72 protein-coding genes (1 of these 72 running past the window's edge) are annotated in these 83968 nt (G+C 69.8%); 34 read left to right on the top strand and 38 right to left on the bottom strand.

Annotated elements, in window-relative coordinates:
- A partial coding sequence (locus AC16DP_RS40355; RefSeq protein ID WP_483956962.1) for a protein kinase domain-containing protein occupies positions 1-338 on the bottom strand: 338 nt, incomplete at its 3' end.
- A 621-nt stretch (positions 339-959) separates the two neighbouring features.
- Here AC16DP_RS40355 and AC16DP_RS40350 point away from each other — a divergent pair.
- Genes AC16DP_RS40350 through AC16DP_RS40330 form a run of 5 tightly spaced genes read left to right on the top strand, consistent with a single transcriptional unit; the run spans position 960 to position 6068 of the window.
- Positions 960-2144, top strand: coding sequence for a hypothetical protein (locus AC16DP_RS40350; RefSeq protein WP_329732089.1), 1185 nt, complete (start codon positions 960-962; stop codon positions 2142-2144).
- Between the two features lie 15 nt (positions 2145-2159).
- The gene (locus AC16DP_RS40345) at positions 2160-2873 is read left to right on the top strand and encodes a VTC domain-containing protein (RefSeq protein WP_329732088.1); all 714 of its coding nucleotides are present in this window, start codon (positions 2160-2162) and stop codon (positions 2871-2873) included.
- A gap of 6 nt (positions 2874-2879) precedes the next feature.
- The gene (gene tmk / locus AC16DP_RS40340) at positions 2880-4586 is read left to right on the top strand and encodes a dTMP kinase (protein WP_329732087.1); all 1707 of its coding nucleotides are present in this window, start codon (positions 2880-2882) and stop codon (positions 4584-4586) included.
- Between the two features lie 16 nt (positions 4587-4602).
- The gene (locus AC16DP_RS40335; protein WP_329732086.1) at positions 4603-5310 is read left to right on the top strand and encodes a DUF4956 domain-containing protein; all 708 of its coding nucleotides are present in this window, start codon (positions 4603-4605) and stop codon (positions 5308-5310) included.
- Positions 5307-6068, top strand: a complete 762-nt coding sequence (locus AC16DP_RS40330) for a hypothetical protein (protein WP_329732085.1) — start codon at positions 5307-5309, stop codon at positions 6066-6068. The genes AC16DP_RS40335 and AC16DP_RS40330 overlap by 4 nt, the downstream gene beginning before the upstream one ends.
- A gap of 79 nt (positions 6069-6147) precedes the next feature.
- Here the strand turns inward: AC16DP_RS40330 and AC16DP_RS40325 are convergent, their stop codons facing one another.
- Both AC16DP_RS40325 and sitA5 read right to left on the bottom strand, forming a co-directional pair.
- Positions 6148-6516 (bottom strand): DUF2019 domain-containing protein, encoded by a 369-nt coding sequence (locus AC16DP_RS40325; protein WP_329732084.1) that lies wholly within the window; start codon positions 6514-6516, stop codon positions 6148-6150.
- Positions 6513-7895, bottom strand: a complete 1383-nt coding sequence (gene sitA5 / locus AC16DP_RS40320) for a SitA5 family polymorphic toxin (protein ID WP_483956963.1) — start codon at positions 7893-7895, stop codon at positions 6513-6515. The genes AC16DP_RS40325 and sitA5 overlap by 4 nt, the downstream gene beginning before the upstream one ends.
- Positions 7896-8080: 185 nt before the next feature.
- On the opposite strand from sitA5, the gene AC16DP_RS40315 reads away from it, so the two are divergent.
- The 9 genes from AC16DP_RS40315 (at position 8081) to AC16DP_RS40275 (ending at position 19341) form a co-directional block, all read left to right on the top strand.
- A complete protein-coding gene (locus tag AC16DP_RS40315) occupies positions 8081-9502 on the top strand; it encodes a purple acid phosphatase family protein (protein ID WP_329732082.1) in 1422 nt (473 codons plus the stop codon).
- Between the two features lie 138 nt (positions 9503-9640).
- A complete protein-coding gene (locus AC16DP_RS40310; RefSeq protein WP_329732081.1) occupies positions 9641-11047 on the top strand; it encodes an RsmB/NOP family class I SAM-dependent RNA methyltransferase in 1407 nt (468 codons plus the stop codon).
- A 73-nt stretch (positions 11048-11120) separates the two neighbouring features.
- Positions 11121-12887 (top strand): M61 family metallopeptidase, encoded by a 1767-nt coding sequence (locus AC16DP_RS40305; protein WP_329732080.1) that lies wholly within the window; start codon positions 11121-11123, stop codon positions 12885-12887.
- Between the two features lie 58 nt (positions 12888-12945).
- Entirely contained in the window at positions 12946-14400 is a 1455-nt protein-coding gene (locus AC16DP_RS40300; RefSeq protein WP_329732079.1) for a B-box zinc finger protein, read from the top strand.
- A gap of 44 nt (positions 14401-14444) precedes the next feature.
- Positions 14445-14828 carry a carboxypeptidase regulatory-like domain-containing protein gene (locus AC16DP_RS40295; RefSeq protein ID WP_329732078.1) on the top strand — a complete coding sequence of 128 codons (384 nt, stop codon included), beginning with the start codon at positions 14445-14447 and terminating at the stop codon, positions 14826-14828.
- A gap of 71 nt (positions 14829-14899) precedes the next feature.
- Positions 14900-15763, top strand: coding sequence for a ribonuclease HII (locus AC16DP_RS40290; protein ID WP_329732077.1), 864 nt, complete (start codon positions 14900-14902; stop codon positions 15761-15763).
- A complete protein-coding gene (locus AC16DP_RS40285; protein ID WP_329732076.1) occupies positions 15760-16389 on the top strand; it encodes a hypothetical protein in 630 nt (209 codons plus the stop codon). Before AC16DP_RS40290 ends, AC16DP_RS40285 begins: the two co-directional genes overlap by 4 nt.
- A 77-nt stretch (positions 16390-16466) precedes the next feature.
- Complete coding sequence (locus AC16DP_RS40280; protein WP_329732075.1) at positions 16467-18113, top strand: DUF262 domain-containing protein; 1647 nt, start codon at positions 16467-16469, stop codon at positions 18111-18113.
- 1 nt (position 18114) lies between these two features.
- Positions 18115-19341, top strand: a complete 1227-nt coding sequence (locus tag AC16DP_RS40275) for a type II toxin-antitoxin system HipA family toxin (RefSeq protein WP_329732074.1) — start codon at positions 18115-18117, stop codon at positions 19339-19341.
- 7 nt (positions 19342-19348) lie between these two features.
- On the opposite strand, the gene AC16DP_RS40270 is transcribed toward AC16DP_RS40275, so the two are convergent.
- Positions 19349-19873, bottom strand: a complete 525-nt coding sequence (locus AC16DP_RS40270; RefSeq protein ID WP_329732073.1) for a hypothetical protein — start codon at positions 19871-19873, stop codon at positions 19349-19351.
- Positions 19874-19947: 74 nt separating this feature from the next.
- On the opposite strand from AC16DP_RS40270, the gene AC16DP_RS40265 reads away from it, so the two are divergent.
- The 3 genes from AC16DP_RS40265 (at position 19948) to AC16DP_RS40255 (ending at position 22313) form a co-directional block, all read left to right on the top strand.
- On the top strand, positions 19948-20370 hold the full coding sequence (locus AC16DP_RS40265) for an NUDIX hydrolase (RefSeq protein ID WP_329732072.1): 423 nt from the start codon (positions 19948-19950) through the stop codon (positions 20368-20370).
- A 16-nt stretch (positions 20371-20386) separates the two neighbouring features.
- Positions 20387-21535, top strand: a complete 1149-nt coding sequence (locus AC16DP_RS40260) for a M50 family metallopeptidase (protein WP_329732071.1) — start codon at positions 20387-20389, stop codon at positions 21533-21535.
- 112 nt (positions 21536-21647) lie between these two features.
- Complete coding sequence (locus AC16DP_RS40255) at positions 21648-22313, top strand: hypothetical protein (RefSeq protein WP_329732070.1); 666 nt, start codon at positions 21648-21650, stop codon at positions 22311-22313.
- A 78-nt stretch (positions 22314-22391) separates the two neighbouring features.
- Here AC16DP_RS40255 and AC16DP_RS40250 read toward each other — a convergent pair whose 3' ends face one another.
- The 5 genes from AC16DP_RS40250 to AC16DP_RS40230 form a co-directional block, all read right to left on the bottom strand.
- Positions 22392-23060, bottom strand: a complete 669-nt coding sequence (locus AC16DP_RS40250; protein WP_329732069.1) for a molybdenum cofactor biosynthesis protein — start codon at positions 23058-23060, stop codon at positions 22392-22394.
- A gap of 6 nt (positions 23061-23066) precedes the next feature.
- Entirely contained in the window at positions 23067-24908 is a 1842-nt protein-coding gene (locus AC16DP_RS40245; protein WP_329732068.1) for a PKD domain-containing protein, read from the bottom strand.
- A 19-nt stretch (positions 24909-24927) separates the two neighbouring features.
- Complete coding sequence (locus AC16DP_RS40240) at positions 24928-25650, bottom strand: MXAN_2562 family outer membrane beta-barrel protein (protein ID WP_329732067.1); 723 nt, start codon at positions 25648-25650, stop codon at positions 24928-24930.
- A complete protein-coding gene (locus AC16DP_RS40235) occupies positions 25647-26558 on the bottom strand; it encodes an MXAN_2561 family MXYO-CTERM-anchored protein (RefSeq protein WP_329732066.1) in 912 nt (303 codons plus the stop codon). Before AC16DP_RS40235 ends, AC16DP_RS40240 begins: the two co-directional genes overlap by 4 nt.
- 127 nt (positions 26559-26685) lie before the next feature.
- Positions 26686-27714: an aspartate-semialdehyde dehydrogenase gene (locus tag AC16DP_RS40230; protein WP_329732065.1), complete on the bottom strand. Its 1029-nt coding sequence runs from the start codon at positions 27712-27714 to the stop codon at positions 26686-26688.
- A 209-nt stretch (positions 27715-27923) separates the two neighbouring features.
- On the opposite strand from AC16DP_RS40230, the gene AC16DP_RS40225 reads away from it, so the two are divergent.
- From AC16DP_RS40225 to AC16DP_RS40200, 6 genes are all read left to right on the top strand, one after another.
- Positions 27924-28469 (top strand): PDC sensor domain-containing protein, encoded by a 546-nt coding sequence (locus AC16DP_RS40225; RefSeq protein ID WP_329732064.1) that lies wholly within the window; start codon positions 27924-27926, stop codon positions 28467-28469.
- A gap of 4 nt (positions 28470-28473) precedes the next feature.
- Positions 28474-30372 (top strand): methyl-accepting chemotaxis protein, encoded by a 1899-nt coding sequence (locus AC16DP_RS40220; RefSeq protein ID WP_329732063.1) that lies wholly within the window; start codon positions 28474-28476, stop codon positions 30370-30372.
- A gap of 65 nt (positions 30373-30437) precedes the next feature.
- Entirely contained in the window at positions 30438-31265 is an 828-nt protein-coding gene (locus tag AC16DP_RS40215; RefSeq protein WP_329732062.1) for a hypothetical protein, read from the top strand.
- Positions 31266-31280: 15 nt separating this feature from the next.
- A complete protein-coding gene (locus tag AC16DP_RS40210) occupies positions 31281-32297 on the top strand; it encodes a type VI immunity family protein (RefSeq protein ID WP_329732061.1) in 1017 nt (338 codons plus the stop codon).
- A 224-nt stretch (positions 32298-32521) separates the two neighbouring features.
- A complete protein-coding gene (locus AC16DP_RS40205) occupies positions 32522-33667 on the top strand; it encodes a hypothetical protein (RefSeq protein WP_329732060.1) in 1146 nt (381 codons plus the stop codon).
- Positions 33668-33706: 39 nt separating this feature from the next.
- Positions 33707-34768, top strand: a complete 1062-nt coding sequence (locus AC16DP_RS40200; RefSeq protein WP_329732059.1) for a trigger factor — start codon at positions 33707-33709, stop codon at positions 34766-34768.
- A 12-nt stretch (positions 34769-34780) separates the two neighbouring features.
- Here AC16DP_RS40200 and AC16DP_RS40195 read toward each other — a convergent pair whose 3' ends face one another.
- From AC16DP_RS40195 to AC16DP_RS40165, 7 genes are all read right to left on the bottom strand, one after another.
- Positions 34781-36961: a serine/threonine protein kinase gene (locus AC16DP_RS40195; protein ID WP_329732058.1), complete on the bottom strand. Its 2181-nt coding sequence runs from the start codon at positions 36959-36961 to the stop codon at positions 34781-34783.
- Positions 36962-36964: 3 nt separating this feature from the next.
- Positions 36965-39229 carry a protein kinase domain-containing protein gene (locus AC16DP_RS40190; protein WP_329732057.1) on the bottom strand — a complete coding sequence of 755 codons (2265 nt, stop codon included), beginning with the start codon at positions 39227-39229 and terminating at the stop codon, positions 36965-36967.
- Between the two features lie 140 nt (positions 39230-39369).
- Complete coding sequence (tsaB, locus tag AC16DP_RS40185) at positions 39370-40104, bottom strand: tRNA (adenosine(37)-N6)-threonylcarbamoyltransferase complex dimerization subunit type 1 TsaB (protein WP_329732056.1); 735 nt, start codon at positions 40102-40104, stop codon at positions 39370-39372.
- Positions 40105-40114: 10 nt separating this feature from the next.
- The gene (locus tag AC16DP_RS40180; protein ID WP_329732055.1) at positions 40115-40552 is read right to left on the bottom strand and encodes a septal ring lytic transglycosylase RlpA family protein; all 438 of its coding nucleotides are present in this window, start codon (positions 40550-40552) and stop codon (positions 40115-40117) included.
- Between the two features lie 114 nt (positions 40553-40666).
- Positions 40667-42298 (bottom strand): RIP metalloprotease RseP, encoded by a 1632-nt coding sequence (gene rseP / locus AC16DP_RS40175; protein WP_329732054.1) that lies wholly within the window; start codon positions 42296-42298, stop codon positions 40667-40669.
- A gap of 82 nt (positions 42299-42380) precedes the next feature.
- The gene (locus tag AC16DP_RS40170) at positions 42381-43208 is read right to left on the bottom strand and encodes a phosphatidate cytidylyltransferase (protein ID WP_329732053.1); all 828 of its coding nucleotides are present in this window, start codon (positions 43206-43208) and stop codon (positions 42381-42383) included.
- Entirely contained in the window at positions 43205-44002 is a 798-nt protein-coding gene (locus tag AC16DP_RS40165) for an undecaprenyl pyrophosphate synthase (RefSeq protein ID WP_329732052.1), read from the bottom strand. The genes AC16DP_RS40170 and AC16DP_RS40165 overlap by 4 nt, the downstream gene beginning before the upstream one ends.
- 274 nt (positions 44003-44276) lie before the next feature.
- Here AC16DP_RS40165 and AC16DP_RS40160 point away from each other — a divergent pair, with 274 nt between their 5' ends.
- Both AC16DP_RS40160 and AC16DP_RS40155 read left to right on the top strand, forming a co-directional pair.
- On the top strand, positions 44277-45473 hold the full coding sequence (locus tag AC16DP_RS40160) for a serine/threonine-protein kinase (RefSeq protein WP_329732051.1): 1197 nt from the start codon (positions 44277-44279) through the stop codon (positions 45471-45473).
- Positions 45470-46423 carry an RluA family pseudouridine synthase gene (locus AC16DP_RS40155; RefSeq protein WP_329732050.1) on the top strand — a complete coding sequence of 318 codons (954 nt, stop codon included), beginning with the start codon at positions 45470-45472 and terminating at the stop codon, positions 46421-46423. The genes AC16DP_RS40160 and AC16DP_RS40155 overlap by 4 nt, the downstream gene beginning before the upstream one ends.
- Here the strand turns inward: AC16DP_RS40155 and AC16DP_RS40150 are convergent.
- Entirely contained in the window at positions 46308-46556 is a 249-nt protein-coding gene (locus AC16DP_RS40150; RefSeq protein WP_329732094.1) for a YjbQ family protein, read from the bottom strand. The genes AC16DP_RS40155 and AC16DP_RS40150 overlap by 116 nt on opposite strands.
- Here AC16DP_RS40150 and AC16DP_RS40145 point away from each other — a divergent pair.
- Positions 46488-46676 carry a hypothetical protein gene (locus AC16DP_RS40145; protein WP_329732095.1) on the top strand — a complete coding sequence of 63 codons (189 nt, stop codon included), beginning with the start codon at positions 46488-46490 and terminating at the stop codon, positions 46674-46676. The two genes, AC16DP_RS40150 and AC16DP_RS40145, sit on opposite strands and share 69 nt — an antisense overlap.
- A 30-nt stretch (positions 46677-46706) precedes the next feature.
- A complete protein-coding gene (locus tag AC16DP_RS40140) occupies positions 46707-47921 on the top strand; it encodes a DNA polymerase IV (RefSeq protein WP_329732049.1) in 1215 nt (404 codons plus the stop codon).
- Here the strand turns inward: AC16DP_RS40140 and AC16DP_RS40135 are convergent.
- Both AC16DP_RS40135 and pcnB read right to left on the bottom strand, forming a co-directional pair.
- Complete coding sequence (locus AC16DP_RS40135) at positions 47918-48922, bottom strand: hypothetical protein (protein ID WP_329732048.1); 1005 nt, start codon at positions 48920-48922, stop codon at positions 47918-47920. The genes AC16DP_RS40140 and AC16DP_RS40135 overlap by 4 nt on opposite strands.
- A 134-nt stretch (positions 48923-49056) precedes the next feature.
- Positions 49057-50742: a polynucleotide adenylyltransferase PcnB gene (gene pcnB / locus AC16DP_RS40130; RefSeq protein ID WP_329732093.1), complete on the bottom strand. Its 1686-nt coding sequence runs from the start codon at positions 50740-50742 to the stop codon at positions 49057-49059.
- A gap of 75 nt (positions 50743-50817) precedes the next feature.
- Between pcnB and AC16DP_RS40125 the strand changes: the two genes are divergently transcribed.
- Entirely contained in the window at positions 50818-51837 is a 1020-nt protein-coding gene (locus tag AC16DP_RS40125) for an NAD-dependent epimerase/dehydratase family protein (protein ID WP_329732047.1), read from the top strand.
- A gap of 25 nt (positions 51838-51862) precedes the next feature.
- Positions 51863-52414, top strand: coding sequence for an inosine/xanthosine triphosphatase (gene yjjX / locus AC16DP_RS40120; RefSeq protein WP_329732046.1), 552 nt, complete (start codon positions 51863-51865; stop codon positions 52412-52414).
- A gap of 82 nt (positions 52415-52496) precedes the next feature.
- Here yjjX and AC16DP_RS40115 read toward each other — a convergent pair whose 3' ends face one another.
- From AC16DP_RS40115 to AC16DP_RS40050, 14 genes are all read right to left on the bottom strand, one after another.
- Complete coding sequence (locus AC16DP_RS40115) at positions 52497-53057, bottom strand: adenine phosphoribosyltransferase (protein WP_329732092.1); 561 nt, start codon at positions 53055-53057, stop codon at positions 52497-52499.
- Positions 53058-53103: 46 nt separating this feature from the next.
- Positions 53104-53967 carry a D-hexose-6-phosphate mutarotase gene (locus tag AC16DP_RS40110; protein WP_329732045.1) on the bottom strand — a complete coding sequence of 288 codons (864 nt, stop codon included), beginning with the start codon at positions 53965-53967 and terminating at the stop codon, positions 53104-53106.
- Between the two features lie 88 nt (positions 53968-54055).
- Positions 54056-55312, bottom strand: coding sequence for an MFS transporter (locus tag AC16DP_RS40105; RefSeq protein WP_329732044.1), 1257 nt, complete (start codon positions 55310-55312; stop codon positions 54056-54058).
- A 9-nt stretch (positions 55313-55321) separates the two neighbouring features.
- Positions 55322-56266: an ABC transporter substrate-binding protein gene (locus AC16DP_RS40100; protein WP_329732043.1), complete on the bottom strand. Its 945-nt coding sequence runs from the start codon at positions 56264-56266 to the stop codon at positions 55322-55324.
- A gap of 57 nt (positions 56267-56323) precedes the next feature.
- Positions 56324-56944 (bottom strand): GDP-mannose pyrophosphatase NudK, encoded by a 621-nt coding sequence (nudK, locus tag AC16DP_RS40095; protein WP_329732042.1) that lies wholly within the window; start codon positions 56942-56944, stop codon positions 56324-56326.
- Position 56945: 1 nt separating this feature from the next.
- Complete coding sequence (gene mtnP, locus AC16DP_RS40090) at positions 56946-57854, bottom strand: S-methyl-5'-thioadenosine phosphorylase (protein WP_329732041.1); 909 nt, start codon at positions 57852-57854, stop codon at positions 56946-56948.
- Complete coding sequence (locus AC16DP_RS40085; RefSeq protein ID WP_329732040.1) at positions 57851-58978, bottom strand: fatty acid desaturase family protein; 1128 nt, start codon at positions 58976-58978, stop codon at positions 57851-57853. The genes mtnP and AC16DP_RS40085 overlap by 4 nt, the downstream gene beginning before the upstream one ends.
- A 12-nt stretch (positions 58979-58990) precedes the next feature.
- Entirely contained in the window at positions 58991-59668 is a 678-nt protein-coding gene (locus AC16DP_RS40080; RefSeq protein ID WP_329732039.1) for an HAD family hydrolase, read from the bottom strand.
- On the bottom strand, positions 59661-61001 hold the full coding sequence (locus AC16DP_RS40075) for an NAD(P)/FAD-dependent oxidoreductase (protein ID WP_329732038.1): 1341 nt from the start codon (positions 60999-61001) through the stop codon (positions 59661-59663). Before AC16DP_RS40075 ends, AC16DP_RS40080 begins: the two co-directional genes overlap by 8 nt.
- Before the next feature lie 34 nt (positions 61002-61035).
- A complete protein-coding gene (locus AC16DP_RS40070) occupies positions 61036-62163 on the bottom strand; it encodes a DegT/DnrJ/EryC1/StrS family aminotransferase (protein ID WP_329732037.1) in 1128 nt (375 codons plus the stop codon).
- On the bottom strand, positions 62160-62666 hold the full coding sequence (locus AC16DP_RS40065) for an NUDIX hydrolase (protein WP_329732036.1): 507 nt from the start codon (positions 62664-62666) through the stop codon (positions 62160-62162). Before AC16DP_RS40065 ends, AC16DP_RS40070 begins: the two co-directional genes overlap by 4 nt.
- Before the next feature lie 15 nt (positions 62667-62681).
- On the bottom strand, positions 62682-63788 hold the full coding sequence (locus tag AC16DP_RS40060; protein WP_329732035.1) for a DegT/DnrJ/EryC1/StrS family aminotransferase: 1107 nt from the start codon (positions 63786-63788) through the stop codon (positions 62682-62684).
- Positions 63781-64836 (bottom strand): Gfo/Idh/MocA family protein, encoded by a 1056-nt coding sequence (locus AC16DP_RS40055; protein WP_329732034.1) that lies wholly within the window; start codon positions 64834-64836, stop codon positions 63781-63783. The genes AC16DP_RS40060 and AC16DP_RS40055 overlap by 8 nt, the downstream gene beginning before the upstream one ends.
- A gap of 241 nt (positions 64837-65077) precedes the next feature.
- The gene (locus AC16DP_RS40050) at positions 65078-66310 is read right to left on the bottom strand and encodes an IS3 family transposase (RefSeq protein WP_329732033.1); all 1233 of its coding nucleotides are present in this window, start codon (positions 66308-66310) and stop codon (positions 65078-65080) included.
- A 340-nt stretch (positions 66311-66650) separates the two neighbouring features.
- Between AC16DP_RS40050 and AC16DP_RS40045 the strand changes: the two genes are divergently transcribed.
- Positions 66651-67751 carry a citrate synthase gene (locus AC16DP_RS40045; protein ID WP_329732032.1) on the top strand — a complete coding sequence of 367 codons (1101 nt, stop codon included), beginning with the start codon at positions 66651-66653 and terminating at the stop codon, positions 67749-67751.
- 24 nt (positions 67752-67775) lie between these two features.
- Here the strand turns inward: AC16DP_RS40045 and AC16DP_RS40040 are convergent, their stop codons facing one another.
- The 3 genes from AC16DP_RS40040 to AC16DP_RS40030 form a co-directional block, all read right to left on the bottom strand.
- Positions 67776-69173, bottom strand: a complete 1398-nt coding sequence (locus AC16DP_RS40040; RefSeq protein WP_329732031.1) for a cytochrome P450 — start codon at positions 69171-69173, stop codon at positions 67776-67778.
- A gap of 80 nt (positions 69174-69253) precedes the next feature.
- Positions 69254-74866 carry an Ig-like domain-containing protein gene (locus AC16DP_RS40035; RefSeq protein WP_329732030.1) on the bottom strand — a complete coding sequence of 1871 codons (5613 nt, stop codon included), beginning with the start codon at positions 74864-74866 and terminating at the stop codon, positions 69254-69256.
- Positions 74867-74969: 103 nt separating this feature from the next.
- Positions 74970-76919 carry an MSCRAMM family protein gene (locus tag AC16DP_RS40030; RefSeq protein WP_329732029.1) on the bottom strand — a complete coding sequence of 650 codons (1950 nt, stop codon included), beginning with the start codon at positions 76917-76919 and terminating at the stop codon, positions 74970-74972.
- Positions 76920-77095: 176 nt separating this feature from the next.
- On the opposite strand from AC16DP_RS40030, the gene AC16DP_RS40025 reads away from it, so the two are divergent.
- From AC16DP_RS40025 to AC16DP_RS40010, 4 genes are all read left to right on the top strand, one after another.
- Entirely contained in the window at positions 77096-77770 is a 675-nt protein-coding gene (locus AC16DP_RS40025; RefSeq protein WP_329732028.1) for a family 43 glycosylhydrolase, read from the top strand.
- A gap of 40 nt (positions 77771-77810) precedes the next feature.
- Positions 77811-79037, top strand: a complete 1227-nt coding sequence (locus AC16DP_RS40020) for a cytochrome-c peroxidase (protein WP_329732027.1) — start codon at positions 77811-77813, stop codon at positions 79035-79037.
- 206 nt (positions 79038-79243) lie between these two features.
- Positions 79244-81061: an ATP-binding protein gene (locus AC16DP_RS40015; protein ID WP_329732026.1), complete on the top strand. Its 1818-nt coding sequence runs from the start codon at positions 79244-79246 to the stop codon at positions 81059-81061.
- 29 nt (positions 81062-81090) lie between these two features.
- The gene (locus AC16DP_RS40010) at positions 81091-83391 is read left to right on the top strand and encodes a tetratricopeptide repeat protein (RefSeq protein WP_329732025.1); all 2301 of its coding nucleotides are present in this window, start codon (positions 81091-81093) and stop codon (positions 83389-83391) included.
- A 110-nt stretch (positions 83392-83501) separates the two neighbouring features.
- Here AC16DP_RS40010 and AC16DP_RS40005 read toward each other — a convergent pair whose 3' ends face one another.
- Together AC16DP_RS40005 and AC16DP_RS40000 are read right to left on the bottom strand one after the other, a co-directional pair.
- Complete coding sequence (locus AC16DP_RS40005; RefSeq protein ID WP_329732024.1) at positions 83502-83834, bottom strand: hypothetical protein; 333 nt, start codon at positions 83832-83834, stop codon at positions 83502-83504.
- Positions 83831-83968, bottom strand: partial view of a 4Fe-4S binding protein gene (locus AC16DP_RS40000; RefSeq protein ID WP_329732023.1) — the final stretch only. The gene runs 357 nt beyond the window's last position; only the last 138 of its 495 coding nucleotides appear in the window; its start codon lies beyond the right edge, outside the window; its stop codon occupies positions 83831-83833. The genes AC16DP_RS40005 and AC16DP_RS40000 overlap by 4 nt, the downstream gene beginning before the upstream one ends.

Here is an 83968-nt window from a genome sequence, read left to right as displayed (position 1 = left end):
CGCGCCGAGGGGTTGTCCTCCTGCGCCCAGCGGTGCAGCGGGCGGCCCTCCACGTACTCCATGACGAGTACCAGGAATTCGGGCCTGTCCTCCGGCCACTTCAGGTGGCCCACCAGCTTCACCACGTGGGCGAACGAGTGGCTCAGCAGGATGAAGAGCTCGCGCCAGCCCCAGTCCCCCACGTGCTCCAGGTGGATGAACTTGAGCGCGTACGCTCGCCCCTCTCGCCACGCCAGGTACACCCGGCCCTGGCCCCCGGCGCCCAGCTTGCGCTCGATGCGGTAGCCACCTACCACCCCGTCTGGAGGCAGCACTTCCTCCACCGGTTTGACTTTCATGGCACCCCTTCTCCGAGGACATGCACAGCGGACCGCGGAAGTCCGCTCATGTGCTTTACCTCCAGGGTGGGCAGGGTAGCAGACCCGGCAAGCGTCTCCGCGTGACCGGGGCGTCGGGTGACCCATGGTGTGCCGGGCCGTGGCATGTCGGGCTCACCCGAGGGGGAAAGGCCGTCTCCGAGGACTTCACTGGTAGACGTCTACCAGTCAAGACATACATGCACACCCTCTACCCCACACCCACCCACCTCACTGGTAGACGTCTACCACTGGGAGTTGGAGCCGTGGGGCCGGGAGGGCAACGGCCTTGGTCTACCCGACTCCACCTGAAGTCCGCTCGGAACCTTCTGGGTGAGAGACGCGAATCCACCCAGAAGCACGTCCTGCCTGATCGCACCTCCACCGCCGTGGCGACTGAAAACAAGCAGCTCCCGGAGCGGTAACTTCGACAGGCGCTCCACCCCCCCTCGAGTGGAAAATTCCTTCCCTGTCACGGACCTGTAACGCCCTGGTGACGGTGGGTTTCCGACGCGGGGACGAGGCGGTTGTCGGCTCGCGGACAGCCTCCCTCCGGGCACCCGGGTTGCACACCTCTCGCACGGACCGGGCGGGGAGGAGTGCATGGGCGAGCGGCGGAGGTTCGAGAAGGAAAGGCGGGGGCTCCTCGCCACGGTCCTCCTTTTGGGCATGCCGGCGTGGGCCGCGGAGCCCGCCCCGGAAGCGGAGGCGTGGCAGCCCGAGGCGGACGCGGCGGCCCAGCCCGAGGAGGTGGCCGCGCTGACTCCGGAGCTGGACACGCCCACGCCGGCCCAGGTGGAGGTCCCCCAGCCGGAGAAGAAGAAGGAGCCGAAGCCGAAGTGGGAGGAGCCGCTCTCGGAGGGCGGTGAGGGCACCGCGGCCAACGACGAGGAGCAGCGGGGACTGCGGGTCGTTCCCTTCGGGCGCGTCTTCGCCCGGGTGAGCGCGGACGAGCGCGAGCAGTACGCGCGCTCGCTCTCCATCGCCTCGGCGCGCGTGGGCCTGGCCGCGTCGCTGTCCCACGTGGAGGCGGAGGTGACGGCGGACCTGTCGTCCAAGTCGCTGCTCAAGGACGCCTTCGTGCGGGTGGCCGATGGGCAGAAGCGGCTGCGCCTCTACGGCGGCCAGTTCAAGGCGCCCTTCCTGGCGCGCGAGCTCGAGTCCGCGTGGCGGCTGCCGGTCATCCGCCGCGGGCTGGTGGCGGACTACCTGGAGGACACGCACCACCTGGGCGGCCGGCGGCTGGGCCTCATGGGCGAGGTGAGCCTCGAGGAGGCGTGGAAGCTGAAGGTGTCCGGCGGCGTCTTCCAGGGCACCAAGGACGACGACACGGGCATCCGCGCCAGCGAGGACGCCGCGCTGCGGGCCACCGTGCGTCCCTTCAAGGTCCTCACGCTCGGGGCGAGCTCCTACTTCGCGCAGTCCTTCGAGGGCGCGCGCACGTACGCGCTGGCGGGGGACGCGGTGCTGAAGCTGGGAGGTCTGGAGGTGACGGGCGAGTACGTCAACGGGCACCTGCCCACGGGGCCCTTCTCCGCGCAGATGGGGCTGGCCAGCTACACGCTGCCATTGGGGCTGGTGGAGGGCCTCGCGCTGCAGCCGGTGGCGGGCGCCGAGATGATGCAGCTGCTCGGCCCGCTGAAGGCCCGCGGCTACGCCTTCGTGGGCGGCTTCAACGTCCTCTACTCCGAGCACTTCAAGGCCCAGCTGCAGGCCGAGCACGCGCTGCGTCCCGGGGACACGGCCGCGGGCTTCGAGTACTCGCTGCAGCTGGCCACCCGCTTCTAGGAACGGAGAGAGACCATGCTCCAGTTCGCGGAAGGAGAAGTCACCAGGCTGCGCCGGGAGTTCAAGCTGGTGCTGGGCAGGACCGAGGCGCTCGCGCTGTGCTCGCGGCTGTCCTCGTCGCTGGGCGGCTACCTGTCGCCGCCCACGAGCATCACCTCCGTCTACTTCGACAAGCCGGGCTATCCGCTGGCACGGCGCTCGCTGGACACGCCGAACGACTGCCTCAAGGTGCGCACCAAGGAGTACTCGCCGGACGTGGGCGCCGGAGGCGTGCAGCGCGTGGTGCTGGAGGTGAAGCGCGAGCGCAACGGCCTCACCCAGAAGCGCCGGGTGTGGGTGCCGCGCGCGCAGCTGGGCCATGTGCTGCGGGGCGGCGTGCGGCTGCTGCCGCTCATCGCCGGAGGGAGCCTCATGCCGGTGCTGGCGGTGACGTACCGGCGGCACGTGTACCAGTGCTCGCAGGCGTGGCGGGTGACGGTGGACCGGGACATCGGCTTCCACGGCATTACGCCGGAGCTGGCGCTCTCCGAGACGACGCTGAGCGCGGAGCGGCTGGGTGAACCGCTGGCGCAAGACGAGCGGGTGGTCGTGGAAGTGAAGCACCTGGGGGAGGAGCTGCCCGAGTGGCTGGCGGCGCTCAACCCCGGGAGGAAGCCGGCGTACAGCAAGTTCGCCGAGGGGATGGCGAGGGTCCACGACTTCGTCGCGGACGGGATTCTGGGGGGCTGAGCAACCGTGTTCATCGACTTCGAAGGCATCGACGGCAGCGGCAAGACGACCCTGTCCAACCTCCTGGCCGAGCGCCTGAGGCGGCTGGGCTACCGGGTGGCGCACGCGCGCGAGGGAGGAGAGCTGCGCTCGCCCATCGCCCGGCGCATCCGCGAGCTCACCCGCGACTCGAAGCTGCTGGAGATGTCGCCGCGCACCGAGTTCTTCCTCAACCTCGCCCGCGACGCGCAGCAGCTCGAGGAGGTCATCGCCCCCGCGCTCGCCCGGGGCGAGGTGTGCATCAGCGACCGGTACCTGTACTCGCAGCTGGCGCTGAGCGGCGGCGGGCGCGGGTTGCCCGGCTCGGCGCTCGAGCCGGCGTGTGAGCTGGCCTCGCAGGGGCTGTGGCCGGATCTGGTCATCCTGGTGGACGTGGATCCGGAGCTGGCCCGGCTGCGCAAGCGCCTGGGGAAGAGCAAGGGCGAGCGGGTGCCGGACTCGGACAGCCGCAAGGGGCTGGCGGGCGCGGGCCTGGCGGTGCGGATGCGGGAGGCCTTCCTGGCGCAGGCGCGGAAGGATCCGGCGCGCTGGTTGATCATCGAGAACAATGATCAACCGCTGCACGTGCTGGAGCAGCGGCTGGTGGAGGCGGTGGTGGCGCGGCTGGAGGGCCGGGAGCTGCCGGCGCAGCGGATGACGCCGCCGAGCCCCACGCCGGTGCAGGTGCCGTCGACGGTGGACGAGGTGGAGGAGCACTTCTTCCGCGTGCTGGACGGGCTGGAGGTGCGCGAGCCGCAGCTGGCGGTGTGGCTGCTGGGCGGCATCCCCGGCTTCCCGGCGCACCAGCGGCGGCTGGGCTACGTGGAGCGCTTCCCGGGGCTGACGGTGCGCAGCCTCACGGGCCTGGACGACGAGCCGGCCCGGGCCCTGCGCGAGCTGCTGGCGGAGGTGGTGCCACAGGAGGTGGCCATGAGCCTGGGCTCCAACCCGTCCCCGCAGGCCATGGCCCTGCGCGAGCGCCTCTACGCCCACGCACCCGCGGACGTGCTCGGCGGCCTCAAGCACAACGACTCGCCCGAGGCGTGGGCCCTGCGCGAGCACGCGCTGCGCGAGGGGCGCCTGAGCGAGGTGCTCTGCGGACTGGCCGGGGTGGACGACGAGCCGGCCTGGGCGGCGCGGGAGCAGGGCGTGCGGCGGGGGCTGTACGCGGACGTGGCGCGCAGCCTCACCGGCCTGGACTCGGCCCGGGCGGACGCCCTGCGCGAGAGCCTGGTCGGCCATGACCGGCTGGCGGTGCTGCGCAGCGTGCAGGGCCTGGACACGCCCTTCGCCCGGCAGCTGCGCGTGGCGCTGGAGGACAAGGCCCTGAAGCTGGTGCTGCGCTCGCTGTCCGGGCTGTGCGGCGATGAGGCCTTCGCCCTGCGCGAGCGCGGCGCTCCGTTGACGAAGGAGGCCCTCGACTCACTGGACGGGTTGGATGATCCGCGCGCCTGGAGGCTGCGCGAGGCCTTCGTGTCCCGCTGGCCGGCCACGGTGGTGTCCTCGCTGGAGGGACTGCCACTGACGGAGCGGGCCGAAGCACTCGTGCTGCGCGCGCTGGAGCTGACCTCCAGCCGCCTGCCGGTGCTGCGCAACGCCTACCGCCTCGTGGCCGCCTCGCACCTGGCCGCGCACCCCTCGGAGCGCAGCTCGCAATGGAGGGCCGGGGATGACGCCCCTCGGCCGGCGCTCTGAATCGAAAGGACGGGCAATGGACGGGCTGTTCTCGGGATTCATCCAGCACGAAGCCACCTCCGGGGTGTCCCATCCCGGCGCGGGCGTGATGTTGCCCCGCCTGATGGCGGCGGTGCTCATCGGCACGGTGCTCGCGCTGAGGCCGTGGCGCCTGCTGACGCGCAAGGCGCTGCCCAAGGCGGAGATGATGCAGGCCCAGGTGCTGCTGTGCACCGCCGCCGCCGTCATCACCGCCGTCATCGGCGACAGCACGGCCAAGGCCTTTGGACTGGTGGGCCTGGGCAGCTTCGTGCGCTTCCGCTCGGGACTGAAGGACCCGCGTGACGCGGCCATCCTCTTCCTGATGATCGGCCTGGGCATGGCGTGCGGACACGGCAGCCTGGAGCTGGCCGGGGTGGGCACGGCCTTCGTCGCCGCGCTGCTGCTGGTGCTGGACTTCTTCGAGAAGGCGCCCGTGCTTCAGAAGCAGCGGGTGCTGGTGTCGGCCCAGGCGGATGACCTGGCGGGCGCGGAGGCGTGGCTGAGACAGCGGCTCGGCGAGCGCAACGTGCTGGTGCGCAGCTGCGCGCTGGACTTCGACGGGCGGCGGCTGGAGCTCGAGGTGGAGGAGAAGGAGCCGGGGATGATCGCGTCGGCGCTGAGCCGCCCGGCGGGCAGCCCGATCCGGGGACTGAGGTGGTCGGAGATGCCCTCGAACAAGGGGCTCTGGGAGGAGCGGGGATGAGGCGTTGGGGGTGGGCCGCACTGGTGGCGGCGATGTGTTGGGCGGGGTGCGGGGAAGGTGGAAGCCTGCCCACGGGAGACCAGGGGCCGCCGTCCACGACGAACCAGGATGGAACGGTGGACCTGCCGGACATTCCTCCCGGCACGGGCGGAGGGACGACGGACCCGGAGCAACCGGCCCCGTTCACGAGCCTCTGGCCGCTGACGGCGGGCTCCACGTGGACGTACCGCATCACGGATCCGGTGAAAGGCACCTTCGAGAAGCGGGTGGAGGTGCTGGGAGAGCAGGCGGTGCCGGAGACGAACATGCGGGCCATCGCGGTGCGCAGCACGCAGCCACACCTGGAGGAGCTGTCCTGGCAGCTCGAGGTGAACGGGGTGGTGGTACGCCTGCGCGAGGAGGACCGCAAGGGGGAGACCCTGGCGCGGGTGACGACCTGGAATCCCGCGACGGTGAAGGCCATCGCGACGGAGCGGCCGGTGGGTTGGCGCTACGACTCGGACATCCGGGAGCTGACGCGCCTGGGCGACGGCACGACGGAGGACAAGGACAAGACATACATCTGGCGCGTGGAGGCGGTGAACGAGACGGTGGTGACACCGGCGGGCACCTTCACGAATGTCATCCGCATCAAGCGCGAGCGTGGGGACAAGGACAACCAGGAGCGCACGTACTGGCTGGCGCCCGGCATCGGCAAGGTGAAGGAGGACGGCGAGCGGCTGGAGGAACTCGTGTCCTACGATGTGAAGAAGCCCTGAACAGACTTCATTGCATCAACGGGCAGGGGCGAAGGGGCGGATTGAGGCCAGCCCCTCCCCCTGCCTCGCTTCTCGCTGATCAAGATGATGATCTCGAACGCCAGCCCATCAACACGGTCTCGGCGTTCAAGTTCAAAGGCAAGGGCCCTTCCGCGGCAATCCGCTCGAGCACGGGTTCCGCACGCTCAGGAGCGAAATCGAGCGACTGGGACGCGGCCCAGGAGCGGACCGACATGTCGGGATGCTCGAGAAGCTCGAGCAATCTGCTTCGAGTATTGGGCCCCAGCACCAGCAAGTCGCGATGCACTTGCATGATGCGAGAATGCAGGCGATTCGCTTTCTTGTGATCGAACTCGCTCAACGCCACCCCATGAAGCTTCGCGAGTTCGATGTACTTGTCTATCAAGCTCCCCACGTCATCATGAGCCTCTCCCGAAACACGCTTCACGGAACGACTCCGAACCTGCGCAGCACGGAAATCCCATACTCCCGCTGCGCCTCATAAGACTGCTGCCTTATCCACTCGCGAACGGTCATGCTCCAGCCTTGCGGTTTCGAGGAGTACCAGGCGGATATCCTCGTGTGGATTGCCTCGTCCAGGGGAATGACGTTCTCCGTATTGTGCAGAGCTTCGGCCCCGAACCTCTCCGTGTTGTGTGGGTGTTTCTCGACGATGTGATGCCACTGCTTGCCCTTGCCCGCGGAGCCCATGACGTCCTTGAAGTCGTCGAAGGACTTGAATGCGCGATGCCCATTGGAGAGCAGCCTGCCCTGTCTGATGAGCCTGGAGCGCCCGCCTTTTCCATCCTGGGGCGCCATGGCAACGGCATTGGCTGGCAGCACGACGCGGATCGTGCCCTCGGGCACGGAGACGATGATCCGCTCAGCCCCGGTCGAAGCCTCCATCATCCGCATGCCAGTCGTGGTCTCGACCCTGCGCGCAGCCTGCCCAAAGCCCGGCAACTTCGGTCCTCTCGAGAGCAGAGCTGCCGTCTCGCCCAACGCCGCCGTGCCCAACAAGACAAGAATCCGCACGCTGTTGGGGCCGATGACCTTCCCGAACCGCGCGCCCGCCTCGCGGAGCTCCTCGAAGGTGGTGGCTTGGGCCGAGTCCTCCGCGAGTTGCACATAAGCCCGGAGCAAATCGAAGAACTCCCAACCGAGATAACCCCACATCATCATGGCGAACGCGGCGGCCACCCCCTTGGACACCGGCTCGGGCATCACCAGCAACGCCAACCAACCCGAGATGGCAACACTCACCGCCGTCCACAACTGCGTGGAGGAGAGCATGGCCCGCAGCTCCGCATCGCGTGCCTCCAGGGCTGGACCCACGGCCAATGCCAGGGCGATGCTGCGCTTGTCATCGGCTTGAAGGGAGGGCCCATCATCGAACAGCGTCAGGCAGTCGCCCGGACTGCCTCGCCGGTCGCAAAAGCGCCCGTACGCTCGCGCCAGTTCCGAATGCCACGCATCCCCGACCAGGGGTTCGGAAACCAGCGCCAGCCTCCGGCCCACGTACAACCGAGGGCAGTCCGTGACCACCCTCAGCGGCATGTCGAGCACCAGTTCCGTCAGGGCGCCACGGAACTGCGCATCAGACACCCGCACTGGCTCGAAATCCGTGGGCAGGTGGATGAAGACCGCTTCGCCCTCGATCGACTCCCCGTTCGCCAACTGTGCACGAACGCTCAAGGACTCCCGTGCTCGTCCAGGCGGTGTTCCCGTGGCACACGCGCTCAACAGCATCAGCACCGATAGAGCCAGCGCTCCCCCACGTACGTGGAACTGCTTGAACCTCCGTGGGACGGTCGAAGAAGGAGCCATGTCGTAGCCCATCAGTAAAACGGCCTTCTATCCCATTTCCACGAGCGTGAGAGATCCATCCCCGCCAAGCTCGACGACCCCTCGCCCACCCGCCGAGGGGCAGGCGGGCGGCCGTCGAGAATTGGATGGATGTCCAACGGTGGAGGGTTGCACTCCCCGTCCGAATGGCTCGGACAGGAGGCACCATGCACCGACTGTATTCCCTGGCGTTCGGCGCAGTGGCCGCGGCGCTCACCTTCTCCGCGAGCAGCGCCAGCGCAGCGAGCCTGACCCGCCAGCCCTACCTCCAGCGCGTGGGCCCGGACACCGCCACCATCGCCTTCCGGCTCGATGGCAACTGTGTCCCCGCCGTGCGCTATGGCACCCACGGCTCCACCGGCCAGTCCGCCCAGTCCGCGGACGCTGGCCGCAACCACGCCATCGTCCTCTCGGGCCTCCAGCCCGGCACCGAGTACACCTACCTCGTCGACGCCTGTGGCGCGCGCACCAACCCCGTGCGCTTCTCCACCGCTCCTGTCCCCGGCACCCGCGGCGTCCACTTCACCGCCGTGGGCGACTTCGGCATGAACAACGCCGATCAGCGCGCCGTGGCCAACGCCATGCTCGCCCGCGAGCCGGAGCTCTTCCTCATGCTCGGCGACAACGCCTACGAGTCGGGCACCGAGGCCGAGTTCCAGAACAACCTCTTCGTCCCCATGGCCCCCCTGCTCGCGCAGGTGCCCTCCGTCGCCGTCCCGGGCAACCACGAGTACGTCACCAACCGGGCCCAGCCCTACTTCGACAACCTCTACCTGCCCACCAGCTCCACCGGCGGCGAGCACTTCTACTCCTTCGACTGGGGCCACGTGCACTTCGTCGGCCTGGATGCCAACTGCGCCCTGGGCATGGCCTCGCAGGACCGCTGCTCGCTGGCCTCGCAGCGCAAGTGGCTGGAGCAGGACCTCGCCGCCAGTGACGCGCCCTGGAAGATCGTCTTCCTCCACTACCCGCCCTGGAGCAGCGGCGAGCACGGCTCGCAGCCCCTCATCCGCCGCGAGTTCTCCCCCCTCTTCGAGAAGTACGGGGTGGACCTCGTCCTCACCGGGCACGATCACCACTACGAGCGCAGCCAGCCCATGAAGGGCAACGCGGTGGGCCCCTCGGGCGAGCGCAACCCCACCTACCTCGTGGTGGGCGGCGGTGGCGCGTCCCTGCGCCCCTTCGCCACCAGCAAGCCCTCGTGGACCGTGGTGCGCAACGACCGGAACCACGGCTACCTCGACGTGAAGGTGGAGGAGGGCACCCTCTCCGCCCAGGTGCTGACGCCCTCGGGCCAGCTGATCGACAGCTTCTCCCTCACCAAGGACCTCCCGCCCGCCGCGGAGGCGCCTCCCGTGGTGACCGACCCCGCGTCGCCCCCCTCCACCGAGCAGCCGGGCACCATCACCCAGCCCACGACCCCCACCCCGGGCCCCGTCACCGGGAACCCCGGATTGCCCGGCGGCTCGGAGGACGTGGAGGGGTTGGACCCCAACGCCCCGGGCTGCTCGACCGGCCCGGCGATGGCGCTGCTCCCCGCGGGCATGCTGGTGCTCGCCGGGGCCCTGCGCCGCCGTCGCCGCCGCTAGCCGGCAGGCCGGGGGAGGGGGCGGAGGCGCCCTGGAAACGCGACGAAACGCCTCCACCCTTGTCATTGAGCGCCCGGGATGCGATTCGCTCGCCTGCCGACAGAGCAGGCCCGCATCCCGGGCCCCCCGGAGCTTTTCATGAAGAAGAACCCTCGCCCGCCCCCCCGGGCGCCCCAGTCCCGACGTCAGCCGCCCTCCTCCGAGTCCGAGGCGGCGCGCGCGGCCCGCCCCCTGCGCGAGGACCTCGTCCTCCAGGCCAGCCTCGAGGCCTACGGCTTCATCCGCCACGAGGGCCGCCTGGCCGACCGGGCCCTGGACTTCACCCTGCGCCACAAGCGCAACCTCTACTCCAACGAGCGCCGCGCCGTGGCCGAGCGGGTGTACGCCCTGCTGCGCCGCCAGCTCACGGTGGACTTCCTCCTCGAGCGCGCCCACCGCGGCTTCCCGCGCCTCGACAAGACGCGCCAGGACGTGCTGCGCCTGGCCACCTCGCGCATCCTCCACGGCGAGCCCATCGACGCGGTGGCCCGCACCTCCTCGCTGAATGGCTCGGACGCCGACGTGCTCGCCGCCCTCCCCGAGGCCGCCCGGGCGCTGGAGGCCCTGCCCCGCGACAAGCGCTTCCCCATCGCCGCCTCGCTGCCGGACTTCCTCGCCGCGCACTTCCGCGCCGTCTTCGGTAACGACGCCGAGCGCGCCGCCGAGGCCATGAACGAGCGCGCCCCCCTCACCGCCCGCGTCAACGGCTTCAAGGGCCCTCGCGAGCAGCTGCGCACGCTCCTGGAGCAGCAGGACGTGCAGTCCTCCCCCACCCCGCTGTCGCCGCTCGGCCTCATCCTCGACACGCGCACCAACGCCTTCTCGCTGGACGCCTTCCGCGACGGCTGGTTCGAGCTGCAGGACGAGGGCAGCCAGCTGCTCGGCATGCTGGTGGACGCGCCGCCCACGAAGGTGGTGGACGCGTGCGCGGGCGCCGGCGGCAAGACGCTGCAGCTCGCCGTGCAGATGAAGAACCGGGGCGATCTGCACGCGCTGGACGTGGAGGAGTGGCGGATTGACGAGCTGCGCAAGCGCGCGCGCCGGGCCGGGGTGCACAACGTGCGCACCCAGGTCATCCCCCCCGAGGGCCCCGAGGCCGACGCGGCCATCGCCCCCCTCCAGGGCAAGGCGGACCGGGTGCTGGTGGACGCGCCGTGCAGCGGCACGGGCACCTTCCGCCGCAAGCCGGATGCGCGCTACCGCCTCACGCCCGAGATGCTCGCGGACCACGTGGCGCGGCAGAAGCGGCTGCTGGAGCGCTTCTCCCAGATGGTGAAGCCGGGAGGCCGGCTCATCTACGGCACGTGCAGCGTGCTGCGCGAGGAGAACGAGCAGGTGGTGGAGGACTTCCTGGCCAGGCACCCGGACTACTCGGTGCGTCCGGTGGCCGAGCAGCTCGGGCCGGAGCTGGGCGCGAAGGTGGGCCCGGGGCCCTACCTGCGGCTCGCCCCGCACCTGCACGGCACGGATGGATTCTTCGGAGCCATCCTCGTGCGCGCGAAGTAGCCTGTAAGCCGGGGGGCGGCTGGGCCCGTCCCCTGGCGATGCTGTCCCCCTCTCGCCCCCTGGAGGGCCCGGAATGCCGGAAGCGGTCCACTATCGCGTCTCGATGCTCCGTCCGCACTCGCACCTCTTCGAGGTGGAGGCGACCTTCCCCGCGGGCCCGGAGGTGCTCGAGGCCCTGCTGCCGGTGTGGACTCCGGGCAGCTACCTGGTGCGCGAGTTCGCCCGGCACGTGCAGGACCTGAGTGCCATGGGCCCGGGAGGCGCGCCCCTCGCGGTGCGGCGCGTGGACAAGCGCACCTGGCGCGTCCAGGCCCGGGGGCACGCGGTGACGCTGCGCTACCGCGTCTACGCCAACGAGCTCACCGTGCGCACCAGCCACCTGGACGGCACCCACGGCTACTTCAACGGCGCCACCCTCTTCCTCTACACCGAGGCCACGCGCGGCCAGGAGCACCTCGTCACCGTGGATGCCCCCGCGGGCTGGAGGGCCTTCGCCGCGCTGGAGCGCCGGGGCGAGGCCTTCGTCGCGAGGGACTACGACGAGCTGGTGGACAGCCCCTTCGAGGTGGGGCCCCACACGCCGCACACCTTCACCGCCGCGGGCGTGCTGCACGAGGTGGTGGTGTGGGGAGACTCGGTGCCGGACGCGAGCCGGCTGTGCTCGGACCTGCAGCGCATCGTCGAGGCGCAGGCGAGGATGTATGGCGGCCTGCCCATGCGGCGCTACCTCTTCCTCGTCTACCTCACGGACAAGGGCCGCGGAGGGCTGGAGCACAAGGCGTCCACGTCGCTGCTCTTCCCGCGCGCGGGGCTGCAGAACGCGCGGGGCTGGGAGGACTTCCTCACGCTGGCGGCCCACGAGTACTTCCACCTGTGGAACATCAAGCGGGTGAAGCCGCGGGCGCTGGTGCCCTTCGACTACTCGCAGGAGAACTACACCTCGCTGCTGTGGGCCTTCGAGGGGGGCACGTCCTACTACGACAATGTCTTCGTGCTGCGCGCGGGGTTGATGAGCGACGGCCGCTACCTCACGCGCCTGGGCGAGACGCTCTCCGCGCTGCACGCCACGCCGGGCCGCAAGACGCAGACGCTGGCCGAGGCCTCGCTGGTGAGCTGGGTGAAGCACTACCGCCCGGACGAGCACTCGCCCAACAGCGCCATCTCCTACTACCTCAAGGGCGAGGTGGTGGCCGCGTTGCTGGACCTGGAGCTGCGCCGCGCCACGAACGACGCGCGGAGCCTGGATGATCTGATGCGGCTGCTGTGGCAGCGCTACGGCGACGAGTCCGGGGTGCCCGAGGACGGCGTGGAGGCGGCGGCCTCGGAGGTGGCGGGCAAGGACCTCGGCGCCTTCTTCGACCGGGCGGTGCGCGGCACGGAGGAGCTGGACTACTCCGTCTTCTGGCACGTGGGCCTGGAGGTGCGCTTCCGTCCGCGCGAGTCCTCGAGCGACAAGGGCGGCTCGCCTCCGCCGCGGGTGAAGGGCGAGCCCAAGCCGAAGGGCTGGCTGGGCGTCACCACCAAGGGCAGCGCCACCATCGCCACGGTGCTGGACGGCTCACCCGCGCAGGAGGCGGGGCTGTACGTGGACGACGAGCTGGTGGCGCTCGACGGCTGGCGGGTGGATGCGGCGGGGCTGCTGTCGCGTACCGAGGACAAGTCCCCGGGGGACACGGTGCGCCTCACGGTGTTCCGCCGGGACCGGCTGGTGGAGGTGCCGGTGACGCTCGGCCAGAAGCCCGCGGATGCCGTATGGCTGGCCCGGGTGGACAAGCCCACCGACGCGCAGAAGGCCGCCTATCAGGCCTGGCTGGGCGCCCCCTGGGAGGAGCCTGGCTAGCCCCCCACCGTACACCCCCGCCAGCCGACCGGATAGGCTCCCGCTCCAGAGGAGCGCCATGCCGCCCAGACGCCTCGCCCGCTGCAAACGCCACCCCACCGCCACCGCCGGCTGGCGCTGTACCGACTGTGCGGCCCCGCTCTGCCCCGAGTGCGTGGAAGCCCGGCGCATGCAGACGGTGGATCTCCTCTTCTGCCGCGCGTGCGGCGGCCGGGCCGACACGATCCTCCTGCACCGCTCGGAGCTGGCCTCCTTCCCGGAGCGGCTGCGCCAGGTGTGGCGCTATCCCTTCACCCGGCAAGGGCTGATGGTGGCGGCGGGGCTCGGAGCCGTCATGGCCGTCGTCGACTTCATGACGCAGATCACACTCATCGTGGCGCGGCTGGCCCCCGCGGCGATCGGCGCCGGCCTCTTCTGGGGTGCCTTCTTCTCCATCATGCGCGCCAGCGTGCGCGGCGAGAACGAGGTGCCCCTCCCGGACTACGGCGACGTCTTCAACGACTGGCTCCTCCCGGCGCTGCGCGGCCTGCTCGCCACCAGCGTGGTGTGGCTCACCTTCCTGCTCTACCTCGCGTTCGCCGGAGGCTGGGACGTCTCCCAGTACGTGGATCGCCTGCTGAGCGATTCGATGTTCTACATGACCGGCAGGTTCCACTCGCTCCCCACCGAGCGGCTCCTCGGAGATCCCCTCGCGTGGCTGCTGGGGCTCACCAGCCTCGCCTGGCTGCCCATGGCGCTGATGATGGCGGTGACGAGCAACAGCCTCCTGGACACGCTCAACCCGCTGCCGGCCGTGAGGGGCATGCTCCGCCTCGGACGGGACTACGCGGTGGCCGTGGTCACCCTGTTCGCCCTGGGCCTCGTCTACCTCGCCGTCCGCTCCGTCAGCTCCAGCCTGCGGGAGCTCCCCTTCGAGCTCGTCATCTCGCGCTGGCTCGCCCAGGTGCTCGAGTGCCTGGTCGTCTTCACGATGGCGCGGGTGCTCGGGCTGCTCATCCACACGCGCGGAGATGCCCTCGGGTACGGTGCGCCGAGCGACTACCTCACCCCGGTGCTGCCAGCGGAGGCCACGCCGAGGACCACGTTGCGCGTGGACCCCACCGCGCTCCAGGCCCCCAGCCCGGCGGAAGCCGCGGCCCCCTCCCCCGAGGCCCGGTTGCAGGAGCTCTCCACGGCGGTCCAGGCCCGCGACATCCCCCAGGCGCTCGCGCTCTACACCGCGCTGGGCTTCCTGCCGAAGGCCCGCATTCCTCCGGCGGTGCACCTCTTCGTCGGGCAGGCCTCGGCGGCGCAGGGGGACAACGCCCTGGCGGTGCGGGCGCTGGAGTCCGTGGCGGACTCGGCGCCGGAGGATCCGCTGGCCCCGCGCGCCCTCGTCCTGTTGGCCCGCGTGCTGGGCGAGCGCATGCAGGAGCAGACGCGCGCCGAGGACGTGTACCGGTACATCGTTGACCGGTACCCGGATACGGAGGCTTCCCGCTTCGCGCGGGGCCGTCTTCCGCCCACCAGCTGACATCCGGCGTTGCCGCTTGCAGGGGCCGTGCGCAATCCCTCCGCATGCTTCGGGCACGCCAACTGCTGCTTCTGCTGGGACTCGCGTCCCTCGTCTCGTGTGACGGGGGCCTGCGGGTGAACCGGCAGGGGGACCCCTGCACCGAGAAACTCATCACGCTGCGGGTGGAGGTGGTGAACGCACAGGGTACTCCGGTACCGGACGCCCTCGTCACGGCCACCCACGTGGTCACGGGTCGCACCATCACCGGGACGACGGGAGACCGGGGAGTCACCACGGCGGTGAACGAGGACATCGGCGAGGGCACGGTGCGGCTGACGGCCACCGCCGGCTCCAAGGTGAGCGCCCCGGCCGAGGTGGCCTGGACGTGCGACGAGTGCCACTGCCACCCCGAGCCCACCTCGGTACAGCTCCAGCTCAACCCGTAAGCCCCTCCGGGCGGCTGCTTCCTCACTCGGCGTTTGTCCCGCGCGTCCCGACTCGCTAGGTTGAGGACGCCATGTCGAGTGTGGAAGACCTCCTCCGGTGCTCCCTGACGGAGCTGACCGAGCGCTTCGTGACCCAGTCCCGCTCCGTGCCCACGGGCCTGCTGGAGGCGCTGGAAGCGGATCCGCGCCAGGGGGCGAAGGCACTCGCCCGCCGCATTCGAGGCCTGAAGGGGAAGAACCGTGCCGAGGGCCAGCGCCTGCGCCACCTGCTGCGCTTCGAGAGCGAGCTGTGGGAGCAGGGCCACACGCACATCGCCGGGGTGGACGAGGCAGGCAGGGGACCGCTCGCCGGCCCGGTCGTCGCCGCGGCGGCCATCCTGCCCCGGGGCTGGAAGCTGGAGGGGCTGGACGACTCGAAGAAGATCGCCGACGAGGCGCGCCGCGACGAGCTGGCCGAGGCCATCAAGCGGGGCGCGGTGGCGTGGGCGGTGGGTCAGGCGGACTCGGAGGAGATCGACCGGCTCAACATCCGGCGAGCGAGTCTGCTGGCCATGCACCGGGCGGTGCAGGGGCTGGGGACTCAGCCGGACTACGTGCTGCTGGACGCCTTCACGATTCCCGAGTGCACCCTGCCCCAGCGCGGCATCATCAAGGGAGACTCGCTCTCGCTGAGCATCGCCGCGGCATCGGTGCTGGCGAAGACGACGCGGGACCGGCTGATGCGGGAGTTGGACGTGCAGTACCCGGGATATGGGCTCGCGGATCACAAGGGCTACCCGACGGCCGAGCACGTGCAGTGCATCCGGGAGAAGGGCGTGCTGCCCATCCACCGCCGCAGCTTCGGGCCGGTGCGGGAGGCGCTGGGACTCAGTGCACCCCCGCAGGTGGGCGGGCCCATCCAGGGCGATCTCTTCTCGGAGAACGGGCAGCAGTGAGCGCGGACAAGGACATCGACGGGTGGCTGGGCGAACGGGGCATCACCTCCGGGGAGTCACGCGCCCGGGCCCGGGCCGCGCTGGAGGAGACGGGGCTCACGAGCGCGCGCAAGGTGCGCATCAGCGAGCCCAAGCTGCCGAAGGCCGAGCAGGTGTTGGCGGAGCGCTTCTACCGGGTGTGCGCGGCGGCGCCGTGCCAGCAGGTGGCGAAGTCGAGCGGCCGGGAGCCGCTGCTGGTGGAGCCGCGCAGCCATTGTGAGCACTGCGGAGGCTCGAACAACCAGCGCGCGGAGACGGCCTTCCTGGAGGCGTGTGGGCGCCATGGGGTGCGCCGGGTGGTGGTGGTGGGCGGCTCGCCGGCGGTGCGCGAGGAGCTGGAGGACAAGCTCGGCGGGAGCATCGAGCTGCGCATGGTGGACGGCACCGAGCGGCGCACGGCGGTGAAGGCGCAGAGTGACTTGGAGTGGGGAGACCTGGTGCTCGTCTGGGGCGCCACGGAGCTGCACCACAAGGTGAGCAGCCACTACACACAGCCGGGCACGCCCCACCGGCACAAGGTGGTGCACGTGGCCCGGCGAGGCGTGGCCGCGCTGCTCGAGGCCGGCATCACCCACCTGGAGCGGTGAGGGAGCCGAGGAGTTTTACTCCTCGTTCGGCCCACCTGTCAGGTAACATCCCTCGGGCTCGTCGGTAAGCACCCGCCATGCGACCTCTCTCGCCCCTCACGCGACGTCCCAGAGCAACCTCCTTCAGCGTCAAGGAGCTGCTGGACCGCGTTCGACAGGGGAGCATCCGAATCCCCGAAATCCAGCGGCATTTCAAATGGAAGGCCCAGGAGATTCAAGAGCTGCTGGATAGCGTCTACCGTGGTTATCCCATCGGACTGCTGCTCTTCTGGCAGCACGAGGCGCCTGCGGCACACATCGAAATCGGTCCGGTGAAGTTGGACGCGCCCCAGACTGCTCAAGCCCTGTGGGTCGTGGATGGCCAACATCGTGTGACCGCTCTGGCCGGGGTACTGCTTCACCCCACTCTCGAGGGTGAAGGGGGCTCCGATGACTTCGAGCTCTACTTCGACCTGGAGCAGAAGGAGCTCGTCCGGCCTGCCCGCCGGGGGCCGACGCCCCCGCACTGGCTGCCCATGAATGTGGTGGCGGACAGTGAGCGATTGCTCGGCTGGCTGGGCCGTCATCCTGGCCCGGCAGAGCACACCAGGACCGCCGTCGGACTCGGCAAGCTGCTCGGGGAGTACCAGCTACCGGCGTACATCGTCGAAGCCGATGCCCAGGAAACCCTCCCCGTCATCGTCGAGCGGCTGAACTTCAGGAGCAAGACCCTTTCCGAAGCGGAGGTGCTCCAATCGATTCTTGGGGGCCGGCATCTAGAGCATCCCTCGGATCTCCATTCCTTGTCCCGCGGCTTGGAGGAGATGAGATTTGGCACCATCGAAGAGAAATGGTTGCGCAGATCCGTCCTCGCCACCCAAGGTCTCGACATCACCCGAGGCAGGTGGCATCAACTCGAGGGCGTCCATGACCTGCCAGGTGCGCTCCGTCAAACGGAACGCGCCCTGCGCGAGACCATCGTCTTCCTCAAGCGGGATGCGGGAATTCCTCACGTCGAGCTCCTGCCACACAAGCACCCCCTCGTCATCCTGGCGCGCTTCTTCCATCTCCACCCCGAGCCTTCCGCACGCTCACGCGAGTTGCTTGCACGCTGGTTCTGGCGTGGTGCCATCACCGGCGCGCATCGGGGAGAGCTCGTTCCCGCGGTGCGCAAGAGCCTGACGGTCATCGGGCAGAACGAGGATGAGTCGATCCAAGCCTTGCTCGCCGAGCTCCCCCACTTCCTCACCCGGGCACCCGACCTGCGTGAATTCAAGTACCGTACCGCGGAAACCAGGTTGCAGATCAACGCGTTGCTCGGGCTGCATCCACGAGAGCTCCACTCCGGCGAAGTCCTGGATGTCCCCGCCATCATTGGCACGCAGGGCTCCAACGCCCTCGGGCAGATCCTCACCGAGGCCCCTCGCCTGCGCCCTGATGACGAGTCAGCTCAGCTCAAGAGCTTGATGCAAGGACTCGCCAACCGGATGTTCCATCCGGAAACCCCCGGGCAGTCATTGCTTGCCGCGCTCGAGCACGCCTCCCCAGACGTCCTCGGGAGCCATGGCATCTCACCGCCTGCGTTCAAGGCCCTCCAGCAAGGAGACAGGCTGCGATTCCTGACCCTCCGTCTGAAGCTCCTGGAGCAACACCTCGCGACGTTCCTGGACTCGAAAGCACGCTGGCTGGAATCGGATCGCAAACCGCTCCAATCCCTGCTCATCCCCAACGAGGACGAGGCCTGACATGCAACTCCTGCGCAAGGAGATTGGCATCCTCGATGTCAGACTGGGCGACGTCCACGTCGGGACGCTGAACCTCCTGGAGGATGAGTATACGGAGTTCGTCATCTCCGAGGAGTACCGCCAGAGGTATCCGCGGCCCATTCTCGGACAGGCCTTCGAGGATGACCTCACCCGGCGGCGTTCGAGCCGGATGCGTTTGTTGCCCTTCTTCTCGAATCTCCTCCCGGAGGGCCCCCTGCGGGAGCTCATCGCGAAGAAACTGGGCGTGCACCCCCAAAGGGAGTTCTTCCTCATCGCGCGGCTGGGTGAGGACCTTCCCGGCGCGCTCATCATCACTCCGGCGGGTGCACTGGGTGGAGACGCCTCCGAGCCCCTGCTGGGAGCCGAGGAAGAAGCCGCGCCCCTGCAGGAGCAGCTCCGATTCTCCCTGGCGGGCGTGCAGCTCAAGTTCTCCATGTTGCGCCAGGACCGGGGTATGACCCTGCCCACGAGTGGCCGGGGTGGCGATTGGATCGTCAAGCTGCCGGACAATCGCTACGACCTCGTCCCCGAGAACGAATTCTCGATGATGAGCTGGGCACGCGCCGCTGGCATCACCGTGCCCGAATTCCATCTGGAAGCGGTCACCGACCTCAAGGGCCTTCCCGAGGGCGTCGCACTCCGTGAGGGAATGGCCTTCGCCATCCGCCGCTTCGACCGCCCGGCACCCGGCCAGCGTGTCCATATGGAGGACATGGCGCAGGTGCTGGGGCTCTACTCGGACGAGAAGTACAAGAAATACAATTACGAGACGACCGCGAACGTGTTGCTCAACGTGGCTGGACCCGATGCGTTCCAGGAGTTCCTTCGCCGGCTCATCTTCATCATCGCCATTGGCAACGGAGATGCCCACCACAAGAACTGGTCCCTCCTGTACCCGGATGGCATCCACGCCACGCTCTCGCCCGCCTATGACCTCGTATCAACCATCCAGTACATGCCCAATGAAACGTTGGCCTTGAATCTCTCCCGCTCCAAGCGCTTCGAGGATGTCTCCCTCGAAAGCTTTGAACGACTCGCACGCAAGCTGAAGCTCGGCAACGAGGAAGTCCTCCCGACCGTGAGACAAGCGGTGCAGGCCACGCTGGATTCGTGGAGTACGCTCCGCGCCGGGCTCCCCATTCCCGAGAGCTACAAGCAACGGATTGAGCAGCACTGGAAGAAGGTGCCACTCCTCGGAAGGCCGTAGTCCCTGCTCAAGGCGCGGGGGCGGGGAGGATGCAGGGCCGGGCGTTCTGGACGGCCTGATAGCGCATCCACACCTGGCAGGCGCACTCGGGCTGCTCGACTCGCGGCTCGTAGCGCACGCGCAGCACCCCGTCGAACTGCGTGGCACACCGGGTCGTGGCCTCCAGGTGCACCGCCACCTGATCCACCGTGCACTGCGTCCCCTTCGCGCTCAGCGGCGCGTTGGCCACGCTGCCATCGAGCATGAAGCCATCATCCTCCGTCAAGCCGCCCTCGAGGAACGCACCGATGAGCTGCATGTCCATCAGCTCGTAGTTCATGCGGACGACGTCGCCGGTGATGATGAGCTCACCCGAGTCCCAGCTGTCCTGCACCGAGGACGCGGCGAGCAGTCCGCAGTCGTCGCGGATCACCTCCGTGGCTGTGAACACATAGGGGCCCTCGTTCTGGAGGTAGGCGTTGGTGCAGCCCAGGCCAGAGGCGAGTGCCAGGGCGGACAGCAGGAGCGGACGGAACAGTCGGTGGGCGGCCACGGCGTGCAGGCTAGCTCAGCCCGCGCACACGTGCAGGGTGCAATGGCGGGACCAGCGGCTAGACTGCCCGCTCCATGGCCACGTACAAGAACCCCCTCCCCACGGTGGATTGCATCATCGAGCTGCCAGGGGAGCGCCTCGTGCTCATCCGCCGCAAGAACCCGCCCCTCGGTTGGGCCCTGCCCGGCGGCTTCGTGGACGAGGGCGAGCGGTTCGATCGCGCCGCCGCCCGCGAGGCCAGGGAGGAGACCGGCCTGGACGTGGAGGTGGTGGAGCAGTTCTTCACCTACTCGGACCCGTCCCGAGACCCACGCAAGCACACCGCGTCCACCGTCTACCTCTGCCGCGCCTCGGGAGAGCCCACGGGCTCGGACGACGCCGCCGAGGCCCGCGCCTTCCCGGTGGATGGCCTGCCCGCGGAGCTGTGTTTCGACCACGGCACCATCCTCGCCGACTACCTGGCCTACAAGCGGACGGGCCAGCGGCGGAAGCTCTGAGGCTCGGCACTCCCGGATGCACTACCTCCCCCTCCTCCTCACCCTCGGCCTGCTCGTCGCGCTGCACGAGCTGGGACACCTCGTGGCCGCCCGGCTGCTCGGCGTCCGGGTGGACCGGTACACGTTCGGGTTCGGCCCCGCCGTCTTCTCCTGGAAGTTCCGCGGCACCGAGTACGTGCTCGGCGCCGTCCCGCTCGGTGGCTCCACCCGCATCCACGGGATGAACCCCCACGAGCCGGGGGTGGACGCGGCGGATCCCACGAACTTCTCGGCGCAACGCCCGGCGAAGCGGCTGCTGGTGCTGCTGGCGGGGCCGCTGGCCAACTGGCTGTTCTCCCTGGGCGTCCTCTTCGCGCTCTACACCTCGGGCACGCATGTGGTGGTGCCCCTCACGGTGGGCACCATCAACCCCGGCTCCGAGGCGGCGCGCGCCCAGTTGCTGCCGGGGGACCGGATCGTCAGCGTGGACGGCCAGCCGCTGGACAGCTGGAGCGGCTTCGTGGAGCTCATCGCCCAGAACCCCGGCCGCGAGTTGAAGCTGGGCGTCGAGCGCCAGGGTGAGCCGCGCGCGGTGACAGTGCGCCCGCGTCCGGACGAGCGGGGCGAGGGCCGCATCGGGGTGAGTCAGCAGTACGTGTACCGCGTCCATGGTCCAGGCCAGGCGCTGCTGCAGGCCGTGGCGCACACGGGCAACCTGGTGACCGAGGGCTCGCGAATGCTCGGCGGCCTCCTCCAGGGACGGCGGAGCATGGCGGACGCGAACCCCGTGGGCCTGGTGAAGCAGTCCTCGGGCGCGGCGGGCAGTGGGTGGGGCTCCTTCCTGCGCGTGGTGGTGAGTCTCTCCATGGCGCTCGCCCTCTTCCACCTGTTGCCCCTGCCCTCGCTGGACGGGGGACGGATGCTCTTCGTCCTCATCGAGACGGTGAGCCGCCGCAAGGTGCCGCCCCGCGTGGAGACGGTGGTGCACGCGGTGGGCTTCCTCGTGCTGCTGGGCGTGGTGCTGACGGTGGCGCTCGCGGACCTGCGCCAGCACATCCGGCTCACCCGCACCGCCGCCGTGGCCCCGCCCGACGCGGGCCCCTCGAGCCCCGCGGCGGCCACCCTCCCCGCTCCCGCGGCCTCGGAGGGTGGACTGCCCCCGCGGGCGGACGGGCTCGGCGAGTGAGCGTCCGTGCCCGGCCCGCCGCTGTCCACCCGGCCGGAAGTGCCCCCCGGACGACGCTCGCCCGCCCGAAGACGGCGCCAAGGCTCCGGGAAGGGCCTATGCTGCGTCCCTCATGAGCACCCAGGCGAAGAGCACCGAGGCGAAGCACGACGGCCTGTTCTGCGAGCTCTTCTGGGGCACCACCCGCAACGAGGTGTGGAGCTTCGCCCCCGAGCAGACGCGCGTGCTGGCCGCGCAGGATGAGAAGACGGCCCTGCCCCTCTACGGCTTCACCCTGCCGGAGGAGCCCTTCCTGCTCGCCGAGCGCACCGAGAAGGGTTACCGCGTCTTCGTGCCTCCCGCCTCGCGTGTCGAGCGCAGCCGGCGCGGCGATGCCTTCCGTCCCATCCCGGAAGCGGAGCTGCAGCGGACCGGGGACCGGATTTCGGTGGAGCTCCTGCAGGGAGATCTGCTGCGCCTGTGCGAGGGCGAGCTCGCCCTGCACATCACCTATTCGGTCGCGGGCAAGCGCGAGGCGGCCGTGCGGCTGCGAGATCTCGGCTGGGTGGCGATGGGGGCGGCCCTCTTCCTCAGCCTGCCGGTGGGATTCCTGTTCGCGGGGCCCTCTCCCGAGAAGATGGCCGAGTCCAACGCCCGCGCCCTCAAGGCGGCACGCGACCGCGAGGAGGCCGAGCGCAAGAGGCTCGGGGTGGACCAGCCGGCCCGGCCCATTTCACCGGACGCGCAGAAGCCCGACGCGGGTGTGAAGACGCTGCCCGCCAATCTCGGTGTCCACTGAAGGCGTGCCCCGGGCACATGCGCCGACCCGCGGCCGTGTCCCTCGTCAATTTCCCCTCTCCCGAGGGGAGAGGGAAGATTATGGACCCAGACCCACCCAGACCTCACCGTCCTCGAAGAACTCCTTCTTCCAGATGGGGACGTCCTGCTTGAGCCGCTCGATGGCGTGCTCGCACCCGAGGAACGCCTCCTTCCGGTGCGGCGCCGCCGCGGCGATGACCACGGCCAGCTCGCCCGGCTTCAACGTCCCCACCCGGTGCACGATCGCCAGCCGCGTCCCGTTGAACTTCCCGGCCACCTCGCCGCCGATCTCCGCCAGCTTCTTCTCCGCCATGGGCGGATAGGCCTCGTACTCCAGCCGCAGCACCCGCCGGCCCCGCGTCTGGTTCCGCACCGAGCCGGAGAACGTCACGAGCCCGCCATACGCCTCGCCGGACACCGCCTCCACCACCTCGTCCAGCCGCAGTGGCCGGTCCACCACGCGGAACAGGCCGCCACTGCCTCCGGCCACCGGCGGAATGAGGGCCAGCTCCGCGCCCGCGGGAACCTCGGCCTCCGCGTCGGAGAACTCCTGGTTCACCGCCACCCGCAGGTGCGGCAACAGGGGCGCCAGCGCCGGGTGACGCGTGGCGAGCAGGCGCAGCACGTCCGACACGCGCGCTCCCGGGGGCAACTCCAGCGGCTCTCTCGGCAGCCCCACGCGCTCGCGCGCCGCGGCGAAATACAGGACGGTGATGGTGTTGGACACGGCTCCCTACCTGCTCCGCTCCCGGAGCTCGGCGCGCGCCCGGAAGCGACCGCCGCCCTCCTCGGGTGCGAAGTCGATGAAGACATTCTCCACGGGCGGCAGCTGATCCATCAGCGTGCCCACCAGCGAGCGGGCCACGGGCAGCTGCTGCGGTGACACGCCGGGCACCTCCTTCGGGGCCTCCAGCTCGGCGCGCAGCCGGCCCACGTCCACCATGGCCGACAGGTGGCCCGGCTCGAAGGACTGGGCGCCATAACGCTCGCGCAGGGCCACGCCCACGTCGCCCGAGGGCCGCGCCCCCAGCGACTCGCCGCCATTCACCGTCAGCCGGTCCGCCGAGACGGCGAACTCCACGGGCTGATCCATCACCCGCGTGCGCAGGCGCGTGGCGTCCGCGCCCTTCAAGACCTCATAGGGCTGCCCGCGCTCCTTGAGCCGCCCGGTGAGCCACTCCAGCACGGGCTCGGAGCGCACCAGTCCCGCCTGGAAGAGCAGCGTGCCGCGCGGCTCCGGCTGCCGGTTGCCCAGGAAGAAGTTGCGGTAGAAGGCCACCGCGTCGAAGTACGCCAGCAGCGTCATGTCTCCGCGCAGCGCGCCCAGCAGCTCATCCGCGCCCGCCGCGTCGAAGCCCTGCTCCTTCAGCCGCAGCAACGTCCGCTCGCGGCGCTCCGAGCCGGGCGCGCCGAAGACGAGCTTCGTCATCTCCTCCGGCGGCATGGACACCATCAGCGCGGCGATCGGATCCGCGGGCGCCTTGCCCAGCAGCTCCGAGCCCGGCCCGCTCTTGCCCGCGAAGAGCGACTTGTCCGAGGCCACCCAGCCCTCCAGCTCCGCCCTCGCCTCCTCCACCCGCAGCGCCGCCCACAGGCCTCGAATCCCCTCGGAGTCGTCCCCGTCCTCCGCCCGCGCGAAGAGGTGCACGTTGCCCGCGCCCACCTTCGGCCTCAGCTCCGTGAGCAGCGGCTGCTCGGACAGCCCCGGGCCGCTCATGCCCGTGATCCGCGCCCGGATCGCCGCCTCGTCCGCCACCGCCGTCCCGCCCTCCTGCGCCAGCACCTTCTCGATGCGCCCGCTCGCCTGTTGCTCGTCGTCCTCGTCCCCGCCCGCCTCCTCCGGCGAGTCCGGCACCACCAGGTACAGGTAGCCCCGGTCCGCGAAGAGCAGCATCGGCGTCCCACTCTCGCGCTCCAAGCGCACGCTGCCCCCGGGCTCGCGCCCCACGACACGCGCGCCACCGGAGCGCAGCTCCTCCACCACCGCCTCCAGCGCGGCCTCGGCGTCCGTCACGCCCAGCAGCGCCACGGTGCCCTCGAAGCCGGGCAGAGAGAAGAAGCCCACGCCCTCTTCCGGATCCACCAGCCGGGGCTCGCCCCGCAGCTCACGCAGCACCAGCGACAACAGCGGCGCCTCCTCCAGCGCCTGCCGCGTCTGGGCCTGGCCCAACATCCGCGCGAAGAAGCCCACCAGCGGCTCCACGTTGCCGCGCAACCGGGGGAAGAAAACCGCCACCTCCGCGTCGGCGGGCATGGCGCGCAGCACCGGCCGCGGCACCACCGTCACCGAGGCGCTGGCCAGCACCGCGTCCTTCTCCAGCGCGCGCACCTGGAAGCTGCCCGCGCGCGGGAAGGCATGGGACACCCGCGCGCCCTGCCGCGGCGGCGAGCCGTCTCCGAAGTCCCACGTCACCTCCGGCGCGTCCCGGGCCTCGGAGCCGAAGCCCACCGGCACGCCGGCCTCCACCGTGCGAGCTCCCCCCGCCTCCGGTTTCACTGCCCTCCGGCAGCCGGGACCCGCCAGGGCCACGGCCACCACCACGAGGACTGTCAGGGCTCGAGGAAAGGTTCGCACATGCGCTTTCATGTACGGTCTAGTAATCCAGCGCCAGTCCGAACATCCAGTACCCGTCGGAGAGATCGAATCCCTTACTGCCGAAGTTGTTCACTTTCGCGTACGTGTACTCGGCGAAGAGATAGCTGTGATTCACCCCGAGGTCCGAGTCGAAGTCGCGCGCCAGCCGCGGCTCCAGCACGTCCAGCAGGAAGGCGACACCACCCGCCACCTCCCAGCCGAACCTCAAACCCTTGCCCGTGCCGCCGACCTCCGGCGACTCGATCTCCCCGCCCTTGGTGGACCACCACGGCGTGAAGACGAGGCCGGGCTTGATGTAGGGCACCAGCGGAATGCCCCAGCGGAACGCCGGGTAGTCGAACCGGTAGACGCCGCGCACGCGGATGGGCAGCACGTGGAGGCCGGTGCGCTCCGCGGACGGCACGTCCGCATCCGTCAGGGCGGCGGCGTACTTCTCCGCGTACCCCAGCGACACGCTCACGCCCGCCGTGCCGATGCCCTGGTAGAAGAAGCGCTGCATCTCCAGCTCGACGAGCAGCATGCTGGAGGCGCCGAACGTATCCGCGTACGGCCGCTTCCCCGCGAGTGCCTCCTCCGCATCGAGCGCCGGCTTGTAGCCTCCGAGCCGGATCTCCACGGCACCGCTGCGAGGCGTCTGGGTGGGCACATCGGACATCTCCTGCGCCTCGCCTGGGAGCGCGGTGAGCACCACCGCGATGCCGAGGGCCACTGCTCGAGTCATGAACGATTTCTCCTTGAGAACAGCCAGAAACCCAGGGCGGCCAGCATGCCTCCGCCCGCGAAACCTCCGCCCGTGGCACCGCACCCCGTCTCCTCGCCGCCCGCCTCGCGGTACCGCTCATAGAAGCCAAACGTCCGGGTGGGCGTGCCCTCGCTCGCGACCGACGCCGGGCTCTGGTTGCCCGCCTCGTCGATGGCATAGGCCTCGAGCTGATACGTCACGTCGTTCTGCAGGTTCGCCACCCGCACCGCCCCCGCCGCCACGCCCTGCTGCTCATTGGAGACCTCGACGCCCGCCAGCAACGCCACCACCTTCACCTGGAGGGCGTCCTCCGGCGCATCCACCGTCACCTTCAGCGCCTTGTCCAGCGCGGCCACGCCAGAGATGGACGGCGCATCGGGACTCTTCGTGTCGTAGGTGATCTCCAACGGCTTCGCCGCCTTCACCACGTTGGAGCTGCACGAGCCCAGCGCATCGGCCGTCTTCGTCGCGGCGCACAGCCGCATCGTGGACTCGATCCCCGGGTCACCGCACGAGCCCGTCCCCGCATCCGAGCCGGAGGTGGAGAAGATGGGCAGGTTGGACACCTGGAAGGTCGCCGTCGCGGTGCCACCCGAGGAGGTGATGGTGGTGAGCGGAATGGAGGACAGCGAGCGGGTGGATCCCGACGTCTGCGCGGAAGCCGAGTCCCGGCAGTCCGTGTCCGTGGTGATCCAGAGGGAGAGCTCGGTACAGGGCGTGCCGGCCACCCGCCAGTTGAAGGTGCTCGTCGATCCACATTGGCTCGGACCGACGCTCAGGCTGGCCGTATTGGTCGCGGACTGGACCGTGACCTGGACCTGGGACCCGAACTGTCCGAACGCCGCGGACGACAGGAGGACCGCTGCGGTGAAGAGGAGGTTACGCATGGGCGGGAAGGAGGGTAGCAAGCCCGAGGCCAGGAGAAACCCGGCCCGCCTCCGGGGGGTGACGGGGGGGACAGGCCCCCGCCCCCGGTCAAATGGGCAGGAGCGGCCCGGCGGCGTTGCCAAATTGTCAGGCGGAGGACTCGGCGAGCCGCAGGCCGGCCTCCACCAGGTTGAGGGCGGCGCCCCGGCCGGCGTTGTCCACGGTGGCGAAGAGGGTGAGCCACTCGGGGGCCTGGGGAAAGGAGCGCAGGCGGCCCACATGGATGGTGGGATCCGCCGTGACGAGGCTGGGCAGGGGGTAGACCTTCTCGGTGGGAGCATCCAGCACCTTGAGCGCGGGCGAGCCCTTGAGGGCGGCGCGGGCCTGGTCCACCGGGGCGGGCTTCTTCAGCCGCACGTGGAGGCTGAGCCCGTGGCCGAAGAAGGTGGGCACCTGCACGGCGGTGCCGGCCACCACGGGCACCTCGCCCTTGCTGGCGAAGAGCCGGGCGCACTCCAGCGTCCAGCCGGCCTCCTCCTCCGTCCAGGGCGAGTTGGCCAGGAAGGGGCCCACCTGGGGCACCAGGTTGAAGGCCACGCGGTGGGGGAAGACGTGGGCCTCGGGCTCGCGGCCGGACAGCAGCGCGGACGTCTGCTGCTCCAGCTCCTTGAGGCCCCGCTGGCCCGAGGAGGACACGCCCATGAGGGCCGTCACCTGCACCTGGGCCACGCCGAAGGCCTGGCGCAGCGGCTCCACCAGGGTGGCCACCGCCGTCGTCACCGCCGAGGGCAGCGCCACGATGCGGCCCTTGAAGGAGGCGCCCAGCACCTCGGAGTTGAAGCCGGGGAGCACCAGCGGGACGTTGCCCTCGGCGCGGAAGGCGTTGCTGGCGTCCACCACCCAGGCGCCCGCGGCCTGGGCCAGGGGGGCCAGGGTGCGCGAGGCGTCCGCCGGGGTGGCCAGCAGCACCAGGCCCGTGCCCCGGAGCGTCTCGGCGGACACCGGCTCCACCTCCAGCGTCTCCTCGCCGTACTCCACCTCCTCGCCCTCGGAGCGCTCCGAGGCCAGCACGCTGAGCTGCTCGGCGGGGAAGTCCCGCTGCAGCAGGGTGGAGAGCACCTCGGTGCCCACCACGCCCGTGGCGCCCACCACGGCGATTCGCAGGTTCTCGTTCATGGCGGTCCCTTTACCCCAGCCCCCCGCCCGGCGCGCGGCCTTCGGTGGTAGACGTCTACCACTCAGGTAGGACAAAATACGACATCACTGGTAGACGTCTACCACCGTGGCGCCCGCCGGGGGCTGTCCCACCGTGTCCGCATGGAGGGGGAGCAGGGGCGCGGGCCCGACACGGGTGCGCGCGTCCCCTTCCGGTAGACTGGTGGGACATGTCGATGTGGACCCTCGTCTCGTTGTTGCTGCTCGCGAACGTGCCGCCGGACGGCGCGGCGCAGATGAAGAAGGTGGACGGGCTGATGCCCGAGCTGCGGCGCATGGCCACGGATCCGTCGGTGGTGCGCGAGGTGAAGAAGCAGAACGCGCGGCGCGTGTCCCTGGAGAGCATCCGGCAGTGGGACGAGGAGTGGCGCGCGACGCCGGCCCTCACCCCGCTCAAGCGCCAGCTGCTGGGCAACCCGTGCGCGCGCACGCTCGGCGGCTACCGGGAGCGGCTGGGCCGGGTGGTGGCCGAGGCCTTCGTCATGGACAACCAGGGCGCGCTGGTGGGCGCCACGCGGCGCACGTCCGATTACTGGCAGGGCGATGAGCCCAAGTGGCGCCAGTCCTTCAATGGAGGCCGGGGTGGGGAGCTGCGTGAAAAACCCTTCTTCGACGACTCCTCCCAGTCCTATGTCGTCCAGGTGTCCCTGCCGGTGAAGGATGGCGCCCGCGTCATCGGCGCCCTCACCGTGTCCCTCTCCCTGCTCGAGCTCTGAAACCATGAACCTCCCCCTCTCGCGAGGCCTCAAGCTGCGCGGCCGCATCACGCTGTCGGTGGCGATGCTCTCGGCGCTCGCCATCCTGTCCGTCACCGGCGTGGGCCTGTCCTTCACCCGGCGCACGTTGTCCAAGCAGATCCACGCCACGTTGAGGGCCGAGGCCGAGGGCTTGAAGGATCTGGTGGAGCGCATCCTCGCCGAGCGCGAGGCCAACGTGCGCGGCTGGTCCGAGGACGCCATCCTGCGCGGGGCGCTGCTCTTCGACACCTACGACAAGAGCGACGCGGTGCTGGCGGGGCTGGTGAAGCACCACCCCTCCCTCAGCGGCTTCGTGCTCTTCAACGAGCAGGGCCGCGCGGTGTCGGCCAGCTCGGAGGCGCTGCTCAAGAGCTTCCAGGGCCGGGAGCGGGAGGTGCGCGAGACGGCGTGGTACCGGGCGGCGCTCGAGGGGCGCTTCACGGCCGACGCGCTCGCGCGGGAGAAGGACGCGGCCTTTGGCAAGCGGGTGCTGCCGCTGGCCGCGCCGGTGAAGAGCCCGGCCAGTGGCGCCCGGATCGGCGTGCTGCTGGCCGCGTATGACTGGAGCCAGGTGCGGGACGTGGTGAAGGCCGCGATGCAGCGGGCCCGCGAGCGCGCCCAGGACAGCTTCGCCCTGGAGGTGCGGAGCGAGGAGGGCACGGTGCTCTTCAACTCACGTCCCGCGGATGCGGCGCCGCTGGTGCGGCCCGTGTCGCAGGAGGCCATCAACGGCACGGACGTAAAGGACGTGGGAGACGGCTGGCACTTCGTGGCCACCCTGGACGCGCGGGAGGCGTATGCCCCGCTGGCGCAGGCGGCCACGGTGGCGCTCGGGATGCTGGGGTTCTTCCTGGTGCTGGCCGTCGCGGGCTCGTGGTGGCTGGCGCGTGGCATCGCCCGGCCCATCTCCGCGCTGAGCGAGGCGGTGACGCACGTGCTCGAGGAGGGAGACCTCTCGCACCGCGTGGAGGTGAACAGCGGGGACGAGGTGGGGGAGCTGGCCCACGCCTTCTCGCGGATGATGGAGCAGCTGCGCCAGACGACGGTGGGCCTGCAGCAGGGCACGCGGGTGCTCACCGGCGCGGTGGCGGAGCTGAGCCAGGCGGCGGAGCACCAGGAGCGCAACCTCTCGCGCCAGGCGGCGGCCATCCAGGAGACACAGGTCACCGCGCAGGAGATTCAACAGACGTCGAAGATGGCGGAGGAGCGCTCGCGGGCGGTGCTGCAGGTGACGGAGCGGGCGGAAGAGGTGGGCCGCCTGGGCGAGCAGACGCTGGGAGCGAGCATCGCGGGGCTGCAGGAGCTGCATGAGAAGGTGGGGCGGCTGGCCAGCACCATCCTGATGCTGGGCAACCGGACGCAGCAGATTGGAGAGATCGCCCAGACGGTGAAGGATCTGGCGGACCAGTCGAACATGCTGGCGCTCAACGCGGCCATCGAGGCGGTGCGCTCGGGCGAGCACGGCAAGGGATTCGGCGTGGTGGCGCGCGAGATTCGCGCCCTGGCGGACCAGTCCATCGAGTCGACGGACCGGGTGCGGGAGCTGCTGGACGATATCGGCAAGTCCATCCAGGACACGGTGTCGATGACGGAGAAGGGGCAGCAGCAGATGCAGGGCGGGCTGGCGCAGATCAAGGCCAGCGGCGAGAGCCTCCGGGAGCTGACGTCGATCGTGAAGGACAACGCGGGAGCGGCGAGGCAGATCGCCGTGGCGGTGAGCCAGCAGAACGCGGGCATCTCGCAGATCTTCACCGCGGTGTCGGACCTGTCGTCGCTGATGGAAGAGACGATGCAGGGAGTGCAGGCCACCACGCGCGCCACGAGCTCCCTGCGCGAAGCGGCCGAGCGCATGGAGTCGGTGGCACGCACCTACCGGGCCTAGTGCACCTGCCCCGCTCTGTCCCGAGACAGGGCGGGGTTCCATCCCGACACGCCAGGGAACACGTGATGTCCTCCCTTCACACAGGCTCGCGCTGGGGCCGGCCAGTCCAGGGCATGCGGTTCCTCGCCACCGTGTCGGTGGCCGCGCTCCTCTGCCTCTCCTGCTCCATGGTCCATCCCCGTGTCCATGGGGGTGGGCAACTCACCGGTACCCGAGCTCAGTTCAACCAGTCGTGTGGTGCGGCCTGCGCGGCCCCGGTCAATGCAAGCACCGGGGAGATCCTCGCGCCCGCTGCGTCCCGGGCCGGCCAGGTGTTCGAAACAGTCGTCCAGGCCACCGAAGCCCTCCAGGGATTCATCCACGTCACCAGGTTCCTCGATGAGGCCCAGAGGGGCGTCGTCGAGGACGTCCTGAAGCAGTGCGTGCATACAGCCAACAGGAAGGTGGACGAAGAGCTCTTCGGCAAGGATCGCACCCTGCCCGACTCGGAATGCGAGAAGGAGCCCACCGTCAAGGACAAGCTCGCCCCCTCCTGGGCGCGGCACCTCGGGAAGCTGAAGCACGCGGTCGCCTTCGAGTGCATCCAGAGGAAGCTCGCGGAGAAGTTCCCCGACAACTTCGCCGTGGAGCCGCGCTACCGGAAGGACGAGATCACGAAAGAAGTGCTGCTCACCGACAGGCGCACCGGCTCGCTCCGGCCCGATATCGTCATCCACTTCACCCGCAATGCCACCCGGATTCAGTGCATCTACGACCTCAAGTTCCCTTGTGGCTATGAGGTGGGCAACCCCTGGAACGCGGAAGCCGTGAGGCAGATGAAGTCGTACGAAGGACTCGGTGGTCAGTGCAAACCCGCCCTCGTCACTCCCCAGTTTGGTGTTGATCGCCGGTAGTGCTTGCCGATGGTCATGAACCCCTCCCCTCGTATCCGCATCTCGGGCCCGGTCAGGACCAGGAGTTGGACGCGTGAGACGGGCGCCACCGAGCGCATCGAGGACCGGCTCCTCATCCGTGACCTGGTCCGCATCGTCTTCTTCGTCCCCTGCGACCACTTCCAGATCTCAGCGGGCGTGTCGCATGCGCTCGACAGCTATCTCCGCGCCGTGGAAGGACACCCCGAGGCGCTCTCTCGCTACACCTGCTGTTACTGGGAACCGCGAGACCTGAGCGAGCGGGGTTGGGAGCTCATCCGGGAGAGCCTGCGGCCCAAGGAGCGCAGGTACTTCGACGACTACACGCCCGACGAGGCCTTCCATCCCGAGAAGGAGGGTGCGGATCCGTATTTCAGCATCTACGCCGATGACGATCGCGGCTACGCCTTCAGCTATCACGCCCGGCTTGCCTGGCGTGAGCCGCCACCACACAGCGTGAGTGTGCTCCAGGTCACCCTGCCAACGGAGTACCTCGAGGAGCGTGGTGCGGACGCTGTGCGCGCTCTGGCGCTCGACATGGGCTCCCGGTTGCCCTTTGCCTCGGGACATGCCGGCCTCGCCCTCTCCTGCTGGTACCCCGTGGACGAGCAGCTGGACCGGCTTCGCCCGGTGATATTCCGTCACCCCGGCTTCGACATCCGCAACGCCAGCATCCACGACAACATGGGCACCCGGGTGGATGGCATCCACTGGCTGAACTTTCTCGGGCAGCCCGTGCTGAATGCGTTGGGTGGAGCATCAGTCCTCCAGGCCCGGCTCCAGTGCCCCACGACCACCGTGCAGGAGATGGAGGAGCAGCGCGTCGTCGTATCGACAGGCTCCTGCCCCGAAGCGGGAGACTTGGATCGAGGCCAGGACCTTCCGGCATACCGCGAGCTCGCGAGGGTGCTGGAGCCCTGGATGGAGCCATTCCCCTGGCGTCTCACTCATTTCACGGACCCCTCCGTCGAGGAGGAGTTGCGACGCTGGTGGAGGCGCTTCCTCGACTGGTGACAGCAGTCACCAGGAGAAACTGGAGTCACCAGGGGCCGGTCATCAGCCGGGCCCCGGAATCCCTCGCGAGTCCCCCGGCTCGCGAGCATTTCCCGAGGGAAGACGGGCCTTTCACTCGTTCCCGCCGGGTCGCGTAGGCATTGGCACACCTCCTGCTCTGGATGGCGCACATCAACGGCGAACAGCCGCCGCGCCACCCACCCCCATCTTCGCAGGAGCCTTCCATGACCACGCCCGTCTCCAACAGCCATCCCTCGCTGCACCGCTCCAACTCGGCCCCCGTGCTCGGCGCCAGCGAGAAGCCGGCCCTGACCCGGACGAACTCGGCGCCCCACCTCACCACGCCGCCCAGGAGCGCCCCCGCGGCCTCCAAGCCCCAGTCCCTCCACACGCAGGACACCCTGGAGCCCGCCGCCAAGACGTCCGCCGCCGCCGCGAAGCAGAACCTGCTCGGCAAGTACGTGCAGAGCGCCACCGACGCCGCTCACGCCAATGGCGCCGCGGGTGCGTTCGGCAAGCTGAAGGCGGGCGGTGGCGTCGCCGCCGGTGTCGCCGGCATCGGCACCAACGCCGCGGGTCTCGCCAGCGCCATCAAGAACGGTGACGGCAGCCAGGCCACCGACAGCGCCCTCCTGCTGGGCAAGAGCGTGCTGAACACCGTCAAGGGCGGGCTCGACGTGGCCGCCATGATCCAGTCCGGCAAGGAGTTCAAGAACCTCAAGGGCGCGGCCCAGGCGGCCCTCGGCGCCCACGGCGAGGTGGGCAAGAACATCGCCGGCAAGGTCGCCGAGTCCGTGCTCTCCGGCAAGCCGCTGCGTGACATCGACGTGCTGGGCGAGCTCGCGAAGTCCAAGGGCTTCGGGGCCACCATCGGCACCACCCTGAAGCAGGGCGCCGCCGATGCACTCCGCGCCGTGGGTGGCGGGAAGCTGGCCGGGAAGCTCGAGGGCGGCATCGCCAAGGCGGGCCAGCAGGTCGCCTCGGGCCTCAAGGCGGGCGATGCCATCGTCGACGCCGCCAAGGGCGCCGAGGCCGCGGCCAAGCTGGGTGCCAAGGGCGCGAGCACGGCGGCCAAGGCGGCCGGCCGGTTCGCCCCGGGCGTCAACATCGGCATCGCCGCGCTCGACACGGCCCTGGCCGCCAAGACGATCGCCGATCCCAACGCGAGCATCGCCTCCAAGGTGACGTCCGGCATCACCGCCGCCGGCTCCATCGTGGCCGCCACCAACATCCCCATCGTCTCGCAGGTGGGCGCGGCCGTCTCCACCGCCTCCTCCGTGGCCGGCGCGGTCGTCGAGAACTTCGGCGCCATCAAGGAGGGCGCCAAGAAGGTCGGCGAGGGCATCAAGAACTTCTTCAGCGGCTGGTAGTCGTCCCCCCCTGGTCCCCACCTCGCAGAGGCACGCACCATGAACTCCCACACCTCCAGTCCCCAGTCGTTCGGATTGCCCCGGATCTCGCCCACCTGGCGCGACGAGCGGAGTCACCCCGTGGTGCTGCCCCAGGTGGAGGCTCCCTCCCTGGAGGGGCTGTCCGTCACCCTCCCCTCCCCCCAGGGCTTCACCTCCGAGCAGGTCCAGGAGCGGTTCCTGGAGCTGGCGCGGCCCCACGCCACCGAGCACCACCGCTACCCCACCGAGCACATCGCCTGGGGGGACGAGGTCCTCCTCAACATCGCGGGCTACTCCCAGGGCCACCTCATCCCCTTCAGCCTGCGCACCGGCGAGTGGCTCCCCGTCCAGCCGGATCCGCTGCTGCCCGGCCTGTATGAGACGCTCGTGGGCCGCTCGCCCGGCGAGGGACTGGTGGTGGAGGTCACCCTGCCCGCGGAGTACCCCGTCGAGTCGCTGCGCGGCACGCCGGCCCGCTTCGTCCTCCAGGTGCAGGCCGCCCGCGAGGTGAGGTACCCCGACTTCGAGAGCGAGGCGTTCCTCATGGCCTTCGGCCGGGGCCACACGCTGCAGGAGGCCATGCGCGACGTCGTGCGGCAGATGGAGGACGAGGCGGCGCAGCTGCTCCTGGTCCAGGCCCAGCAGCAGGTGCTCAACCAGGTGGCCGCGCGCACCCGGGTGGAGATTCCCCGCGAGCTGGTGGACGAGGAGATCCGCCGCCGCTGGAGCACCAGCGAGGGCCGCTCCGCCAGCGAGCTCCAGTTCAACGGCCCGGAGCGGGAGGAGTCGCTCGGCGCGTGGCTGAAGGACGTGGACACCCGCGCCGAGGTGGAGCACCGGCTGCGCATCAGCCTCGCCCTGGGCGCCATCTGCAAGCGCGATGGCCTGACGCTCACGCCGCAGGTGGTGGAGAAGGTCCTCCGGGACCAGGCCCACGCCGCCGGGCTGACGATGGACGAGCTGGCGGACGCCCTGCGCGCCGAGCCGCGCAACCTGGCCCGGATCGATCAGGTGGCCTGGCACCTCATGGCGGTGGACCACGTCATGCGCCGGGCACGGATCCAGTTCGAGGGCGCCTGAGTCCCGGGCCGCTCAATCCTTCCGCTCCAGCGGGGAGACGCGCCGCACGCCGAGCGTCTCCCAGTCGATCCGGAACTTCGCGAGCGGCGCGGAGCGAGAGCCGATTCCCAGCACGCCGTACCGCTCGCCCTCGGAGAAGGTGAACTCGCCGCGGGCGTGCTCCACGCCCCCGCGCTCCAGCTGGAAGAGGAGATGCGCGTTTCTCGACTGTCCTCCCTCCTCGTCCTCCAGGAAGAGCGGGAGGCTCAGGCCGCACCGTGTGCGGGTGCTGAAGGAGAAGGACGCGAGGAGATGCACCTTCTCGCCCGTGACGACCTCCACCCCCTCCAGCGCGAGCCGCGCACCCCGAAGGCAGTCCGACGAGCTCCCCAACCATTGCTTGTGCTGGGAGAGATCGATGTCTCCAGGCGTCTCCAGCCGCAGCTCCACGGAAGGAGTGTCGTGCGACCGGCTCGGCCGGACCGGCTCCGGGGAGGAGGTGCGCGAAGGAGAGAAGACACGGCCGTCCCGTCCGAGGTCCCCGGCCTCACGAGACCAGGTCTCGGAAGGCACCGGGCCGGTCCGCAGACGTACTTCATCCAGGGCCATCGCCGGAGCCAGCTCGCCGGGCACCAGGGCATCCCAGCCGATGCGCAGTCCCTCACCGAGCCCGCCCTCCGGCACGGGCTCCACGTCCTCCGCCACGCGCCCCCCCTCCACCCAGAGGCGCATGCCGGTGGCGCCCCACTCCAGCGCGACGTACATGAAGCGGCCCAGCTCCAGCGGCTGGGGAGACACCAGCTCGCGCGGGCCCACTGCGAACGTCAGCCGTCCCGACTCGTCCAGCCGGAGTTGGAGCGTGCGCTGGATGCCCGCGTACGCCGTCAGCACGGGACCGGCGCCCGGCCGCTCGCGGCTGAGCCACAGGGACAGGGCCCCCTCGGACGGAATCGCGAACCCCGGGTGCCCTTCTTCCCGCACCACCCCGAGCGAGCCCGTGCCCCCCAGGAGCACGCCCCGTCCCCGCGCTCCTGGCACCAGGTCCACCTCCAACGGCTTCAACGCGGGCCCTCGCTCCGCGCTCTGGAACAGGAGCGCCCTGCCGGAGTCCTCGAAGGACCAGTGGGCCAGCACCTTGCCGGCCGGCGTCTCCCCGGAGGGTGACTCCTGTGCGGGCGGCTCCGGAGACTCCGTGGGCCTGGAAGACTCCACGGGCTTCGGCGGCGCTCGCGGGGCGGCCACCACGGCCGGAGCGGGCGCGGGCTCGCGTTTCGCCGACACGAAGGCCACGACGCCCACGGCCAGCGCGGCTCCGGCGGCGGCCAGGGGCCAGCGTGGAGCGGTCTTCGGCAGGGGCGCATCGAGCGCCAGCAGGGCATCCGCGGCACTGGGGAAACGGTCCTCGGGCCTGCGCGCCACGAGCTTCCGGAGGAAGGCCCGGAACTGCTCGGACACGTGGATCTCCCGCGTGAAGACCAGCTCCCAGTCTCCGCTGAGCAGCGTCTCCGGCGGGCGCCGGCTGAGCAGGTGCAGCAGCGAGGCCCCGAGCGCATACAAATCACTCACCGGCGAGACGCTGCCCCCGAGCTGCTCCGGGGCCATGTAGCCGAAGGTGCCGTTGAGCGTGGCCTCGTGCGTGCGGCCCTCGCGCAGCGCCCGGGCCGAGCCGAAGTCCACCAGGACGATGTGACCGTCCTCGCGCCGGATGAGGTTGGCCGGCTTGACGTCGCGGTGGAGCACGGGCGGCTGGCGCGAGTGCAGGAAGCCGAGGATGCGCAGCACCTCGCGGGCGATCTTCCGCGCCTCGGCCTCGTCGAAGCGGTGGTGCTCCAGGCGCGCCGCCAGCGACTCGCCGGAGACGTAGTCCTGCACCAGGTAGAAGCGGGCCTGGGCGCCCTCGCCCTCGGCGAAGGAGGCGTGGAGCCGGGGGATGTTCGGATGGGAGAGCGCCTGGAGCAGGCGGGACTCGCGCTCGAAGGCCTCCACCTTGTCCGCGTCCGGCGCGTGCGCGAAGACGAGCTCCTTGATGGCCACGGAGCGGCCCTCGGCATCGAGCGCCAGGTACAGCCGGCCATGCACGCTCTGCGAGAGGACCCGCTGCACCCGCAGCCCGCCCGGAGCCCGCGCGGCACCACAGAAGGAGCAGCGAGGCTCCGCACAGGGACGGGCACACGCCACGCACGAGCCGGGGGCACTGCCAACGGGAGCGCTCACGCCCTACTCCTCCACCAGGGTGACATTGTCGATGGCGCCCTCGACGCTCGCGCCATACCCGAGGATCGCGATGCTCTTCACGGCCCGGATGGGCCCTGCCTTGAACGGGACGAGCAGCTCGTTGAGCTCCACCTTCACGTGCTGCCACTTGCCCGGGCGGACCGGCACGAAGTGCACGGCGGTGTCTCCACGGAGGGCGGACTGCGCCGGAAGAGAGCCCAGCTCCACGAAGAGCGCCTTCGTCCCGGGGCTGGACTCCATATGGAAGCTCATCCAGAGGGACAGGCCCGCGCCCGGTGCGTTCCGCGTCAGCTGCACGTCCAGCTCGAGCCACAAGCGGCTCGCCCGGTAGACGCCGTGCTCCCGGGGCTGCGTCACCAGGAAGACGCCCCGCTCCGTCCCGGGGCCCGCATGGAAGAGCGACAGGTGCGGGTTCCCCGCCTCCTCGACGAGCGTGAACTCCTGCTCCACGCCCTCGGGGAGCGGCTGCGGCTCCCACCGGCGGAGTCCGCGGAAGAAGTCCTCGGAGAAGAGCGGCGGCTCCGGGGTGTACTCGCCCGCCGCGCCGGGGCTCCCCTGCTCCAGGGCCGCGAGCGCCGCCACCGCCTCCTCGGGCAGCACGCCGCGATAGAGGGTCAGGTCATCGAGGGACACCCGGGGCGGCGCGCTCGCGTCCGGCTCCAGCGGGTTCCTGCCGAGCCAGAGCGTCTGGCCCTGACGGGAAGCGAGCACGGGCGTGGGGTCCTCGGCCACGAGCCGGCCACCGATGTACAGGCGCGTCCCATTCTTCCCCCAGGTGGCCACGACATGGTGGAAGACGTCCGGCGCGAGCCGCACGCGCGGCTTGAGCCACCGGGAGCCCTCGGCGCTGAACTCCAGGTGCCCGCCGTTGACGACGAGCTCGAGGTGCGGGCCCGCGGGGCTACCGCCACCGGAGGTGCCCTTCGAGGCGACCACCGTTCCCAGCGTGTCCAGGAAGGCGTTGCGCCGCAGCCAGACGGAGAGCGAGCCCTCCTCGAGCCCCTCCATGACGAAGGGCTGCTCGGAGCCCGCGCTCGCGGAGTCCCGCACCACCTCCACGGTGAGCGACTGCCCGAGCCGGAGCGCGCTGCCCCGCAGGCCGGTGTCGCGCATGCCCACGGGCGTGGCGAGGTCGAAGCGCCGCTGATCGTCGCGCGCGAGGCGCGTCAGGGTGGGGTCCTCGCCCTGCGTCTTGCGCAGCACGGGGTCGTCCTCGTCGAACCGCCAGCGCGCGTGCGGAGGGAAGTCCGGCAGCAGCGGCAGGTGCGGCTCCCACGGAGCGGGACGGGGTGGCTCCACCTTCACGGGCTCGGTCACTGGAGGGCTCGCCTCGGGTGGAGCATCGGGAGCCCTGGCGGACGGACGCGCGGCCCACACGGTGATGGCCACCACGGCACCCAACGCGAGCACCGGAAGGGTGGCACGGCGCCAGAGGGGCACCGGCTGGTTGTCCCCCGAGGACGACTCCAGCGCGAGCTGCGCATCGAGCGCGGAGCGGAAGCGTTCGGCCGGGTCGCGCGCGATGAGCTTGAGGAGGAAGCGCTCCATGCGCGGAGAGACGAAGGCATGGGCCGCGACGTCCAGCGAGAGGTCCGACGCGAGCATCTCCTCGGGAGACCTGCCGCTGAGCAGGTGCAGCAGCGAGGCGCCCAGCGCGTAGAGGTCGCACGTCTCGTCGAGCGTCCCGCCGAGCTGCTCCGGGGGCATGTACCCGAAGGTGCCCACCATGGTGGCGCCGGCCGTGCCCGAGCCGAAGAGATCTCTCGCGGCGCCGAAGTCGACGAGGAACACGGCCCCATCGTCGCGGCGCACGAGGTTGGCGGGCTTCACGTCGCGGTGGACGATGCGCGGCGACAGCTCGTGCAGGTAGCGCAGGACGTCGAGCACCTGCCGGGCCACCTCGAAGGCCTCCTCGTCACGGAGGCGGCGCTTGCGGAGCAGGTCGCGCAGGGAGGTCCCCTGGATGAGCTCCTGGGCGAGGTAGAGGCGCGTGTGGACGCCACTGCCCTCCTGGAAGGAGTCCACGAAGCGGGGGATGCGCGGATGGGAGACCTGGCGCAGCAGGCGGGCCTCGCGCTCGAAGTCCTCGAGCTGCCGAGCCTCGGGCACCAGCGAGAAGACGAGCTCCTTGAGGGCCACCTGTCCGCCGCCGGGCGCCTGCGCGACGTAGAGCCGGCCATGGGGGCTCTGCGAGAGGAGGCGCAGCACCCGGTAGCCTCCGGGCATGGCCGCGGCGCTGCAGAGCACGCACCGTCCTTCCGCCAGCTCGCCTTCACAGAGCGGGCAGTGCGAGGGAAGAGACGCGTCGGAGGCGGAACGGGGGGCGGGGGCGCTCACGGCCGGGACAGTCTACCCCGGCGGCGCGAGGACCCCTCGCGGTTACACCCTCAGTCCTCCTTGAGGCGCGCGGTGGGCGGAGGCCCGGGCAGCGGGGGGAACTTGGGGTTGCGCTCGGGCTCGGAGGCGCGGACGTAGTGCGGCTCCAAGGCGAAGAGGGCCTCCAGGGGCTGCGTCTCGGGGAAGCGCACCAGCGAGGCCAGCGCCACCGCCGAGGGGAAGGAGGGCGCGCTCAGCAGCCGCGAGGGCGCCACGCCCTGGGCTTCCAGGGCCGCGCGGTACTCGGGCAGTGCGGGTCCCAGCGCGAGCGCCTCGGGCTCGGCGGCCATGCGCGCGGCCACCTCCTCCGGGCTCATCGCCTCCTCGGGCCCCAGGGCCTCCACCCGCTGGCCCACGCGCCGGTAGGGCCCCAGGTAGAGGTCATCCTTGCGCGCTACGGCGAGGGCGAAGAGGGGGGGATCCTCGGGGCCCTCCAGGGCAATGGCCGCGAGCGAGGAGGCCCCGGCCACCTTGAGGCCCGCCGCATACGCCAGCCCCTTCACGCAGGACAGGCCGATGCGCAGGCCGGTGAAGGAGCCCGGGCCGAGGCCGATGGCCATGCCCTCCAGGGACTTCAGCGCCACGCCGTGCCGGGCGAGCAGCTCGCCGACGATGCCGGGCAGCGCCTCGCTCTGCTTCTTCGGAGGGCCCACCACCACGTGCTCGAGGACACGCACACCCTCCCCTTCCCGCTCCACGAGGGCCAGCGACAACGTGAGGGTGGAGGTATCGAGCGCGAGGAACATGGGGAGGCTTCTACCCGGTCTTGTCCGCGCAGCGGTAGAGGCGAACCCGGGCCAGCCCCTTGTCCAGCATGCCCAGCTGCTTCGCCGCGGCGAGCGACACGTCCACCACCCGTCCCCGGACGAAGGGCCCCCGGTCGTTGACACGCACCTCCACCGAGCGCCCGTTCTCCATGTTCACCACGCGCAGGCACGCGCCGAAGGGCAGCTTCTTGTGGGCGGCGGTGAACTTCTGGGGGTTGAACTTCTCGCCGCTGGCGGTGGGCCGGCCGGCCAGTCCGGGGCCGTAGTACGAGGCGAGCCCCTCCTCCAGCCAGGCGCGCGCGGGGGGTGGCTTCTCCGGCCGAACCACCTCGCGGTCCTCGTCATCCCTCGTGGGCCGGGCGGCACGCGGTGCACAGCCCACCAACAACCCCAGCCCCACCATCAACCCCACGAGCAACCGTCGCATCGCACCTCACGAATCCTTCTCAGGAATGTGACCGATATCCCCTCTCCCCTCGGGAGAGGGGAAATGGCCGCGGTGTCAGCACTTTTCTCCGGGGCACACCTTCGCGGACGGGGCTCAGCGGGTGATGTCGTTGATCAACGCCATGCCCATCAGCGCCATCAGCAGCACGAGGCCGACGACGTTGGCCACCTCGCGCACGCGCACCGGAATGGGGCGGCGGCGGATGCCTTCCCAGAAGGCGGACAGCAGGTGGAAACCATCGAGGATGGGGATGGGCAGCAGGTTCATCACGCCCAGGTTGATGGAGATGATGGCCATCAGGTTGAGGAAGTAGTCCAACCCCTGGTCCACGCTCTTGGAGGCCAGCTGGTACATCATCACCGGTCCGCCGAGCGTCTTGTGCGACACCTGGCCCGTCACGAGCCCACCAATCACCTTCACCATCTGCCCGACGATCTTCGGAACCACCGTAGCGGCCTCGCGCAGCGCCTCGCCCACCCCGAGCGTCACCGTCACCTTGTCCGTGGGCAGCAGCTCCGCCGAGGAGGGCAACCAGGGCCGCAGACCCAGCTCGAGCCGGGAGGACTCCTGGCCCATCTCGTCCTTGCTGGTGTGGTTGGCCTGGGCAATCGTCTGCGTGCGCTCCTGACCGTCCGCGGAGCGCCAGCCGAGCTGGAAGGACTGCTCCTTCAGGGTGCTGAGCTTGCCGGCCAGGACGTTGAACGAATTCAGCGGCTCACCGTTGAAGGAGACGAGCTGATCCCCCACCCGCAGACCGGCCTTCTGCGCCGGGCTGTCCGGGAACACGGAGCCCACGTACATGTCCGAGGGATGCACCCCCAGGGCGGCGAAACCCTCGGCGCCGGGCTGCTTCTGTACCGTCACCTTGTGCACGGAGGGCGCATGCCCCGTCACCACGCCGACCGGCACCGGATCCATGCGCTGCACGGTGAGCTCCAGCGTCCCCTCCATCTTCGCCAGCTGCTCGTTGAGCGCGGCCTCGTCGGGGATGGCCACCCCGTTGATGGACAGGATGCGGTCAAAGGTCTTCAGCCCGGCCTGCGCGGCTGGCGAGCCCGGGGGCACGCCCACCACGGCGGGCCGGTTGGTGTGCGCCACGCCAATCTGCCCCCGCTCCACCGAGTCCACCGGAGAGGACTCGACGATGCGGTTGGGCGTCACGTTGACGATCTGCTGCTTCCCATCGCGCTCGATGGTGAGGGGGATGGAGCGGTCGAAGCGGCCGATGAAGGCCTCGCGCATCTCCTCGAAGGTGCGGACCTTGTCCCCGTCCACGGCGACGATGCGGTCTCCGGGCCGGATGCCGGCGGCGGCCGCGGGCATGGCCGGGTCCACGTACCCCACGCGGGTGGAGATGGTCTCGTGCGGCCCGAAGAAGACGAAGAAGTAGATGAGGACGGGGAAGACCAGGTTGAAGACGGGCCCGGCCACCACGATGAGGGCGCGCTTCCACGGGGCGGCGTTGAGGAAGCCGCGCTGGGCGTCCTCGGGGCTCAGCTCCTCGTGGGGGGTGTCCCCGGCCATCTTCACGTAGCCGCCCAGGGGCAGCAGGGCCACCTGGTACTCCGTCTCCCCCTTGGTGAAGCCGAACAGCTTCGGCCCGAACCCGATGGAGAAGCGGATGACCTTCACCCCGCAGGCCTTGGCCACGAGGAAGTGGCCCAGCTCATGAACCGTGATGAGCACGCCGAGCAGGACGATGAACAGACCGGGACCTTGAAGCATGGTGCCAACACTAACCGTGGGACTCATGCCCGACAATGCGCATCGCGGCCCGCGGTCCTGCCGACCGGACAATCGGCGGCCGCTACGGAAGCAGCCCGCGGATGAAGGTCACGTAGACGAACACCAGCGGCGCGTTGAACAGCAGCGCGTCGATGCGGTCCAGGATGCCGCCATGGCCCGGAATGGCCACACCGGAATCCTTCACCCCGTAGGCCCGCTTGAGCATGGACTCGCACAGGTCCCCGATGGGACCGAGAATCCCGCCGAAAATTCCCAGCACCAGACAGTCCGTCACCGTGAGCATGGGATAGAAGAAACCCCGGGTGATGAACATGCCCACCACCGAGCCCAGCATGCCGCCGAAGAAGCCCTCCCAGGTCTTGTTGGGGCTGACCTCGGGGTAGAGCTTGTGGCGGCCGAGGAAGCGGCCGGCGAAGTAGGCGGACGTGTCGTTGGACCAGGTGATGACGAGCGCGGAGATGGACCACGCCATGCCGTCCGGCATCAGCCGCAGGGCGGCCACGGAGGTCAGTCCCACCGAGCCGTACAGCATGCCCGTCACCAGGTGGGCCACCCGCATGGGCGCGTCCTGCAGCGGGCCCCGGATGAGGTGATAGGTGAAGGCGAAGATGAGATAGAAGACCAGGATCCAGAAGGCGCCGGCCCCCGTGCGCTCGGGCTCCTTGAGCGTCAAAACGGGCAGCACGCCCGCGAGCACGATCCCCACCCAGGCCGCCGGTGAGAGCGTCTTCTGGGTGATGAGGTAGTACTCACTGGCGCAAATGGCGGCGGCGACGCTCAACAGGGCCGCGCTGTACAGACCTCCCTTGAACAACAGGAAGATCACCAGCGGCAGCAGGGTGAGCGCCGAAACAGTCCGGATGACGAGGTTCTTGTTCTTCTCGTTCACGCCTTGGCCCGGTGGGAGTCCTCTCGCTTCACTTGCGCGGAGGTGAGACCGAAGCGCCGCTCGCGTTGCTGGTATTGAGCCAGGCAGCGCAGGAAGGCCTCGGTCCGGAAGTCCGGCCAGAGGACGTCGCTGAAGCACAGCTCCGCGTACGCCAGCTGCCAGAGCAGGAAGTTGGAGATGCGCTGCTCGCCGCTGGTGCGCACCACCAGGTCCAGCGGGGGCAGCCCATTCGTCCAGAGGTAGGACTCGAAGGTCTGGGTATCCAGCTGGGCCGGCGTCAGCTCGCCCTTGCAGGCGGCCTCGGCCATGCGGCGCGCCGCCTGGGCCAGCTCCTCGCGTCCGCCATAGGACAGTGCCAGCGTCAGCACCATCCCCGTGTTGTTCGCCGAGTCCGCCCGCAGCCGGTCCAACGGCTCCTTCACGAAGCGCGGCAGCTTCTCCACCTCGCCAATGGCGTTGAGGCGGATGCCGTTCTCCAAAATCTCCGCGCGCTCGCTCTCGAGGTACTCGCGCAGCAGGTCCATCAGGGCGGCCACCTCCTCGGCGGGGCGGGCCCAGTTCTGCGAGGAGAAGGCGTAGAGGGTGAGGGCCTGGACGCCCACGCGCCGGGCGCAGCGGGTGACCTCGCGCACACTGGTGGAACCCTCGCGGTGGCCCTCCACGCGGGGCAGGCCGCGCATCTCCGCCCACCGGCCGTTGCCATCCATGATGATACCCACGTGGCGCGGCAGGGGCCGTTCCTGGACGAGTCGCTCGAGAGCAGCCACAGAGGGCGGTGACACAGGGCGTTCCATGAGGCTGCGCAATGTAGAGGCACCACCCCTCCACGTCCACGGGCGTGTGCGGGAGTGGTCGCCCCCGTGGCCCGAGCGGTCGCGCCGCCGGGTGGAACGGCACCGGCCCGCCCCAGCGCAACTCCCCGGCTGTCAGTGAGTGCTGGACCTACCCCACCCTGGCTACCGGGCCCCATGAGCAGGGGGAATGCCCGGATGACGGTCATTCAACACCCATCTCCTCCAGGCGGGCGTTTGACCCTGACCCGACAGGGTATCTAGGATCGACGACTTGATGCGTCCCAAAGTCATCGGTCCCTATCGCGTCCTCGAGACACTCGGAAGTGGTGGAATCGGGACCGTCTACCGGGCCCTGGACGACAGGACGAACGAGCCGGTGGCGCTCAAGCTGCTGTCGGGCGGTCCGGCGATGGACTCGCGGGCCGCGAAGCGCCTGGTGCGCGAGTTCGAGGCCCTCGAGGACCTGTCCCATCCCAACGTCGTCAAGGTGTACGACACCGGCGTGTACCAGAGCTCGCCCTACCTGGTGATGGAGCTCATCGAGGGGCTGACGCTGCGCGACTACCTGTCGCTCAAGGGCGATCAGCTGGTGTCGTCCCTGAGCGGCTCGTCCGGCTCCCTCTCCAGCTCGATTCCGGGCTCGCTCTCGGACTCGGGCTCGTTCCGGCGCCCCCAGGCTCCGGCCTCGGCGAGCCGGGAGGCGGACTCGGAGGACGGCGGCGAGCTGTTCGATCTGTCGGCCTTCGCCGAGGAGGCGCCGAGCGAGGAGATGGTGTCGGGGGGCTCGGGCGGGATGCGCTTCGGCACGTCCGGCTCGGCGGCGCGGCTGCCGGTGGCGATGGATCCGTGGCTGGGCTCGGACTCGGACGAGATGGATTCCATGGAGTTCGACCTGCCCTACGACATGGGGGCGCCCGAGACGGTGATGGTGAAGCGGGAGTCGGCGGCGCGGCTGGAGGAGCTGAACCGGCCGGAGCGGGTGGGCCGCCTGAAGGACGCGCTGCTGCAGGTGTGCGAGGCGCTGGCGTACATCCACGCGCACGGACTGGTGCACCGGGACCTGAAGCCGTCCAACATCATGGTGGACGAGGACCGGCAGGTGCGGCTGATGGACTTCGGCCTGGCGAAGTTCCTGGCGGACGACGCGGGGATGACGCTGGACGGGAGGATGGTGGGGACGTTCCGCTACATGCCGCCGGAGCAGATTCTGGGCGAGCCGCTGGACGGACGGGCGGACCTCTACAGCCTGGGCGTCATCCTCTACGAGTTGATGACGGGCCGGCCGCCTTTTGACGCGAAGTCGCCGGTCGACTTGTGGCACAAGGTGTTGGAAACCGAGCCCCCGCCCGTGCTGGCCATCAACCAGAGGGGAGATCCCCAGCTGGCGCGGGTGGCCCATCGCCTCATCCGGAAGGAACCGGACGACCGGATCCAGACGGCGGAGGAAGTGTACGAGGCACTGTCCGAGTGAACGAGACCGGAACGACGCACACGCTGGTGGTGGAGGAAGGCAAGGCGGGGCAGCGGGTGGACCTCTTCATCGGAGAGGCACTGGGGCTGTCGCGAGCGAAGTTGAAGAAGCTCTTCGATGCGGGCGCGGTGAAGGTGGGAGGCCGGCCGGCGAAGAAGGGGCTGCTGGTGGCCGTGGGGCAGCGCATTACGGTGGTGGTGCCGGAGGAGCGGCGCGAGGTGGTGCCGGAGCCGGAGGCGCCGCTGACGGTGCTGCACGAGGACGAGGCGCTGGTGTTCGTGGACAAGCCCGCGGGCAAGCCCTCGCACCCGCTGCAGCCGGGAGAGACGGGCACGGTGGCCAACGCGCTGGTGGCGCGGCATCCCGAGTGCGCGGAGGCGTCGGAGGACGAGCGCGAGGGCGGGCTGTGCCACCGGCTGGACATCGAGACATCCGGGGTGATGGTGGCGGCGCGCACGCGCGAGGCGTGGAGCGCGGTGCGGGAGGCGTTTGGCGGGCGTGAGGTGGACAAGCGCTACTGGGCGCTGGTGACGGGGCCGCTGGCGGACGAGGGGGAGATCGACCTGCCGCTGCGGCACCACCCGAGACACCCGGACCGGGTGGAGCCGGCGCTGGACGGGGGCGAGGGAGCGCGGGAGGCGAGCTCGGAGTTCCGGGTGCTGGGACGCGCGGGGGAGTACAGCCTGGTGGAGGTGCGGATCCACACGGGGGTGCTGCACCAGGTGCGAGCGCACCTGGCGGCGGTGGGAGCGCCCATCGTGGGAGACACCCTCTACGGAGGCAGGGAGGAACCCGGCCTGAGCCGCTTCTTCCTGCACGCGAAGGCCCTGGGCCTCACCCACCCGGTGACGAAGCAACCCCTGCGAGTCGAGAGTCCCCTCCCCCAAGAGCTCCTCGAGGTTCTCGGGAAACACCAGATCCCCTCTCCCTCCGGGAGAGGGACGGGGTGAGGGTGCCCGGCCCCCGGGTTGACCCCTGGGGGGCGAGCGTCTGCAACCAGTCCCAGATGTCCTCGTGGAGACCGGGCTCGTCGTCGTTGACGAAGACCCCGGCGGTGATGTGCATGGCGGAGACGAGCACCATGCCTTCCTGGATGCCGCTCTTGCGGACGAGCTCGGCGACGGAGTCGGTGATGCGAACGAGCTCCCGGCGTTGGCGGGTCTGGAAGGTGAGGTATTCGGTGAGGGTCTTCATGGGGAGTGAGCGTCAGAGAGGTCCAGTAGAGTGAATCCGATGAGGGCCATCATCCACGTGGACATGGACGCCTTCTACGCGTCCGTGGAGCAGCGGGACAACCCGGAGCTGCGGGGCAAGCCGCTGATCGTCGGCGGGGACGTGCGGCGCGGGGTGGTGGTGGCGGCCTCGTACGAGGTGCGCAAGTACGGGGTGCGCAGCGCGATGCCCATGGCGAGGGCGATGAAGATGGCGCCGCACGCCATCGTGGTGAAGCCGCGCTTCAACGCGTACAGCGAGGCGAGCGAGCAGGTCTTCTCCATCTTCGAGCGCTACACGCCGCTCATCGAGCCGCTGTCGCTGGACGAGGCCTTCCTGGACGTGACGGCCTCGGTGGGACTCTTCGGAGCCCCGGCGGACATGGCGAGGCGGATCCGCAAGGAGATCTCGGCGGAGACGGGCCTGCCGTCGTCGGCGGGAATCGCCGCGGTGAAGTTCGTGGCGAAGATCGCCTCGGACGTGGCGAAGCCGAATGGCCAGCGGGAGGTGCGGGCGGAGGAGACGGTGGCGTTCCTCGCGGGGCTGCCGGTGGGACGGCTGTGGGGAGTGGGGCCCAAGACGGAGGAGGCGCTGAAGCGCTCGGGGCTCGAGACGATCGGCGACGTGGCGAAGCGGGACGCGGCGTGGATGGAGGCCCGGTGGGGCGCGAGCGGACGCCAGCTGTGGGAGCTGGCGCAGGGAATCGATCCGCGCGAGGTGGTGCCGGACCGCGAGGCCAAGAGCGTGGGCGCCGAGGACACCTTCGACGAGGACCTGACGGGGATGGAGGCCCTGAGCCCGCACGTGCACTCGCAGGCGCTGCGGGTGGCGCGGCGGCTGCGGCGCGCGGGCGTGAAGGGCCGGGTGGTGCAGCTCAAGCTGAAGTTCTCGGACTTCACGCTCATCACCCGGCGGGTCACCCTGCCCTCCGCGACGGATGACGGGCAGACGCTCTACCGGGTGGCGAAGGAGCTGCTGGAGAAGGCGCACGAGGACAAGCCGGTGCGGCTGACGGGCGTCTCCATGCAGGAGCTGGGGACGGGCGGAGGCGAGACGCGGCAACTGGGGCTGTTCAGCGAGCCGGAGAAGCCGAAGAAGAGCGACAAGCTGAACGCGGCGTTGGATCGGATCGCCGCGCGCTTCGGCACGAAGGCGGTGACGACGGCGGACATCGCGGACACCGAGGAGCTCGAGCCGGAGCCCACGCGCCCCCAGAAGCCGAAGCGCCCCAACTAGAACGAGCCCATGCCCACCAGGCCGAAGGTGCGCGTCACGTTGTCCTGGAGGCCCATGAAGAGCCCGGACAACACCGGGCCCGTGCGCAGCGTGGCCGTGGCCAGCGAGCGGAAGCGCGCCGTCTCCCACTGACGGCTGAACACCGCCCGGACGCTGAAGCCCTCGCGCTGCACGCTCGTCTCCAGGTCCGTCCAGAGCTGCGGCTCGGCATGGGTGGAGTGGACACCCATGGACAGCTCGAGCCAGGCCAACCGGCTGCGCAGGGTGGCCCAGCGCGTGTCGAGCAGGAGCCCCTCGGGAGAGCGCGCGGCCGCGCACCCCACTTCCATCTGCTCGAAGCGGAGGGAGGTCAACGGAAGCTCCGGCAACCGGAAGCGCGCCGACATGTCCGCGCGCGCGTTCTTGAACCGGGGCTCGGAGTGCAGCTGGATGGACCCGTTCAGGGTGCCGCCGAGCGTGGTGGCACTCACGGAGGTGGGCAGCCCGAGCTCGTTGGCCTGGGCGGTGCCGAACTGGTGCACGAGCCCGAGCACCGCCACACCCGCGGAGACCATCGCCGCCGGCTTGGGGACGTGGAAGTAGTCGAGCGCGGATTGAAAACCCTTCTGGAGCGGGCTATCCGGTCCGCGCAGTCTGGGGCCGAGGTCCCGTATCCGGACCTGCCCCCCCTCCGGGCCCAGGGCGAGCAGGGAGGCGAGGTGCCGCCCCGCCGGCAGCTCGGACAGGGTCAGGTCCTGCGCGGGCTGCGACAGCGTGTCCAGGGCGTCGCGTTGCTCGTACTGCCTGGACGGAATGAAGGCCCAGGCCCGCGAGCGCACGGCGAGGGAGAGCGAGGGAACGAGGAAGCCCCCCTCCAGGGCGCGATCCGGATCCGCGAAGGAGAACAGCAGCTCCTCGAACGCGGGACGCTCCGGCATGCTGGGAGGGGGAGCGAGCGGCCGATAGAGCTCGAGGACCTGGGCGCCGGACGGGAGCCCCCAGAGTGCCACGATGAACAGCACCGCCCTCGAGAAGGCGCCTCGCCCCATTGAGGGCAAAGGTGGTGAGACCTCCGCTCGCTCGCAAGGAAGGCGGGGGGAGCCCGCTCGGCCGATCGTTCAGCCCCTCACGTCCCCCAGGCCCCTCTGGCCGGGGGTCAACCCTCGTCGGACTCGGAATCGCCGTCGGAGTCCGGGCCGGAATCGGCGTCGTCCCCCTCGTCGTCACCCGCGTCCGCGGCCTCCACACCCGGGCCCGCGGGCGCTCCGGCGGCGGAGGCGGAAGCCCCCTCGCCTGCTCCCGTCTTGCGCCCACCCCGGCGGCGGCGGCGGCGGCGCTTGCGCGGAGCCTCCCCGCCCTCGGTGGCACTCTCGGAGGACTTGATCGGAGGCAGCTCGCCGCGCTTCCACGCCTCGAGCGCCTCGCGGTGCTGGCCGGTGGCCTCGACGGAGATCTCGAAGACGATGAGCGCGTCGTTGAAGAGCGGGTGCCGGCGGAAGGCGCCCGTGCGGCGGCGGCGCTCGCCCGTGAGGGTGCGCTGGGCGATGAGCAGCAACCGGCAGCGCTCGGCGATGCGGCGCGGCAGACGCGCGCTCTGGACGAACTCGGCGAGCAGGTCCTCGATGGCCTGGGCCACGGAGGGACGCTCCGCCTGCTCCTGGCTCTCCACGACGGGAGCCGCCTGGGCGATGGGGACGAGCAGCGCGGCGAGCAGGATGGCGTCATCCAGCGGCTCGCCGGTGGAGACGCGCCGGTCGAGCGCCTCGGCGAAGGCGTAGAAGGTCTGCTGGCCGCTGCGGCCGTACTCCTTGAAGTACGCGGCCACGGGCGGCAGCAGCACCTTGAGCGCGTCCAGCGCGGCGAGCAGCCGCAGGGTGGGAGCGGCCACCCCGCCGCGGATGAGGCGGAAGGTCTCCTCCAGCAGGCGCGCGGGGGCGCAGCGGGGGAGATCCTCGACGGCGCCCTCCATGGCGGCGTAGGTGCGCGACTCGATGTCCAGGCCCAGCTTGGCGGCGAACCGCACGGCGCGCAGGATGCGGACGGGGTCCTCGCGCATGCGGATTTCAGGGTCGCCGATGGTGCGGATGTAGCGCTCGTCGATGTCGCGCCGGCCCCGCACGTAGTCGATCACCTGGCCCTCGGCGACGTCGTAGAACAGGCCGTTCATGGTGAAGTCGCGGCGGCGCGCGTCCTGCTCGGCGGTCCCGAAGACGTTGTCGTGGGTGATGAGGAGATCCTGCGACTCCTCGGCCTCGGCGCCCTCCTCCTCGCCGTTCTCGGCGCCGGTATCGGCCGCGCTCACGCCGTTGGCGGCGTCGAGCTCGGTGGGGTTGGCGCGGAAGGTGGAGACCTCGATGATCTTCCCGCCCTTGAAGTAGATGTGGGCGAGCCGGAAGCGCCGGCCGATGAGGCGGCAGTTGCGGAAGATGGCGCGCACCTCGCCCGGGTGGGCGCTGGTGGCGATGTCGAAGTCCTTGGGGGTGCGGCCCAGCATCAGGTCGCGCACGCAGCCGCCCACGAGGTAGGCCTGGTGGCCATGGGAGTGGAGGCGGTGGATGACCTTGAGGGCATCCGGATCGAGCTTCTCCGGGTCTATCTCCGCGGGCCTGCCGGAGCGGGTGGACTCGGGGAGGAAATCAGTCTCGGGGAGGGAGTCCTCGGGAAGTGTCTCCGTGAAAGCGGACATGGCCATGGGGTTCTCCTCCGCGGCTTCGGGGACCGGCAGCAGCTCGAGGGGGTCTTGGGACCCATCCTCGGAGGCAGCAACCTCGCGCGCGTCATCGGGCGCAGGCTGGAGCGTCGGTCCGCCGGCGGGCGGTGTTTCAGTGGAGTCTCGCGTCATCTCGCGGTTGACGCCCCTTGGGGGGCGCATCTAAGGGGCGACCTATACCGCATCCTCCCCGGAAGGGAGTAGCGCATGAAGACATTGTTGACGGGAGCAACGGGGCTGATCGGGGCCAACCTCGCCCACCTGCTGTGTGAGCAGGGGGAGCACCCTCGGCTGCTCGTCCGGGAGCGGAGTGACCGCCGGGGGTTGCGGGGGCTGCGCTACGACGAGGTGCTCGGCGACGTCCTGGACGCCGAGTCGCTCCGGGGGGCGCTGAAAGGTGTAAATCAGGTCTACCACGTCGCTGGCATCGTCCGGTTCGATCCCTTCACACGGGAGGACGTCTCCCGTACCAACGCCCAGGGGACGAGGAACGTTTTGGAGGCGGCGCTGGCGGCTGGCGCGCGGCGGGTCGTGGTGGTGTCGAGCGTGGCGGCGGTCGGCCATGGGACGCTGGCCGAGCCGGCGACCGAGGAGAGCGCGTACAACGACGCGGGGGACAACCCCTATCACGAGTCCAAGCGGGAAGCGGAGCGGCTGGCGCTGGCGGCCTCGGGGAGGGGCCTGGAGGTGCTGGCGGGCAACCCGAGCTTCGTGCTGGGCCCCTACGACGTGAGGCCCTCGACGGGGGAGTTGCTGCTGCTGGCGGCGAAGGGGCTGGGGGTGGCGTACCCGAGCGGCGGCATCAACGTGGTGAACGCGCAGGACGTGGCGCGAGGGCTGAAGCTCATCATGGACAAGGGCCGCCCGGGGGAGCGCTACATCCTGGGGGGTGAGAACCTCACCTACCGCGAGCTGCTCACAATCTGCGCGGAGGAGGCGGGGGTGCCACCGCCGAGGATTCCGCTGCCGGACGGGGTGGTACAGGCGGTGGGGAGGCTGGGGGACGTGGTGGGCCGCTTGTCACCGGACCTTTTCAAATTCGTGAACACGGCGTTCCTGCAGGCGCTGCCGTTGCCGGCGTACCAGTCCTCGGCGAAGGCGATGCGGGAGCTGGGGTACCAGCCGAGGCTGGTGCGGCTCGGCATCCGAGAAGCACTGAGGTGGTTCCAGGAGGAAGGAATGCTCCCGAGGGACCGCCCCCTGACGCCCCGAGGCGTCGTGGGTTGAAAACCATCCAGGAGAACCGAGTCCCATGTCCATCACCATCGCCGTAGGCTCGACGAACCCGGCCAAGACGACGGCAGCGAGAACCATGTGCGAGCGGGCCTTCCCGGGCTGCACGGTGGCCGCGGTCGAGGTCCCCAGCGGAGTGCCCGAACAACCCATTGGCCCGGACCAGACGTCGACGGGAGCGAGAAACCGAGCCCGAGCGGCGCTCGCGGCGGTGCCGGGGGCGCGGATGGGGATGGGGCTGGAAGGGGGCGTGGACGAGGAAGGGAACCTCATCAACTGCGTGGCCGTGGTGGAGGCCGGGGGCCGGGAGAACCTCACGTGGGGCGTGAGCTTCCCGCTGCCACCCGCGGTGGTGACGCGGGTGCTGCGAGGCGAGGAGCTGAGCCGGGTGATGGACGAGGTCACCGGCCGGACCGAGAGCAAGAAGCAGCAGGGAGCGGTGGGCATCCTGACCAACGGCCTCTTCACGCGGGCCGAGATGTGGCAGGGGCCGCTGGCGTGCGCGCTGATGCCCTTCCTGCACCCGGAGCTCTACCCCGCTCCAGCAACACGCCCCCTGCCTGAAGCGTAAGATCGTTTTCCTCGAGCCGATGCTCGATGCGGCCCGGTCGCATGAGCCCACACGGGTTCGAATCCCGTCGGGGACACGAGGCTCAGTAGGAGAGCAGGGCGCAGACCTTGTCGCGGCCCAACCGCTCACGCCCTGGGAGGAAATCGAGCGAGATGAGGAAGCTGAACCCCACCACCTCGCCCCCCAGCTGCATCACGAGCCGGGCGGCGGCATCCGCCGTACCGCCCGTGGCCAGCAGATCATCCACGATGAGCACCCGGTCACCCGGTCTCACGGCGTCCTCGTGGACCTGCAAGGCGTCCTCGCCGTACTCCAGGGCATAGCGCTCGGTGCGCGTGCGCCAGGGCAGCTTTCCCGGCTTGCGCGCGGGAACCAGGCCCGCGTGCAGCTTCAGGGCGATGGGCGCCCCCAACAGGAAGCCGCGGGCTTCCACGCCCACCACCCGGGAGATGCGCTGGCCCTGAAAGGGCGCGGCCATCGCGTCCACGACCCGCCCCAACAGCTGGGGCTCCGCGAGGATCGGCGTCATGTCCTTGAAGAGGACACCGGGCTTGGGAAAGTCCGGGATGTCCCGCAGCCGGGCGACAACCTCTTCCCGGAGCGAGGAATCCTGCGGAAGGGAGAACGGTGAGAGCGTCTGCATCATGGAGGGACTCCCGAGGGGGACGGCGGGGAAAGAGCTGCAACACTCAGAAGACGCTCAGGTGCTGGGAGGCCAACCACTCCTCCCCAGGCCCGAGAGAAACGGGGCGTTCCACCGCGGCGGACTCGATACAGACAAAATGTCTGTATCCGTCATCCGGAAGGTCGGCGAGCTTTCTGGAGAGCTCCTGCCAGGGATTCCAGACGACCACGTCGGGGAATGCGTCCTGACCGACCCGGATCGAGGTGCCGTTCCCCCGCACCTCGACGGGCGCGGTCACACCGAAGAAAAACCGGTCCAGATGCCGATCAATCCGGAGAAGCGCCTCCTGCTGGACACCCATCCGGCGATGGTCCGCGGAATCCAGATAGCGGGCTCCCCGCAGGCCATGGATGACGGCTTCGGTCGCGCTCGCGGCCAGATAGGTATGCAACGCACTGGTGAAGCCGAACGGAAGGCTCCCGGTGTTGACGACAGCCAGGGACACCGTCAGCTCCAGAGCCTTGAAGCGCGCACGCAACACGAGCTCGAAAGGATGGGGCCAGACAGCCCGGGTCAGTGCGTCGTCCGACAGCCGCAGCTCGACTGAACCACTTCCATCGGAAAGGGGCCCGCTGCTCGACACCCGCCAGACACTGGACCTGGCGAAGCCATGCTTCGGCAACGGCCCCTCGTGCGCGAACTGGGGAAAGATGACAGGAATTCCGCCGCGGATCGCGGCATTCGCGTGCGTTCCGGCCAATGGGCTCAAATACAGACGTTCAATGCCATCCGCGGTCTTCCAGGAGCAGATCTGCCCGCCATGGGCGGAGAACTGGATTCGCGCACCATCGGCTGCCACCACCGTGGACGATGAACCGGGCTCCGGAGCTCCCGGCTCCCGGTTCAAACCATCATCATTCGAGCGCATGGGTTTTCGTTCGCGAGGCAGACCCATGCCCGGGCAGTCAATGCCCTCCAGCAAGGGACCTCGTCTCGAGACGACGAACGTCTCGTCACTACGGGGTTGGAGACAGCTTCACCTCCCGCCCCACCGTGAACCGGCGGGCGAGCAGGATCGCGAAGAAGACATAGATGCCAACGACACCAATCGGGATGGAGGGACCGAAGGCATCGGCGACGACACCCGCGGTCAGCGTGCTCACGGTGATGGCCGTATCCGCGCCCAGACGCCAGATCGAATACACTCGCCCCGAGTGCTCCGCGGGGCACGCGGCATGGAGCCCGCTCCACAAGGCGATGGTCTGGATGGCCATCGCCGCTCCAGCCACGGCCGTCAGCAGCACGATCACCGGCAGGCTCGTGGCGAAGGACATCAAGCCGAACGCACCTCCGATCGAAATCCAGGCGGCCGTCGCGTAGGCCAGCGCGTGCCGGCCCATCTTGAGGCGCGTGGAGAAGAAGCCCGCCACCAGCCCGCCGATTCCGAAGGCGGTGACCGCGGAGGCATGGCCGGAAGTCCCGCCGCCCGTGGTGTCCAGGGTCAGGCGCGGCAGGAATACGTAATAGCAGGCGCCATACGCGGCGTTGAAGAGGCACTCGGCCACGATGATGTACTGCAGCGCGGGCTGCTGGCGGATCACCCCCATCGCCTCCTTCAGGTCGGCGACCAGCCCCTTGCGCTGCTTGCGCTCACTGCGAAAGTCCCGGACCTCGAGACGGCGTCCCGCCACGGCCATGCCCGCGTAGAACAGCCCGATGAACGCATAGAGGTTGAAGAGCGAGGTCACACTGCGCAGCGCGTTCGCGAGCAACGGAGCGGTGAGGCGAGCCGTGCGCTTCGCCGTGTCGGCGATCCCATTGAGCTGCTGGGTATCCACCCCTTCGTGCGACAGACCTCGCACGAGCGAGTAGAAGCTGGGCGCCTCGAAGGTGCGGCAGGTGGAGATCGCGAAGGCGAACAGGCACAGCAGGGGCACGTCCACCCAGCCGAGTTTCGAGAGGCCCGCCACCAGCAACGCGAGCACGCTGCACACCAGGTTCGCGGCGATGATCGTGCGCCGGGGCGGCGCGGAATCCGCATGAGCCCCCGCGGGCAGGCTGAACAGCCAGAGCGGCGTGCGGCTCGACATGCTCGCGATCGCGGTGGCGGTCGACGAGTGCGTCAGCTCCCACACGATCCAGATCAGGGCGACATCCTGGATGACGTCCGCCATGAAGACCGCCAGACGGCCGAGAAACACCATCTGGACGTTGCGTTGGCGCAACGGACTCACCTGGCTCGCGGCAACTCCTGGCGCGGACGACGTGGTCATGAAGGTTCCTCAAACGGCTGCCGGCGTGAAGATGCGGCGCCAACCCTCGCACGCGGACGCCCTTGAAGCAGCCGCCTGGGCGGCGTTGATGGGGTGGACCTGGAGCCCTTGCTCCTTCGGCAGGGGGTCCGCTTCACCCACCAGGACGATTTTCTTGTATTTCCTGTAAATCGAGCAAGCCTCGGGTGACAGCATCCACTCCAGGGCCCTGGACGCCGGCTCCCCGCGGGCGGAGCCGGCGCGCAGCGCGAAGCCCTCGGGCTCCGAGCCCGCGGCGTCGGCCGGAATCACCATCTTGACGGGCAGCCCCATGCGCGCCATCCGCTCCGCGGCAATGGACACGGTGACGCCGATGGCGGCCTCGTCTCCCGCGACCGCCAGGCAGGGGGCGAACGCGGAGCGCTCGATGAGCGGCCGGTTCGCGGACACACCGCGGAGGATCTCCCACGTCCTGGCCTCCCCCGTCATCTGCAGCAGGGCCGTCAGGTGGAGGAAACCCGCCCCGGAGTAGGTCGGGTCTGGCACGACCAGCTCCCCGCCGTAGCGCACGTCCGCCAGGTCCTCCCAGCGGGTCGGTATCGGAAGGCCCCGCCGGGCCAGGCGCGCCTCGTTCACGCAGAACGCGGGAACGAAGGCGGAGGGACAGAACCAGCGCGACTCGGGATCCCTGGCCGACGCCGGCAGGCGGCGCACCCGCTCCGACTCCAGGGGCGCGAACCAGCCGCGCAACTCGGGGGCCAACATCGTCGTCAGCGCCCATCCCAGGATGATGTCCCAGGAGCCGTTCGGTCCCTCGGCGAGGAGCCGCTCGAGCAGGGCGGCGGTGGACATCCGTTCCATCCGGATCCGGAGATCCGGATTCGCCGCCTCGATGCCCTGGACATACTCGGCCAGCTCGTACTCCTCCATGGCGCTATACGCCACCACGGTCTGCTTCTGATGCACGTCTGTCATTCGATGTCCTCATGAAAGCAGACCCGGGTCAGACGGGCATTCCCCCCGGGTCTGCGCTCAGTCCAGCAGCCCCGCCAGCCTGGCGTGTTGCAGGAGCATGATGGTCTTGCCGTCCATGATCTCGCCCGTGGAGATCATCCGCAGCGCCTGAGCGAGCGGAAGCTCGAGGACCTCGATGTCCTCGCCATCCGAATGTACCCCGCCGCCCTCCCCCGTCTTGTCCCGATCGGCGTACTCCCCCACGAAGAAGTGGAGGATTTCGGTGACCGAGCCCGGGCTCATGAAAGCCTCGAACACCTTTCTGACATTGTTGACCAGAAAGCCGGTCTCCTCCTCGGTCTCGCGCTTGATACACGTCTCCGCGTCATCCTTGTCCAGCAGGCCGGCACAGGTCTCGATCAGCATCCCATGGTGGCCATTGACAAACGCGGGAAACCGGAACTGCCGCGTGAGGATGACGGTCTTCTTCTCACGGTTGTAGAGCAGGATGGTGGCGCCATTGCCACGGTCGTACGTCTCCCGGCTGACCTGCTGCCACGAGCCGTCCTTGCGCTTGAAGTCAAAGGTCGTCTTTCGCAGGACATACCAATCATCCGACAGGACGACAACGTCTTTGATCCGGATGCGGTCTCGCATGTCTTCGGGGGCGCGGACGCCGCGCGCGGTTTCGCCACTCATATTATCTGGAACCTCCATCCCGGGATTGGATGATACGGGGGACGACGAACCCCAACCGGCTGAGCATCTCGGGACTGCGCGAAGCGGGATGCGTCATGATGGCCGTGTCGAGCGCACGCTCACAACCCTGAGGACATGACTCCTGGTGGTCCGCCAGCACGTCGCACACATGCTCCACAAGCGAGTTGGCCTGCACGGCGATCCGCTCCATCCGCTCACTGACCAGGCTGGCGGTCACGGCCTCATGACTGTCATACCAACAGTCATAATCCGTGGGCATGGCGACCATCGCATAGCAGAGCTCCGCCTCACGTGCCAGTTTGGCTTCTGGCATGGCCGTCATTCCAATCACCGTCCCGCCCCAACTCCTGTACAGATTGGACTCGGCGCGCGTCGAGAACTGCGGCCCCTCCATCACCACGTAGGTTCCGCCATTGACATACGTCAACTTCAACTTCGAGGCCACGTCCGCCAGCGCCGTCCGCATCCGCGTGCAGACCGGGTCGCCAAAAGGAACGTGCCCGACGAGCCCCCGTCCGAAGAAGGTCTTCTCCCGCTGGATCGTCCGGTCGATGAATTGATCCACGAGCACGAACGAGCCCGGCGGACACTCCTCCCGCAGGCTCCCCACGGCGCTGAGCGAGAGCAACTGCGTGCAGCCGACGTGCTTCAACGCCGCGATGTTGGCGCGCACGTTGATCTGCGAGGGAGGAGTCTGGTGGCCGGGCCCGTGGCGCTGGAGGAAGGCGACCTGGGCGCGGCCGAGCGTCCCGAGGATCACCTCGTCCGAGGGCTCCCCGAAGGGGGTCTCCACCTTCACCCGCTGGACGCTGGACAGGGAGAGCAGCTTGCTCAATCCGCTCCCGCCAATGATACCGATACGAGGGACCTTCACGCTTTTGTCCGTCACCGCTCCTCCTGGATGTACAAAGTGGGTTCAACCCGGGTCTCGGCCGAGACGAGGCGCTCCTTCAGCTCGGAGAGCGCGGAAGGAATGCCGTCGCGCGAGAACAGCAGGCCTTCGCTCGCATGCGCTGTGTAGCGCGGCTCCTCCACCTTCAAAACCCGGTCGATCGCCGGCAGGTAGTTCCAGCGCACGCCCGGGTACAGGGAATGGGCCAGGTGATAGGCATCCGACGTCGGGCAGAGGAACACGCGGACCAGCCAGCCAGAAAACCCCCGGTAGTCCGTGGGGCGTCCCGCCAGGAACTCCCGGGTCAGACGGTCCTCGGACCAGCCTGGCGTCTTGAACCAACGATGCTCCGTCAGGAGCGACACCCAGGCGAACAGGGAGTAGGTGGTCACCAGGGGAACGAGCCAGCCCCAGACAATCGCCTTCCAGCCCGCCGCGGCATACAGCAGCGCGGAGAGCACCAGCAGCGTCACCACCCGGGCCACCGCGGTGATGGGCCGATGGTTGAGCAGGCTGTTGCGCACCATCGTCTTGAGGTTGACCATCATTCCCGAGGGCGAGAGCGGATGGAACAGCCGGCCGATGAACTGCGCATGGGTCATGCCACTGCGCATCCCGCCGTCACGGACGCGCGCGCGGTTCGGATCGAGCTTCTCGTGATTCGGGTGGCGGTGATGCTCCTGGGTATGGGTGATCTGCCGGCTGTGCATGTCCCGCTTGAACGCCGGGAACTGATAGAACACATCGGAGAGCCACCACTGCCAGGCGTGCGAGCGGCACAGGGCGTAGTGCACCGCGTTGTGCCCGAACTCCTGGAGGGCCCGGAAGCGGCCTCCCACCCAGAAGCACACCGCCACCCAGGCCAGGGGATGGTCAACCCACCGTGCGAGCAGGAGCGCGATGAAGATGTCGAGCCACGTCCACACGAACGGGAGGGGCGCGAACCACTCATCCAGTGGTTTGTACAGAAGCTCCCGCGTCCCCTCCAGACGCGGGCGGAGCCGGGAGATGCGCAGAACCCGCTCCGGGTCCGAGTAATAGAGGGACACGGCCGCGCGGAACAACAGCGTCGAACACAGCAGCGCGGCGAGCAGCAGTGGCAACGATTCAGTGGGAAGCATGGGATGAATACCTCAGCGGTTGGGCACGACCCTGCCCCAAGGCAGGTCCTCGAACAGGGCTGGGATTCCAGTCATCCGCGGGGAATTGCATGCGCCCAGGCGGTCCTCGTCCTGGTGCCCGCACGACAGGATGCAGCTGTTCCACCCCAGGGCCGCGGCGACCTCCGCGTCGTGGGTGGTGTCTCCCACATAGAGGATGCGCTCGCCCGGCAGCCCCAGCTTCGCGTGAAGGATGTGCCCCTCCTCGAGCTTGCTCGTCCCCTTTTCATCCCCCAATCCACACACATGGGTGAAGTACCCGCTGAGCCTCTTCGCCTCGAGGGTCCGCACCAGGGTGGGCCGGTAGGACGCGGACAGGATGGATGACCCGATGCCATTCTCACGCAGACACTCCAGCAACTCCAGCGCGCCCTCGTTCAACGCGCAGTGCCGCACCCGCGCGTCGAAAACAGCCAGGTACTCCCGGAGGATGTCGCTGAAGGCAATCCGCTCCAGATCGAAGCCGAGCGAGGAATAGAACGCGGAGATCGGAAACTGGAACCGGGCACGGTAGAACTCCCGCGTGACGGCGGGGACACCGAACCGGGCGCACACCTGGTTGACCCCAGTCACGGCCAGGTCCACGTCGTCGAGCAGCGTCCCGTTCCAATCCCAGACGACATGTTGAATCTGGTTCCAGACCTTACGCATGGGAATCATCGTTCACCGTCTTGCCCAAACGCGGGAGCAGCTTGTGGAGGACGACCCGGGCCGCGATTTCAGGCCGGAAGAGCTGACTCGGGGAAACCACCAGGTTGGTGACTCCCACCTGGGTCTGCAGCGCCAGCCGGTGGGAGGCGGCCAGCTCGCAGAGCCCCGAGCCGTACCAATGATGGAACCGCAGCCCGAGCGAGCGGCGGCCCTGCGTCTCCGGAAACCGCATGTCCTCGGACACCGCCATGTTCCACGCGGGCTCGACGACCTGGGCCATCAACGCCTGGATGGCACGGGCGCTGGTGCCTCCCTGCTTCCATACGGGAAGTTGCCGCCTCAGCACGTCGGCTTCCAGCGAGCAGAGCGTCATGCCCTGGCTGTACAACGGGTTCATGCTGCACAACGCGTCGCCCATGACCACGAGCCCCTCGGGCCACACCGGCATGTCCTCGTAGTGGCGCCGCAAGCTGCCCGGAATGGCGAAGCCCGCGACGTCCGAGAGGGGCTCCGCCTCCCGGATGATCTCCTGGATATCCGGGACCGGCAGCTTCCCGAGGAACCGGAGGAACTCCTCGGGGTCCGGCTTGGGGAATTCACCGAACCACCCGCCCGTGGTGACGAGCCAACGATTCCCCTCGATGGGACTGATCACCCCCATGGCCCGGCCATGGGGAGGCCTTGGCAGGACGAGCAGCACCTTCCAGCGATCGGCGAACTCGGGCCGCCGCCGGTAGATGCGGGACGCATAGCCGAGCTTCGTCTCGACGAGGGTCTTCTTCACCTCGCCCAGCCCCTCCTTCGCCAGCCACTCGGCCACGCGAGAGCCCCGCCCGTTGACGTCGATCACCAGCTCCGCCGACAACTCCCGGACCGGAGCGGACCCGTCCAACACCACCCCGTGGACGCGGGGCGCGCCCTCCCGGCGCAACAGGAAGCCCATGGCCCGGGTCTTGGAATGGACGGTGATCCGCGGATTGGCCCGGATGCGCCGGCGGACGATGTTGTCGAGCAGGCCCCGGCTGCAGTAGTGCGCGCTCACCCCGGTCTTGAACCGGTTCTTCCACTGACCATAGTGGAAGCATTTGACATCATGCCCCTGGTCCGCGATGTCCGCGCCGGCCTGGACCAGCTCGGCCAGGAGACCCGGGAAGACCTCCTCCATGACCTGCTTGCCACGCAGCAGCAGCAGATGGACGTGCTTCTCCTGCGGGACGCCGCGCCGATCACCCAGGCCGTCCTCGAAGTCGCCCTTCTCGATGATCGTGACCCGCTCGAACTCCGAAGACAGCACTTCGGCGGCGAGACAGCCACCAATACTGCCGCCAAGCACGATGGCATGTCTGCCTTTAGATCTGTCCAAGGAATCATCCCTCATAGGCATTCACCGCCGCGACGATATGTTGGAGATCCTCGTCCGAGAGCTGCGGGTGCAGGGGAATCGTCGTCAGCGAGCGCAGCAACTCCCGGGCGTTCTTGCAGTCCCGCCGGCGGTCCGCCAGGAGCGGGTAGTTGTACAGGGGTTGGTTGTCGTACTTCTTGACGTCCGAGGGGACACCCTTCCTGTCCAGGTGCTCGACGAAGCGCCGGCCGTCCCCCTTCACCACCTGCAGGAGGAGGGCGTAACCGTTGATGGTTCCCCCTTCGACGATGGGCAGCTCCCGGACGAGCGGGTTGTGGATGCGCTCGAGGAGGTACCGGCGATTGCGCGCACGGATCTCCAGCTGCCAGTCGAGCGCCTGCAGCCGGGCGAGTCCCACGGCCGCTTGCAGTCCACCCAGCTTGTAGTTGAGGCCCACCCGTTGGCCATCGAGGTTTCCGAACCGGGTGTACGCCCGCATCTTCGCGTCCCGGGAGGCATCGTTCGTCATCACGAAGCCCCCCTCGCCGGTGGACATGAACTTGCCTTCGTGGGTGCTGAAGCAGGCGATGTCGCCGAACTCCGCCAGCCACCTCCCCTGCAGGCGCGTCACATGGCAATGGGCCAGATCGAGGATCAATGGGACGCCATGGGCGTGAGCGAGGGTCCGCAGCTCATCCGCCCTCGACGGGTATCCCCACATGGGGACCTCGATGATGCCGCGCGTTCGTGGCGACATGACCCTTGCCAGGTCTTCCGGATCCAGCCCGAAGTCATGGGGGCGCACGTCACAGAAGACCGGCACGAGCCCGCGCGCCATGACGGGCAGGACCGTGCAGATGGGGCAGCTGGGGGGAACGATGATTTCATCACCCACCTGCCACTCGATGCCTTCCAGGGCGACCGAGACCGCGACCGCGCCCGAGGAGACCGCCAGCACGTGGCGCATCCCGTAGCGCTCCGAGATCTTCCGCTCGTACTGCTCCACGATCGGCGCGGTTCCGGTCAGGCCCGTCTCCAGGGCCTGCCGCAGGTACAGCTCGTCATCGGGATGACGGTGCCGGAACGCATCGTTGATCCGCCGGCGGGGCAGCTCTTCCCGCGCGCCCCTGGACGCGGCTCCTGGCGTGCTCATGCCGCCACCTGCTCCTTCAGCGTGTCCATGGCCCGCCAGATCTCCTCGTCCTCGAACACCCGCCGCAGCAGGACGCGGAAGTTGGGGAACAGCTTCAGGTCCGCGAGCTCCTCCTGGCTGAAGAAGCGGGCCGCATGGACCTCGCCATTGGCGATGCAGTTCGTATCCAGAGCCACGCACAGGTAGATCAGATCGATGTGGTAGTGGTGGCCCTTGGGATCATTGATGCGCTCACACAACACCCGGTAGGGCGTGTGCAGCACATGGACGTCGGCCTCGGGGTCAGCCAACGGTGTGTCGAGAAGACCCAGGATCCTCGCTTGTATCCCCGTTTCCTCGCTGATCTCGCGAAGCACGGCATCATCTGGTGACTCCGTGCTTTCGATATGCCCACCCGGGTAGAGCCAGACACCGAGCTTCCGGTGGTGGATCAACAGCACCTTGCGATCCGGATGGAGAACGAAACCCGACGCGGTCCACTGCTTGGGCAAGCGAGGATCCATGGTGTTCACGCCGGCCTACCTCTCCTGGTAGGCATTGACGACGCCTACCATGTAATCAATGTCTTCACCCGACAGGGCCGGATGCACGGGGATGGTCGTCATGGTGTTGAGCAGCCGCTCACCCTGGGGGCACGGGCGGCGGAACTGCTCGACGGCCGGGAACCCGTACAGGCAGCGGCAGCCATAGCGCTTGATGTCCGACGGGATGCCGTGCTCGTCCAGGTAGTCGATGAAGCGGCGGTTGTCGGCGAAGCTCGTGCGCAGGGTGAGGAAGTAGTAGTTCGTCCTCGCGCCGGTGATCCGCGTGAACTCACGGACGGACGGATGGGTGAGCTGGGACAGGAACCGCTCCGCGTGCTCGCGGCGGCCCTCCAGCTGCCGATCCAGGTACTTGAGCCGGTTCTTGCCGAGCGCGGCGGCGAGCCCGCCCAGCTTGAAGTTCAGGCCGAAGTCACGGCCGTTCAGGTTGCCGAACCGGCTGTAGTCCCGGCAGCGCCTGGCCAGGTCATCGTTGTCCGTGAGGATGAAGCCCCCCTCCCCCGTCGCCAGCGGCTTGCGCTCGTGGGTGCTGAAACAGGATAGGTCTCCGTACGCGGAGAGCGAGCGTCCATGCAGCGTGGAGCCGTGCGAGTGGGCGAGGTCCAGGATGAGCGGAATGCCGGCCTTGCGTGCGGCCTGCTGCAGCTCGTCGACCTCGGTCGGCATGCCCCACATCGGGATCTCGATGATGGCGCGGGTCTTCTTGGTGATCACCCGCGCCAGGTCCTCGAGGTCCACACTGAAGCTGTCCGGACGGGTGTCCACGAACACCGGCTTGGCGCCCATGTCCATGATCGGGTAGACGGTGCACAGCGGGCAGGTGGGCGTCAGCACCACCTCGTCACCGGCCTTCACGCCCGCGGCCGCCAGCGCCACCGTGATGGCCGCGCCGCCGGACGAGATGGCGATGGCGTTGCGGTTCGAGAAGTAGGCGCGAAGAGCCGCCTCGTACTCGGTGACGATGTCGGAGGTTCCCGACAAGCCACTGGCCAGGGCCGCGGCCAGGGCGGGCTGATCATCCTCGTAGCTCGCGCGGTATTTGTCGGAGATGACTCGCTTGTTCTTCACGGATGCCTCAGCCATTGGCCACACTCCTCTTCTGCACCCCAGTGACACTCAAGGACGGCGCCGCCACGACGCCCGGTTGGACCTCCGCCGCGCACACCTGCTCGATCACCTGGTAGGTCGGAATCATGCTCTCGAAATCCGCCTCGAAGCGGGTACCGGAGCGGATGGCGTTGAAGAACCCCGTCAGCTCGGTGAAATAGCCGCTGCGGACATAACCCGAGTCCAGGGGGCCCGGCTGCCAGGCATTGCGCCAGCGCTTGTCTCCGCCCACCACCTGCGAGGAGATCTCCGCGTCGTGGAGCGTGATGTTCCACAGGTTGTCGAGGGCGATCATGCTCGACCTGTCGCCGATCACCTTCATGTCGAACTCGAAATAGGGGAACATGCTGCCCGTCAGGATGGACGCGGACCGCCCGGACGAGAACGTGATGTCGATCCGCGCCAGCATCGCATCGGTCCCGTGCTGGACGGTGGAGTGGACGTCCGTCACGTGCTCGTCCTTGCCGAAGGCCGTCGTCAGATCGATCGAGTGGATCGTCTGGGCGAGCAGGAACGAGCGGAGGGTGGAGGAGAGACCCCACATGGGAGCGCGGGGCTTGCCCGCGTAGTGGTTGATCTGCACATGCATCGTCCGGCCGAACTTCTCGCTCGCGGCGATCTTCCGCAGGTGCTGGACCGGGCGGGCGAAGCGGAAGTTGAGGCCCACGCCGGTCACCACCCGCTTGCGCGCCGCCGCGTCGATCATGTCCTTGAGCTCATTGAGCGTGAAGCACGGCGGCTTCTCGACGAAGACATGGATGCCGCGCTCAATGGCCATCAGGGAGATGTCCCGATGGGCCTGAGGAGGACAGGCCAACACCAGCGCGTCCGGGCCCATGATGTTGATCATCGTCGCGACATCCTTGAAGACCTGGACGTCACGGACGTAGCCCTTCACCTCTTCCGCGCGCTCGAGCGACACATCACAAGCGGCGACGATCTGAATCTCGGGAATCTGCAACAGCGAGGGGAGGAGGTTTTCCTTCGTCTGCGCCCCGATGCCAACCAATCCAACGCGTATCAAGCGACGTTCCTCGTTTCTCCGCGGTATCGGCGACGCAGGAGAACGGCCCTGGGACATGTGCGGATGGCCGTTACACCCCTGCTGACTGCATTGCCGGCCCGGCGGCTGCCCAACCTCCCTCTACGGGTTGCTGGGATGAGCGCTCACCAGGCGACAACAATGCTGCCACCGCAGGACGTGCTTTCGTGGCAGGGCATGGATCTCATGCGAAGACCCATCGCCCGCCACGGGACGTTCTGTGTCAAGGGAGTTGTCGCCTGATGGGTAAAGGCCGCGCTTGCGGAGGTTCCCTCAATAGAGTCCCTCCCTGATGAACGCGCACGCCCCAGAAGGGCCAGACCTTCATCTGGACCGGAACAGGTGGGTGCCAGCGCCGGGGACCCCCAGACCACCGGACACCCGAGCGGAGCCGGGCCTGTTCGTAGACCGTGCGCCGCCTCGCGAGCACGGAGGCATCGCGCCCGAAATATCTGTCGTCGGGAGAGACGAAAGACAAGCTTCCGTGGAGGTGCTCGTGGTTGTACCAGGAGACGAACCGGCCCATCCAGGCCCGCGCGAGCGCCAGGGAGGAGAAGGTGACGGGGTAGTCCTTGTGTCTCTTCAAGGTGCTGAACAACGCCTCGGCATGGGGATTGTCGTTGCTGACCTGGGGGCGGCTGAACGAGGGCACGATTCCCAACCGCTGGAGGGTGCACAGCATCGTGGTCCCTCTCATCGGCCGGCCATTGTCGGAGTGCAACACGAGTCCCGCCGGATTGATTCCGTTCTCCTCGCACACCTTGCGGACGAAGCTGGCGGCATGCTCCGCACGCTCCTCGCGGTGGATCCTCCATCCCATGATGCGCCGGCTGAAGACATCCATCACCATGTAGAGGTAGAGGAAGGAGCCCCGGCCCGGGCCATTCAGGTAGGTGATGTCCCAGCTCCAGACCTGATTGGGCGCCGAGACACGCCGCTCGTGTCCGGGCTGCGGTCTGGTGCTGAAGTCCCTGGCGCACCACTCGCGTTTGTACGCGCGGAGGAGGCGATACATGGTGGACTCCGAGGCCACATAGATGCCCTGATCCGCGAGTCTCGGAACGATTTGTCTGGGGGAAAGCCCCTCGAAGAAGGGGGAGTGGAGCAATTCCAGGACGAGCCTACGCTCCTGATCGCTGAGGCGGTTGGCAGGGCAGCGACGCGCCATGCGCCGACGATCCTGGACGCACTCGGGTTTGCGCCAACGTTGCACGGTCCGCGCCGAGACGCCCAGCAACCGGCACGCCAGGGACAACCGCGCGCCATCCGCGATGGCATGCGCCACCAGATGACAGACCTTGAGCCGGACGTCTGGAGTGTGGAGCCGCCCCCGCCCCCCCACGACGAGGCCCTTCGCGTTCCTCGACAGGGTCACCAGTGCGCGAGCCTCCGCGAGCGCCTGTTCCTTGCGGCTCAGTTCCCGTGCGAGCGCCTTTACCCCCTGCGGTGCGGTCATCGAGCCAGGAGAGTGGATTCGCCGGGAAGAGGGGGCCCTGGGGTTCGCGTGCTCAAGTCCGGGACCGCGCACCTCATCGAGGCCGTACAGTTCACGCATTTCCATGCGCCCCAGTATCTGGTGGTGCGCGAATGCCGTCCAAGAAGCGTGTCGCCCGGGCCAGCCCGCGCGCAGGTGCCTCCTGGAGCGGCCCGTCAGCCGGAGCCGTGCACGAGGTGACCGGAGACGTGGTGCTGGACAAGAGGACGTCTGGCGTGGTGCAGCCAGGGACATGTCGATTGTCGAATCGAGTTTTGGGCCCGTGGGCGGCGCGTTACAGCCTGTATCGGAGGGCACCAACATGGGCACGACGCAAACGGCTGTGCAGGCGGGACTCGAAGGCGTGGTGGTCGCCGAGACACGGTTGAGCGAAGTCGACGGTGAGCGAGGGCGGCTGGTGATTGCCGGCGGTGACGTGGAGTCACTCGCCGGAACCCGCTCGTTCGAGGAGGTGTGCGCGCGGCTCTGGGCACCCTACGCGAAGCAGCCGCTCCCGGACTCGCTCCAGGCGGCGCTGGGCGAGGCCCGGGTGCGTGCCTTCGGGCTGCTCGATGGGTTGGGGGATGCGCTCTCGGCGAAGGACGGCATGGACGCCCTGCGGGCCGCGGCGGCCCACGTGCCGGAGCACCCCGAGGGAGAACTGGCCACGCAGCTCCTGTTGACGGGGGCCCTCGCCGTGTTCGCGGGAGCGTGGGGGCGGCGCGGACGCGGGCTCGCGCCAGTACGCCCGGACCCGACGCTGTCCCACGCGGCGGACCTGCTGCGCATGGTGACCGGTGAGCACCATCCCGAGCGTGCCGCCGGGCTCGACGCCTACCTGGTCACCGTCTCCGACCACGGGCTGAATGCCTCCACCTTCACCGCTCGGGTGATCGCCTCGACGGGCTCGGACGCCGTGTCGGCGGTGGTGGGGGCCATTGGCGCGTTGAAGGGGCCGCTGCATGGCGGCGCTCCCGGGCCGGTGCTGGACATGCTCGACGGCATTGCCCGCCCGGAGCGGGCCACGTCCTGGCTCGAGGAGGAGCTGCGGGCCGGGCGCCGCATCATGGGCATGGGCCACCGCATCTACCGCGTGAGGGATCCCCGCGCGGCGGTGCTGGAGCGAGCCCTCGAGCGGCTCGAGCGCGGGGGGCTGCGGACCGAGCGGCTCGCCCTCGCCCGAGCGGTGGAGCGCGCGGCCGAGGACCTTCTGCGCCAGCGCTACCCGGACCGGCCCCTGCGCGCGAACGTGGAGTTCTACACCGCCGTGCTGCTCGACGCGGTGGGCCTCGACCGCACCATGTTCTCGCCCACCTTCGCCTGTGGCCGCGTCGCCGGGTGGCTCGGGCACATCTCCGAGCAGCGGGCGACGGGACGCCTCATCCGGCCCGCGTCGCGCTACGTGGGGCCGATGCCGGAATGAGGGGGTGATCCCCCGCTCCCGCCGTCAGTTCCGTGACTCGACGATGACGGGCACTCCCCCGCGAGGCGCCAGGGTGACGCCTCGCCGCGACACCTGGAACGTGTAGGGGGTGGCGGGCCGGAGCTTCACCCGGCGGAGGACCTCGGCGAAGACAATCCGCATCTCATACGTGGCGAAGGCCATGCCGAGGCAGCGCCGGGCCCCTCCGCCGAAGGGAAAGTATTCGTAGGGGCTGGGGCGCTTGCCCACGAAGCGCTCCGGGTTGAAGCGCTCGGGCTCGGGCCACAGGTCCGGGCGGCGATGGGTGAGGTAGGCGCACGCCATCACCGCCATGCCGGCGGGCACGTCCCACTCGCCCACCTTCATGGGCCGCTGCAGCACCCGGCCCACCGCGGGAGCCACGGGCACCAGCCGCAACGTCTCCTTCAATGTCGCGTCCAGGTACTCCAGGCGGTTCACCTGCTCGGGCGAGAGCGGCCCCGTTCCCGCCACCTGCCGCAGCTCCTCCCGGAGCTTCTCCTCCACCTCGGGGTGCTGGAGGACGAAGTGGAAGGCCCACGCGAGCGTGGTCGCGGTGGTCTCGTGTCCGGCCGCGAGCAGGGTGATGGCCTCGTCGCGCAGCTCCTGGTCGGACATGGGCTGGCCCTGCTCGTCACGGGCCTGCATGAGCAGGGACAGGACGTCCTCGCGCTTCTCGACCCCCTCGGCGCGCCGCCGGGCAATCTCCGCGAAGAGGTACGCGTCCACCTCCTGCATGAGGCGGCTGAGCTGGGTCCACGGCAGGGCGCGGCTCACGTTGACCTTCCAGGGCCCGAGCTGAATCGGATCCCTCCCCACCGCGAGCAGCGCGAGCATCCGCTCCGCCGGGAGCAGGGCGCTCATGTACAGCACGGCATTGTGCGAGCCCATGTCGAGCATCCGCGCGAAGAGCTCGTGGAAGTGCGTGAACGTCTCGCCCTCGGCGAGGCCGAAGACCGTCTTGAGAATGATGTCCAGGGTGATGTCCTGGAACACCTCGTGGAGGGTGAAGGCCTTGCCCTGTGCCCATCCGTCGATGGAGCGGCTGGCGGACTCGCGCATGGACAGCCCGTAGGACAGCATCCGCTCGCCGTGGAAGGGCGGCGTCATCATCCGCCGCTCGCGGATGTGCTCCTGGTCATCGAGCAACAGCAGCGAACTCTTCCCCACCACGGATTCCAGCACCCGGTTCACCGGCCCCACGTAGAGGTCCTCCGGCTTGCCCGTGAAGAGCTGACGCACCATCTCCACGTCGCGGGTGAAGAAGAACGGCGGGGTGTTGGGGAACTGCATCACGAAGCTGTCGCCGTGGCGTTGGACCGACTCCTCCATGAACCGCAGCGGATGGGCGACCCATTGGTGGAGCTGGAGGAAGGGCGGCAGGTGGATGCGAGGAGGTTGCATGGGTAGAGGCTCCGGAGAAGCCAGGAGTCTACCGGAAGTGCCAGGCCCGCCCGTCCATCACTCGGGCGGGCCCGTGACTCCTACCGCGACGAGAGGCGGCCGCGGCGCCCCATCCGCGCCAGGGCCAGCAGGCCCAGCAGGGAGGCCACCCCTCCCGTGGGGGACGAAGTGCAGCCGCAACCCCTCGGCTCCTCTTCCTCCTCCTCCGGAGGCTCCATCACCGTGAAGGTGCTCGGAGCCGAAGCCTCGCTGACGTTGCCCGCTCCATCCCTGGCCGTGGCGCTCACCGTGTGCGGGCCCTGTGCCAGTTGATAGAGCGAGTTGACGCTCCATGCCGACGAGGCATCCGCCCGGGTCGTCCCCACGACGAGCCCATCCACCGTCACCACCACCGTGCTGTTCGCTTCGGCGCGCCCCGAGAAGCGCAGCTCGCTGGGACTCACGGTCGCGCCAGTGGTGGGCGTCAGCACCTCGGGCGGAGCCGGGGCCACACTGTCCACCACGAAGTCACGAGGTGAGGAGACAGGGCTGGTGTTGCCCACGGCGTCCGTAGCGGTAGCCGTGACCGTGTGCGCTCCCTGTGCCAGCGGCGAGGCCACGGTGAACGTCCAGGCCCCGGAATCATTGGCCCTCACCGTCCCCACCCCGGTGCCATCCAGCCTCACGGTCACCAGGCTGCCCGCCTCCGCGGTGCCCGAGATCGTTGGCGTCGCGGTGGTGACGACACCCGCCGGTGCCGTGAGCACGGGAGCCTCCGGCGCCACCGTGTCCTCCACGTCCACCGAGAAGCCACGGGTCGCGGAAGCCACGCTGGTATTGCCCGCGGCATCCGTGGCGGTGGCCGCCACCGTGTGCGAGCCCCGGGACAGCGGCGAGGCCGGTGTGAAGCTCCAGTCCCCGGAGGCGCTGGCCGTCGCCGTCCCCGCCACGGTGCCATCCAGCCTCACGGTCACCATGCTGCCCGACTCCGCCGTCCCCGAGATGGTGGGCATCGTGGTGCCGACGCTCGCCGCCGGGGCCGTCAGCACCGGTGCGCTCGGGGCCACCGTGTCCACCGTGAAGCCGCGGGCCTCGGAAGGCACGCCGGTATTGCCCGCCACATCCGTGGCGGTGGCCGTGACCGTGTGTGCTCCCTGGGTCAGCGGAGAGGCCAGCGTGAAGCTCCAGGTTCCCGAGGTATTGGCCGTCACCATCCCTACCCTGGTCCCATCCACCGTCACGCTCACCGTGCTGCTCGCCTCGGCGGTGCCCGAGATGATCGGCGTCGTGGTGCGGACGAAGGCCGCTGGAGCCGTAAGCACGGGGGCAGCCGGCGCCACCGTGTCCACGGTGAAATTGCGCGACGAGGAAGCGGAGCTGGTATTGCCCGCCGCATCCGTGGCGGTGGCGCTGGCCGTGTGCGCTCCCTGCGCCAGCGGCGTGACCACGCTCAAGCTCCAGGTTCCCGAGGGACTGGCCGTCACCGTCCCCGCATTCGCCCCATCCAGCTTCACACTCACCGTGCTGCTCGCCTCGGCGGTGCCCGAGATGATCGGGGTCGGAGTGTTGACGAAGGCGGCGGGTCCCATGAGCGTGGGAGCCGACGGTGCCACCGTGTCCACGGTGAAGCCGCGGGCCGCGGAAGGCGCGCTGATGTTGCCCGCCGCATCCGTGGCGGTGGCGGTGACCGTGTGAGATCCCTGCGTCAGCGCGGCGGTCGTGGCCAGGCTCCAGTCCCCGGAGGCATTGGCCACCACGGTCCTCGCGCTTCCGCTGTCCAGCCGCACCGCCACCGTGCTCCCCGCCTCCGCGGTCCCCGAGATGATCGGCATCGTGGTGCCGATGAGCGCGGCCGGAGCCGTGATCACGGGGGACGGCGGGGCCACCGTGTCCACGGTGAAGCCATAGGCCGCGGAAGGCGTGCTGGTGTTGCCCGCCGCGTCCGTGGCGGTGGAGGTGACCGTGTGCGCCCCCTGCGCCAGCGGTGACGCCGGGGTGAAGCTCCAGGTCCCCGAGGCATTGACCGTCACCGTTCCCACCTCGGTACCGTCCAGGGTCACCCTCACCGAGCTCCCCACCTCCGCCCTGCCCGAGATGACCGGCGTCACGTTGCTGACGATGGCGGCCGGAGCGGTGATCTCGGGAGCCGCCGGGGCCACCGAGTCCACGGTGAAGGCGCGCGGCGCGGAGACGGGGCTGGTGTTGCCCACAGCATCCGTGGCGGTGGCCGTGGCGGTGTAGGGCCCCTGGCCGAGCGGAGAGGTCAGCGTGAGGCTCCAGGTCCCCATGGCATCGGCCTTCACCGTCCCGATGGCAGCACCATCCAGCATGACCGTGACCGTGCTTCCCGCCTCCGCCGTCCCCGCGAGGGTGGGCGTGGCGGTGTTGACGAGCGCCGCCGGGGCCGTCAGCACCGGCGCGGGCGGTGGGCCATCGACGAAGACCACCGCGCCCCCGGGAATGGCGTTGGCCGTCACGCTCATCAGGTAGTACCCGTCCAGCACGGACGGCACCCGCATCACGAACGAGGTGCTCGAGAAGTCCTGCAAGACCACGGAGGTCCGCCTCCCTCCCTCCAACGCCTGGAGGGAGACGAGCGGGAAGTTGGCGCCGGAGTTCTGGGTGGTGCCACTGTGGGCCTCGGAGATGCCACGCAGGCCGATCCCATTCACGGTGACCGCCGCTCCCGACTGGAGGGAGGCCGGGGGAGTCACGAGGGGCCGCCACGCCTCGACGGCCCCCGTATCCTCGTACACCTCCGCGCTGTCCAGGGCTCCCGTGGCCGCGCTCCCTCCCACCGCGAGCACCCTGCCCGCTGGCAGCGGCGTCGCGGTGAAGTCGGCGCGGGCGGTCCCCAACGCCCCCACGGAACTGAAGGTCCCCGTGGACGGAGCGTAGAGCTCCGCGCTGGTCAGACGGCCCGCGGTCCCCAGGCCCGAAGCCACCAGGACCCTGCCCGAGGGCAGCGCCAGCGCCACATGGCGGGAGCGAGCGAAGACCAGGGCGCCCGTGGCGCTGAAGGTACCGCCCACCGGATCATACAGCTCGGCCGAGGCCACGGCGCCCGAGGCGCCGCTTCCACCCACCAGCAGCACCTTGCCCGAGGGAAGGAGCGTCGCCGTGTGGTCGGCCCGCGCGCTCGACAGCGTGCCGGTCCCCCGGAAGGTGCCCGTTACCGGGTCATACAGCTCCGCGCTGGCCAGCGGCGCCGAGGAGGACTGACCGCCGGCCACGAGCACCTTGCCCGTGTTCAGCAACGTCGCCGTGTGGCCGGAGCGCGCCGTGCCCAGCGAGCCCGTGGACAGCCACGTCCCCGAGGCGGGAGCGTACAGCTCGGCGCTGAGCAGCGGACCCGAGGCGCCCTGGCCTCCCGTCACCAGCACCATACCTCCGGGCAACAGCGTCGCCGTGTGCCGGGTGCGCGCCGTGCCCAACGCGCCCGCGCTGCTCCAGGTCCCCGCCGCCAGGTCATACACCTCCGCGCTGGTGATCGGACCGCTCGCCCCCTCTCCGCCCGTCACGAGCACCTTGCCCGAGGGCAGCAGCGTCGCCGTGTGCCGGGCGCGAGCCGTGCTCAACGCGCCCGTGGTGCTCCAGGTCCCCGCCGCCGGGTCATACAGCTCCACGCGGGTCAGGAACCCCGAGGCCCCCTGCCCTCCCACGACGAGCACCTTGCCATTGGGCAACAGCGTCGTCGTGTGCGAGGAGCGGCCCGCCGTCAGCGAGCCCGTGGTGCTCCAGGTCCCCGTCGCCGGGAAGTAGAGCTCCGAGGCGGCGGTGGGGCCCGAATAGCCTCCGGCCACCATGACCGAGCCATCGGGCAGCAGCGTCATCGAGTAGTCGTCGCGGAGCACCTCCAGGGAGCCGGTGGTGCTCCAGGTGCCCGCGGCCGGGTCATACACCTCCGGGTTGACGATGAAGGCCCCGCCACTGGAGGAGCTGTACATGTACCCGGGCCCCACCAGCACCTTGCCATTCGGCAGCAGCACCGCCCCATGGTACTGGTGCGGTTTGGCCATCGAGCCGGTGGCGTTCCAGGTCTGCGTCTGGGGATCGTACAACTCCGCGCTCGCGAGGGTGTTGGCGGTGAAGCTTCCATTGGAGCCTCCGGCCACCAGCACCCTGCCGTTGGGGAGCAGCGTCGCCGTGTGGTCGTCGCGGGCGGAGAGCATCGGCGCGTTGGTGCTGCTCCAGGAGCCCGTGGCCGGATCGTACAGCTGCGCGACGGCGGTGACGGTGTTGCTTCCCGCGTAGCCTCCCGCGACGAGCACCTTGCCCGTGCTCAGCAGCGTGGCCGTGTGGGAGACCACGGCCTTGACCAGGGAGCCGGTGGAGCTCCAGGTGCCCGTCGCCGGGTCATACAGCTCCGCGGTGGTGGAGGGCATGCTCGTCCCATCCACACCGCCGGCGACGAGCACCTTGCCGTTGTTCAACAGCGTCGCCGTGTGGCCGAAACGCGAGGTGTCCATCGAGCCGGTGAGGCCCCAGATGCCCGTCACCGGATCGTACAGCTCGCAGCTCCGGGTCGAGCCAGGCGTGTAGCCTCCGGCGATCAGCACCTTGCCATTGGGCAGCAGGGTCGCCGTATGGTGTTCCCGCGCATTGGCCAGGGTCCCCGCGGCGCTCCAGGTGCCCGTCGCCGGATCGTACAGCTCCGTGCTGGCCATCTGAACGCCCCGGCCGCCCTCACTGTCACCTCCCGCCACGAGCACCTTGCCGTTGGGCAGCAGCGTCGCCGTCTGCCGGTAGCGGGCCGCCACCATCGAGCCCGTGGAGCTCCAGCCTGGATCCACCACCACGGGGCCCTCCAAGCCCTCCAACCCCACCTCCATCTCCACCCGCAGGGTCCGCCCCACCAGGGCCAGCCGAGGCAGGTTCCCCGGTCCACCCCGGCCAGCGGGCAGAACGCCCCCCAGCCTCACCTCGCCCTGGCGGCTGCGCCCCGCCGCGTCCCGAGCCACCACGTAGTGCAGCCGCACCACCGGTACGTCCGAGCCGTCCAGGAACTCCAGGTACTCGCCCGCGTCCCGCAGCACCTGGATGCCCTCGGGCACCTCCACCTCATAGGTGGCCCGGTACGGCCTCCCTCCGGCCTCCATCACCACGAACTCTTCCGCCCGCTGCGTCAGCGTCAGCCCCCGCGCCTCCAACCCCTGCGCGCCCTCCGCCGACCAGAAGTGCCTGGGTCCGTAGAAGGCCGCTCCCGCGACAGGCTTCGACGCCGCTCCCGCGCTGGAGGCCTGGGGCCTGGCCCGGAAGACGTAGCCCCGCGTGGCCACCTCCAACTCGCCGTTCTCCGTGGCCGGCAACCTCACCCGCAGCGCGGCCTCGGGATGGACGGGCATCCGCCGTGGCTCGGGCTCCGGGCTGCCCACGAGCTCCGGAAAGTACGCCCGCGCCAACTGGAGCGCGCTCTCCTCGCTCGGAGCCTCCTGCCACGCCCGCGCCGAAGGTGCTCGCGCCGGAGCCTGAGGCCAGGAGACGCGAGGCGCCTTCCGCGACGGCAGGACCTCCCGCGCGGCCTCCACCCGGAGTTCCCGCGGGTGCCCCACCGCCACCCAGCCCCCCTCGGTGGCGCGAGCCTTGACCGCCTCCTGCTCCTCACCCTGGCTGCAGCCCAGCCAGACACACAGGAGGGCCAGCCACGTCAGCCCGCCCCCGCGTGCAAACCTCGCGGCTCCCACACTCCGGCCATTCCTCTGCGCTGGTCTCACGGCGTCCCCCCTCCTGGGTATCGCATCCGCGGGTCCTCATGGAGGCCCCCGGGAGGGTGGAGACGACGACATGGGAAATGATGCAAAAAAATCCGCGCCGCACTCAATCCCTGGCACGCGGGCCTTCCAGCATCAGCTCCAGGTTCGACGCGGGCACCTCCACCTCCACCTCTCGCATCGGGTGGCCGGACTTCTCCGCCCGCAACCGGGCGCGTCCCGGGGCCAGGCCCGACAAGGTGAAGCGGCCCTGGACATCCGTGCGGACGCTGCCAACGCCCGCTTCATCCCCCAGGAGGCCCACCTCCGCATTGCCCACCGGCATGCCCCGCTCGTCCCGCACGCGGCCGGACAGCGTGACGCCTTCGCGCAGCACCAACGTGACGGGCACGGACTCCTCGTCCCACGCCTCCACCGGGACGGGCTCGGACGGGAGGTAGCCCGGGGCACGCGCCCGCGCGATGTAGCTGCCTGGAACGAGGCCCCCGAAGGAGGCCGCACCCCGGGCGCCCGTGCCCTCCTCCCGCACCGTCTCCCCGCGCCCCTCGCCCACCCCCGAGAGGGTGACGGACGCCTGCTCCACGGACTCCCCGCGCATGCCACGCACCAGCACGGTCACCGCCGCCGCGGGCAACACGGAGAGCTCCAGCGGCTCGGTCCGCGGCAGCTGGAGCTCCCGCACCACGGACAGGTACCCCGGGCGCTCGACGCGCAGCGTATACGTGTCCTCCGAGAGCTCCCGCACCTCGAAGCGTCCATCCGGGCCCGTGCGCACCTCCGCTGCCCCGCTCCGCCCGGGTCCCATGAGATGAATCCGCGCGCCCTCCAGCCCGAGCCCCTCGGGTCCGAGTATGCGGCCCGCCAGCACGAGCTCCGGCCGCAGCGCGATCTCGACGACCGTCTCGGGGCCCGCGCCCACCTCGAGGGTCCGCTGCACGGCCCCATGGCCCGGAGCCCGGACGACGAGCGCATGGGGGCCCGGTACCAGCGGAGCGGCCCGGAAGTGGGCCACGCTCTCCTCGCGCCAGTGGAGCGCCGGTGTGGCCGGTGACTCGACGCTGGCGCCTTCGAGCAGCCGGCCCGAGCGCTCCTCCACCACCCGCACGAGGAGCCCCCCCGCCGCCGTCAGCGACAGCTCGAGCCCCGAGGTGTCCTCGGTCAGCGGCTCGATGGCCAGTTCGCCCACGCCCGTGGCGCTCTCGGCGAGCAGCTCGGTGCGTCCGCAGTCGAGCCCCTCCAACACGAAGTGGCCCGCGCTGTCGGTCCGCACGCCCGGCTCCCTCCCCCGCGACCGCACCCGGGCCCCGGCAACGGCAACGCCGCGCTCGAGCACCCGGCCCTCCACGCGCACCGCGCAGGGCAGCACCACGGTGACGGGCCTGGACGCGGGAACGAGCAGCACCCGCTCGCCATGGGACGCCGCGCGGGCCCACACGCCATAGCGCGCCTGGGGGAGCAACCCCTCCACCTCGAAGGCGCCCGTCTCGTCGCTCTCCACCTCCCGCAGACGCCGGACGGGCGCGAGGCTCACCACGGTGAGGCGGGCCCGGGCCACGCGCCCCTCCCCGTCCACCACCTGGCCCTTCAGCCGCTCTCCGTCCATCACCACCAGGCGCACCTCGGAAGGGCCCGGCCGCACGTCCAGGGCGAGCGCGGCGGGCCGTCCCTCCACCTCGGCCAGCAGGTGGTAGCGGCCCTCGGGGACGCGCAGCAGGAAGTCTCCGTCCGGGCCCGTGGTGACGGTGGCGCGCGGAGGTGCCTCCAGCGCGTCCGCGGCCACGTGCCGCGCCAGACCCTCCTGCGTCTCCGCGGGCCCGGCCTCGAAGGCGAGCACCTGGGCGGCCACGGGCATCCCCCGGGCATCCTGGACCCATCCGCGCAGCGCCGTGCTCCCGCTGGCCGCCCGGTCTGGCGTGGAGGCGCCCGGGCTCGTACCGGTACCGGCGCTCCACGCCTCCTCGGAGGCCCTTCGCTCATCGGAGCCGCCGGACAAGGTGCTCACGAGGAGTGCCAGCAACACGAGCAATGCGCCCCCCGCGACGAGCCCCTTGCGCATCGGAAAATCCTCCACCCTGGCGCGTACCCTCATGTTCTTCGGAGGGCACGTGCCCGCGAGAATCCCAGAAATTGATTTTAAATCTTTTTTTGGGATTCCGGGAAAAAGCCTCCCTCAAAGAAAGTGGGTGAAGCCGCGAATCGCCGGCGCGACACAACCCCCACCCGGGAGAACCCATGAAGCCACTCCGCCGCCGCGCCCCCTTCACCCCGGTGGCCGGCGGGCCGCTGGTCTGCCCGGGCCTGGCCGACACCCCCACCGCGGACGACACCGTTCCAAACCGTCCCATCTCGACCGCCGGTGTCATCGATCCGTCTGGCTTCAAGGACAGCGACGGCGCGCGCTACCTGCTCTACAAGACGCAGCAACTGCCATCATCGCTGCGCATCGTCCGGCTCGACGCGGCCGGCACCCACGTCTTCAGCGGTGCCACCAGCCGCCAGTTGCTGCGCTCGGACCGCATCGTGGAGAACCCCGTCCTCGTGAAGCGCGGTGGGGCCTACGTCCTGTTCGCCTCGCGCGGCCCCTACAACCAGTGCAGCTACGAGACCATCTGGATGCGGGCCTCCAGCCTGGCGGCCAACGCCTTCAACACCGTCACGCAGAACACGCTGCTCACCCCCGCGAGCACGAGCGGGGTGTGCGGCCCCGGCGGCGGGGATATCGCGGCGGCGCTCGACGGCGGGCAGCGCATCTTCTTCCACGGTTGGCTGTGCGGCAGCAGCCCCTGCCCGTCCGGCTTCAATTCGCAGACAGACACCGGGGGCCGCCGGGGAATGTACGTGGCGGTGTTGGGCTGGGACGCCAGCAACGATCCGGTCGTCAACCTGTTCCTCAATCCGGGGGACTGACGCCGTGCTTCGAGTGTCTGTCCATTCCCGGAAGGTGCGTATGGCTTTCGTGGCACTGCTCGGACTGCTGACACTCGGTGGCTTCGCCGGTGGCGGCAGCCCGCCGGGCGAGAAGGCCGGGCCACCGGCGCTCACGTCCGTGGAGCAACTCGGCAGGAGCCTCTTCTTCGACACCGGGCTGTCCGAGCCGCCCGGACAGTCGTGCGCCTCCTGCCATGCACCCGCGGCGGGCTGGACGGGCCCGAATGCCAGGGTCAACGCGCACGGGGCCGTCTACGAGGGCGCCGTGCCAGGGCGGTTCGGCAACCGCAAGCCGCCCTCGGCCGCCTACGCCACGCGCGCCCCCGTCTTCCACCGCATCGAAGCAGAGGGCACCTTCCAGGGCGGCCGCTTCTCGGACGGCCGCGCCACGGGTGAGAAGCTGGGCAACCCCGCGGCGGACCAGGCCCAGGGGCCCCTCCTCAACCCCGTGGAGCAGAACAACCCCCATGCCGCCTCTGTCGTCGCCAAGGTGTGCGCCGCGCCGTACGGGAAGCTCTTCCGTGACGTCCACGGGCAGGCCATCTGCGACGGCGCCCACGTGGACCGGGCCTATGACGCCATCGCCCGCGCCATCGTGGCCTACGAGGGCTCCCGGGAGGTCAATGCCTTCTCCTCCAAGTACGACGCGTACCTGGCCGGGCGCGCCGAGCTGACAGCCGTGGAGAAGCAGGGCCTGCAGCTCTTCGAGGGCAAGGCGAAGTGCGCCCAATGCCACCCGAGCCAGCCCGGCCCTCGAGGCGAGCCCCCCCTCTTCACCGATGACTCGTATGACAACCTGGGCCTGCCACGGAACCTGGAGAACCCCTGGTACACCCTCACGGAGCGCAACCCGCTCGGCGCCGCCTGGGTGGACCATGGCCTGGGCGCCTTCCTGGTGCAGCGCCCGGACTTCCGGCCGTTCGTGCGAGCCAACCTCGGACTGCACAAGGTCCCCACCCTGCGCAACGTGGACAAGCGGCCCCGGCCGGACTTCGTGAAGGCCTACGGCCACAACGGCTACTTCAAGAGCCTCGAGTCCGTCGTCCACTTCTACAACACACGAGACGTTCTGCCCGTCTGCCTGCCGGAGACTCCCGGCCTCGCCAGCGACGACTGCTGGCCACCGCCGGAGGTGGGGTTGAACGTCAACACCGAAGAGCTGGGAGCACTTGGACTCTCCGGGCAGGAGGAGGCCGCGATCGTCGCCTTCCTCCGAACCCTGTCGGATGGCTTCTTCCAGCCCTGAGGAAGGCATGGGTTGAAACGCGGGCGGGCGCGACACACCCTCGTGTAGGCGAGTATCGGACAACACGGACGAAGAGCATCGGTCAGGAGAGCTGGGGCACCACGTCCCTGGAGCCGCGGATCGCGTGCGGAAGTGGCCTTCCTCCGCGTTCCCTTCCCCCGCCGGGCTCGCCTACCGTGCGGGCTCCGTTCCTTGCCGGAGAGCGCGTGAGTCCTGTTGCCGAGTTGGTGCGCACCCAGGTGGACCTGGGTGGGTTGATGCGAGTGCTGGCCAACAACATGTACTCCACCCCCGAGGTGGTGGTCCGTGAGCTCGTGCAGAACGCGCACGACAGCTGCACGCGCCGGAGGCTGGAGGACACGTCCGCCCCGGAGGCGCGCATCCTCGTGGTGCCGGACGCGGCCGCGGGCACGCTGTCCATCGTGGACAACGGAGCGGGGCTCACCCGAGAGGAGATCGACCGCTACCTGGCCACGGTGGGCGCGGGCTACACCGGGCGCCTCCGGGCCGCGGGCGCGGACGCGGGGCTCATCGGCCAGTTCGGCATCGGCTTCCTCTCCGCCTACGTGGTCAGCACGCGGGTGGACCTCTACACCACCTCCTTCCAGACGCCCCAGGAGGCGTGGCACTTCTCCAGCGCCGGGGGCGAGCGCTACACGGTGGCCCCGCACACCGCGCAGGACGTGGGCACACGCGTGGTGCTCCAGCTCTCCGAGCGCTTCCGGCCCCTGTGTGACGCGCCCACGCTGGAGGCACTGCTGCAGCGCTACTGCTGCCTGCTGCCCATGGCCATCCACGTGGGCAGCCCCGAGCGGCCCGCCATCAACCGTCCCCCTCCACCGTGGCGCGAGACGGAGGCGCACTCGCCCCTGCGCCGTCGCACGCTCGAGCGGGCCTTCGCCGCCCGTTTCGAGCAGCGCTTCGAGCCGCTGTGCACGCTGCCCGTCGCCTCCGGCAACGGAGGCAGTGCGCGCGGCCTGCTGTGGCTGCAGGACGGCGCCACGTACGGCACCTCGGACAACCGCAACCTCTCCGTCTTCGTGCGCGGCATGCTGGTGAGCCGCGACGCGCGCGAGCTGCTCCCGGAGTGGGCCGGCTTCGTGGGGGGCGTGCTCGAAGCGGACGCGCTCACCCCCACGGCGAGCCGCGAGGACGTCCAGCGCGACGCGGCCTTCGACGTGACGGCGGAGCAGGTGCGCGAGTGCCTCATCGACGGGCTGTCGCGGCTGGCGCGCGAGGACGAAACCACCTGGCGGCGGCTGCTGCAGCGGCACAACGAGGCCCTGCTCGGCGCGGCCCTGTGCGACGAGCGGCTCTTCACCCTGCTCGCGGACGCGCTCAAGGTGCCCACCACCGAGGGAGACCTCACCCTGCCCGCGGTGCGCCGACGCAGCGGAGGCCGGCTGCACGCCTCCACCGGAGAGAGCGGCGGGCCCGAGGAGGTGCTCTGCCGCGCGCTCGGCGTGCCCGTGGTGGACTCGGGCCGCTACGCCGCGCTGCCCTTCACCCGGAGGTGGGCCGAGCGGCAGGGACTGCCCGTGCTGCAGCTCGGCACGCGCGAGGGCAACGCGGCCCTCTTCCCCCGCGTGCAGCTCGAGCCCGCGCAGGAGGAGCGGCTGCGCGCCCTCTTCGCGGAGGATGGCGTGGAGCTGGTGCCGAGCCGCTTCTCCCCGCCCGCCCTGCCGCTGGTGCTGGTGCCGGACCGCGAGGCCGAGCTGAAGGCGAAGCTCGAGGCGGACACGGCGGACAAGCGCATCGGCGCCGCGGTGCTGTCGCTGGCGCGCGGCTTCACCGCCACCCTCTCCTCCCGCGCCCAGGCGCGCCTCTACCTCAACGTGGACGCCCCCACGCTGCAGGCCCTGCTCGCGGCTCCCGAGGACCGGGCTCGCTCCGCCGCGCGGCTCCTCTCCGGCCTGTGCACGCTCCTCTCGCACCGTGACGAGCGCGCCGGGGCACCGAGCGTGGCCTCGGCCCTGGAAGGCATCTCCGCGGCGCTGTGCGCGCTGCTCCCGCCCTCCGCCTGACCCACCCTTCACGAGGAAACACACCCGTCATGGACATCTGGAAGTGGGTGAACGAAGCCCAAGCCGAAGCACGCCGCATGGGGAACACCCGCCTCGCCGAGCTGATCGACCGGCTGCCCACCGTCGTCACGGAGGACGCCCACACGCAGGTGGACGCCCTCTTCCCCGAGGCGCTCGCGCTCGCCCGGCAGGCGAAGAGCCCGTGGCTGGAGGTCTTCTTCCGGCACTGGAACCTGCAGAGCCGCATCTTCCACCGCTCCGAGCCGGGGGAGTGGCTCTCCGAGTCCATCTCGCTCCTGGAGTTCGCCCACCGCGAGGAGACGCGCGAGTGCCCCCAGAGCGTCTGCTCCACGCAGGACGTGGCCGGGTGCTATGGGCGCGCGGACGGCCCGGGCTGGGCCTCCGAGCGCAAGGCGGTCGTGCTCGAGACGCTCTCGCGCATCGATCCCAGCTGGCCGTGCTTCACGTGCCTCTCCACCGAGTACTTCCTGGGCCTGTTGGACGAGGAGCGCTTCGAGGAGGCGCTCGCGTGGCTCGAGAAGCAGGAAGCCGCCCTGGTCGCGGCGGGCCAGGGGCACAAGCGCAAGTACCTCCTGGGCGAGCGCGGCGACGTGCTCCTCGCGCTGGGCCGGTTGCCGGAGGCGCTCGCGACGGCGGAGGAGTACGAGGCGACCACCTCCTCGGACCACTCCCGCGTGGAAGCGCGCATCCTGCAAGCGCGGGTGCTCGCGCGCATGGGACGAACCTCCGAGGCCCTCGAGGTCCTGCCCTCCCTGTCCGCGGTGCGCGCCACGCCCGGCCACTACGGCTCGTGGGCGGGAGCGCTCGCGCAACTGAGGAAGGCCGGTGGCATCGGCAACGACGCGAACCTGGAGCGCACGCTGCTGGAGCTCGCCGGGCGGCTCGCGAGCACGGGAGCCATCCGCGGAGCGGTCCGCATCGAGGTACAGCGCGCCGAGGCCGCCCTGGAGCGAGGCCAGCCCCACTCCGCCCTGCACGCGTGCGAAAGGCTTGAGGCGCTCGTGCCCCGGCTGCGCAAGCCGCTGGGCGCGGACGAGACACTGCGCCAGTTGCGAGCGCGGGCGGAGGCCCTCATGTCCGAGCGCCCTCCCGAGCCGCCGGAGTCGGCCGCGGCGCTGCTCGAGCTGGCGGAGGCGCGCCCCGAGGACGTGCTCCGGATGCTCGACGCGGCGCGGACGCGCTGGCCCGGGGAGCGGGCGACGCTCGTGCGCGCCCAGGCGAAGGCACTGGAGCGGCTCGGCCGCGGCGAGGAAGCGGAGGTGGCGCTGCGCTCGCTGCTGGACGCGGACGCGCACCCCACGCCCGACGTCGTGCACGAGCTCGGCATGAACCTGCTCGAGCGGCGGCGCTTCACGGAGCTGCATGCCCTCGCCGACTCGGTGCTGTCCACGTCCGGTGACACGCCCCTGCGCGTGGAGGCGTACCGGCTGCGGGCCCGGGCCGCGCTCGAGTCGGGTGACAAGGCCGCGGCCAAGGCCCCGATGCGCGCGATGCTGGAGCTCGACCCGGAGCTGCGCGGAACCACCCTGGCGCTCGCGGCGGTGGAGCGCGACACGGGCGAGCGGGAGCAGGCCCTGGCGCGGCTGGACGCCGCCGTGGCCCGCTGGCCGGAGCCGGGGCCGCACGACTGGGACCGGGTGCTCGTGGCCACCCTGCTCGGGCGCTGGGACGTGGTGCGCGCGTCCGCCGCGCGGCTCGGGATCAAGCTGTCCGGGGACTCGGGCCCGGTGGAGGAGGAGTGGGAGCCGTGCCGGCTGCGCTACACCGAGCCGGACGGCACGTTCACGGAGGTGTGGGCACGGCGCACCGGCCCCGTCACCGCACGCGTGGTCTCCATCGCCATGCCCGACTCCGCGCAGCACGTGGGGGATGTCGTGGCCTTCGACGCCACGCCCCTCAACGAGGGACCCGCCGAGGGAGAGGAGGAAGATCACTCCTGGCTGTACCCCGTCGTGGAGGTGCTCCGGCCGGGCCGGTACAGCGTCTTCGCGCTGGATGGCGTGGGCCCGGGCGATGAGGCCATCGAGCGGATGTACGAGACGCTGGGGGCGTGCGGGGCGCGCCTGTCGGTGCGCACCTCGGAGACGTACCGGCTGACGAGTCCGGAGGGTGAGGAGGTGCCCGGATTCTTCGCGCTGCTGGCCGTGCCGCCGGAGGCGGACCTGGGTGAGGTGGAGGCGGGCCTGCGCCGGTGCGCGGAGGGGCTGCCGCATCCGGTGCTGTGGCCCACGCTGCTGGAGAAGCTGGGGCGGGAGCAGGAGGCGGAGGCGCAGCGCGCGGTAGCGGAGGAGTGGGAGATCTCGCTGTAACGCGGGCGAAGAGAACACTGACGTACAACCGGAGCGGAGTGAGGTGACACTGAGCCAATCTCCCCTCGCCCTCCGGGAGAGGGACGGGGTGAGGGTATCCGTGCCCGTGTTCAACCCACCCTGTGCTCGATGCGGATCAACCGGACCCCTCGGGGGGTGTGCATCAGCGTGTCCCACCAGTTCGTACCGTCGTACCAGTAACGGATCTGCACGCCGACCACGCGCTTCTCCCGGAGTGCCAGCTCGGCCTCGGAGAGCGGGACGGACTTCTCGGAGGCCATCAACGAAGCGCCGCCCTTGAGCAGCACCTCGTCCACGACGGCACAGCGTTGGATGTCCCGGAACAACTGCGCCAGGGTCTCCGGGTCGAGGATCGCGTCCTGCAACTGCGGAAGCGCGGCGTTCTCGGGAGAAGCATTCGCGAGGCGGATACCTGTCGTCATGGACCTGGGACCTGCTGGCGGGGAGGGAGGAACTCGAGGGCGTTGAGCGGAGCCGGGCAGGCCTGGACGCAGAGGCCGCAGCCGTTGCACCGCGACTCCACGACGCTCGGACGGCCCGACTCGAGGGTGATGGC

This window comes from Archangium sp. (assembly GCF_057119385.1).
The sequence above is the reverse complement of the archived record's forward strand: the minus strand, read 5'-3'. Positions and strand labels throughout refer to the sequence as shown.

Coding starts and splice junctions, on each gene's coding strand:
- AC16DP_RS40350 (WP_329732089.1), top strand. CDS start 960: ATGGGCGAGCGGCGGAGGTTCGAGAAGGAAAGGCGGGGGCTCCTCGCC.
- AC16DP_RS40345 (WP_329732088.1), top strand. CDS start 2,160: ATGCTCCAGTTCGCGGAAGGAGAAGTCACCAGGCTGCGCCGGGAGTTC.
- AC16DP_RS40335 (WP_329732086.1), top strand. CDS start 4,603: ATGGACGGGCTGTTCTCGGGATTCATCCAGCACGAAGCCACCTCCGGG.
- AC16DP_RS40330 (WP_329732085.1), top strand. CDS start 5,307: ATGAGGCGTTGGGGGTGGGCCGCACTGGTGGCGGCGATGTGTTGGGCG.
- sitA5 (WP_483956963.1), bottom strand. CDS start 7,895: ATGGCTCCTTCTTCGACCGTCCCACGGAGGTTCAAGCAGTTCCACGTA.
- AC16DP_RS40315 (WP_329732082.1), top strand. CDS start 8,081: ATGCACCGACTGTATTCCCTGGCGTTCGGCGCAGTGGCCGCGGCGCTC.
- AC16DP_RS40310 (WP_329732081.1), top strand. CDS start 9,641: ATGAAGAAGAACCCTCGCCCGCCCCCCCGGGCGCCCCAGTCCCGACGT.
- AC16DP_RS40305 (WP_329732080.1), top strand. CDS start 11,121: ATGCCGGAAGCGGTCCACTATCGCGTCTCGATGCTCCGTCCGCACTCG.
- AC16DP_RS40300 (WP_329732079.1), top strand. CDS start 12,946: ATGCCGCCCAGACGCCTCGCCCGCTGCAAACGCCACCCCACCGCCACC.
- AC16DP_RS40295 (WP_329732078.1), top strand. CDS start 14,445: ATGCTTCGGGCACGCCAACTGCTGCTTCTGCTGGGACTCGCGTCCCTC.
- AC16DP_RS40290 (WP_329732077.1), top strand. CDS start 14,900: ATGTCGAGTGTGGAAGACCTCCTCCGGTGCTCCCTGACGGAGCTGACC.
- AC16DP_RS40280 (WP_329732075.1), top strand. CDS start 16,467: ATGCGACCTCTCTCGCCCCTCACGCGACGTCCCAGAGCAACCTCCTTC.
- AC16DP_RS40275 (WP_329732074.1), top strand. CDS start 18,115: ATGCAACTCCTGCGCAAGGAGATTGGCATCCTCGATGTCAGACTGGGC.
- AC16DP_RS40265 (WP_329732072.1), top strand. CDS start 19,948: ATGGCCACGTACAAGAACCCCCTCCCCACGGTGGATTGCATCATCGAG.
- AC16DP_RS40260 (WP_329732071.1), top strand. CDS start 20,387: ATGCACTACCTCCCCCTCCTCCTCACCCTCGGCCTGCTCGTCGCGCTG.
- AC16DP_RS40255 (WP_329732070.1), top strand. CDS start 21,648: ATGAGCACCCAGGCGAAGAGCACCGAGGCGAAGCACGACGGCCTGTTC.
- AC16DP_RS40240 (WP_329732067.1), bottom strand. CDS start 25,650: ATGACTCGAGCAGTGGCCCTCGGCATCGCGGTGGTGCTCACCGCGCTC.
- AC16DP_RS40235 (WP_329732066.1), bottom strand. CDS start 26,558: ATGCGTAACCTCCTCTTCACCGCAGCGGTCCTCCTGTCGTCCGCGGCG.
- AC16DP_RS40230 (WP_329732065.1), bottom strand. CDS start 27,714: ATGAACGAGAACCTGCGAATCGCCGTGGTGGGCGCCACGGGCGTGGTG.
- AC16DP_RS40225 (WP_329732064.1), top strand. CDS start 27,924: ATGTCGATGTGGACCCTCGTCTCGTTGTTGCTGCTCGCGAACGTGCCG.
- AC16DP_RS40220 (WP_329732063.1), top strand. CDS start 28,474: ATGAACCTCCCCCTCTCGCGAGGCCTCAAGCTGCGCGGCCGCATCACG.
- AC16DP_RS40215 (WP_329732062.1), top strand. CDS start 30,438: ATGTCCTCCCTTCACACAGGCTCGCGCTGGGGCCGGCCAGTCCAGGGC.
- AC16DP_RS40210 (WP_329732061.1), top strand. CDS start 31,281: ATGAACCCCTCCCCTCGTATCCGCATCTCGGGCCCGGTCAGGACCAGG.
- AC16DP_RS40205 (WP_329732060.1), top strand. CDS start 32,522: ATGACCACGCCCGTCTCCAACAGCCATCCCTCGCTGCACCGCTCCAAC.
- AC16DP_RS40200 (WP_329732059.1), top strand. CDS start 33,707: ATGAACTCCCACACCTCCAGTCCCCAGTCGTTCGGATTGCCCCGGATC.
- tsaB (WP_329732056.1), bottom strand. CDS start 40,104: ATGTTCCTCGCGCTCGATACCTCCACCCTCACGTTGTCGCTGGCCCTC.
- AC16DP_RS40180 (WP_329732055.1), bottom strand. CDS start 40,552: ATGCGACGGTTGCTCGTGGGGTTGATGGTGGGGCTGGGGTTGTTGGTG.
- rseP (WP_329732054.1), bottom strand. CDS start 42,298: ATGCTTCAAGGTCCCGGTCTGTTCATCGTCCTGCTCGGCGTGCTCATC.
- AC16DP_RS40165 (WP_329732052.1), bottom strand. CDS start 44,002: ATGGAACGCCCTGTGTCACCGCCCTCTGTGGCTGCTCTCGAGCGACTC.
- AC16DP_RS40160 (WP_329732051.1), top strand. CDS start 44,277: ATGCGTCCCAAAGTCATCGGTCCCTATCGCGTCCTCGAGACACTCGGA.
- AC16DP_RS40150 (WP_329732094.1), bottom strand. CDS start 46,556: ATGGTGCTCGTCTCCGCCATGCACATCACCGCCGGGGTCTTCGTCAAC.
- AC16DP_RS40140 (WP_329732049.1), top strand. CDS start 46,707: ATGAGGGCCATCATCCACGTGGACATGGACGCCTTCTACGCGTCCGTG.
- pcnB (WP_329732093.1), bottom strand. CDS start 50,742: ATGACGCGAGACTCCACTGAAACACCGCCCGCCGGCGGACCGACGCTC.
- AC16DP_RS40125 (WP_329732047.1), top strand. CDS start 50,818: ATGAAGACATTGTTGACGGGAGCAACGGGGCTGATCGGGGCCAACCTC.
- yjjX (WP_329732046.1), top strand. CDS start 51,863: ATGTCCATCACCATCGCCGTAGGCTCGACGAACCCGGCCAAGACGACG.
- AC16DP_RS40115 (WP_329732092.1), bottom strand. CDS start 53,057: ATGCAGACGCTCTCACCGTTCTCCCTTCCGCAGGATTCCTCGCTCCGG.
- AC16DP_RS40110 (WP_329732045.1), bottom strand. CDS start 53,967: ATGCGCTCGAATGATGATGGTTTGAACCGGGAGCCGGGAGCTCCGGAG.
- AC16DP_RS40105 (WP_329732044.1), bottom strand. CDS start 55,312: ATGACCACGTCGTCCGCGCCAGGAGTTGCCGCGAGCCAGGTGAGTCCG.
- AC16DP_RS40100 (WP_329732043.1), bottom strand. CDS start 56,266: ATGACAGACGTGCATCAGAAGCAGACCGTGGTGGCGTATAGCGCCATG.
- nudK (WP_329732042.1), bottom strand. CDS start 56,944: ATGAGTGGCGAAACCGCGCGCGGCGTCCGCGCCCCCGAAGACATGCGA.
- AC16DP_RS40085 (WP_329732040.1), bottom strand. CDS start 58,978: ATGCTTCCCACTGAATCGTTGCCACTGCTGCTCGCCGCGCTGCTGTGT.
- AC16DP_RS40080 (WP_329732039.1), bottom strand. CDS start 59,668: ATGCGTAAGGTCTGGAACCAGATTCAACATGTCGTCTGGGATTGGAAC.
- AC16DP_RS40070 (WP_329732037.1), bottom strand. CDS start 62,163: ATGAGCACGCCAGGAGCCGCGTCCAGGGGCGCGCGGGAAGAGCTGCCC.
- AC16DP_RS40065 (WP_329732036.1), bottom strand. CDS start 62,666: ATGGATCCTCGCTTGCCCAAGCAGTGGACCGCGTCGGGTTTCGTTCTC.
- AC16DP_RS40060 (WP_329732035.1), bottom strand. CDS start 63,788: ATGGCTGAGGCATCCGTGAAGAACAAGCGAGTCATCTCCGACAAATAC.
- AC16DP_RS40050 (WP_329732033.1), bottom strand. CDS start 66,310: ATGACCGCACCGCAGGGGGTAAAGGCGCTCGCACGGGAACTGAGCCGC.
- AC16DP_RS40045 (WP_329732032.1), top strand. CDS start 66,651: ATGGGCACGACGCAAACGGCTGTGCAGGCGGGACTCGAAGGCGTGGTG.
- AC16DP_RS40040 (WP_329732031.1), bottom strand. CDS start 69,173: ATGCAACCTCCTCGCATCCACCTGCCGCCCTTCCTCCAGCTCCACCAA.
- AC16DP_RS40030 (WP_329732029.1), bottom strand. CDS start 76,919: ATGCGCAAGGGGCTCGTCGCGGGGGGCGCATTGCTCGTGTTGCTGGCA.
- AC16DP_RS40025 (WP_329732028.1), top strand. CDS start 77,096: ATGAAGCCACTCCGCCGCCGCGCCCCCTTCACCCCGGTGGCCGGCGGG.
- AC16DP_RS40020 (WP_329732027.1), top strand. CDS start 77,811: ATGGCTTTCGTGGCACTGCTCGGACTGCTGACACTCGGTGGCTTCGCC.
- AC16DP_RS40010 (WP_329732025.1), top strand. CDS start 81,091: ATGGACATCTGGAAGTGGGTGAACGAAGCCCAAGCCGAAGCACGCCGC.
- AC16DP_RS40005 (WP_329732024.1), bottom strand. CDS start 83,834: ATGACGACAGGTATCCGCCTCGCGAATGCTTCTCCCGAGAACGCCGCG.